Origin of the sequence: Cloacibacterium sp. Arc13 (assembly GCF_041431305.1) — a bacterium.
Lineage (GTDB): Bacteria > Bacteroidota > Bacteroidia > Flavobacteriales > Weeksellaceae > Cloacibacterium > Cloacibacterium caeni_B.
In genome coordinates this window covers 1-115,343 of sequence record NZ_JASMRM010000006.1, presented here as the reverse complement: position 1 = coordinate 115,343, position 115,343 = coordinate 1, and the positions used below count along the sequence as shown (strand labels likewise).

At 33.3% G+C, this 115,343-nt stretch carries 103 protein-coding genes, 2 tRNA genes and 1 pseudogene (1 of these 106 running past the window's edge); 76 read left to right on the top strand and 30 right to left on the bottom strand.

The window, feature by feature from the left end; genetic code table 11:
- The 17 genes from QO190_RS06610 to QO190_RS06530 form a co-directional block, all read left to right on the top strand.
- Positions 1-308, top strand: partial view of a DUF2911 domain-containing protein gene (locus QO190_RS06610; protein ID WP_371461623.1) — the 3' portion only. It extends 307 nt beyond the left edge of the window; only the last 308 of its 615 coding nucleotides appear in the window; its start codon lies beyond the left edge, outside the window; its stop codon occupies positions 306-308.
- 384 nt (positions 309-692) lie between these two features.
- On the top strand, positions 693-1,736 hold the full coding sequence (locus QO190_RS06605) for a bifunctional transcriptional activator/DNA repair enzyme AdaA (RefSeq protein WP_371461622.1): 1,044 nt from the start codon (positions 693-695) through the stop codon (positions 1,734-1,736).
- A 161-nt stretch (positions 1,737-1,897) separates the two neighbouring features.
- Positions 1,898-2,263 carry a rhodanese-like domain-containing protein gene (locus QO190_RS06600; RefSeq protein ID WP_371481283.1) on the top strand — a complete coding sequence of 122 codons (366 nt, stop codon included), beginning with the start codon at positions 1,898-1,900 and terminating at the stop codon, positions 2,261-2,263.
- 6 nt (positions 2,264-2,269) lie between these two features.
- Positions 2,270-3,145 (top strand): AraC family transcriptional regulator, encoded by an 876-nt coding sequence (locus QO190_RS06595; RefSeq protein ID WP_371461620.1) that lies wholly within the window; start codon positions 2,270-2,272, stop codon positions 3,143-3,145.
- Between the two features lie 110 nt (positions 3,146-3,255).
- Entirely contained in the window at positions 3,256-3,498 is a 243-nt protein-coding gene (locus QO190_RS06590) for a DUF4492 domain-containing protein (protein WP_371461619.1), read from the top strand.
- 13 nt (positions 3,499-3,511) lie between these two features.
- Complete coding sequence (locus QO190_RS06585; RefSeq protein ID WP_371461618.1) at positions 3,512-5,047, top strand: cytochrome ubiquinol oxidase subunit I; 1,536 nt, start codon at positions 3,512-3,514, stop codon at positions 5,045-5,047.
- A 38-nt stretch (positions 5,048-5,085) separates the two neighbouring features.
- On the top strand, positions 5,086-6,270 hold the full coding sequence (gene cydB, locus QO190_RS06580) for a cytochrome d ubiquinol oxidase subunit II (protein ID WP_371461617.1): 1,185 nt from the start codon (positions 5,086-5,088) through the stop codon (positions 6,268-6,270).
- A gap of 152 nt (positions 6,271-6,422) precedes the next feature.
- On the top strand, positions 6,423-6,779 hold the full coding sequence (locus tag QO190_RS06575) for a NifB/NifX family molybdenum-iron cluster-binding protein (RefSeq protein WP_371461616.1): 357 nt from the start codon (positions 6,423-6,425) through the stop codon (positions 6,777-6,779).
- Between the two features lie 87 nt (positions 6,780-6,866).
- Positions 6,867-8,327, top strand: a complete 1,461-nt coding sequence (locus QO190_RS06570) for an NAD(P)/FAD-dependent oxidoreductase (protein WP_371461615.1) — start codon at positions 6,867-6,869, stop codon at positions 8,325-8,327.
- 29 nt (positions 8,328-8,356) lie between these two features.
- Positions 8,357-8,500 carry a hypothetical protein gene (locus QO190_RS06565; RefSeq protein WP_213195801.1) on the top strand — a complete coding sequence of 48 codons (144 nt, stop codon included), beginning with the start codon at positions 8,357-8,359 and terminating at the stop codon, positions 8,498-8,500.
- 122 nt (positions 8,501-8,622) lie between these two features.
- A complete protein-coding gene (locus QO190_RS06560) occupies positions 8,623-9,336 on the top strand; it encodes a peroxiredoxin (protein WP_371461613.1) in 714 nt (237 codons plus the stop codon).
- A gap of 237 nt (positions 9,337-9,573) precedes the next feature.
- Positions 9,574-10,881: a TolC family protein gene (locus QO190_RS06555; RefSeq protein ID WP_371461612.1), complete on the top strand. Its 1,308-nt coding sequence runs from the start codon at positions 9,574-9,576 to the stop codon at positions 10,879-10,881.
- Between the two features lie 16 nt (positions 10,882-10,897).
- The gene (locus QO190_RS06550) at positions 10,898-11,986 is read left to right on the top strand and encodes an efflux RND transporter periplasmic adaptor subunit (RefSeq protein ID WP_371461611.1); all 1,089 of its coding nucleotides are present in this window, start codon (positions 10,898-10,900) and stop codon (positions 11,984-11,986) included.
- A gap of 100 nt (positions 11,987-12,086) precedes the next feature.
- Complete coding sequence (locus QO190_RS06545; protein ID WP_371461609.1) at positions 12,087-15,332, top strand: efflux RND transporter permease subunit; 3,246 nt, start codon at positions 12,087-12,089, stop codon at positions 15,330-15,332.
- A 15-nt stretch (positions 15,333-15,347) separates the two neighbouring features.
- The gene (locus tag QO190_RS06540; RefSeq protein WP_104792538.1) at positions 15,348-15,650 is read left to right on the top strand and encodes a hypothetical protein; all 303 of its coding nucleotides are present in this window, start codon (positions 15,348-15,350) and stop codon (positions 15,648-15,650) included.
- 10 nt (positions 15,651-15,660) lie between these two features.
- Positions 15,661-15,867, top strand: a complete 207-nt coding sequence (locus tag QO190_RS06535) for a DUF2892 domain-containing protein (protein ID WP_069796528.1) — start codon at positions 15,661-15,663, stop codon at positions 15,865-15,867.
- 83 nt (positions 15,868-15,950) lie between these two features.
- On the top strand, positions 15,951-16,478 hold the full coding sequence (locus QO190_RS06530; protein ID WP_371461608.1) for a GNAT family N-acetyltransferase: 528 nt from the start codon (positions 15,951-15,953) through the stop codon (positions 16,476-16,478).
- Here QO190_RS06530 and QO190_RS06525 read toward each other — a convergent pair whose 3' ends face one another.
- Both QO190_RS06525 and serB read right to left on the bottom strand, forming a co-directional pair.
- The gene (locus tag QO190_RS06525; RefSeq protein ID WP_164467601.1) at positions 16,479-16,619 is read right to left on the bottom strand and encodes a hypothetical protein; all 141 of its coding nucleotides are present in this window, start codon (positions 16,617-16,619) and stop codon (positions 16,479-16,481) included.
- 248 nt (positions 16,620-16,867) lie between these two features.
- Entirely contained in the window at positions 16,868-18,094 is a 1,227-nt protein-coding gene (gene serB, locus QO190_RS06520; protein ID WP_371461607.1) for a phosphoserine phosphatase SerB, read from the bottom strand.
- A gap of 227 nt (positions 18,095-18,321) precedes the next feature.
- Between serB and QO190_RS06515 the strand changes: the two genes are divergently transcribed.
- The 7 genes from QO190_RS06515 to QO190_RS06485 all read left to right on the top strand — a co-directional run bounded on the left by QO190_RS06515 (position 18,322) and on the right by QO190_RS06485 (position 26,674).
- Entirely contained in the window at positions 18,322-19,875 is a 1,554-nt protein-coding gene (locus QO190_RS06515; protein WP_371461606.1) for an aldehyde dehydrogenase family protein, read from the top strand.
- A 68-nt stretch (positions 19,876-19,943) separates the two neighbouring features.
- Complete coding sequence (locus QO190_RS06510; protein WP_371461605.1) at positions 19,944-20,561, top strand: hypothetical protein; 618 nt, start codon at positions 19,944-19,946, stop codon at positions 20,559-20,561.
- 42 nt (positions 20,562-20,603) lie between these two features.
- A complete protein-coding gene (lat, locus tag QO190_RS06505; protein ID WP_371461603.1) occupies positions 20,604-21,941 on the top strand; it encodes an L-lysine 6-transaminase in 1,338 nt (445 codons plus the stop codon).
- 178 nt (positions 21,942-22,119) lie between these two features.
- Positions 22,120-25,041, top strand: coding sequence for an amidohydrolase family protein (locus QO190_RS06500; protein ID WP_371481282.1), 2,922 nt, complete (start codon positions 22,120-22,122; stop codon positions 25,039-25,041).
- 12 nt (positions 25,042-25,053) lie between these two features.
- Entirely contained in the window at positions 25,054-26,322 is a 1,269-nt protein-coding gene (locus tag QO190_RS06495; protein WP_371461600.1) for an amidohydrolase family protein, read from the top strand.
- A 30-nt stretch (positions 26,323-26,352) separates the two neighbouring features.
- Positions 26,353-26,586, top strand: a complete 234-nt coding sequence (locus QO190_RS06490; protein ID WP_213188957.1) for a putative signal transducing protein — start codon at positions 26,353-26,355, stop codon at positions 26,584-26,586.
- Positions 26,587-26,600: 14 nt separating this feature from the next.
- Positions 26,601-26,674: transfer RNA gene (locus tag QO190_RS06485), tRNA-Ala, on the top strand.
- Positions 26,675-26,721: 47 nt separating this feature from the next.
- Here the strand turns inward: QO190_RS06485 and QO190_RS06480 are convergent.
- Genes QO190_RS06480 through QO190_RS06470 form a run of 3 tightly spaced genes read right to left on the bottom strand, consistent with a single transcriptional unit; the run spans position 26,722 to position 29,704 of the window.
- Entirely contained in the window at positions 26,722-28,050 is a 1,329-nt protein-coding gene (locus QO190_RS06480) for a PAS domain-containing sensor histidine kinase (protein WP_371461599.1), read from the bottom strand.
- 23 nt (positions 28,051-28,073) lie between these two features.
- A complete protein-coding gene (locus QO190_RS06475) occupies positions 28,074-29,408 on the bottom strand; it encodes a sigma-54-dependent transcriptional regulator (RefSeq protein WP_371461598.1) in 1,335 nt (444 codons plus the stop codon).
- 29 nt (positions 29,409-29,437) lie between these two features.
- Positions 29,438-29,704 (bottom strand): TfoX/Sxy family protein, encoded by a 267-nt coding sequence (locus QO190_RS06470; protein WP_213188960.1) that lies wholly within the window; start codon positions 29,702-29,704, stop codon positions 29,438-29,440.
- 161 nt (positions 29,705-29,865) lie between these two features.
- On the opposite strand from QO190_RS06470, the gene QO190_RS06465 reads away from it, so the two are divergent.
- The 7 genes from QO190_RS06465 to QO190_RS06435 all read left to right on the top strand — a co-directional run bounded on the left by QO190_RS06465 (position 29,866) and on the right by QO190_RS06435 (position 40,976).
- A complete protein-coding gene (locus tag QO190_RS06465; RefSeq protein WP_371461597.1) occupies positions 29,866-31,110 on the top strand; it encodes an efflux RND transporter periplasmic adaptor subunit in 1,245 nt (414 codons plus the stop codon).
- A 20-nt stretch (positions 31,111-31,130) separates the two neighbouring features.
- Positions 31,131-31,829 (top strand): GIN domain-containing protein, encoded by a 699-nt coding sequence (locus QO190_RS06460; RefSeq protein WP_371461596.1) that lies wholly within the window; start codon positions 31,131-31,133, stop codon positions 31,827-31,829.
- Positions 31,830-31,863: 34 nt separating this feature from the next.
- Entirely contained in the window at positions 31,864-32,586 is a 723-nt protein-coding gene (locus QO190_RS06455) for an ABC transporter ATP-binding protein (RefSeq protein WP_213188964.1), read from the top strand.
- A gap of 104 nt (positions 32,587-32,690) precedes the next feature.
- On the top strand, positions 32,691-35,105 hold the full coding sequence (locus QO190_RS06450) for an ABC transporter permease (RefSeq protein WP_371461594.1): 2,415 nt from the start codon (positions 32,691-32,693) through the stop codon (positions 35,103-35,105).
- Positions 35,106-35,199: 94 nt separating this feature from the next.
- Positions 35,200-37,635, top strand: a complete 2,436-nt coding sequence (locus tag QO190_RS06445) for an FtsX-like permease family protein (protein WP_371461593.1) — start codon at positions 35,200-35,202, stop codon at positions 37,633-37,635.
- A 76-nt stretch (positions 37,636-37,711) separates the two neighbouring features.
- Positions 37,712-39,004 (top strand): TolC family protein, encoded by a 1,293-nt coding sequence (locus tag QO190_RS06440; protein WP_371461591.1) that lies wholly within the window; start codon positions 37,712-37,714, stop codon positions 39,002-39,004.
- Between the two features lie 136 nt (positions 39,005-39,140).
- Positions 39,141-40,976 carry a DNA topoisomerase 3 gene (locus QO190_RS06435; protein ID WP_371461589.1) on the top strand — a complete coding sequence of 612 codons (1,836 nt, stop codon included), beginning with the start codon at positions 39,141-39,143 and terminating at the stop codon, positions 40,974-40,976.
- Positions 40,977-41,077: 101 nt separating this feature from the next.
- On the opposite strand, the gene QO190_RS06430 is transcribed toward QO190_RS06435, so the two are convergent.
- From QO190_RS06430 to porQ, 4 genes are all read right to left on the bottom strand, one after another.
- Positions 41,078-42,868, bottom strand: a complete 1,791-nt coding sequence (locus QO190_RS06430) for an endonuclease (RefSeq protein WP_371461587.1) — start codon at positions 42,866-42,868, stop codon at positions 41,078-41,080.
- Between the two features lie 5 nt (positions 42,869-42,873).
- Entirely contained in the window at positions 42,874-43,410 is a 537-nt protein-coding gene (locus tag QO190_RS06425) for a tRNA methyl transferase PRC-barrel domain-containing protein (RefSeq protein WP_371461585.1), read from the bottom strand.
- A gap of 552 nt (positions 43,411-43,962) precedes the next feature.
- Entirely contained in the window at positions 43,963-44,553 is a 591-nt protein-coding gene (locus QO190_RS06420) for a hypothetical protein (RefSeq protein ID WP_213188970.1), read from the bottom strand.
- Positions 44,554-44,639: 86 nt separating this feature from the next.
- A complete protein-coding gene (gene porQ / locus QO190_RS06415; RefSeq protein ID WP_213188971.1) occupies positions 44,640-45,638 on the bottom strand; it encodes a type IX secretion system protein PorQ in 999 nt (332 codons plus the stop codon).
- Positions 45,639-45,810: 172 nt separating this feature from the next.
- Between porQ and pyrH the strand changes: the two genes are divergently transcribed.
- A complete protein-coding gene (gene pyrH, locus QO190_RS06410; protein WP_069796895.1) occupies positions 45,811-46,518 on the top strand; it encodes a UMP kinase in 708 nt (235 codons plus the stop codon).
- 29 nt (positions 46,519-46,547) lie between these two features.
- Positions 46,548-47,102, top strand: coding sequence for a ribosome recycling factor (gene frr / locus QO190_RS06405; RefSeq protein ID WP_213196266.1), 555 nt, complete (start codon positions 46,548-46,550; stop codon positions 47,100-47,102).
- A 109-nt stretch (positions 47,103-47,211) separates the two neighbouring features.
- Here the strand turns inward: frr and QO190_RS06400 are convergent, their stop codons facing one another.
- From QO190_RS06400 to QO190_RS06385, 4 genes are all read right to left on the bottom strand, one after another.
- On the bottom strand, positions 47,212-48,666 hold the full coding sequence (locus tag QO190_RS06400; RefSeq protein ID WP_371461583.1) for an LptF/LptG family permease: 1,455 nt from the start codon (positions 48,664-48,666) through the stop codon (positions 47,212-47,214).
- 70 nt (positions 48,667-48,736) lie between these two features.
- A complete protein-coding gene (locus QO190_RS06395; protein ID WP_213188973.1) occupies positions 48,737-49,366 on the bottom strand; it encodes an outer-membrane lipoprotein carrier protein LolA in 630 nt (209 codons plus the stop codon).
- Positions 49,367-49,452: 86 nt separating this feature from the next.
- Positions 49,453-49,881, bottom strand: coding sequence for a hypothetical protein (locus QO190_RS06390; protein ID WP_371461582.1), 429 nt, complete (start codon positions 49,879-49,881; stop codon positions 49,453-49,455).
- An 83-nt stretch (positions 49,882-49,964) separates the two neighbouring features.
- Positions 49,965-52,397, bottom strand: coding sequence for a DNA translocase FtsK 4TM domain-containing protein (locus QO190_RS06385; RefSeq protein WP_371461581.1), 2,433 nt, complete (start codon positions 52,395-52,397; stop codon positions 49,965-49,967).
- Between the two features lie 320 nt (positions 52,398-52,717).
- On the opposite strand from QO190_RS06385, the gene ccsB reads away from it, so the two are divergent.
- The 4 genes from ccsB (at position 52,718) to QO190_RS06365 (ending at position 57,954) form a co-directional block, all read left to right on the top strand.
- Complete coding sequence (ccsB, locus tag QO190_RS06380) at positions 52,718-55,897, top strand: c-type cytochrome biogenesis protein CcsB (RefSeq protein WP_371461580.1); 3,180 nt, start codon at positions 52,718-52,720, stop codon at positions 55,895-55,897.
- A gap of 57 nt (positions 55,898-55,954) precedes the next feature.
- A complete protein-coding gene (locus QO190_RS06375; protein ID WP_371461579.1) occupies positions 55,955-56,317 on the top strand; it encodes a cupin domain-containing protein in 363 nt (120 codons plus the stop codon).
- Positions 56,318-56,556: 239 nt separating this feature from the next.
- The gene (locus QO190_RS06370) at positions 56,557-57,336 is read left to right on the top strand and encodes an alpha/beta fold hydrolase (RefSeq protein ID WP_371461578.1); all 780 of its coding nucleotides are present in this window, start codon (positions 56,557-56,559) and stop codon (positions 57,334-57,336) included.
- Positions 57,337-57,492: 156 nt separating this feature from the next.
- The gene (locus QO190_RS06365; protein ID WP_069796477.1) at positions 57,493-57,954 is read left to right on the top strand and encodes an Lrp/AsnC family transcriptional regulator; all 462 of its coding nucleotides are present in this window, start codon (positions 57,493-57,495) and stop codon (positions 57,952-57,954) included.
- Between the two features lie 72 nt (positions 57,955-58,026).
- On the opposite strand, the gene QO190_RS06360 is transcribed toward QO190_RS06365, so the two are convergent.
- Entirely contained in the window at positions 58,027-58,635 is a 609-nt protein-coding gene (locus QO190_RS06360; protein ID WP_371461576.1) for an HAD family hydrolase, read from the bottom strand.
- Between the two features lie 12 nt (positions 58,636-58,647).
- The gene (locus QO190_RS06355; RefSeq protein ID WP_371461574.1) at positions 58,648-59,082 is read right to left on the bottom strand and encodes a type I restriction enzyme HsdR N-terminal domain-containing protein; all 435 of its coding nucleotides are present in this window, start codon (positions 59,080-59,082) and stop codon (positions 58,648-58,650) included.
- A gap of 4 nt (positions 59,083-59,086) precedes the next feature.
- Here QO190_RS06355 and holA point away from each other — a divergent pair, with 4 nt between their 5' ends.
- The 14 genes from holA (at position 59,087) to QO190_RS06285 (ending at position 75,292) form a co-directional block, all read left to right on the top strand.
- On the top strand, positions 59,087-60,118 hold the full coding sequence (gene holA / locus QO190_RS06350) for a DNA polymerase III subunit delta (protein WP_371461573.1): 1,032 nt from the start codon (positions 59,087-59,089) through the stop codon (positions 60,116-60,118).
- 2 nt (positions 60,119-60,120) lie between these two features.
- On the top strand, positions 60,121-61,083 hold the full coding sequence (locus tag QO190_RS06345) for a YitT family protein (protein WP_371461571.1): 963 nt from the start codon (positions 60,121-60,123) through the stop codon (positions 61,081-61,083).
- Between the two features lie 146 nt (positions 61,084-61,229).
- Positions 61,230-62,171 carry a thioredoxin-disulfide reductase gene (gene trxB / locus QO190_RS06340; RefSeq protein ID WP_371461570.1) on the top strand — a complete coding sequence of 314 codons (942 nt, stop codon included), beginning with the start codon at positions 61,230-61,232 and terminating at the stop codon, positions 62,169-62,171.
- A gap of 4 nt (positions 62,172-62,175) precedes the next feature.
- Entirely contained in the window at positions 62,176-62,541 is a 366-nt protein-coding gene (gene crcB / locus QO190_RS06335) for a fluoride efflux transporter CrcB (protein WP_371461568.1), read from the top strand.
- A 117-nt stretch (positions 62,542-62,658) separates the two neighbouring features.
- Positions 62,659-62,746 (top strand) — tRNA-Ser (locus tag QO190_RS06330).
- A 294-nt stretch (positions 62,747-63,040) separates the two neighbouring features.
- Positions 63,041-64,681, top strand: a complete 1,641-nt coding sequence (locus tag QO190_RS06325) for an alpha/beta fold hydrolase (RefSeq protein WP_371461567.1) — start codon at positions 63,041-63,043, stop codon at positions 64,679-64,681.
- 293 nt (positions 64,682-64,974) lie between these two features.
- Positions 64,975-65,514 carry a helix-turn-helix domain-containing protein gene (locus QO190_RS06320; RefSeq protein ID WP_371461565.1) on the top strand — a complete coding sequence of 180 codons (540 nt, stop codon included), beginning with the start codon at positions 64,975-64,977 and terminating at the stop codon, positions 65,512-65,514.
- A gap of 87 nt (positions 65,515-65,601) precedes the next feature.
- Positions 65,602-66,513 (top strand): hypothetical protein, encoded by a 912-nt coding sequence (locus tag QO190_RS06315; protein WP_371461564.1) that lies wholly within the window; start codon positions 65,602-65,604, stop codon positions 66,511-66,513.
- 1,066 nt (positions 66,514-67,579) lie between these two features.
- A complete protein-coding gene (locus QO190_RS06310; RefSeq protein ID WP_371461563.1) occupies positions 67,580-67,990 on the top strand; it encodes a DUF1016 N-terminal domain-containing protein in 411 nt (136 codons plus the stop codon).
- A gap of 125 nt (positions 67,991-68,115) precedes the next feature.
- Positions 68,116-68,763, top strand: a complete 648-nt coding sequence (locus tag QO190_RS06305) for a hypothetical protein (protein WP_371461561.1) — start codon at positions 68,116-68,118, stop codon at positions 68,761-68,763.
- Complete coding sequence (locus QO190_RS06300) at positions 68,764-70,152, top strand: RNA-binding domain-containing protein (protein WP_371461560.1); 1,389 nt, start codon at positions 68,764-68,766, stop codon at positions 70,150-70,152.
- 681 nt (positions 70,153-70,833) lie between these two features.
- Positions 70,834-72,063, top strand: coding sequence for a DNA cytosine methyltransferase (locus QO190_RS06295; RefSeq protein WP_371461559.1), 1,230 nt, complete (start codon positions 70,834-70,836; stop codon positions 72,061-72,063).
- Positions 72,060-74,189 (top strand): ATP-binding protein, encoded by a 2,130-nt coding sequence (locus QO190_RS06290; protein WP_371461558.1) that lies wholly within the window; start codon positions 72,060-72,062, stop codon positions 74,187-74,189. The genes QO190_RS06295 and QO190_RS06290 overlap by 4 nt, the downstream gene beginning before the upstream one ends.
- Complete coding sequence (locus tag QO190_RS06285) at positions 74,186-75,292, top strand: hypothetical protein (protein WP_371461557.1); 1,107 nt, start codon at positions 74,186-74,188, stop codon at positions 75,290-75,292. The genes QO190_RS06290 and QO190_RS06285 overlap by 4 nt, the downstream gene beginning before the upstream one ends.
- 228 nt (positions 75,293-75,520) lie before the next feature.
- Here QO190_RS06285 and QO190_RS06280 read toward each other — a convergent pair whose 3' ends face one another.
- Positions 75,521-75,817, bottom strand: a complete 297-nt coding sequence (locus QO190_RS06280) for a hypothetical protein (protein WP_069798777.1) — start codon at positions 75,815-75,817, stop codon at positions 75,521-75,523.
- A gap of 620 nt (positions 75,818-76,437) precedes the next feature.
- On the opposite strand from QO190_RS06280, the gene QO190_RS06275 reads away from it, so the two are divergent.
- From QO190_RS06275 to QO190_RS06265, 3 genes are all read left to right on the top strand, one after another.
- Complete coding sequence (locus tag QO190_RS06275) at positions 76,438-77,730, top strand: TlpA family protein disulfide reductase (protein WP_371461556.1); 1,293 nt, start codon at positions 76,438-76,440, stop codon at positions 77,728-77,730.
- A 34-nt stretch (positions 77,731-77,764) separates the two neighbouring features.
- A complete protein-coding gene (locus QO190_RS06270; protein ID WP_371461554.1) occupies positions 77,765-80,974 on the top strand; it encodes a SusC/RagA family TonB-linked outer membrane protein in 3,210 nt (1,069 codons plus the stop codon).
- 74 nt (positions 80,975-81,048) lie between these two features.
- A complete protein-coding gene (locus QO190_RS06265; RefSeq protein WP_371461553.1) occupies positions 81,049-82,359 on the top strand; it encodes a RagB/SusD family nutrient uptake outer membrane protein in 1,311 nt (436 codons plus the stop codon).
- Positions 82,360-82,421: 62 nt separating this feature from the next.
- On the opposite strand, the gene QO190_RS06260 is transcribed toward QO190_RS06265, so the two are convergent.
- The 3 genes from QO190_RS06260 to QO190_RS06250 all read right to left on the bottom strand — a co-directional run bounded on the left by QO190_RS06260 (position 82,422) and on the right by QO190_RS06250 (position 86,299).
- Positions 82,422-82,745 (bottom strand): hypothetical protein, encoded by a 324-nt coding sequence (locus QO190_RS06260; protein WP_371461552.1) that lies wholly within the window; start codon positions 82,743-82,745, stop codon positions 82,422-82,424.
- Positions 82,746-83,591: 846 nt separating this feature from the next.
- On the bottom strand, positions 83,592-85,730 hold the full coding sequence (locus QO190_RS06255) for a catalase (protein ID WP_371461551.1): 2,139 nt from the start codon (positions 85,728-85,730) through the stop codon (positions 83,592-83,594).
- 17 nt (positions 85,731-85,747) lie between these two features.
- A complete protein-coding gene (locus QO190_RS06250; protein ID WP_371461549.1) occupies positions 85,748-86,299 on the bottom strand; it encodes a ferritin-like domain-containing protein in 552 nt (183 codons plus the stop codon).
- Between the two features lie 380 nt (positions 86,300-86,679).
- On the opposite strand from QO190_RS06250, the gene QO190_RS06245 reads away from it, so the two are divergent.
- From QO190_RS06245 to QO190_RS06205, 9 genes are all read left to right on the top strand, one after another.
- Entirely contained in the window at positions 86,680-87,255 is a 576-nt protein-coding gene (locus QO190_RS06245) for a helix-turn-helix domain-containing protein (RefSeq protein ID WP_371461548.1), read from the top strand.
- Positions 87,256-87,342: 87 nt separating this feature from the next.
- Positions 87,343-88,821: a serine hydrolase domain-containing protein gene (locus tag QO190_RS06240; RefSeq protein WP_371461547.1), complete on the top strand. Its 1,479-nt coding sequence runs from the start codon at positions 87,343-87,345 to the stop codon at positions 88,819-88,821.
- A gap of 434 nt (positions 88,822-89,255) precedes the next feature.
- Positions 89,256-89,642: a hypothetical protein gene (locus QO190_RS06235; protein WP_371461546.1), complete on the top strand. Its 387-nt coding sequence runs from the start codon at positions 89,256-89,258 to the stop codon at positions 89,640-89,642.
- Complete coding sequence (locus QO190_RS06230) at positions 89,639-90,523, top strand: hypothetical protein (protein ID WP_371461545.1); 885 nt, start codon at positions 89,639-89,641, stop codon at positions 90,521-90,523. The genes QO190_RS06235 and QO190_RS06230 overlap by 4 nt, the downstream gene beginning before the upstream one ends.
- 333 nt (positions 90,524-90,856) lie before the next feature.
- Positions 90,857-91,396 carry a DUF6624 domain-containing protein gene (locus QO190_RS06225; RefSeq protein WP_371461544.1) on the top strand — a complete coding sequence of 180 codons (540 nt, stop codon included), beginning with the start codon at positions 90,857-90,859 and terminating at the stop codon, positions 91,394-91,396.
- Positions 91,397-91,836: 440 nt separating this feature from the next.
- The gene (locus tag QO190_RS06220; protein ID WP_371461541.1) at positions 91,837-92,649 is read left to right on the top strand and encodes a GLPGLI family protein; all 813 of its coding nucleotides are present in this window, start codon (positions 91,837-91,839) and stop codon (positions 92,647-92,649) included.
- Positions 92,650-92,798: 149 nt separating this feature from the next.
- A complete protein-coding gene (locus tag QO190_RS06215) occupies positions 92,799-92,948 on the top strand; it encodes a hypothetical protein (protein ID WP_371461540.1) in 150 nt (49 codons plus the stop codon).
- A 103-nt stretch (positions 92,949-93,051) separates the two neighbouring features.
- Positions 93,052-93,960, top strand: a complete 909-nt coding sequence (locus QO190_RS06210) for a S41 family peptidase (protein ID WP_371461538.1) — start codon at positions 93,052-93,054, stop codon at positions 93,958-93,960.
- A gap of 457 nt (positions 93,961-94,417) precedes the next feature.
- A complete protein-coding gene (locus QO190_RS06205) occupies positions 94,418-94,852 on the top strand; it encodes a hypothetical protein (protein ID WP_371461537.1) in 435 nt (144 codons plus the stop codon).
- Between the two features lie 650 nt (positions 94,853-95,502).
- Here the strand turns inward: QO190_RS06205 and QO190_RS06200 are convergent.
- Positions 95,503-96,147, bottom strand: coding sequence for a hypothetical protein (locus QO190_RS06200; protein WP_371461536.1), 645 nt, complete (start codon positions 96,145-96,147; stop codon positions 95,503-95,505).
- A 206-nt stretch (positions 96,148-96,353) separates the two neighbouring features.
- Between QO190_RS06200 and QO190_RS06195 the strand changes: the two genes are divergently transcribed.
- Genes QO190_RS06195 through QO190_RS06180 form a run of 4 tightly spaced genes read left to right on the top strand, consistent with a single transcriptional unit; the run spans position 96,354 to position 98,931 of the window.
- A complete protein-coding gene (locus QO190_RS06195) occupies positions 96,354-96,878 on the top strand; it encodes a C40 family peptidase (RefSeq protein ID WP_213189016.1) in 525 nt (174 codons plus the stop codon).
- Positions 96,879-96,881: 3 nt separating this feature from the next.
- A complete protein-coding gene (locus tag QO190_RS06190) occupies positions 96,882-97,346 on the top strand; it encodes a hypothetical protein (protein ID WP_371461535.1) in 465 nt (154 codons plus the stop codon).
- 19 nt (positions 97,347-97,365) lie between these two features.
- Entirely contained in the window at positions 97,366-98,178 is an 813-nt protein-coding gene (locus QO190_RS06185) for a 2,3,4,5-tetrahydropyridine-2,6-dicarboxylate N-succinyltransferase (protein WP_371461534.1), read from the top strand.
- Complete coding sequence (locus QO190_RS06180) at positions 98,179-98,931, top strand: glycosyltransferase domain-containing protein (RefSeq protein WP_371461533.1); 753 nt, start codon at positions 98,179-98,181, stop codon at positions 98,929-98,931. It abuts the gene before it with no gap.
- 225 nt (positions 98,932-99,156) lie between these two features.
- Here the strand turns inward: QO190_RS06180 and QO190_RS06175 are convergent, their stop codons facing one another.
- Entirely contained in the window at positions 99,157-99,975 is an 819-nt protein-coding gene (locus QO190_RS06175; RefSeq protein WP_371461532.1) for a glycosyltransferase, read from the bottom strand.
- 87 nt (positions 99,976-100,062) lie between these two features.
- The gene (locus tag QO190_RS06170) at positions 100,063-100,878 is read right to left on the bottom strand and encodes a glycosyltransferase family 2 protein (RefSeq protein WP_371461531.1); all 816 of its coding nucleotides are present in this window, start codon (positions 100,876-100,878) and stop codon (positions 100,063-100,065) included.
- A gap of 316 nt (positions 100,879-101,194) precedes the next feature.
- Between QO190_RS06170 and hisG the strand changes: the two genes are divergently transcribed.
- The 9 genes from hisG (at position 101,195) to QO190_RS06125 (ending at position 108,821) form a co-directional block, all read left to right on the top strand.
- Complete coding sequence (hisG, locus tag QO190_RS06165) at positions 101,195-102,052, top strand: ATP phosphoribosyltransferase (protein ID WP_371461529.1); 858 nt, start codon at positions 101,195-101,197, stop codon at positions 102,050-102,052.
- 70 nt (positions 102,053-102,122) lie between these two features.
- Positions 102,123-103,415, top strand: a complete 1,293-nt coding sequence (gene hisD, locus QO190_RS06160; RefSeq protein WP_371461528.1) for a histidinol dehydrogenase — start codon at positions 102,123-102,125, stop codon at positions 103,413-103,415.
- A complete protein-coding gene (gene hisC, locus QO190_RS06155; RefSeq protein ID WP_371461526.1) occupies positions 103,405-104,433 on the top strand; it encodes a histidinol-phosphate transaminase in 1,029 nt (342 codons plus the stop codon). Before hisD ends, hisC begins: the two co-directional genes overlap by 11 nt.
- Before the next feature lies 1 nt (position 104,434).
- Entirely contained in the window at positions 104,435-105,532 is a 1,098-nt protein-coding gene (hisB, locus tag QO190_RS06150) for a bifunctional histidinol-phosphatase/imidazoleglycerol-phosphate dehydratase HisB (protein WP_371461524.1), read from the top strand.
- 79 nt (positions 105,533-105,611) lie between these two features.
- Complete coding sequence (hisH, locus tag QO190_RS06145) at positions 105,612-106,196, top strand: imidazole glycerol phosphate synthase subunit HisH (RefSeq protein WP_371461523.1); 585 nt, start codon at positions 105,612-105,614, stop codon at positions 106,194-106,196.
- Positions 106,197-106,263: 67 nt separating this feature from the next.
- Positions 106,264-106,974 (top strand): 1-(5-phosphoribosyl)-5-[(5-phosphoribosylamino)methylideneamino]imidazole-4-carboxamide isomerase, encoded by a 711-nt coding sequence (gene hisA / locus QO190_RS06140; protein ID WP_371461521.1) that lies wholly within the window; start codon positions 106,264-106,266, stop codon positions 106,972-106,974.
- Positions 106,975-106,977: 3 nt separating this feature from the next.
- Entirely contained in the window at positions 106,978-107,730 is a 753-nt protein-coding gene (gene hisF / locus QO190_RS06135; protein ID WP_371461520.1) for an imidazole glycerol phosphate synthase subunit HisF, read from the top strand.
- Complete coding sequence (gene hisIE / locus QO190_RS06130; protein WP_371461519.1) at positions 107,727-108,311, top strand: bifunctional phosphoribosyl-AMP cyclohydrolase/phosphoribosyl-ATP diphosphatase HisIE; 585 nt, start codon at positions 107,727-107,729, stop codon at positions 108,309-108,311. Before hisF ends, hisIE begins: the two co-directional genes overlap by 4 nt.
- A 66-nt stretch (positions 108,312-108,377) precedes the next feature.
- On the top strand, positions 108,378-108,821 hold the full coding sequence (locus QO190_RS06125) for a hypothetical protein (RefSeq protein ID WP_371461517.1): 444 nt from the start codon (positions 108,378-108,380) through the stop codon (positions 108,819-108,821).
- Positions 108,822-108,848: 27 nt separating this feature from the next.
- On the opposite strand, the gene trpA is transcribed toward QO190_RS06125, so the two are convergent.
- The 8 genes and pseudogenes from trpA to QO190_RS06085 all read right to left on the bottom strand — a co-directional run.
- Positions 108,849-109,580: a tryptophan synthase subunit alpha gene (gene trpA / locus QO190_RS06120; protein WP_371461516.1), complete on the bottom strand. Its 732-nt coding sequence runs from the start codon at positions 109,578-109,580 to the stop codon at positions 108,849-108,851.
- A gap of 12 nt (positions 109,581-109,592) precedes the next feature.
- A complete protein-coding gene (locus tag QO190_RS06115) occupies positions 109,593-110,381 on the bottom strand; it encodes a PhzF family phenazine biosynthesis protein (RefSeq protein ID WP_371461515.1) in 789 nt (262 codons plus the stop codon).
- Between the two features lie 150 nt (positions 110,382-110,531).
- Positions 110,532-111,719 carry a tryptophan synthase subunit beta gene (gene trpB / locus QO190_RS06110; protein ID WP_371461513.1) on the bottom strand — a complete coding sequence of 396 codons (1,188 nt, stop codon included), beginning with the start codon at positions 111,717-111,719 and terminating at the stop codon, positions 110,532-110,534.
- Positions 111,716-112,381, bottom strand: a complete 666-nt coding sequence (locus QO190_RS06105; RefSeq protein WP_371461512.1) for a phosphoribosylanthranilate isomerase — start codon at positions 112,379-112,381, stop codon at positions 111,716-111,718. Before QO190_RS06105 ends, trpB begins: the two co-directional genes overlap by 4 nt.
- 16 nt (positions 112,382-112,397) lie before the next feature.
- Positions 112,398-113,174, bottom strand: coding sequence for an indole-3-glycerol phosphate synthase TrpC (gene trpC, locus QO190_RS06100; RefSeq protein ID WP_371461511.1), 777 nt, complete (start codon positions 113,172-113,174; stop codon positions 112,398-112,400).
- Between the two features lie 72 nt (positions 113,175-113,246).
- Positions 113,247-114,236 carry an anthranilate phosphoribosyltransferase gene (trpD, locus tag QO190_RS06095; RefSeq protein WP_371461509.1) on the bottom strand — a complete coding sequence of 330 codons (990 nt, stop codon included), beginning with the start codon at positions 114,234-114,236 and terminating at the stop codon, positions 113,247-113,249.
- A 52-nt stretch (positions 114,237-114,288) separates the two neighbouring features.
- Entirely contained in the window at positions 114,289-114,882 is a 594-nt protein-coding gene (locus tag QO190_RS06090) for an aminodeoxychorismate/anthranilate synthase component II (RefSeq protein ID WP_371461507.1), read from the bottom strand.
- A pseudogene (locus QO190_RS06085) lies at positions 114,879-115,271 on the bottom strand (chorismate-binding protein); the annotation flags it as partial. The pseudogene QO190_RS06085 and the gene QO190_RS06090, both read right to left, overlap by 4 nt.
- Between the last annotated feature and the right edge of the window lie 72 nt (positions 115,272-115,343).

Here is a 115,343-nt window from a genome sequence, read left to right as displayed (position 1 = left end):
AAGAATGGAAAATCATTTTAAACAGAGGGGTTAACAATTGGGGAGCTTATACCTATGATGCAAAAGACGATGTAGCAACCACTACCGTTCCTGTAAAAATGATGAACGGAAAAATGGAACGTTTCACCATTAATTTCGAAGATATTACAGACGAAAAACTGAATTTGGTTTTCGAGTGGGACAAAACCAGAGCAGATGTTCCGGTAGAAATTCTAAATGTAGAAGAAACGCTACAGATTATCGATAATCTGAAAGCCATCAAAAAAATAGAAAGCGACATCAAAAAGAAAAACGAACCGAAAAAGTAATTTTTGGGCGCGTCCTTTTTTTGCCAACGCTAAAAACGCTTTTAGAAATTTATCTAAAAGCGTTTTTTCATCCACCGAAAAAAGGTCGGTCTTCGTGTAGTCGCTTTTTTTAATTTTTTAGAAAAAAATTAAAAAGAGCTCCAACAATACACTTCGCCCTCGCGCAAATCCAACAGAATTTTAAATGTTTGTCTCTCTTAGCAGTAATCGAAGAGTTACATCTCACATCCAACATCTAAAATCTAAAATCAAAAATGCTTGTTCATTTTTCGGTTGTATCATCCATTCCTAAAAATTTACATTTGCATTACTTTGTCAAAGTTTTAAAATCTTTGACAAAGTTTATCATATCTTTTTTCAATCATTATATATCAATCATCATTTATGAATTTACCTAACGATATCATGTATAATGCTTCTTTCAATAAAGATGCAAGTTTCGAAGGCGTTTTTTGGATGGGCGTAAAAACTACGGGAATTTTCTGTAGACCAACTTGTACTGCCCGAAAACCAAAACCCGAAAATGTAGAATTTTTCAGCAATACCAAAGATGCCATTTTAAAAGGATATCGTCCATGTAAGGTTTGTAAACCATTAGAAAAACTGAACGAAACCCCGAAATATATTCAGGAAATTATAGATGAATTGGTAGAAAATCCTTCTTTGAAGTTCAAAGATTACGACTTGGTAAAACGTGGAATAGAACCTGCAACAATGAGACGTTGGTTTCTGAAAAATCACGGAATCACGTTTCAGGCGTATCAAAGAATGTTCAGAATTAATTCTGCATTTAAGAAAATTCAACAAGGAGAAACCGTAACGGAAACCGCTCTAGAAAGTGGCTACGAAAGTTTAAGTGGTTTTACCGAAAGTTTCAAAAATATTTTCGGAGTGTCTCCTAAAAATTCTAAAAATCAGAAAGTAATTGATTTAAAACGCATCGAAACACCTCTTGGAACCATGTATGCCGCTGCAACGGATGAAGGAATTTGTATGCTAGAATTTACAGACAGAAAAATGCTGGAAACCGAACTGAAACACCTCTCTAAATCCTTAAATGCCAATATTATTCAAGGAGAAAACTCTCATTTTAAAATTTTAGAAGAACAACTTACCGAATATTTCGAAGGAAAAAGAAAAGAATTTACCGTTCCGCTTCATTTTGTGGGTTCAGATTTTCAGAAATCAGTTTGGGAAGTTTTGATGAAAATTCCCTATGGTGAAACATGGAGCTATGCGAAACAATCTGAAATTTTGGGAGATAGCAAAAAAGTAAGAGCAGTGGCAAATGCCAATGGAATGAATAAAATATCCATCTTGGTTCCTTGTCACAGAGTGATTGGAAGTGATGGAAATCTTACAGGTTATGGCGGTGGAATTTGGCCAAAACAAAAACTCCTAGAATTAGAAGGCGCTATTCTATTCTAATTATTTATATTTTTTCAATTAAAACTTCGGTTTTAAATAGATAGTATCAATTCTTTTGATTTCTGTAACACTTGTTACAGAGCGGTTTTTCAGAAAAATTCAATTTTGCATTTAATAAAGATCAACAGAGTCTTTTTTAACCCAATAAATTGAGAATTTCTATGAAAAGCATTTGTCCAAATACCTTTCAAACGATGATAAACGAAACCATTCAATTGGTAGACGTTAGAGAACGCTATGAATTTGAATTGTATAAAATGAATCTTCCTATCGTAGAAAATCTTCCCTTCAGCGAGATAGAAGAGTTATGGTCACATTTTGAAGCTGATAAGAAAATCGTTTTGGTTTGTAATAACGGTGTGAGAAGTAAAAGTTTTGCTAAATATTTGGAAGACAGAGGCTTTAATCAGATTTACTATTTAGAAGGTGGTTTGGTAAAATGGCAACAAAATAATTTACCTCTTCTTGGAAATCCACCAGAAATCATTTCACATTCCCTTTCTATAACTGGAGAGTGTTCTAACTAATTTTTTATGAAATTTCCAGTTTTAAATGTCTGCGATTTAGTGAATAATGAAAAAAATATTCAAAACTACATTATTCATGATTTGAAGGAATTGCTTCATGAAGATATTTACCTTCCTAAAAAACCGCACCGTCATACTTTTTATCAAATTCTCTATATAGAGAAGGGTTCGGGTATTCATAAAATTGATTTTGAAGATTACGAAATCCAAGATAATTCTGTTTTTTTTCTTAGACCTGGTCAAGTTCACGATTTAGTTTTTAACCATAAAAATACTAAAGGTTTTCTTATAAATTTTAATGAAAATTTATTCAATCAATTTCTTTTACAAGCAAATTTCATTGATCAATTACCTCTATTTAGTAAAAGTGGTAAGAATTGTTATCATCAGATTCAAAATAATCAAAGGGATATAAAATATGCTTTCGCAAAAATTTTAGATTTTAATGATGGAAGTTATAAATATTCATCAGAACTTATAAAATTGTGCATTTTGGAAATTTTACTATTAATTTCTGAAGATGTAAAATCACTGAACCAAACTAATTTTAATTATACTCAAAATAATTTAGTAAGAAAATTTGAAGGATCACTTGAAAAGTATTTCAAAGAAGAACATTATCCCAAATTTTATGCAGATCAATTAGCTGTTACTCCAAATTATCTAAATTCCGTTTGTAAATTTATTACGGGTAAAACAGCTGGTGAAATGATTAGAAACAGAATCATCTTAGAGGCTAAGAGATTATTGGTTAATACTCAATCTACCATTTCGCAGATTGCTTTTGAGCTTAATTTTGAAGACAATTCCTATTTTACTAAATTCTTTAAATCTAATGCGGGAGTTTCTCCAATAGATTTTAGAAAAAATCTAAATAAATAATTATTACCATTTTCCCCGTTTTGTAAGCCAAGAAGTTTGAGCGTTTCTAGCTTAACTTTGTATTGTGAAAATTAAAGTTTTTTTTATCATAAATTTTTGATTTTTCAACAATGCAAGCTTTCTATAACTTTTTATTGTATCCTTTTATCGAGTTGCTAAAACTCTATAAACATGGTTTTAGCATTATGTCAAAAGAAAGTAAATCTCTTTGGATTATTGCTGTTGTTAAACTATTTATCATGTTCGGGATTCTTAAGATGTTTTTCTTTAAGGATTTTCTTAAAACTAATTTTGAGAGTAACGAACAAAGAATAGAATATTTGCAAAATACTTTGACAAAAATTAAAAAATAGAAATATTACAACGATGAATTATATAGATTGGGAACTCGTCAATTGGAGCAGAGCGCAATTTGCACTTACAGCAATGTACCATTGGCTTTTTGTTCCGCTAACTTTAGGAATTACCTTTATCATTGCCATCATGGAAACCATTTATGTGAAAACAGGCGATGAAAAGTGGAAAGAAATCACCAAATTTTGGATGAAGCTTTTCGGAATTAATTTCGCAATTGGTGTTGCCACAGGAATTATTATGGAATTTGAATTCGGAACCAATTGGAGTAATTACTCTTGGTTTGTAGGTGATATTTTCGGCGCACCGTTAGCGATTGAAGGAATTATGGCGTTCTTTATGGAAAGTACTTTTATCGCAGTAATGTTTTTTGGTTGGGACAAAGTAAGCAAGAAATTTCACCTACTTTCGAGTTGGTTGGTTGCATTAGGTTCTAATCTTTCTGCATTGTGGATTTTGGTAGCAAACGGTTGGATGCAACATCCAGTCGGAATGGAATTTAATCCAGATACGATGCGAAACGAAATGGTAGATTTTTGGGCCGTTCTCATGAATCCAGTGGCTGTAAATAAATTTCTACACACCGTAATTTCCTCTTATATCGTTGCTTCTCTTTTTGTGGCGGGAGTTAGTGCATGGTTTATTTTGAAAGAAAAAGATGTAATCCTTGGTAAAAGAAGTATTCTTGTTGCTACAATTTTTGGCTTATTAGCAAGCATAGGAACCATGTGGAGTGGTGATGAATCTGCAAGACAAGTTGCCAAAACTCAACCGATGAAATTGGCAGCTATGGAAGGTTTGTATCAAGGTGATAGAAGCGCTCCTCTTATTGCAATGGGAATTTTCGGAGATCCTGAAAAAGATGAACACCATAGAGAAAAATTCATTTTTGAAGTAAAAATTCCAATGGCTTTGTCTTATTTGGCTTTTCTTCAAGGTGATGCTTTTGTTCCAGGAATTAATGATTTGGTTCACGGAAATAAAAAAGAAGGAATTGTTTCTTATCAAGAAAGAATTAACAGTGGTAAAATCGCCATTGATGCACTCGGGAATTACATTAAATTCAAAAAATCTGGAGATTTGGTCAATGCTGAAGCAGCACTCAAAACATTTAGAGCTCACGAAAAAGATTTCGGGTATGGGTATTATTTCGGGAAAGACCCTCACATGCTCATTCCGAATGTGAAAATGAGTTTTTATTCTTTTCACATTATGGTGATTTTAGGAACTTGGTTTTTGGTGTTGTTTGCGTTACTTTTTTATAAAATGATCAAAGGAAATTTAGAAAAAAGCAGAACACTTTTGAGACTTACGCTTTGGAGCATACCTTTCGGTTATGTTGCTTCACAAGCAGGTTGGATTGTAGCTGAAGTAGGAAGGCAACCTTGGACAATACAAAATCTTTTGCCCAATATTGCGGCGGTTTCGCAGATTGATGCGTATAGTGTGCAAATTACATTTTTCCTTTTCTTAATCATATTTACTACACTTTTAATTGCAGAAATTAAAATTATGCTTTCTGCAATCAGAAATCGTTCAGCACATTAATTTTAGGAAATAGAATTTTAACTTTTAAATTTTACGAAATGTTTTCATTTTTAGATTATAGCGGTTTACAGCATTATTGGTGGATGATTGTTTCGCTTCTTGGTGCTTTGTTGGTTTTTATGTTATTTGTTCAAGGCGGACAAACCCTCATCTTTTCACTTGCCAAAACCGAAAAAGAAAAGACGATGCTTCTGAATGCAACGGGTAGAAAATGGGAGATTACTTTCACTACTTTGGTTACTTTTGGTGGAGCGTTTTTTGCATCTTTTCCATTGTTTTATTCTACCAGTTTTGGTGGTGCTTATTGGGTTTGGATGGCGATTCTTTTTGCCTTCATTATTCAAGCGGTTTCGTATGAATTCAGAAGCAAGGCCAATAACTTTTTGGGAACTAAAACGTTCGATATTTTTCTTTTTTTGAATGGAGTTTTAGGGAGTATTTTACTAGGTGTTGCCGTTTCTACATTTTTCACCGGTGCCGAATTTTCGGTGGAGAAAAGTAATATCATCAATCAAAATTTACAAAAAATGCCGATTATTTCTTCATGGGAAACTCCATTTCACGGGTTAGAAGCAATTTGGACAGTAGAAAAACTCGCATTTCTTCAAAATATAAGTTTAGGATTTGCCATTTTTTTCTTGGCAAGGGTTTTAGCGAATTTATATTTTCAGAAAATTATTGATAATGATAATATTCAAAAAAATTCTATTAAAAGTTTGAAAATAAATAGCGTTTTGTTCTTGGTTTTCTTTCTTTTTTGGTTGATAAGATTATTGTTTATCGATGGTTTTGCTGTAAATCCTAGCAATCAAAAAGTTTCTATGGAAGCTCACAAATATTTGAACAATTTCCTCGAAATGCCTTTTGTTTTAGTTGTATTTTTACTTGGAGTAGTAATGGTTTTGGTGGGAATTTTCGTCAATGTATTTCAAAAAAGCAAAAACGGAATTTGGTTTTCAGGAATTGGCACAGTTCTTACTGTTTGGATGTTGCTTATTAATGCAGGTTTCAATAATACGGCGTTTTATCCATCAACTTATAATTTGCAAAATTCGCTCACAATTTACAACTCTTCTTCCAGTGAATTTACTTTGAGAACGATGAGTTATGTTTCGTTGTTAGTACCTTTTGTTTTGGCTTATATCGCTCTTGTTTGGAAGAAATTAGATGCCAAAAATATTTCCGAAAAAGATTTAGAAGAAACAGAAGCACACGTTTATTAAACGATTTTACGATTTAACAACTTTACACTCATTAAAATGTACACCAAAGAAATTATACAATTCATCAGTTTGCCAATCATGATTTACGTTTCATACAGAATCACTTTCTGGCTTTTTAAAAAATTAGAAAAAGAAAATAAATTAAACTAAAAATGAAAATTGCAATCCCAACCAACGACAGGAAAACCATTGCAGCTCACACAGGAAAATGTAGAGAATTTGCATTTTTTGAAATAGAAAATGGGAAATTAATTTCAGAAAAATTCGAAGAAAATCTTCATGCTCATCATCACGAAGACGGTTGCTGTAATCATCATCATGCTCATGATAGTAATGAAAAAAAACATCATCATCATGCCAAAATCCTTACTCAACTTTCGGGAGTAGATAAATTCTATTATTACGGAATGGGAATGGGTTTACGCAATGAATTGACGGAGAATCATATCAATTTCGAAAAAGCAAAGTATTTTGAAATTGGAGAAATTATTGAAAATTTAAATTTTTAAAAATTATTAATAAAAAATGCTTTTTGTAACATGGGTTACAATTTAAAAGCGATAAATGTTGCTATTTTGGTAAAAAACTTATAAATTATGTCGAAAATTGTAATTCTTGGTGCTGGTATTGCTGGTCATACCGCAGCTACGCATCTTCGTAGGAAATTGGGTAATGAGCACGAAATTTTAGTGGTTTCTCCCAATTCTAATTATCAATGGGTGCCTTCTAATATTTGGGTAGGTGTCGGCAGAATGTCTCCTAATGATGTGAAATTTCCATTAGCTCCACTATATAAAAAACATCATATAGGCTATAAACAAGCAAAGGTAATTTCTTTTCATCCAGAAGGGGATGTAAAAAATGCTAAACCTTATGTAATTGCAGAATATGTTTTTGGAGACAATAAGGGAAAACAAGAAATAATTGATTATGATTTTTTGATTAATGCAACAGGACCGAAACTAGCATTTGACCTAACCGAAGGTTTGAACCCCGGAACTAATAAGTGTTATTCGGTTTGTAGCTATGATCATGCAGAGCATGCTTCTGCTGCATTCACTAATTTAAAATTAAAACTCAAAAAATCTAATGAGAAAATGAAAATTCTTATTGGAACTGGTCATGCAAAAGCTACATGTCAAGGTGCAGCATTTGAATATATTCTGAATGTAGACTCGGAGTTAAGACGTTGTGGCTTAAGAGAAAAAGCAGAAATCACTTGGATTTCTAATGAATATCATCTCGGAGATTTTGGGATGGACGGTATGTTGCTCACTTATGGCGATATGATTATGAAATCGAGCGATATGGTAGAAATGATTTTTGAAGATAGAGAAATAAAGTGGATTTTGGGAGCAGGTGTAAACAAAATTGAAAATGGGATTGCTCATTACGAAAACTTAGATGGAGAATATAAAACAGAAACATTTGATTTTGCAATGTTAATTCCTGCTTTTTCAGGACACGGCTTTAAAGCATATGACAAGCATGGAGCAGATATTACCGAAAAATTATTTCGGGGATTTATGGTAGTAGACGCAGATTATACAACAAAACCTTATGAAGAATGGACGGTGCAAGACTGGCCAGAAACCTATCAAAATCCTAGCTATCCTAATATTTTTGCTCCGGGAATTGCTTTTGCACCACCGCATTCTATTTCTAAACCTAGAAAATCACCAAATGGAACCGAAATTTTTCCAGCGCCACCAAGAACAGGAATGCCATCTGGAATTACTGCCAAATTGGTTGCAGATAATATCATAGAAAGTATCAAGAAAGGTGAAATTATTACACCGCATCGTGGTTCTTTAGGAAATATGGGAGCTGCTTGTGTAGCATCTGCAGGATTTGGATTCACCAAGGGTTCTGCGGTTACCATTACTACTTTTCCTATTGTCCCAGACTATGTAAAATATAAAAATTCTGGCGGTAGAGATTTGAAAAAAACTTTTGGCGAAATTGGTTTAGGAGGTCATTGGGTTAAGTATTCTTTACATTTTGCATTTCTCTGGAAAGCTAAGATGAAACCATTTTGGTTTATGATCCCCGAATAAGTTTTTAATCTTAATTTAAAATAAAAGTTATGGCACAAAGAATATCTGCAAAAATGAAATCTAAAATGCAAAACCCGTTCTATCAATTTTTTAGATTTCTTATTCTTAATATTAAAATACTGCGAGTAGTAGCTCTTGGTCATGGAGGAACAAGAGGAGAGGATAAACATTAAAAAAAATATACAGAAAAGAGCAAATTGGAGCAATCGATTTCATCTATCGTAAGTGTAATTCAAGTAATACTTCTTCTATTAAAACGGGTTTAAATTTGCTCTATAACTTAAAAATAAATAAAATGGAACAGCAAGTACAAGAAACATTCAGCATGCCAAGAATTGGAGAAAAAGCTCCGCAGTTCAAAGCAGTTACAACTCAAGGTGAAATTAATTTCCCTTCTGATTATCAAGGAAAATGGAGTATTCTATTTAGTCACCCTGCTGATTTTACACCGGTGTGTACTTCAGAATTTATGACTTTTGCACATCTTCAGAAGAAATTTAGAAAAGCTAATTGTGAATTGGTTGGCTTATCTGTAGATGGTCTTTACAGTCATATAGCTTGGTTAAGAACCATTAAAGAAAAAATAGAGTTTAATGGAATGAAAGACATTGAAGTTACTTTTCCATTGATTGAAGACATTACAATGGAAGTAGCTAAGAAATATGGTATGATTCAACCAGGGGAAAGCAATACCAAAGCAGTAAGAGCTGTATTTTTTGTTGACCCAAAAGGCATTATTAGAGCAATTATCTATTATCCATTAAGTATCGGTAGAAATTTTGATGAATTGTATCGTGCCCTTATTGCGATGCAGACTACAGATGAATTTGGAGTAGCCACTCCTGCAGATTGGAGACCAGGAGATGACGTGATTGTTCCTACTGCCGGATCTTGTGGTGTTGCAAAAGAAAGGATGGAAGATAAAGAAAATTTAGATTGCAAAGATTGGTTCTTCTGCACAAAAAAATTAGACGAAAAAGAAATCTATAGTAAGCTCATTAAAGACTAACTATTGAACTATATAGTATACTGAACAAGTAGTTGTTATATTAATTGAAAACGATAGATTTTAATAGTCTATCGTTTTGTTTTTTTTCTTTCTAACAAAAGAATTTTCTTAATGTAACATAAGTTACTGCACATGACTTTTATCACCTATATTTTTGCCGAAGAAATAGAGAACGTATATCGAAACTCTCGATTTCAATTATTAAAATAAATTAAAAAAAAGAAAAATTTAAATACAATGAGAAAATTTTTTACGGTAGTTTTTGTTTTTTCGCTCGTGCTGAAAGGCTTTTCACAAGACACCATCAGAATTTCTAGAGCAGAATTAGAACAAAGAATGGTAGACCAAAATCTTCAAGTGAAATTGGCTAATGACGAAGCCAAATTAGCACAAGCAGAACTATTGGGAACGAGAGCAATGTATTTACCCAACGTAAATGCTTCTTACACTTTTTCGAATACCAATAATCCTTTGTATGCTTTCGGTTCTAAATTAAATCAGGAGCGTATTACACAAATGGATTTTGACCCAGCTAAATTAAATGCTCCAGACGCAATTTCTAATTTCGCTACTAAAATTGAGGTGCAACAACCCATCATCAACATGGATGCAGTGTATCTTAAAAAAGCAGGACAAGTAAAATCTGAGGTTTTAAAAATTAAAGCAGAAAGAACCAAAGAATACATTCAGTTTGAGTTCAAAAAAGCATACATGCAACTGCAATTAGCATACAGAATGCTCGAAACACTTGAAAATGCTAAAACCACAACGCTAGCCAATAAAAAAGTAATCGACAATTATTTCAAAAACGGAATGATTCAGAAAACGGAAGTGTTGTACATAGACGTTCGCGTAAAAGAAATTGAAAATCAAATCGCTTATGCAAAATCTAACATAAAAAATGCTTCGGATTACCTTTATTTCTTATTAGACGAAGAGTCTTTCAATAAGGTTTTCAAGCCTACTGAAAAATTAGAATTTCAAAACCAGATTTTAGAAAATACGGCTACACTAAATGTAGAAAGAAAAGATTTACAGGCGTATCAAAAATCTCTAGAAGCGTACGATTATCTTATTAAATCAACCAAAGCCAAGTTTTTGCCAAGATTAAATGCTTTTGGAAGCTTTGAATTATATGATAATAAATTCGCTCAGTTTGGTGCCAATGGTTATTTGGCGGGAGTTCAGTTGTCTTGGAATGTTTTTGATGGATTAAAAGCAAAATCTGAACAGGAAAAATACAAAGCAGAATTGATTAAAGTTCAAACCGAAATCACTCAGTATAATAGACAAAGTCAGTTAGAACTCAATAAAGCAAATCGCCAAGTTCAAGATGCCGAAAATAAAGTAAATCTTACTAAACTAGCGCTGGAACAAAGCAAAGAAGCGTATAGAATTCGTAAAAACAGATATGATCAAGGTTTAGAGAAATCTTCAGACTTATTAATGAGCGAGACCACCATGTCTCAAAAAGATTTGGAATACCAACAAGCTATTTTTGAATACAATGTCGCTTTAGAATACTATAAATTTTTAAAACAATAACAATAAAAATCTACATATGAAAACATATATTTATTCAGCATTATTTTTAGGAAGCGTATTCCTAGCAAGTTGTTCTTCAGACGAAAAAAAATCTGCAGAATTGAATGACAAACCTATCTCGGTTACCGTAAATAAATCTGCGACCAATGCAGTAGGTTCTAATGCCACAGCAAGTGGAAAATTAGTCGCTAAAAATTCTGTAAATGTTTCTACCAGAATGATGGGTTACATTACTGCAATGCGCGCAGAAGTTGGGCAATACGTAAATGCAGGTCAACTTTTAGTAAGCATCAATAGTACAGATATTCAAGCAAAAGGCGGACAAGCTTCTGCTGGTATAGCTCAAGCACAAGCCAATTATAATATTGCGAAAAAAGATTTTGAAAGATTTCAAAATTTATACAAAAATCAATCAGCTTCTCAAAAAGAATTAGATGATATGAGAGCGCGCTACGAAATGGCTCAAGCAGGTTTACAAGCAGCGCAACAAATGAAAAACGAAGTAAACGCTCAGTACAGATATACCAACGTTACGGCGCCTATTTCTGGTACAGTTACCGCGAAATACGCCAGTCAAGGGGATATGGCAAGTCCAGGAATGCCTTTACTAACGATAGAATCTCCAGGAGCTTTGCAAGCCCAGGTTTTGGTTTCTGAACAGAATATTACCCTTTTAAAATCTGGAATGTCGGTAAAAGTAACGTTGAAATCTACCAATAAAGAAGTTTCGGGTACGGTTTCAGAAATCAGCAGATCTTCAGCAAATACAGGTGGACAATACATGGTAAAAATTAATGTTCCTGCTTCTAAAGATTTATTACCAGGAATGTTTGTGAATGTTCAGTTTCCTTTCAAAAATTCTGGAAATGTGAATCAGGATTTCCAAGATGGCGTAATGATTCCTAAATCTGCAATCGTAGAAAACGGACAATTAACAGGAGTTTATACCGTGAGTTCACAAAATACCGCAGTTCTAAGATGGGTGAAAGTGGGTAAAACTTTCGGTGATCAAGTTGAAATTTTATCAGGTCTTAACGCAAATGACCAATATATTATTTCAGCAGAAGGAAAATTGTTTAACGGTGCAAAAGTTAGTTTAAAATAGATGTTAGAAAATAGATGTTAGACTTTAGATAGTTTAATCTAAAATGCGGTTTGCTACTCTAACATCTGAAATCTAACTTCTAACTTCTAAAATAAATATTATGGAAAAAGGATTTGCAGGACGCATCGCCGAGTTTTTTATCAATTCAAAATTAACAATTTTGTTGATGATTGCATTGATGATTATAGGGGTGTACAGTTCCACATTAATACCAAGAGAAGAAGAGCCACAGATTATTGTTCCGATGGCAGACGTAATGGTAGGTTATCCCGGTGCTTCAGCGAAAGAGGTAGAAAGCAGAGTGGTAAAACCATTAGAAAAAATCATCTCAAATATAAAAGGAGTAGAGCACGTTCATTCTATGGCAATGAACGGGCAAGCCATGATTATCGTTCAGTTTTACGTAGGCGAAGATACAGAGCGTTCTTACGTGAAACTCTATGACGAACTCATGAAAAATAAAAATATTTTTCCGAAAGGCGTTTATGAACCGATGGTGAAAACACGTTCTATTGACGATGTTCCGATGCTAGGTTTAACACTTTGGAGCGAAAAATACAACGATTACGAACTTCGTCAGATGACAGAAGAATTGTCTTCGGAAATCAAAAAAATTAAAGACGTTTCTTTAACCAAAGTGATTGGAGGAAGAAACCGCCAGTTAAAAGTAGAATTAGACAAAGATAAAATGTCGGAATTGAGCATTGACGCATTAAACGTAATGCAAATGATTCAAGCCAATAACGGAAGTTCTCAATCAGGTAGTTTTGATGCTAATGACACTGAATATCTATTGACGACAGGACAGTTTTTAAGTTCTGCGGAAGATGTAGAAAATTTGGTGGTAGGAACTTCGCAAAACATGCCTGTTTACTTGAAACAAATTGCAAAAGTAGAAGACGGAGCGCAATCTCCAGCCAATTATGTGAGTTTTGGTTATGGTAATGCAGTAGAAAATGGTAAAAAATTCAAGTCAGAATATCCTGCCGTTACGCTTTCTGTTTCTAAAGTGAAAGGTGCGGATGCGATGAAAATTTCTGAACAGATTTTGGATAAAGTAGAAGATTTAAAGAAAACGTTAATTCCGAATGATGTTCATGTAGAAGTAACCAGAAATTACGGGGAAACTGCTTCTCACAAAGTTTCAGAATTATTGATGCACTTAGGTGTGGCGATTTTAGCAGTTACCGTTCTGGTAATGTTGGCAATGGGTTGGAGAGGCGGATTAGTCGTTTTCTTTTCAGTTCCTTTAACTTTTGCACTGACGCTTTTCAGCTACTATATGCTCGGTTATACTTTGAATAGAATTACGCTTTTCGCTCTAGTTTTTGTGGTGGGAATTGTGGTAGACGACAGTATTATTATTGCAGAAAACATGCACCGACACTTCCACATGAAGAAATTGCCATTCAAACAAGCTGCGATTTATGCCATAAATGAAGTTGGAAACCCTACGATTTTGGCAACGTTCACCGTAATTGCCGCCATTTTACCAATGGCTTTCGTAAGCGGAATGATGGGACCTTATATGTCTCCAATGCCAATTGGTGCTTCTATTGCGATGATGCTTTCATTATTTGTTGCGTTAACGGTTACCCCTTATTTAGGTTATCATTTATTGAAAGTAAAAGATAACGAAGAGCATAAGGAAGAACAGGGAATGGAAACCAGCAAAATCTATAAAATTTACAAAAAAATAGAACAACCATTCTTAGACAGCGGCAAAAAACGTTGGACGATGATGGGAATTACCGTAGTGTTGTTATTGATTTCTATGTTGGCTTTCGCTACAAAATGGGTGGCAGTAAAAATGCTTCCTTTTGACAATAAAAATGAAATCCAAGTGGTGATTGATATGCCAGAAGGAACGACTTTGGAAAGAACGGCATCAGTTTCACAGGAAATTGCGCAGTACCTGAAAACGGTTCCAGAAGTAGTAAATTATCAGTCTTATGTAGGTTCATCTGCACCGATTACCTTTAATGGTCTAGTTCGTCATTATGATATGCGTGGACAAAGCAATACCGCTGATATTCAGGTGAATTTATTGCACAAAGAAGACAGAGATAATCAAAGCCATGATGTAGCAAAAAATATTCGTCCAGAAATTCAGAAAATTGCGAAAAAATACAATGCCAATGTAAAAATCGTAGAAGTACCACCTGGTCCGCCAGTTTTATCAACCATTGTGGCAGAAATTTATGGCCCAGATTACGATGAGCAAATTAAAGTAGCCAACCAAGTTCAAAATATCCTGAACAATACAGATGATGTGGTAGATGTAGATTGGATGGTAGAAGCGCCTCAAACAGAGTTTAAATTGGTTGCTGATAAAGAAAAAGCAATGTTGAACGGTGTTGCTCCAGCACAAATTGTAGGAAATCTTACGTATTTGATGGGGGAACATCCGATTGGAAATCTGTATGATGAAAAATCGAACGATGCAGTAGACATTGTCCTGAAATTGAATGATGCGGATAAAACATCAATTACAGACATTACTGATTTGAAAATTAAAGGACAAATGGGAAATATGGTTCCTGTAAGTGATTTGGTTAAAGTTCAGCGCGAAGAATTACAGAAAACCATTTACAGAAAAGACCAAAAAAGGGTAGTGTACGTATTGGCAGATATGGCAGGAGGTTTAGAAAGTCCAGCGTACGCAATTCTAGGAATGGAAGAAAAATTGAAAAAAATGCAACTTCCAAAAGGATATTCTATTAATGAACTGTACATGAATCAACCAAGCAATGAAGATGATTACACGGTGAAATGGGACGGAGAATGGCAAATTACGTTAGAAGTATTCCGAGATTTAGGAGCTGCTTTTGCCGTGGTTATCATCATTATCTACATGCTGATTGTAGGTTGGTTCCAAAACTTTAAAACACCAATGGTCATGATGGTTGCGATTCCGCTTTCTTTGATTGGTATTGTTCTCGGACACTGGTTGTTAGGAGCGTTCTTTACCGCAACTTCATTCATCGGGATGATTGCTTTAGCGGGAGTCATGGTAAGAAACTCAGTATTGCTCATTGACTTTATAGAAATTCGACTCAATGAAGGAATTCCGATGAAACAAGCGATTATAGAAGCAGGAGCGGTAAGAACTACACCAATTTTATTAACTACGGGTGCAGTAGTTATAGGAGCGGTAATCATCTTATTCGACCCTATTTTCCAAGGATTAGCCATTTCATTGGTTTTTGGAGCGATTGTTTCTACTTTATTAACACTGATTGTCATTCCGTTGATTTATTACATGACAGAAAAGAAAAAATGGGAGAAAATACACGCAGATGAAAAAAGTGAATATGGTGAGATTTCTTCAGAGGATAACCTATAAAAAAATGTATTCAATATGAAACTTTTAATGATTACAGCGATTAGAGAATTTGAGAAAAATGTAAAAGACATTCTCAATCATTCTGGAGTAAAATCTTTTTCATACCATTATGTAAAAGGTTACAAAAATGAAAGCGACGGCAGTTCAGAAAACTGGTTCGGAGCTTCACACACTGAGATAGATTCTGTATTATTTGCCGTTTTTATCGACGAGAATTTTACTGAAGAAGTGTATAGAAAAGTGGAGTTTTTCAATGGAAAACAAAAATCCCTTTCTAAAATTCACGTGGCTACAATGAATATAGAAAAATCAATATAACAATAAAAATATGAAGACAAGAGTAATCCACGGGTTCGCAGGAACCATGATATTAACAAGTTTGTTACTGGGAATTTTTGTACACCAAAATTGGTTTTGGTTAACAGGTTTCGTAGGTGCTAATTTGTTTCAAAACGCTTTTACCAACTGGTGTTTGTTAAGTACCATTTTAGAAAAATTGGGCTTAAAAGACGAAAAAGACACTTGTTGTAACTAAAAAATTTTCAATTGTGTTTTTAGGCTTCACTTGTATTTTACAAATGGGGCCTTTTTTTTATTACATTTGTTAAAATTAACATCATGGATTTCAGCATACAACCCATTTTAGAAACGCACAAAGTAAGACTGGTTCCGCTTCAGGAATCAGATTTCGAAAGATTGTATCAAGTCGCTTCAGACCCTTTGGTTTGGGAACAACACCCGAATAAAAACCGTTTTCAAAAAGATATTTTTAGAAATTTTTTTGATGGAGCCATGATTTCCGAAGGCGCTTTTATCATCATCGATAAAATAAGCAATGAAGTGGCGGGAAGTACCAGATTTTACAGTTATGACGAAGATGAAAACTCTATTTTCATAGGCTATACATTTTATGGTAGGAAATTTTGGGGTGGTCAGTTGAATCCTATCGTTAAAAAAATGATGCTAGACTACATTTTCCAATATGTAGATTTGGTAAAGTTTCATGTAGGCGCAGAAAATTGGCGTTCCCGAAAAGCCATGGAAAAATTAGGAGCCGAATTCAAAGGAGAAGTAATGGTAGCCTATCATGGCGAACCTACCAAACAAAATGTAGAATATTGGATTAAAAAAGAAAACTGGAAATAATTACATACAGCCTTTCAAAGCATTGGCTCCCCAAATAATAGCAATCAAAGAAAGCGTTCCTTTGACTGAGAAAAATAAGATGCCTAGCCAACCGTATTTTTTAAGAAGGGTTTTCCATTTTGGAGTCTTTTTTTCTTCCATAAATATATTTTTTAATTTATAATATTGAATTTAAGAGCCTATCTAGATTTTATTATTTTAAATTTTGTAAACTCTGAAATATTCAATTTAAAAATGTTTTTTATATTGTATTTCTCGCAGATTTTGCAGATTAAGCCGATATTCTTTGAATATCTAAATCTGCTAAATCCGTCTAATCAGCGAGATAATTGATTCTAAATTTTTATAAATCTTAATGGCTTAAAATTGGTTCTAATTTGATGAAGATTTTAAAAATCTTCGTTGATATGTTTGTCTCTAAATCCTAAAAAGTATAAAACCCCGTCTAAACCTATTGATGAGATTGATTGTCTGGCATTTTCTTTAACCTTTGGTTTGGCGTGAAAAGCAATTCCTAATCCTGCAATGTTCAGCATCGGTAAATCATTGGCGCCGTCTCCTACAGCAATTACTTGATCCAATTCTATATTTTCTACTTGAGCCAAAAATTTCAAAAGTTCTGCTTTTCTGTTTCCGTCTACAATGTCTCCCAAATGTTTTCCCGTAAGTTTTCCGTCTTTTATTTCGAGTTCGTTGGCATATAAATAATCTACCCCAAAACGTTTTTTAAGATATTTCCCGAAAAAGGTAAATCCACCCGATAGAATGGCGATTTTATAGCCGCATTTCTTTAAAATATGCATCAGTCGGTCTGCACCATCCATAATTGGAAGGTTTTCTGCAATTTCTTGCAATACAGATTCGTCTAAGCCTTCCAAAAGAGAAACACGTTTTTTAAAACTTTCGCTAAAATCTATTTCACCACGCATGGCTGCTTCGGTGATGGCTCTTACTTCTTCGCCAGCTCCAGCTCTTTCTGCCAATTCATCAATAACCTCTGTTTTGATTAAAGTAGAATCCATATCGAAACAGATTAATCGTCTGTTTCTGCGGTAAATATTATCTTTTTGGAAAGAAATATCAATGTCTAATGCGCCACTTAAAGTCACAAATTTTTCGTGAATCAAATTCACATTTTGAGGAGTTCCACGCACCGAAAATTCTATACAAGACCTATTTTGACTATCGTCTTCAGAATCGAGTGGAATTCTTCCCGTCAATCTTTTAATGGTATCGATGTTGAGACCTTGTTCTGCAATAACTTTGGTGACATGAGCTAATTGGTTGGCTTCTATTTTTTGACCAAGAACCGTAATTACGTAGCTTTCTTTACCTTGCCTAGAAACCCATTGATCATAGTCTGCTCTTTCTATGGGCGTAAATTTCGCTTGTACACCAAGTTCGTATGATTTAAAAAGCAAGTCTTTCAAAATATTGCCTTGCATTTGTGGGTCTAATCGGAACAAAATGCCTAAAGATAAAGATTGATGAATGTTTGCCTGACCAATATCGAGAATTGTTGCATTGTGTTTACTTAAAATTTCAGTGAGCGATGAGGTTACCCCGGGTTTATCTTCACCCGTAATACTCATTAATACAATTTCATGTTTGGTCATAGCAATTCTTTGCCCAAAAATACACAATTTCTGCAAAATTCCCTTTCTATACCATTCATTTTCTTTTCTGAAATTTTTAATATAATAGATATTTTATCTTTCAAATTCTTTTATTGTAAAAAATAAATTTATCTGACGTTTAATTTTGAAAAATATTTAACAAAATGCGATTTTTTTTATTGATTCTTTAAAATTTGATATATTTACCGAAATTCAAATTCAACATAATGTCAAAGAAAAATAAAGATTTCGGGATTGAAAAAGTTTTAAAAAATTTAGGAATTAAAGCAGAGAATAAAGGTACTTCTACCGGCGGAAAATGGTTTGCCACAGGAAAAGTAATCGAAAGTTACTCACCAGTAGATGGAAATTTAATTGCTAAAGTCACCGCTTCTTCTAAAAAAGACTACGAAAAAGTAATCGCAGAAGCAGAAAAAGCGTTCAAAGAATTCAGATTGATGCCAGCTCCAAAACGTGGAGAAATCGTGAGACAGTTTGGCGATAAACTCAGAAAACATAAAGAAGATTTAGGAAAACTCGTTTCTTATGAAATGGGAAAATCACTGCAGGAAGGGTTGGGCGAAGTTCAAGAAATGATAGATATCTGCGATTTTGCAGTAGGTTTATCTCGTCAGTTACATGGTTTAACCATGCATTCAGAACGTCCAGGTCACAGAATGTACGAACAATATCATCCTCTAGGAATAGTAGGAATTATTTCTGCTTTTAATTTTCCAGTGGCGGTTTGGTCTTGGAATACAGCGTTAGCTTGGATTTGTGGAGATGTTTGCGTTTGGAAACCTTCAGAAAAAACTCCATTGTGCGGTATTGCTTGTCAAAACATCATCACAGAAGTGCTTCAAGAGAATAATCTTCCTTTAGGAATTTCAAATTTAGTTATCGGTGACTCTGAAATTGGGGATTTAATGGCAAAAGATACCAGAGTTCCTCTAGTTTCGGCAACAGGTTCTACCAGAATGGGAAAAATTGTTGCCCAAAATGTTGCAGCGAGATTAGGAAAATCTCTACTAGAATTAGGCGGTAACAATGCGATTATCGTAACACCAGATGCAGACATTAAAATGACAGTAATTGGTGCGGTTTTCGGAGCGGTAGGAACTGCGGGTCAACGTTGTACTTCCACCAGAAGACTCATCATTCACGAAAGCATTTATGATAAAGTAAAAGATGCGATTGTAGCAGCTTACGGACAATTAAAAATAGGAAATCCTCTTGATCAGAATAATCACGTAGGTCCATTGATCGATACAGATGCAGTGAAAATGTACGAAGAGGCTTTGAAAAAAGTGAAAAAAGAAGGTGGTAAACTGATTGTAGAAGGTGGCGTTTTAAAAGGAAAAGGTTACGAAAGCGGTTGCTATGTAAAACCAGCCATTGCAGAAGCAGAAAACCACTTTGAAATTGTACAGCACGAAACTTTTGCACCGATTTTATATCTGTTAAAATATTCAGGAGACGTAGAAAATGCCATTGAAATTCAAAATGGAGTAGCGCAAGGTTTATCTTCTGCGATTATGACAAATAATCTTAGAGAAGCCGAAAAATTCCTTTCTCACGCAGGTTCAGATTGTGGAATTGCCAATGTAAACATTGGAACTTCTGGTGCTGAAATTGGTGGCGCTTTCGGTGGCGAAAAAGAAACAGGAGGCGGTAGAGAATCAGGTTCAGACGCTTGGAAAGTCTATATGAGAAGACAAACCAATACCATCAATTACACCACAAACCTACCTTTAGCACAAGGAATTAAGTTTGATTTGTAAAATGCTAGATGTAAAATGCAGGATGCAGGAAGTTTTACCATTTGTCATTCTGAATGAAACGAAGTGAAATGAAGAATCTATTTTTAATATTATCATTTTTTCTAGTTTTTTCTTGTGAAAAGAAGGAAAAGGAGAAAGTCAATAATAACGATTTAATTAAAAAAGAAAATTCAAAAATTTTCTACCCAAAAGATTTGATTGAACTTGAACTTAATGATTCTTTAAACTGGGCTGCTCAATTTAAAGAACTTCAGAAAGCTTTTTTAGAAAATGATAAAACTAAAATTAAAACTTTTATTAAGAATCCAATAATTTCAGAATACAATAGTATTTGGCATTTGTTAGAGATTGATGTTACGAAAAATGACAATACTGAAGTTCCATTTACTAATAAGGACTTCGAAAAGTATCATCATTTGATTTTTAGTCCAATTTTTTTGGAATTATTTCAAAAAATAGATTTCAATGAGTTTTACGTCAAAAGCAATTATGAAACAAAATTTATTCAAAAAGGAAAAGAAAGATATAAAATGATTTGTTCTAAAGTAGAAGATATTTACATTTTGAATTTGTATTCAGAAGCTGAATACGAAGAAGGAATGGGAAATATGGAATTTTCAGTTATCTATGAATTTAAAATAATCAATGAAAAATTGAAATTGATTGATATTCAACTTGCAGGATAAAATCATCAAATCAACAAATTAACATATTATCACATTAATCATATGAACAAAACAATTGAATTAAGCCACGAAGTTGCAGTCAACAAAGTAAAAGCAACATTAGGAAAACATATTTTAGCAGATGGTTTTGATTTCGTAATGGATTACGAAAAATCTCACGGCTCTTGGATTCATGACCGTTTAACAGGAACAGAATTTTTAGATATGTTTTCTATGTTCGGTTCTGCTTCTGTGGGTTATAATCATCCCTATATTGTGGGGAAATCTGCTTGGTTAGGCAAAATGGCGGTGTACAAACCTACCATGTCTGATGTGTATTTGCAGGAATATGCAGATTTTGTAGAAACCTTTAGCAGAGTTGCGATTCCAGAAGAATTACCGTATTGTTTCTTTGTAGAAGGAGGAGCTTTAGCGGTAGAAAACGCTTTGAAAACAGCTTTCGACTGGAAAACCAGAAAAAATTGGCTCAAAGGAAGCAAAACAGAGGGTTCTGTTGCGATTCACTTTAAACAAGCTTTCCACGGAAGAAGTGGGTATACACTAAGTTTAACCAATACCAACGACCCAAGAAAATATCAATATTTTCCGTTGTTTGATTGGCCAAGAATCATCAATCCGAAATTGTATTTCCCAATCACCGAAGAAAATTTACAGGAAACCATCAAGAATGAACAATTGGCTTTAGTTCAGATTGAAGAAGCGATTTTATCAAATCAAGATAAGGCAGCTTGTATCATCATCGAAACCATTCAAGCAGAAGGTGGAGACAATCATTTCCGTGATGAATTTTTAGTGGAATTAAGAAGAATCTGCGACGAAAACGAAATGTTGCTCATTTTTGATGAGGTGCAAACAGGAATCGGAATTACAGGTAAAATGTGGGCGTTCCAAAATTACAGCGTAGTTCCAGACGTGATTTCTTTCGGGAAAAAAGCACAAGTTTGTGGTATTTTGGCAAGCAAAACCAAGCTAGATGAAGTAGAACACCACGTTTTTGCTGAAAGTTCTAGAATCAACTCTACTTTCGGAGGAAATTTCATCGATATGCTAAGATTCCAATTGGTTTTAGAAATTATTGAAAAAGAAAATCTTCTGGAAAATGTACAGAAACAAGGCGAATTTTTATTGGAAGGTTTACAAAAACTTCAAGAGAAGTTCCCACACCTGATTTCTAATGCAAGAGGAAGAGGATTAATGTGTGCTTTTGATTTACCAGATGGAAAAGCAAGAGCCGATTTCCAAGAAAGACTCTTCGAAGAACATGTAATAGTGCTCATTTGTGGCGAAAAATCGATCAGATTCCGTCCACATTTGAATGTAACTCAAGAAGACTTGCAATTTGCTTTGGATAAAATAGAAAAAATAGCTTCCAACTACTAAAACTTTTAACATTTACTATGCTTCTCACAATCGTTCAATTTTTAAAAATTGGGCGATTTTTTTTTTGACCTCTTTTCATTTCAAAAAATATTCCTATTTTTAAAAAATCTAAAAATAGTTCATTATTATTGATATGAAGAAAGTATTGAGTCTCTTTTCTTGCATTCTTTTCAGTTGGATGCAAGCACAATTAGGGTATTGGCAAAATGATACCACTACCAAAGATCAAAGCATTTATGCAATTAAAAACATCACCTTGTATCAGGATTACAAAACAGTGATTACAGATGCTGTTTTAGTGATTCAGAATGGCAAAGTGGTAGAATCTGGTAAAGTAGCAATCCCGAAAAATGCAGTGGTGATTGATGGAAAAGGAAAGTTTGTCTATCCTTCATTTATTGATTTGTATACCAATATTGGCGTAGAAAAATCTGAAGCGAAACAAGCAGATTCTAGAAGCATCTACCTTCCGAACACCGCTTCTGCAGCGGCGTACAATGATGCTGTAAAAGCCTATTCTAGAGCAGTTGACCAATTTACCAATCAAGGAAAAGACTACGAAGAATACTTAAATCAAGGTTTCGGAACGGTGTTAAGTTTCAACCAAGATGGAATCGTGAGAGGTTCTGCGGTATTATACAATTTAGGAAACGGAAAACCTGCAGAAAAAATCATCAAAGAAGATGCTGCGCTCATGCTTTCTTTTGACAAAGGCAGTTCTAGACAGTCTTATCCTACTTCTTTGGCAGGTTCTATTGCCTTGTTGAGACAGTTTTATTTAGATGCAGACTGGTATGAAAAAGGAGGAAGTGCAATAGAGAAAAATCTAAACTTAGAAGCATTTAATCAATATAAAAAATTACCAACCATCATCGAAACTACCGAAAAATGGGACGTTTTAAGAGCGGATAAAATTGGGGACGAAGCCTTACAACAATTCGTTTTTATGGGTTCTGGAAATGAATACCAAAGAGCCAAAGAAATGAAATCTACAGGCGGTTTCTTCCTATTGCCATTAGAATATCCGAAACCGTATCAGATTAATGATGCTTTAGATGTGGAAAATGCCAATGTTGCAGAATTAAAGCATTGGGAATTAGCGCCTTATAATGCAACGTTTCTTCAAAAAGAAAATGTAGATTTTGCCTTCACGATGAATAAGTTGAAAGACAAATCTTCATTCTTAGGAAAAATAAGAGAGCTCTATAAAAATGGATTGTCTAAAGAAGCGATTTTAAAATCTTTGACCGAAAATCCTGCAAAAATTGTAAAATCTGAAGCAAATTTGGGGAATTTAAGAAAAGGAAGTTATGCCAATTTCTTATTATTTACAGAGGATTTATTCAGTAAAGATGCCGTTTTACAGGAAAATTGGGTAGCAGGTAAAAATTTCGTAGTCAATAAATTGTTAGACCAAGATATTAGAGGAGTGTATCAACTTACGATAAACAATCAGAACTATGATTTAAAAATTGCAGGCTCTCTTCTGAAGCCAGAAGCTAAAGTAAGTCAGGACAAAAAAGACGGAAAAGCAAAGCTAAACGTAAGCGACTATAAAATGGCTCTGGAATTGGTTTTACCAAAAGATTCTGTTCAGAATTATAGAATTCTTTATCCAGTAGCAGACTATAAAAATACCAATGGTTTTGCCCTGAACAAACAAGGTAACAAAGTGCCTTACAGCATCACCTTTGTAAAAAATAATGAAGTAGAAACCAAAAAAGAAGAAGAAAAGCCAAAAGAAATCGGTAAAATTTGGTATCCTTTTGCAGCTTTTGGAAGCGAAAATGTGCCGACTCAAAAAGACTATATCATTAGAAATGCTACGGTTTGGACCAATACCGCTAAAGGAATTGTGAAAAATTATGATGTCAAAATTTCTAAAGGAAAAATCGTAGAAGTAGGCACTCAATTAAGCAAAGGAAACGCTGAAGAAATTGATGGGACCAACTTACACTTAACCAACGGAATCATAGATGAACACACGCATATCGGACTTTCTAGAGGTGTAAATGAAGCGGGAAGCAATTCTTCTGCGGAGGTAAGAATGAGCGACGTCATCAATCCTGATGATGTGAATTTCTACAGACAGATTGTAGGCGGTGTTACCACAGCGCAACAATTACACGGTTCTGCAAATCCAATTGGCGGACAATCTTCCATTGTGAAATTTGCTTGGGGCGAAAATGCCGAAAATATGAAGTTCCCAAATGCACCTCAGTTCATCAAATTTGCTTTGGGAGAAAACGTAAAACAGTCGAATTGGGGCAATAATCCTAATCGTTTTCCTCAGTCGAGAGGTGGAGTAGAACAGGCATTTGACTTTTGGTTCACCAGAGCTTTAGAATACGAAAAAGAAAAACTGACCAATAAAAATTACAGAAAGGATTTAAGACTAGAAACGCATTTAGAAATTTTAAAATCTAAACGCTACATCACGTGTCACTCTTATGTGCAAAGCGAAATCAACATGTTTATGAAAATTGCAGAGAAATTTAATTTCAAAGTAAACACATTCACGCACATCTTAGAAGGGTACAAAGTGGCAGACAAGATGAAAATTCACGGAGCAAATGCTTCTACATTCTCAGATTGGTGGGGTTACAAAGAAGAAGTGAGAGAAGCGATTCCTTACAATGCTGCGATTTTGTTAAAATCTGGAGTCAATACCGCCATCAATTCAGATGATGCCGAAATGGCTAGAAGACTCAATCAGGAAGCTGGTAAATTGGTAAAATACGGAAACATTTCTCAAGAAGAAGCTTGGAAAACCGTAACGCTGAACCCTGCCAAAATGCTGAAACTAGACCATAAATTAGGAATGATAGAAGTAGGTAAAGATGCTGATTTGGTATTGTGGACAGACAATCCATTGAGTATTTATGCCACAGTAAACAAAACTTTTGTAGACGGAAAACTCATTTTTGATGCACAAAAACAAGCCGAAAAAGATGAAATGGTGAAGAACGAGAAAAACAGAATTATTCAAAAAATGCTCTTCTCTGATGATGCCAAAAAAGGAAATACCCAATCGGTAAAAAAAGAGCAAAAGAAATTGTACCACTGTGACACTTTAGAAGAAGATTTTCATCAACACTAAAAATTAAATTTCATGAAAAAAATATTTTTCACTTTATATATTTTGGTTTCAGCAATGGTTTTGGCACAAAGACCAAATCCTGCACCTGCACAAAAAAATCCAATTGCCATTACCAATGCCACGATTCATACCGCTACAGGAACGGTTTTAAATAATGCTTCTATCGTTTTTGAAAACGGAAAAATCACCCAGATTAATGGAAGCATTCCGAGCAATGCAGAAGTCATCAATGCCCAAAATAAACACGTTTATCCGGGTTTTATTTTGGTGAATAATACGTTAGGTTTGGTTGAAATTTCCGCAACCAATGCTACTGTAGATTACAGAGAAGCCAATGATATTTCGCCAGAAGTACGTTCGTTAATCTCTTTCAATACAGATTCTCACGTGATTCCTGTAATCAGAAGCAATGGCGTTTTATTAACTCAGCCTGTTTTAAAACATGGGACATTGTCTTGTACTTCTTCCATCATGCAATTAGACGCTTGGAACTGGGAAGATGCGGTGGTAGCTACGGATAATGTTTTGCATCTTTCTTGGCCTGAAATTTTTAGAATTGACGACGAAAAAAGAAACAAAGAATTCCAGACCAGAAGAACCGAAAAAATTAAAGAACTCACTTCTCTGTTTCAGAGAGCACAGCAATATGACAATCAGCAAGTGAAAGATTATAAACTGAATGCTATAAAACCAGTATTTGAAAATAGAAAGCTGTTTGTAGAAGTAGCAGGAGCGAATGAAACGTTGGAGGTCATCGCTTGGGCGAATAAATTAAACCTTAAAAATGTAGTACTCATCGGCGAAAGCAATTTGGTAGGGGTTTTAGATGATATTAAAAAGAGCAATTTCCCACTCATCATCAAGAGAGTTCACAGTTTGCCGGTAAACAGTTCAGATTCTCCTAGATTGCCTTACGAATTTGCTAAATTGGTTCAAGATAAAGGCATTCTCTATGGGTTAGATTACAGCGGAGATATGGAATATCAGAACTCTAGAAATCTTCCGTTTTTGGCAGGAACTACAGTTGCCTATGGTGTAGAAAAAGAAAAAGCGCTACAAAGCATCACCATTAACCTAGCCAAAATGTTGGGAATTGATAAAAACTACGGAACTTTAGAAGTAGGAAAAAGCGCTACACTCTTCATTTCTGAGGGCGATGCACTGGATCAATTGACCAATAATGTGACTGAAGCCTTCATAGAGGGAAGAAAAATTAATCTAGACAATCAGCAGAAAGAACTTTACAAAACATATCAAGAGAAGTATCGATTAAATCAGTAATTTTTATAAATTTGTGTTAAAATTAGAAATATGGGAGCAGAATTACCAAGAGTTTCGGTATTTGAAGCAGATGAAATGGTTCAAATACAAATCGTGAAAAAGAAATTAGAAGATGCAGGAATCGCTTGTTCAGTGAGCAATAAATACCTTAATAATTTATTAGCTACACCTACCGCTACCGCTTTAAAACTAGAGGTAAACATTCATGACGAACAAAAAGCTTTTGAAATTATAGACCATTATTTGGCAGAGAAAGAAAACTAAGTTTTCTTTTTTATGGGGAATTAGCTCATCTGGCTAGAGCGTTAGACTGGCAGTCTAAAGGTGGTGGGTTCGAGTCCCATATTCTCCACTTTTTAGCACTTATCTTTAATGGTAAGTGCTTTTTTTATTAAAATATTAGATTAGCCAACCTTCAAACGAGCTACCATTTTCGGTTTTTCTGTAAGTAAGATATCCGTTGTGTGCTTCCATAATACTTTTGGCAAGGGTAAGCCCAATTCCAGAACCGTTTTGTCGAGTTGTGAAAAAAGGTAAGAAAATCTTATTGGCAATTTTTTCGTCAATTCCGCCACCGTTGTCTTCTACTTTTATTAAGGTTCTATTGTTAAAATCCTGTAATTCAATGCTTATTTTCTTTTGAGTATGAAGATTTTCTAGCGCAAAAATAGAATTGGTAATTAGGTTTACCAGCACACGTTCTATCATTTTTTCGTCTGCTTTGATATGGAAATCTTTTAAATTTAAAACAATTTCGATGTTCTTGTTTTTAAATTCGGTATTGAAAATTTTCAAAACATTTTCTACACAATTTTTAAGATTAAAATGTGTTTTTTTCGGTTTTGGAAGCTCTGCTACTTGCCTATAACTGTCTATAAAATGCAATAACTGTTGAGATTTTGAATTGATGATTTTCAGACTGTCTTTTATGTCATCTTGGTCTTCTTTCGTTAATTCTTCTTGCTCTGTAATGTATTCCAGATTGTGAACCAAGCTGTTTACCGGCGTTAAAGTGTTCAATAATTCGTGCGAAATTACCTTCATCAGATTATTCCACGCTAATTTTTCTTTTTTATCAATAATTTTCTGGATAGATTCTAAAGAAATCACACAAAAATCGTTGTGTTGTGTGGTAATTCTGGACGTTCGTATCGAATAAGATTGCTTGCTGCTTTCTTGTATGGAAACATCTAAAAAATCTTGCGAATCTTGGTAAGATGTCTTCTCAATTAAGTTATAAAATTCTGGAATTTTACTTTCATAAAAACTCCAATTGTTGTATTTCGGGATTTTCAAAATGTTCATAAAACTGGGATTACAATAGAAAACCTGCCAGTTTTTTTCTTCTTTGTTTTTACTCAGAATAATGAGTCCTATTTCTAATTTATTGAGAATGGTGTCGTATAAATTCTTGTAAGAATAGAGCTGGTTGTGCTCTTCTTTGCTTTGATAATAAAGTTTTACGGAAGCATTTTTAAGGTCATCAAATTGTTCTTTTTTAGGGAAAAGTGAAAAATCTTTTTGCTGAATAGAAGTGATTATTTTCTCTGTTTCTTTAATTTTTGCCGAGATGAGAACATAACAATATCCCATCAAAACACAAGAAAACGACGCAAAAAGAAAAGTACTGAAAAATAGTTTTTCAATCCAAAAATGATAGGCAATAATCCCGAATACAATGCCCAAAATGCTAAAAAATAACCACTGAAGAAAATAATATTTTTTCATTTCTTAGTTCAAATTTTTCATTTTTATATCCCAAATTTCTCCATTCTTCTGTATAAAGATGCTCTTGTTAAACCTAATGCTTCAGCTGCCAAAGTAATATTTCCTTTGTGTTTTTTCAGCGCATTTTTAATCATTTTTTCTTCCATTTCTTCTAAATTTAAAGAAGTAATTTGTTCTTCTGAAGCAGTATGAGAGAGAGAAAGTTTAATGTTTTCGTTTTCAGACAAAATAATTTCTCGTTCTACAGAATGCTCTAATTCTCTAATATTTCCTGGGAAATGATAATTTTGCAATTCTTCCAAGTTTGTAATTTTAAGATTGCTTTTCCCATATTTTTTTTCATATTTTTTGATGAAAAATTCGGCTAAAGAAGCAATATCTTCTTTTCTTTCTCGTAAAGGCGGCAATTCTACTTCTACAGTGTTGATTCGGAAATACAAATCTTCTCTGAAGGTGTTCTTTGAAATCATTTTTTTCAAATCAGCATTGGTTGCAAAAATAAACCTCACATCTGGAAAGCGTTCTTTGGTTTCTCCAATTCTAGAAAGTTTTTTGGTCTGAATTAGAGTCAGTAATTTTTGTTGAAGTTGTGGTGTTAAATTTCCAATTTCGTCTAAGAAAACGGTTCCTCCATCAGCATTTTCAATTTTTCCTGCTTTGTCTGTTTTAGCATCGGTAAAAGCTCCTTTTGCATAACCAAAAAGTTCAGCTTCGAACAAATTTTCCGAAATTGAACCCAAATCTATGTGTACAAAAGGTTCGTTTTTTCTTTTGGAGTTTTGATGGATATATTCTGCCATTACATATTTTCCAGTTCCGTTTTCTCCCAAAAGCAAAAGATTGGCATCGGTAGCAGCCACTTTTTTGATGGTGTTGATGGCTTGTTGCATTTTAGGAGATTGCGTTTGCAATTCATAATTTTCTGCATTTTCTTGAAGATTTTCCCATTGCGAAAGTTTTTTATTCTTTCTGGAAATATCTACCGCAAGATTTACAGAAGCATAGAGTTTTTCGTTGTTCCAAGGTTTTAGAATAAAATCGGTTGCGCCATTTTTTAGAGCTTCTACTGCCAATTCTACTTCGCCATAAGCGGTCATCAGAATCACAGGAACGTCTTTATCAATTTCTTTAATTTCGGAAAGCCAATACAAACCTTCTTTTCCGTCTTCAAAACCTCTTCGGAAATTCATATCCAAAAGAATAACATCAATTTGATGATTTTGAATAGCCGTAATAATTTTATTAGGAGAATTAATGGTAACTACTTCTGTGAAGAATTTTTTGAGCCAAACTCTTGCCGAAAACAAAATGTCTTCGTCGTCATCTACAATTAAAATTCCTGCTTCTTTTTTTCGCATTTTATTGAATTTATTTCCGAATTTTTATATTATTTTTTAGAACATTGTTGGAAAAAAGATTTCAATTCTTCTTTTCTTGCAAGAGTCAAATTGTGCCATCTAATACCTTGTATAGCACCTTCTATTGCAAATAATTCATTCAAACATGCTCCACTATCAATGGTTTTTAATTTAATAAACGTATTTTCTGTTCCACAAGATTTAAGTTTTTCTGGTGTTTCAATTTCAATCTCTTTTAATCTTTCAGATAATACTTTTCCAATGTTTGGTAGTTGAGTTAATAATGAATTTCCCATAATTTGAAAATTTAAATTGTTCATTTTCGAACGAAAAGTGTTCGGAATCGGACGGTTTTTATTTTGATTTGATTTGAATTTCTTCTCATTATCAGTGCTTTATAACTTTATAAATTTGTGGCATTTAGCTTGTGTAATATATTGTAAATCAATTCACTGTAATGGATACGAAATTAGAAAAAAAACAATCTAAACTCAAAATTATTTTAATTATTTCCGCAAGTATTATTGCTGTAGTTCTTTTTGCTACTTATTTTTTGAAGCAGAAAAAAACGTATAATGTTCCGTCAGACGAAATTCAAATTTCAGAAGTAACGTACGGCAAATTTGAAGATATGTTGATGATTACAGCTCAGTCCCAGTCTCTTCACTCTTCTTTGGTAAACGTTTTAGAAGGCGGAATGGTAAAAGAAATTTATGCAGAAGACGGACAAATGGTGCGCAAAGGCGAACCGCTTGCCAGAATTTATAATCCGAATACTGAATTCAATTTCATGAATCAGGAAACGGGAATTATGCAGCAAATTAGCCAAATGAGAAGTTCACTTTTGGAACTTAAAAATCAGGAATTCAATCAAAATAAAGAATTATTACAATCTCAGAACGATTACAACACGGCTTTGCAAACGTATAATCTTCAAAAAAGATTGTATGACGCCGAAATTGGAAGGAAAACAGAATTTGATTTGGCAAAACAAAATCTAGAATATCAGAAAAAAAGAAAACAATTGACAGAACAAGGTATTCAAAATGAAAATCGTTCTAGAAATCAGCAAATTGCAGATGTTAATAAATCTATCGGGCAAATGCAGAAAAGTTTGGATGTTCTTAGAAATAACAAAAATAATTTCTTGATTTTAGCTCCAGAAACTGGCAGATTGTCTTCTTTTAATATCAACTTGGGCGAAAATCTTACTTCTGGACAAAGTATAGGAAAAATAGATTTGATGGACGGTTACAAATTGGTGGCAAAAATAGACGAATACTACATCAATAAACTTCAACCTGGGATTAAAGGAACTTTGGACAATACAGACCAATCGTATAACGTAATCGTTACCAAAATTTTACCAGAAGTAAAAGATGGACAATTTTCTGCTGAACTTAATTTTGCGGACGAAAACAAACCTAAAGATTTAAGAATTGGGATGACTTTCGGAGTGAAATTGAAACTCTCTGCCGACACGCAAAGTATGATGATTCCGAAAGGAAATTTCTTTAAAGATTCTAACGGGAAATGGGTTTTTGTAGTAAAAGGAAATAAAGCCGAAAAACGAAACGTAACTTTTGGAAGAGAAAATACATTGTATTATGAAGTGGTTTCGGGATTGAAAAACGGCGAAAAAGTAATCACTTCAGATTATACAGATTATAAAAATTATGAGATTTTAGAAATTAAAAAATAAATAATAAAATAATAAGAATTATGAAAAATACTTTAAAACTATTACTCGGAGCGATAATTCTGCAATCTTGTATCATTGTAAGAACAGATAGAGACGGCGTTTACAGAAATTATGACAACTCAGAAAAAGTAAAAGATTTTGCAGGAAAACCAATGGAAAGCAGAGATTTTGAGGTGAAAAAATTCTCAGAAATTAAAGCGAATTCTGCTATGAAAGTTTACATAAAAAAAGCAGCTCAACAAAAAGTTGTGGTAAGCTCTAACGCAATTAATTACATTGTAGTTTCGTCTGAAAACGGAATTTTAAAAGTAGAATATAACAATCAAAATAATTCGATAAACAATTTAAATGCAGAAATTACGGTTTATACGCCAGATTTTGAAAAACTATCTGCTTCTAGCGCAGGACAAATCTTCATTAATGATGATTTTCAATTGAATAAACTGAAAATAAACCTCGACAGTGCAGGAAAAGTGATGGGAAATATTTTTGCGGAAAAATTATTTGTAAATGTTTCTAGTGCAGCATTTTTAGAGTCTAAAGTTCAGTCAAAAATCATTGAAATTGATGCGAGTTCTGCTTCTAAAGTTAATCTGAGCGGAAGTACGGAAGAAATTAAAATAAATGCTAATAGCGTTGCAAAAATTAATCTTGAAAATTTGAAATACAAAAATATTCAGCAAGAAAGCAGTTCTTTAGCGAAAATTTATGTGAAATAATTCAAAAAAATCATCAACCAACAACTATAAAATTATGATTACAACAAGCAATTTATCAAAAATCTATAAAACAGAAGACGTACAAACTACAGCGCTTAACAAAGTGAGCCTCAATATAAAACCTGGAGAATTTGTAGCAATAATGGGACCTTCGGGCTGCGGAAAATCTACTTTGCTGAATATTCTCGGGCTTTTGGATGCGGCTTCAGAAGGTTCTTATCTTTTTGAAACTACAGAAACTGTAGGAACTTCTGAGAAGAAAAAATCTGACATCAGAAAGAAAAATATTGGGTTTATTTTTCAGAATTTTAATTTGATTGATGAACTAACAGTTTACGAAAACATAGAACTTCCATTAATCTACAACGGTGTTTCTTCCTCAGAAAGAAAAAAACGTGTAGAAGAAATTATGGAGAAAATTAACATTGCACATCGTGCAAAACATTATCCACAGCAACTTTCAGGTGGTCAACAGCAACGTGCTGCTGTTGCCAGAGCTTTGGTAACGAGACCAAAATTGATTCTTGCCGACGAACCAACAGGAAATCTTGATAGTTCTAACGGAAACGAAGTAATGAATCTTTTGGCAGAACTTCACCGCGAAGGTTCTACCATCGTAATGGTAACACACTCTTCTTATGATGCTGGTTTTGCATCCAGAATTGTGAATATGAAAGATGGCGAAATCTACAGTGAAGAACACGCAACCCAAAGAAAAGATGCTTTCGAAAAAGCTGATGCTAAGGATTTTGAATAAAAAGTAAGAATATGGAAGACGGAAGTCTGAAGTTGTATACTGCTTAAATTTTAATTTTTAATCATCCGACATCCAGCTTCGGACATCGGACAAAATGAACGATTATGTTACAAAACTGGCTCAAAATAGCATTTATCAATTATAAAAAGAACTGGCTTTCTACGTTTATCAATTTATTTGGATTAACGGTAGGCTTAACTGGTTTTATGCTCATTCTCATGCATTGGAATGACGAAGAATCTTACGAAAAATGGAATCCGAAGAAGGAAAATATCTACGCTTTCCAAACTTATGACAAAGCAGAAAATAGTTATGGAAATAATATTTCTGTTCCAATGGCGGAGCGCGCTGTGAAAGTGATTCCTGAGGTTAAGGATTTCGTTTTGTTCAATGGTTCCGGAATGGGTCGTAAAATGACTACGAAAAACAAAACCGTTTATCAGGGAGACGGAATGTCTGTTTCCGAAAGTTTTTTCAATTTCTTCCCGTTCAAATTGGTTTCAGGAAGTTATAAAGAGGCTTTGAAAGGCGATAAAGTGATTGCACTTTCCACAAAAGCGGCAAAAAATCTCTTCGGGAAAACCAATGTCGCAGGAGAAACTGTGAAATTCGATAATAGAAATTATGTAGTCACTGCAGTTTATGAATTGCCGACCGAAAATAGCCAGATAAAACCAGAATTTATCATCGCACCTTTTGAACAGATGAAAAATGATAAAGAACAATGGGGGAATTTCAATTACGGATGTTTCTTTTTGCTTAAACCCGGAACAGATGTGGAAGCTTTACAACAGAAATTCTACGACAATATCTTTTTATTTAGAGCAAAAAGAGATGCAAAAGATGATGGTGTAACTCCTGAAAAATATTTGGAATTATATGGTCCAACAGGAAGTTTGTTTACACCGATTGATGAGATAAAACTGCACGCCAAAGCATCGTGGTTTGGAAATGGAGATTTCAAAACGATGATGATTCTGTTTACGCTTTCTGTTTTGATTGTTGTTTTATCAGCTATTAATTTTATTAATTTAAAGACTGCTCAGGCTTCTCAAAGAGCTAAAGAAATTGGTGTAAGAAAAGCGATTGGAAGTACGAAATCCAGTCTTGTTCTCCAGTTTTTATTGGAAACTTTTGTGATTTGTCTTGCATCCTATCTTCTTTCTTTGGCGTTAACAGAATTGCTTTTGCCAAGCTTCAACAAGTTTTATGACAAAGAAATCGTGATGAATGACTGGCGTATTTACTACTATTCATTTGCTATGGTTTTGGCGGTTACGTTGATTTCGGGATTGATTCCGGCCTTTTATCTTGCCAATTTCAGAGCGATCGAAACCCTGAAAGGCAATTTTGCAAGAAGTAAACACGGTGTTTGGTTAAGAAACGGAATATTGACCTTACAATTGATCATTTCATCATTCTTCATCATTGGAGGTTTGATTGTCAATAGTCAGGTTAAATATATGATGGACAAAGATCTTGGCTATAATGGAAAGCAGGTTTTTCTGATTAATTTCGGTGAGAATGTCGCAAAACCCTGGCTGAAATACGAACGTATTAAAAATGAAATGAGAAAAATCCAAGGTGTTGAAGCGGTTTCTTATGGAGAAGCAGTTCCTGGAAGTGGTAGATTCAGCAGTTCCAATATGGATTATATGGACAAAAGTATCGACGCTCAACACGGTTCTATGGATTACGATTATCTCCAGTTTATGAATGTGAAATTGAAAAAAGGACGCTGGCTGAATCCCAATCTCGCTTCCGATACAATCTCAAATGTTTTGGTAAATGAGGCTTTTGTGAAAAAATTTGGATGGACAGATGAGCAGGCTTTGAAGAATGAAGTTCGTCCTGGATTTGACAATAAACCTTACCATATTGTGGGAATTGTAAAGGATTTCAATGTTTTCAATCCTCGTATAGATGTGGACCCAATCATATTTTTCCATTACAGAGAAACAGAATGGAAACGATACAATGTTTATAATATTCAGTTGAAATTAAAAGCAGATGATATTGACGGGACTCTGAAAAGAATCAAAACCTATTGGCAGAATAATGTAGAACCGGGTTATCCTTTTGATTCTTATTTTATAGATAAAAAATTCGCTGAAAGTTTTGTGAAATATCAGAAACAACAAACTCTTTTCACAATCTTGAATGCAATGGTTTTAATGGTTGCATTGCTCGGACTATTCGCTTTATCATCATTGATGATTGAGCAGAAACTGAAAGATGTCGCCATCAGAAAAACTTTAGGCGCATCAGACGGAACTTTGATTGTTGGATTAACGAAACAATTCCTTTGGATTACGTTGATTGCTGTTTTAATCAGTATCCCCATCAGTTATTACTTGATGAATGAATGGCTGAAAGACTTCGCTTACCGAATCGATATGCCGGTTTTTCCGTATTTATTTAGTTTAGTGATTTTGCTCATCTTAACTTTTGCAGTAGTAAGCATCAAAGCATACAGAGCTACAAAAGTAAAACTTGTGAAATATTTGAAATACGAATAAGTTGGAAGACGGAAGTCCGAAGTTGCAAATTCCTTAAATTTTAATTTTTAATCATCCGACTTCCAGCTTCGGACATCGGACAAAATAAACAACTATGATAAAAAATTGGCTCAAAATAGCATTCATCAATTATAAAAAAAGCTGGCTTTCTACAATTATTAATTTATTGGGATTGAGTTTAGGTTTGTGTATTTTTCTAATGGTTTTTATCCATTGGCAAGACGAAAAATCTTATGAACAATGGATTCCGAATAAAGAAAATATTTATTTGGTAGAAAATTCCAATTCTGTTTTCGGAAATATGGTAGTTTCTAGTTATCCCGAACTTTCGGTTTCAAAAGAAGAGTTTCCAGAGATTGAAGATTTTGTTATTGCAAACAGTTGGAAAGATGAACAAGTAATGTTATTGGCAGACGGTAAAACGGCTTACGTAAATCCGTGTAGAGCTACAAGTAATTTTTTTGAGTTTTTTCCTTTCAAAATTATTTTAGGAAGTTATAAAAATGTTTTAAACGGAGTAGAAAAAATAGCAATTTCTGAAGAAACAGCAAAATTATTATTTGGTAAAGAATATAATAACTGCATTGGAAAAACCTTTGGTATTGATGGCTCTGAAAAGAATTATGTTGTAACAATGGTTTATCAGTTGCCCAAAGAAAATACAATTTTTCGTCCAGGATTTGTGATGGTAAGTCCAAGTTTTATAGAAAATAAAGATGGCTTAAAACAATGGCTCAATTCTAGTTTTGTGGGTTATTTTAAAGTAAAAAAAGGAACTGATATTCAGAATTTAGAGAAAAAAATTACAGATTTATATAACAAGCACGAGAAAATAGAAACCCTTGCTTGGGGAGAAAAGTATGACGAGAAAGATAAATCCAAAGTTTATCTTACACCTATCACAAAAATGAAATTAGAAGCCAAAAGTGAAGGCATAGACAAAGGAGACAAAAAATCTATTATGATTTTGCTAGGTCTTTCTGCTTTAATTTTGCTTTTATCAGGAATTAATTTAATTAATTTGAAAACAGCACAAGCATCTCAACGTGCCAAAGAAGTGGGCATAAGAAAAGCGATTGGAAGTTCTAAATCTAAAATTATCGCTCAGTTTTTATTAGAAAATTTAATCATTTGTGTTGCAGCTTATATTATTGCATTTGCTTCCATAGAATTGTTGTTGCCTTCTTACAACAAATTTTTAGGAAAACAAATTCAACTGAATGATTATCGAGTTTTAATCTATTCCGGAGTTTTATTGTTGGTTTTTGCACTCATTTCGGGGTTAATTCCAGCGATGTATTTGTCTAATTTTAAACCAATTAATACTTTGAAAGGGAATTTTACAAGAAGTAAAAGTGGTGTTTGGTTGAGGAATTCCATTTTGAGTTTACAATTGATTATTTCTTCGTTTTTTATTATTTGTTCTTTAATTATTCATACTCAGGTAAAATATATGATGAATAAAGATTTGGGTTTCAAAGGAGACCAAGTTGTTCATGTTCATTTCAAAAAAACAGATTGGAGAGATCATTATAATTCAAAAAAATATTTAAGACTTAAAAATGAAGTTTCAAAAATTGCTGGCGTAAAAGACATTACAGGTTCAGTTTTTCAAATTGGCGTGGGTATGTTCAATACTTCTTCGGTAAGAAAAGCTGAGGATACTACCAAAATTCTAAATAATGTTGGCGTTGGAGGTATAGAATACAACTATTTTAAATTCTACAAAATGAAATTCGTTTCGGGTAGAGATATTGATTTGCGTTTGGCTTCTGATACCATTTCTGGAGCTATTGCTAACGAAGCGTTTATCAGGAAAATGGGTTGGAATAAAAGCAATGCTCTTGGAAAAGAAGTTCTTCCGGGTTGGGAAGACAAGAAAAAATACAAAATTATTGGCGTTCTCAAAGATTTTTATATTAGTGGTGTTGATAAACCTGTAGAACCAATGTTGTATTTCAATTATGATAGAAATTGGTCTAAAGATAATATGGCAAATCTGCAAATAAAACTTTCTGGCGACGATATTGATGGAACTTTAGAAAGAATTAAACAATTTTGGCTCACCAAAGCAGAACCTGGTTATCCTTTTGAATATGAATTTGTGGATAAACAATTTGCCAAAACTTTTGAGAAATTCCAAAAGCAACAAACACTTTTTACCATTTTAAATATCGTGGTTTTGTTGGTTGCATTACTGGGTTTATTCGCCTTGTCTTCTCTTTTAATTGAACAAAAACTGAAAGATGTCGCCATCAAAAAAACGTTGGGAGCAGACGAAAGAACAATTGTTTGGGATTTAACTAAAAGATTTTTAATTATCGCTTCAATTGCTGTAATTATCAGTATTCCATTTGGTTACTATGCCATGAACGAGTGGTTGAAAGATTTCGCTTACAGAATCGAAATGCCAATTTGGCCATACATTTTGAGTTTTGCAATGCTGTTGCTGTTAACATTTGCTGTGGTAAGTATCAAAGCATACAGAGCTACAAAAATAAACCTTGTAAATTATTTAAAATACGAATAAACTTAGTTGATGGTTGTCTGTTGAAAGTTGATAGAATTTTTACTGACAACCAACAACTATCAACCAACAACTAATTATGAAAAAACTCTTCTTCATATTGCTGATTAATTTTTTGCCGGCTCAGCAAAAATGGAACTTGCAACAATGTCTGGATTTTGCCATGAAAAACAGTCCGGAAGTGCAACAAAGCATTATTAATGTAAGCAAAAACCAAAGACAAATCAACGCAGCAAAAGGAAATTTGCTTCCTTCGGCTAGTATCGGCATCAATCATAATTACAGTTTTGGAAACGGAATTAATACGCAGAACAATCAAAGAGAAGCTATTAATACGCAAACGGATAATTTCTATGCGTTGGCAAGTGCAGATGTATTTAATTGGAAAAATTATCTCAATATTTCTCTTTCAAAAATCAATAAAGAAAGTTCAGAATACCGATTGAGAACCGTTCAAAACGATGTTAAACTCAGCATTATTGGTTTGTTTTTTCAATATATGAAAGATAAATCTTGGTTTGAAGTGCTAGAACCACAAATTTCCGGCATGAAAGAACAAATTGCCAGAACCGAAAAAGAAGTAGAAATTGGGAATCGTGCAAAAAGTGATGTTTACGACATAAAAGCCAACTTTGGAACCATACAAGAACAATGGATTTCGGCGCAAAACCAAATGAATATTTCTAAAATTAATCTTTTGGCAGCACTCAATATTAATAAAGACAGCATCGATTTTGTTTCGGATGGAAATTCAGAAATAACGCCAAATTTTATCAATTCAAAAGAAATGATTGATAATTTGGTGCAAAAAAATCCAATTTTTATTGAAAATCAAAAAGAATTGGAAGCTGCAAAAATGAAGATTAAAGCTGCAAAATCAGATTATTTGCCTACCATTTCGGCACAATATCAATGGTCTTCTTTTTTTAACAAAAATCTGAAAGAAGATTTAACCACCAATTTTTCAACACAATTTAATCAAAACAAAAATTCTCAGGTTTCTTTAGGGCTGAATGTTCCTCTATTTCAAAAATTTCAGGTGAAAAATACTGTAGAAACTGCAAAATTAGACCAACAATACACTGTTTTTGAAAATCAAAGAAAACTGAATGAATTGTACAAAACACTCAATATAATTGCAGAACAATATGACAATGCCATTGAAAAAAATAAAATTTTACAACAAAATTTCGAAAATCAAAAATTATCTTTCGAGCGTTCTGAAGAAAAATATAAAGAAGGATTGATGGATGCTTATACATTTTTTGTGGTAAGAAACAGTTGGCTTCAGGCAAATTTTAACCTCAATGCCAGCAAGTTCGATGTGATGCAACAACAAGCGTTGATTAACGTTTTCGAAAATAATAATTAAAAGAATACTATTTTTTTTCACAATAACTAAATTTAATTTTACTGCTCTAATTTTTAGAGCAGTTTTTTATTTTGTACATTTATGTTTCAAAAGTTTATAAAAAATTGCAAATTTGCACCCCATTTAGATTTTGAAAATGAAACTTTGTATTGCAGAAAAACCAAGTGTAGCAAGAGATATTGCCAAAGTTTTAGGAGCTACAACTCCTAAAAGCGGCTATATGGAAGGCAATGATTACTGCGTAACGTGGACTTTCGGACATCTGTGCACCTTGAAAGAACCTCACGATTACGCACCCGAATACAAAGCATGGAATCTCTTCTTACTGCCCATAATTCCTAAAAATTTCGGAATTAAATTAATCAACAATACCGGAGTAGAAAGACAGTTCAAAGTTATAGAATCTTTGGTTAAAGAATGTGAGGAGGTCATCAATTGTGGGGATGCTGGTCAAGAAGGAGAACTCATTCAGCGATGGGTTTTACAAAAAGCCAAATGTGATAAACCCGTAAAAAGACTCTGGATTTCTTCTTTGACGGAAGATGCCATAAAAGAAGGTTTTGAAAAATTAAAATCTGCCGAAGATTACAAAAATCTCTACTTAGCAGGTAACGCCAGAGCAATAGGAGATTGGCTTCTCGGAATTAATGCTACCCGTTTATTCACCAAAAAATTTGGCGGAAACAAAGCCGTTTTATCCATTGGGAGAGTGCAAACACCTACTTTGGCAATGCTCGTGAAACGCCAAAAAGAAATAGACGCTTTCGTTCAAAAAGACTATTGGGAACTCAAAACAAAATACAGAGAAGTGGTTTTCACAGCGACAATTGACCGTTTACAATCGGCAGAAAGAGCAGAAAAAGGTTTAGAATACCTGAAGCAAAACCTTTTTGAAATCATAGCCTTTGAAATCAAAGAAGGAAAAGAAAAAAATCCTCGATTGTTCGACTTAACTGGACTTCAGGTAGAAGCCAATAAAAAATATGGATTTTCAGCAGAAAGCACGTTGAATTATATCCAAAGCCTCTACGAAAAAAAACACACCACTTATCCTAGAGTAGATACCACCTACCTTTCGGAGAACTTATATCCAAAAATTTCTGGAATTCTCAGAAGCATGAATTTTTATTCAGACTTAACGGCTCCTCTTTTAGAAGCGCCAATTCCAATGTCAAAAGCCGTTTTTGATGATGCCAAAGTCACAGACCACCATGCAATTATTCCTACGGAAATTCCGCCAACTTCCAATTTAACCAGAGAAGAAAAATTAGTCTATGATTTGGTGGCAAAGCGTTTCATTGCAGTCTTTTATCCAGAATGTAAAATTTCCAATACTTTGGTAGAAGGTCAGGTAGGAACCATCAATTTCAAAGCATCGGGAAAACAAATTCTCGAGCCAGGTTGGCGTTTAGTCTATGCCAAAGACCAAAAAGAAACGGCAGAAAAAGAAGAAAAAAGCGAAGAACAACTCATTCCTGAATTTACAGTAGGCGAAAAAGGCGAACACGAACCTTTCGTGCATCAGGGAAGAACATCTCCTCCAAAACCATATACAGAAGCTACATTGCTAAGAGCCATGGAAACCGCAGGAAGACAAGTGGAAGATGAAGAACTGCGTGAACTTTTGAAAAACAACGGCATCGGTAGACCTTCTACAAGAGCTAATATTATTGAAACACTTTTTAAAAGAAAATACATCGAGAAAAAACGTAAAAATTTAATTGCTACGCAAACGGGTATTGATTTAATTGATACCATAGAAGATGAATTGTTAAAAAGTGCCGAACTAACAGGAGAGTGGGAGCAAAAACTCAGAAAAATTGAAAAAGGCGAATACGAGGCACAAAAATTCAAAGAAGAGCTCATCGAAATGGTAAACCAACTCACCAAAAAAGTCATCGACAGCAAAGGAAAAGTCATCTCTTTTCAAGAAGAAAAACCCACCAAAACCAAACCCAAAAAGAAAAAATAATTTAAAATTATTGGATTTTAGTTATCAAGTGAAAGAAAAAGATCATAATAAAAAAGCCAGAAGAAAATTTTCTTCTGGCTTTTTCTCATTACAATTTATAATTAGTTTACAATTATTTTTGTTGATTTACCTTGAGTTTTTATAATGTAAACTCCTTTTGGCAATTTAGTAAGATTAACTTTTTCTTTATTTCCTACATTTTTTACAACTTGAATCAATTTGCCATTTATATCATAGATTTGAATAGTCTCTTTTTTCGTAATACCGCTAATGTAAAACTCGTTGTTGGTTACTGGATTTGGATATATGGATAATTTTGAATTTTTTAAATTTACGTCCTCGGTAGCCATTGCAGAATAACAAGTCCATGTTAAATTATCAAAAGAGACTCTATTGTTACTAGTATCTACTAATTCTATAATTACATTTCCTTCAACATTAATGTCATTAATCACTTGTGTTGTTGCTGTTTTAGAATAAGGGATTTGAGCTTTTACTACACCATTTATTTTAAGAGTATAGCTTCCCGCAGAATCAGAAAAAGGCAAATAGGTTTTAACCGTTAAAGAACCTATTCCTCCAGAAATAGTAGAAGATTTTAATGTTCCGTTTTTAATGCAAATCGCTTTATTGTTATTTCCATCTATGTAAATCTGTGAATCTGTTCTTGCGCTAGTTGCAGTCCATACAATGTTTTTATTAGTCCAAGTTCTTCCTGCATAAGAAGAGTCTGATGTAGAGCCACCTGTAGGAATGCTTTCAAAATCTTCCGTACCGCAAGATGTTCCAGAGCCTGTTCCTCCAGTATCTCCTGTTCCTCCTGTTGCTTCTGTTGTTCCATTTACTGTAGTGCTGTTTGTAGATTTATTTCCCGCGTAATCTTTGGCTACAATGTAAAAACTATATGTTGTAGATGGGGATAAACCAGAAATAGTAGTTCCAGGAGTGTAAACAGTTGTTTTAAATACATTGTCTATGTAGACATCATAGCTAGCAATTCCTACATTGTCCGTAGATGCTGTCCATGCTAAAACAATACTTGTAGAAGTTTTTCCTGTCACATTTAAATTTGTGGGAGCTGTAGGCGCTTCGGTATCTGTTGTTGAGCCACTTCCGCCTCCAGAAATGCTGTCTGGCCAAGTGTTCTGTGCAGATGGGCCACCCCAAATTACGGTTGCTAAATATGGATTGTCTATGAATGGGTTTCTATTATGTTGAATATTATACACTACATTATTTCTGTTTCTTTCAAAGTCAGAAACAGGGTCTTCTACATTCCATTTAAGAAGTATATCTGGGAAATCAGAAGAATAAGTAGCTGGATTCATTGTGATATTTAGAGGTAAACATTGACTCTTATATCTCACGTACATGTACATTAATATTCTTGCTACGTCACCTTTCCATTCATCTCCTGGATACCATCCACCTCTATTAGTAGAATAAGCCGTAGCACCTGAGCCATCGTCAAATAATAAACTTCCTCTCGTACTATTTAATGTATTGTCTGCAGGACGAAGATGGTGGCCATCTGCTCCAGGGCCAGATGTTCCTAAATTTGGCGTTCCTTTTGATTTTGCATAAACGTGCTCTCTATTCCATGTTCCAGAATAAGGACGGCTTCTTTGATGAGTTCCAGATGCCTGAGATCCATAAATCAATAATAAATTAGACGGATTTTGTGGATCTGCGTCACTGGTTTTAAAAAGATCTGCTAGTCCTGCAGAATAAGAAATATTCTGGGTGTGGGTATTGGTAATAAGTGTAGCAAGATCTGATTTAAGATCATTTTTTGTTTTGCTGAAATTAATACCAGAATAGTAAGATGGCGCTGATTGCGCAAAAGCAAACACTGTAAGAATGCATGCCAAGAAAGAAATTTTTAATTTCATAATGTTTAGGGTATAAAAATGTTTAATAACATTGTGTTTTTATAAAGTATAGATATTTTATGGTTGAAGAGATCAATTCTAAACAATTTGTTAAGTCTTATGAAGATGTAATGTTCAAATTCATAAAAAAATGCAGGTACTGAATGGTTTTCTAGCTCAATTTTTAATTCTACTGGGGTGTTATTTTCTAATGTTAAGATCTTTTTGTAATCGATATTTTCATTTTTTTCAATGGCTATTACTTTTGTTAAAAGTCCAGGATGGTCTATTCCTTCTCCTACAAAAACTCTATTCTCTTTTTTATTTATTCCTATTACATATAGTGGTTTTTTTTTACCACCTACATTAATTCCTTTTCTTTGACCTAACCTAAAATTAGACCAACCATCATGTTCGCCTACCAAAATTCCATCAAAAAGAGAATATTGTCTTTTTTGAGAAGCAGATAAAAAATCTGTCTCAGTAGATAAACTCGATGATAAATCACTACTGTAAATAGGTGAGGTTGGTAAAATCTCTACAATTTGTCCTTTTTGCTTCATTTTCTGTTAATTCCCTTATAGAAAGGTCTTTGACTAAAAGAGGGCGGCTAAGCTAGGTATTTTATTTTAATAATAAGTCATGAATTTATTTTTTTTTTTTGATTTCATAATAAAAATCATTCTACGGCAGATTCGTTCAAATGATAATTAAATAATATAACTAAAAAGCAGTATTATAGAAAAGTTTATTAATTGGTGTAGTCTTTTAAGAAAAAATAGTAATAATGAAAAATAAAAAATTTCTTTCTAACATTATTTTTTTCAGAAATAGTCTCACAATAATGAATGATTTCATGATAAGTATTTGTGAACTTTATGCTTTTTTTCTAGCAATCTTTTACTTGCAAGAATGACTTGGCTTGCATTTTATATCTTCCATGAGCCTTATTTACAAATTTAACTGAGAAAATTTTATTTGTAAGTCAAATAAATGTTTGGGTTAAAATAATAAACCTCGTTTAAAACTGCTTAAACGAGGTTTAAATTTATATTTTTTGAAGGTTATTTTTCTAAAAAAATAATTGTCAAAAGGTAACTGGTTTTCCGCTGTGTTTATTTAATCATTGATAATTCATTACCTCTAATCATAATCTCATTTGCTTTATTCAGATTCTCTTTCCGTCTTGTTAAGATTTTAATTAAGTAAAGATTTTCTTCTACATTGTCAAGTTTTACAACCTTAATCTGCATTATATATTTTTCGTCAACAAGTATATATTTTTCGTTTGAATTTACAACTTCTCCGTCTATACTATAAATAAATTTATCTTCCTTTTTTAGATGGGTATATTTCGAAATTAATTCACTGATATTAATAAAAGGAGGAGTAAATTTTGTTTTCGTTCTTACAATGATTTTCGAGTCATATTCTTTGTTTTTAAAATTAAATTTTTCTTTTTCAATTTTAATATTTTCAATATGTTCGGGATTTATAGTAGTTAAACTTGCAAGGGAAGTAGGTTGTTCATTAAGTAAAACCAAAGTTTTATTATTTTCCCATCTTTGTGGATAAATGATTTTCGGAATAGTGTCATTAATAGAATATTGACTCTTACTTTGTGAGATTTTCAAGCCATCATTTTTTTGTGCCGAAAAAATCCCAAAAACAGAAAATAAGAGAATTAAAGTCCCAATTTTTTTCATACTTTAACTTTTAATCCAAATATACAAAAGATTTCTTTCGATTAGTTTACTAAAATCTAAAATCTAGAATCTAAAATTTAAAATAATCAACGTCTATTTCCAGAAAGTTCTACCAAATCCAGCATTAAGCCAATTTGATTCACATTGTCGGCGTTGTGATAACGAACATGGGAATAATCAAACCTAAAAGAAGAGATTTTGATTCCAAAGCCAAAACTCAATCCAGAGAAATTTCTTTGGTCCAAAACAGCGAGTTCGTTTCCGCGTTTTACATTATAACCCATTCTAATGTTGAAGGCTTGTTCAGGAAACAATTCGATTCCGCCAGAAAGATGATCCATCAATTTTCTACCAAAACCAACTTCTTTGCCATTAATATCATACGATTGAGAAATATTGAATTGCTGCAAATCATGATAAGTAATGGTGTAAGCTAAAGGAAAATCTGGCAAAATTTTGGTGTAACCGATATCTGCTCGGAAAGGCAATTGTTCTTTGGTTCCGTTGTAAGATTTGATTTGATAGCCAAAATTTCTGAAAACTAGAGCTAAAGTTTCTTTGGATTGTTCATTGTGATAAGTCACTCCAGCATTCGCAGAAATGGCCGAAGAAGTATAATTGTCGATTTTAGAAGTCAGGTAATTCACATTGGCGCCAACCGTGAAATCATCATCAAACTGATAAGCATAACCTACACCAAATGAAGCATCCATTGCAGAAAATTCGCCATTTACATTCCCGAATTCATCTGTTCTAGGTGTCTTTCCGAAGTCTAAAACTCTAGCATTGACGGAAATGAAATGTCCTGCCGTTAAATCTTTCACGTAATTAATGCTTCCTAAATTAGAACCCGCAATGTAAGAACCGTAATTAATCCCGATTCTATTGTCCATGTCTAGATTCATCAAAGCAGGATTGATGGCTGCAAAATTCACGTCATAATCTCTTACAGAAACGGCATCACCACCTAATACAGCTTGTCTGGCAGAAACGGGAACATTGAGAAAAGGATAGACCTTGGTTCCAGTTTGTGCAGAAGCCCATAATGCGAATAAACAGAAGGATGTGGTAAATAGTTTCTTCAAAATTTCAATTATAACTTTGCAAAAATAATTTATTTTACACTTTAACAAAAATTAAATGTGAAAACATAATTCTATTAACGAAATTCTTTACGATTCATTATATTTGCAGTAAATTTATTTTTTGCCTCAAATCTATACTTTTTGAGACACCAATTTTGATAAAAATATAACAATGAAATACAAAAGAGTTCTTTTAAAATTAAGCGGAGAAGCTTTAATGGGTAGCAGACAATACGGAATTGATAATGATCGATTGGTAGAATATGCTAAAGAAATTAAAAAAGTAGTAGATGCAGGCGTAGAATTAGCAATTGTAATAGGAGGAGGAAATATTTTCCGTGGAGTAGCAGGAGCAGCCAAAGGTATGGATAGAGTGCAAGGTGATTATATGGGAATGTTGGCTACCGTAATTAATGGAATGGCGTTACAAGGCGCATTAGAAGACCAAGGCATTAAGACCAGATTGCAATCTGCCATCGAAATGGACAAAGTAGCTGAACCTTTCATCAAAAGAAGAGCAGTAAGACACTTGGAAAAAGGAAGAGTGGTAATTTTCGGAGCAGGAACAGGTAACCCGTATTTCACGACAGATACTGCTGCTACATTGAGAGCAATAGAAATTGGTGCTGATGTAATTCTGAAAGGAACGAGAGTAGATGGAATCTACGATTCTGACCCAGAAAAAAATGCTGATGCAGTAAAATTCAATTCGCTTTCTTATGACGAAGTGTTTGAGAAAGATTTAAAAGTAATGGACATGACTGCATTTACCCTAAGTAAAGAAAATAATTTACCCATCATTGTTTTTGACATGAATAAAGACGGGAATTTATTAAAAGTAGTCTTAGGCGAAGAAGTAGGAACTCTTGTGAATATATAATGTGTAACTTATCAAATTTTCAATATACAATGGAAGAATTAAACATGATTATGGATATGGTAAAGCAAGAAATGGATGCTGCAATTAAGCACCTTGATCACGCTTTCCAAAAAATTAGAGCAGGTAGAGCTTCTACGTCTATGGTTCAAGATGTTGTGGTAGAATATTACGGAGCAATGTCGCCAATCAATCAAGTGGCGAACGTATCTGTTCCAGATGCGATGACGATTTCTATTCAACCATGGGATAGATCAGCGATTAACGCCATTGAAAAAGCGATTATCAATTCTAACCTTGGTTTTGCTCCTTCTAATAATGGAGATACAATTATTCTAAACGTTCCGCCATTAACTGAAGAAAGACGTAGAGATTTAGCAAAACAAGCTAAAGCGGAAACCGAACAAACCAAAGTAACCATCAGAAATGCTAGACATGATGGTATGAAAGAACTTAAAAAATTAGATGGCGTTTCTGAAGACATCATCAAAGATACAGAAGCTAAAATTCAAGAATTGACAGACAAGTATGTGAAATTAGCAGACGAACATCTTAAAGCAAAAGAAACAGATATTTTCAAAATCTAATGCTATAAACATAAGCAAAACAAAAAACTCCAGAATTTCTGGAGTTTTTTTATTATAAAATCTAGAATCTCATATCTAAAATCTCATATCTAGCATCTAGAATCTAGAATTATTGATAACGTTCGTGTTCTCTTTCTTTCACAAATTTGCTCCAAAGAGGCTTGGTCAGTGCTTTGTATTTTTCTACATCGAAAACTTGAGAATCGGTAAGTGCTTTATACGTGAGCCAAACACCAAAAGGAAATAAAACCAAATTAGAAAGCCAAGCTCCGAAATAAGGATTGAGTTTCCCTTTCCAAGTAATATTTTCTACGGTCAAGTTCATCACGTAGAAGACAATAAAAATGATAATTGCAATCACCACAGGTAAACCTACACCTCCTTTTCTGATGATAGAACCTAAACTCGCACCAATCATAAAGAAAATAAGACAAGTAACGGAGTAAGCAATAATCCCTTGCTGATACATGATAATCTTATTGTAATACTTTACAATATCTAAAATTTGGGTATCCTTGTTCTTTTTTTCGTTTTGTAAAAAAGAAATTTTAGTATACGCTTGATAGAGGACTTCTAACCTTTTATCTTCTTTTAATTTTTCTATTGCAAAAGGTTCTGTAGGTTTGGCAGGATTTTTAATTTTGTCGATGTAAGTCACATAATTATTGGTTTGTCCTACCATTTCAGAGTTAATGGAATTAAAACTAAAATCGTTTTCTTTCTTAACCTTTACAATTGTTTTATTAATCTCTTTATAGTTTTGAAAACGGTAATCGTCTGTAATTTTTTCGTCTTCTATGGCTTTGTTGATGACATCACTCACGTCAAAATGCTGAACCAGAGAATCAAATTTTACCGATTGACCAGGCTGTTTCAGTCGTTCTAAATAATTTTTGTCTTGAATATTATCCTCGAAAATATAACCATCATATAAAACCAACTTCAAAAAATTTCTATTCGCAGCAGGTGTAAATTCACCTTTTTTAGCAATAATAGTTCTTTGGTCTTCATAAGCATTGGCCACTTTGTGCACAAAAACGCCTTCTAAATGTTCCCCGTTTTCCCCATAAATTTTGTCAAATTTTACCGTTGCTCCAGGCAATGAATTGATGAATTGTCCTGCGGTAAAGTTGATGGCGGGTTTGGTAGCGGCAATATTGTACATCATGTTTTTGGCCTTCCTCTGAAAATCTGGAATCACATTATTTGAAAACACAAAAAGCATGATAGAGAGTAAAGAAACTACTACAAACAAAGGCATCATAATTCTCGTGAGGGAAATTCCCGCAGATTTCATGGCGGCGAGTTCATAGCGTTCCCCGAAATCTCCAAAAGTCATAATGGAAGCCAAAAGAATCGTGAGTGGTAATACCATTTTGACAACGTTTACACTCAGATAAAACAAGAATTTTACAATTTCCCAATTGCTCAAGCCTTTTCCTGTAAACTGCGAAAGCTGAATCCATACAATATTCACCATAAAGATGAAAAACAGCACGCTGAAAATAAATAGAAACGGCCCGAAAAAGGTTTTTATAATATATTGATCGAGTTTCTTTAACATTTGCCAAAATTATGAAAAAGTCACAAAAGGAATGGCTTTTGTGACTTTAATTTAACTTATTTTTTGAAAATTATAATTCTGTAATGAGGTAATTCTTGTACTTGTTTTTATCAAAGCTGAACGTAGAAGCACTTAAACTTTGGTTTTCTTTGTATTGATTTACGGTAATCACGGCTAAATCATTGCCTGATGAAGTCTGTACAATTTTAGCAATCTGCTTTTTAGGAGTATTGATGTACAAAACAACACTTTTTACTCCATTATCTTTTACAGGAACCATTTTGATGAGGTCTAGACCGCCACTTTTTCCTGCATAAGTTACGGTATATCCTGTTTTGTATTCATCAAGGTAGTTGATAGGTGAAAGCGCTTTTTCTGAACCATTCGGCTGAGCAATCGTCACTTCTTGGTCTTCTTTAGAAATGTTGTACACTTTTTTTCCGTCAAAAATCTGCTCATTTCCCATGATATTCAGTTTATACTGAGTAGGAGTAGAGTAGAAGATTCCCGTTTCGGTTTTGCTCACTTTTCCAGTTCCCGTTCCGTAAGAAAACTTGAAGTACGTATTTTTTTTGGCTTTGTAATTTTTAGAAACGGTTTCTAAAATGGTTTTGGCTTTAGCATCTACTTTTTGTGCGAATGAAAAGGTAAAACTTCCAACCAAAGCACTTGCTAATATAATCTTGTTAAAATATTTCATGTTTTTATTTTTAATGATTCTTGGTCATTATTTCAAAAAGCGAGCCAAGAAGTTTTAAAGAGTGTTAAATGTTTTGAAAGAAAAACTTAAAAATTTTTCAGTTTTTTCCAATGGAAATAATTTTTATCTATTGCTTTTTTGACTTTTTCATAATTTGAAAATGAATTTTCATATTCGAAAATAGAGTTTTGATTATTGTCTAAAGTTTTAACATAATCATCAAAATATTGATTTGAAAGGTAATAATATTCTGCAAAAAATTTTCCTTCATTGTTTAAATCAGAAAACCATAATTTACCATCTAAAAAATTAAAAAGAAAATCTCTACCTGTTATTTTTCTGTTTAAAACATTTTGAAGACCATCCGTTAAATCATTCTTATGTTCATCATTTATAAGATTGTTTTCTATAATCCAATGAACAAAAAAACCTATATGAGTTGCCGAATTTTCTTTTGGTAAATTCGAAGGAAAATTTTCATTCAAATGCCAATCATATCTATCAATAGAACTCATTTTTCATTTTTTAAACTTCTAACATCTAAAATCTAACATCTAGCATCTAACATCTTGCATCCATCATCCCACTTCCAACAAAATTACTTTCTCAATTCTTCCAAGAAACTTTCCAAAGAATTTAAATCAGAAATCATGACTTCTCTTGCTTTTGCACCGTTGAACCCGCCTACAATTCCTGCAGCTTCTAATTGGTCCATAATTCTACCAGCTCTGTTATAGCCCAATTTTAATTGTCTCTGAAGCATAGAAGTAGAACCTTGTTGTGTAGAAACAATAATTCTCGCCGCTTCTTCGAAGAGTTGGTCTTTTTCATTCGGGTCAAAACTTCCCACTGTAGAAGTGGTTTCTTCCCCTGAATATTCTGGCAACATAAATGCAGAAGCGTAACCTTTTTGTTCGCCAATGTATTCTGCAATTTTCTCCACTTCTGGAGTATCTACAAATGCACATTGCAATCTCAATAAGTCATTTCCGTTAAAATACAACATGTCACCTTTTCCTATCAATTGTTCTGCACCTGTAGAATCTAAAATCGTTCTGGAATCTACAGAAGAAATCACTCTAAACGCTGCTCTCGCTGGGAAATTGGCTTTAATCATCCCTGTAATGACGTTTACAGATGGTCTTTGTGTCGCTACAATCAAGTGAATTCCTACTGCTCTTGCCAATTGAGCTAATCTGGCAATTGGGAGTTCTACTTCTTTTCCTGCCGTCATGATAAGGTCTGCAAATTCGTCTACTACAAGTACGATGTAAGGCATGTAACGGTGACCGTTTTCAGGATTCAATTTGCGCTCCGTGAATTTCTTATTGTATTCCTTAATATTTTTACAAAAAGCATTTTTCAGCAAATCATAACGCGTATCCATCTCTATACAAAGAGAGTTCAGAGTGTTAATTACTTTATGCGTATCCGTAATAATAGCGTCTTCACCATCTGGAAGTTTTGCCAAGTAATGTCTTTCTATTTTTGAATAGAGCGAAAGTTCTACTTTTTTAGGGTCTACCATCACAAATTTTAATTCACTAGGATGTTTTTTGTAAAGCAGTGAAGTAAGAATGGCGTTAATCCCTACAGATTTTCCTTGTCCAGTTGCTCCTGCCATCAATAAGTGAGGCATTTTGGCTAAATCTGCCACGAAAACTTCATTAGAAATAGTTTTCCCGAAAACTACTGGCAAATCCATATCTGCATTTTGGAATTTCGGAGAAGAAATAACACTTCGCATAGAAACCATCGAAGGATTTTTGCGTGGAACTTCTATTCCTATCGTTCCCTTTCCTGGCATTGGTGCGATAATTCTGATTCCTAGAGCAGATAAATTCAAGGCGATGTCATCCTGTAATTTTTTAATGGCCGCTACTCTGATTCCCGCTTCTGGAACAATTTCGTAAAGCGTAACAGTAGGACCAATCGTTGCTTTAATTTCCGCAATGCCTACGTTGAAGTTTTTCAGCAAGCCAACGATTTTATTTTTATTATCTTCGAGTTCGTCTTTATTAATGGCGATTTCTTCGTTGCCATATTCTCTTAAAAGTTCAATTTTTGGCATTTGGAAATTCGCCAAATCCAATTTATGGTCATACAAACCGTGTTTGTCTACCAAATCCTTAGCTTTTCTTTCAGAATCGTCTAAATCTTCCTTCACTTCTTCAATGCTGAAAGCAATATTGTCTGCAGGTTTTGCAGGCGTTTCTTCTTTTTGAAAACTAAAACCCGTAGGTTCTAAATCTTTCTCCTTTGTCATGTTGAGCGGAGTTGAAACATCTGTCTTAGGAACTTCAAAACCTGTTTGATGAGGTGTTTTAATGGTTTCAAAAGTTTCTGTTTTAGGAGCTTCTACTTCTGAAGTGACTTTTAGATTTTCAAAATGGGGTTCTTCTTTCAGTTCTTTGTCTGCTTCGAAATCTTCATCTGCATCATAATCTGGGGCAAACTTATCTTTAATCGAATCGATTTGATTTTTGATAGAACTCGGTCTTAGATTAAATTCTAAAACAAAATACAAGATAATCGCCGCTAAAAGCGTTATCCACAATCCGAAATCACCAATAATAGAGGCCAAATATTCTTGAATTTCATTCCCAAAAACGCCACTTAATGTTCCGTTTCCTTTGGTGATGGCACCCATAAGAATAGGTAGCCAACAAAGAAAAAAGAGAGAGTGAGAAAGGGTTTTCCAGATTTTAAAATAGTTTTTCTTCAGAATTTGGAAACCTAAAACCATCATCAAAAAAGCCACAATGAATGCAGCAATCCCGATACTGTCGAAAATAAAAATATTCCCGAGCCAATCTCCCACTTTTCCAAAAATATTAGAAGATTTAATGCTTTTATCCAGCATGGCACCGGTCTGACTTTGGTTAGCCTTCCAGTTTAGTAAATAAGATGCGAAAGATAGTGCAAACACTACCGATAAAAACAAAAATAAAAGTCCGAAAAAAATTCTGGGTTTAGAAAGCGTCTTGCTTTCTTCTACCTCTTGTCTATTGTTAGATGCTAATTTTGCCATAATGTGATAACACGCAAAGGTAATATTTTATATGAAAAATGAAAACATTTGAAATCGTTTTTTGATTTTAAAAATAGTAACTTTTTAGCTAGAAATAGCATTTAATTTTCTGATTTTGAGGTCTTCAAATAGAAAATGAGGATTTGTCTTTTAAGCGATTGAATTTTTATACAGAGAAATCAAATGGTTCAATGAACCAAAGAAGTTAAAAAAAACAAAAATTTTATAAAAATTTTAACACAGTTATAGATAAAATCCAACTATCAAAATTCGCTAATTCAATTTATAGAATGTATTTTTGTGCAGTTTAAAAATCTATAATGAAAAAACTGATTAATATTCTGATTTCTACGAGAACAATGGCTGTTTTATTGTTCGTTTATGCTTTTGCAATGGCTTATGCCACTTTTGTAGAAAACGATTTCGGAACACCTACTGCTAAGGCTTTAATCTATGAAGCAAAATGGTTCGAAGTAGTAATGATTTTACTTATTCTTAACTTTATTGGTAATATTAATAGATACAGACTTTGGAAAAGAGAAAAATGGCCGTTATTGGTGTTTCACTTGGCTTTTGTCTTTATTTTTATTGGGGGTGCAATCACTCGTTACATCAGTTACGAAGGGCAAATGCACATCAGAGAAGGAGAAACTTCTAACGAAATCATTACCGATAAAAATTTCTTTAAAATTCAAATCGAAAGAGGTGGCGACCGTTTAAGCTATGCCGAAATTCCTTATATGATGGCTTCTCAAGAACCATTAATTGCGAAAATTATTCCACACAGATTTAAGGCAAAATATGATTTCCATGGTGAACTTGTTCAAGTAGAACAGTTGGAATATATTCAGAGAAAAAAAGACAGTTTAGTTGTCAGCGATTCAGGGAAAGAATATCTTCATTTGGTTTCAACCAATGATAATGGAAGAGAAGATATTTATTTGGGTTCTGGTGATGTAAAAAGCATCAATGGATTCCTAGTTTCTTTCAATAAAGGTATAGAAGGTGCAGTAGAATTTAAACAAGAAAACGGAAATCTATTCATCAAAACGCCTGTAGAAGCTAATTACATGACCATGGCAACTCAAGCTACTGGTGTTACTAAGAAAGATGAATTCCAGCCATTGGCTTTGAGAAGTCTTTATACCATCGAAAATTTAAAATTGGTAGTTCCAGAACCATTGAAAAAAGGAAATCTAATTGCGTATTCTGGAGATAAAAAAAGAGACCAAAACGTTCCTGATATGTTAAAAGTTTTGGTAAAAGGTCCTAAAACAGAACAAACCATCGATTTGTCAGTAGAAAAAGGAAATCCTAACGCATTTAAACAAATGACAATTGACGGATTAAACATAATTCTTGGGTTCGGTCCGAAAGTATATCAAACTCCATTTGCTTTGAAATTAGATGATTTTGTCATGGAAACTTACCCAGGAAGTGATTCTCCATCTGCTTATGAATCACACGTACAAATAGTAGACGAAGGCAAACAAACGCCTTATAAAATTTATATGAACCACGTTTTAAACCACAAAGGATATAGATTCTTCCAAGCAAGTTTTGACCCAGACAGACAAGGAACCGTACTATCGGTAAACCACGATTTCTGGGGAACTTTGGTAACATATATTGGCTATGCATTCTTATTTTTAGGATTGTTTGTAGCACTTTTCTGGAAAGGAACACACTTCTGGAAACTGAACCAATCTCTAAAAGACATGGCGAAAAAGAAAGTAGCGATTTTCCTTTTATTGTTCTCAATGGTTGGGTTAAATGCTCAAGAGCATCAACATAAAGAAGGAGAAGTTCATGCTGAAGCTGCGCCAACTTCTCAACCGCAAAGTGTGCCTCAACAAATGGTTCATGCTGAAATTTCTAAAGAGCATGCTGATAAATTCGGGTATCTTCTCGTGCAAGGTTTTGACGGAAGAATTGAACCGATGAATACTCAAGCGTTAGATGTTTTGAGAAAATTAGCCAAAAAAGAAAAATGGGGAGAACTCAATGCGAACCAGTGGTTCTTGTCGATTAACATCAATCCGATGGCTTGGATGAATGATAAAATCATCAAAATCGGAACAAAAGGTGGCGAAGAATTGAAGAAAAAAACCAAAGCTGATGACGAAGGATATACTTCTATGATGAATCTTTTCGTAACCGATGCGATGGGAATGCCTAAATTCATTTTGGAAGAAGATTTCAATACGGCTTTTAGAAAAAAACCAGCGGAACAAAGCAATTATGATAAAGAAGTGATTTCTGTAAACGAAAGAGTACAAGTATTCTACGGATTGCTTTCTGGACAATATTTCAGAGTAGTTCCTATTCAAAACGACCCAAATCATACTTGGAACTCTTGGCTAGATGCAGAACAAAAAGCAGATGCACAAGCACAAAACGTGATTGCGCCTTATTTCATCAGCGTAGTAGATGCTTCTAGAAATGGAGATTGGACAAAAGCAGACGAAGCGCTAACAAAAATTCAAGAATATCAAAAAACTTGGGGTAAAAATGTACTTCCAGATGAGAGCAAAGTGAGCCTTGAGGTTTTCATGAACAAAGCAAATCTTAACTTTTGGTTGTTGATTTTCTATACGATGGTTGGCGGTTTATTAATTGTTTTAGGATTTATAGAACTTTTCAAGCCAAACAAAATATTACACAAAGTAATTAAATCTATCATTTACATTGGAGTAGTAGGGTATTTTCTCCACTTTTTAGGGTTAATTGCAAGATGGTATATTTCTGGTCACGCTCCTTGGAGTAATGGTTACGAAGCCATTGTATTTATTTCTTGGGTGGGAATTTCAGCAGGTTTAATGCTGTATAGAAATGCGAATGCACTCATTCCAGCTGCAGGATTTATGGTAGCGGTAATCATGATGGGATTTGCACATGGAGGTTCTCAATTAGACCCACAAATCACACCTTTAGTTCCAGTGTTGAAATCATATTGGTTAATTATTCACGTGGCGATTATTACCAGCAGTTATGGTTTCTTCGCTTTGTCAATGATTATTGCAGTGATTTCATTGTTTTTCTATATCATTTCAAGTAAAAATACATTTGATAAACATGACCATTCTACGATTAAAGAATTAACCATCGTTTCAGAAATGTCCCTAACCATTGGATTATTTGCATTAACCGTTGGAAATTTCTTAGGTGGAATTTGGGCAAATGAATCATGGGGTAGATATTGGAGCTGGGACCCGAAAGAAACTTGGGCATTCATTTCTATCATTGTGTATGCATTTGTATTGCACATGAGATTGGTTCCAGGGTTGAGAGGAAGATACGCCTTCCACTTAATGACCATGTTCGCATTCTGTAGTATGGTAATGACTTATTTTGGAGTAAATTATTACCTTTCTGGATTGCATTCTTATGCAGCAGGAGATCCTATTCCTGTTCCAGCTTGGGTGTACATCAGTATTGGAGTAATGACGGCATTAGGTTTAGGTGCTTATTACAAGTACAAAAAACTGACGGCAAAATAATATAAAATTCAAACCTTTATCTTTAATTTTGATAAAGGTTTTTTAATAATAATTGTAATGGAAAAGAAATATAAAATTCAGAAAAATCCTTTTGTAGTTCCTACTACAGATGGTAAATTGATTCAAGAACATTGGGGAAATTCTACAGGGAATTCAGAAATTTCTATTGCACACATGATTGCGCCACCACATTGGAGCGAACCGTATCAAACGCCAGAATTTGATGAATTTACCATCATTGTGAGAGGAAAAAAACAGTTTGAAATTGACGGGGAATTAGTAGTTTTAGAAGCTGGACAAAGCATTTTAATCCAAAAAGGGGCAAGAATTCGTTACAGCAACCCTTTCGAAGAAGAGTGCGAATATTTAGCCATCTGTTTGCCTGCTTTTTCAATGGATTTGGTGAACAGGGACGAATAAAGTATTCAAAATTACACCCTTTAGGGAAGGGGAAAATAATTTTGAATATATAGCCATCTGTTTGCCTGCTTTTTCCATGGATTTGGTGAATAGGGAAGGATAGAGTATTTAAAATTACGCCTTGTAGAAAAGAGAAATAATTTTGAGAAAGTTTTTTTATTAATAAAAGATATAAAAATTCACAAAAAATTAATTCTATTGATTGCATAATATTATATTTTTGTAAAAAAGTTAAAAATTTGATTTCATATACCATTTATCAAAATTCTGAAAGTGCAGAATGGGTGACCTTTGTTCATGGAGCGGGAGGAAGTTCCTCTATTTGGTTCAAACAAATCCGCGAATTTCAGAAGAAGTTTAATGTCTTATTGCTCGATTTACGCGGACACGGAAGTTCTAATAAATTAAAGGCTAAGAAATACACCTTTCAATCTATTGCGCATGATATTTTAGAAGTTATAGACCATCTTAAAATCAAAAGTTCTCATTTTGTGGGGATTTCTTTAGGTTCTATTGTGATTCGTCAGTTGGCAGAAATGCGTCCAGAACGAGTAAAATCAATGGTAATGGGAGGAGCCATTCTGAAAATGAATTTCCGCTCGCAGATTTTAATGAAAATCGGCAATATTTTTAAATACATTTTACCATATTTGGTTTTGTATCGTCTCTTTGCCTTCATTATTATGCCCAAGAAAAATCATAAATCTTCTCGAAATCTCTTTATCAATGAGGCAAAGAAATTATACCAAAAAGAATTTATCAAGTGGTTTAAATTGACAACAGAAATCAATCCTATTCTGCGTTGGTTCAGACAAAAGGAACTGAATATTCCTACTTTTTATGTGATGGGAGAAGAAGATTATATGTTTTTGCCTTCGGTGAAAGAAGTGGTAAAAAACCACGAAAAAACATCGAGTTTATTGGTGATCGAAAACTGCGGTCACGTAGTCAATGTAGATGCTCCACATGTTTTCAACAGCAAAGTGATTCGATTTTTAGAATCCCTCAAAAGATCTTAAATTCATTTATCACTCAACATGCACCACAAGTCATCACATTATCAAATAATAAATCTACAAAATGAGTTTTGTAGATTTTTTTTATGGTCAAACTTCCAAAATACAGGATATTTTAAAAATAATTCTTATTTTTGACTTCATTTTTAGATAAAATTTATGAAGTCACTCGATAAATTAGATTACAAAATCCTCAATATTCTGCAAGAAGATAACACGATTGCCATCAAAGATTTGGCAGAAAGAATTGGTTTATCTTTCACACCCACTTATGAAAGAGTAAAATCTCTCAAAAACAATGGAATCATCAAGAAATATGTAGCCATCGTAGATAGAGAAAAAGTAGGGTACGAGTTGGTAGCGTATTGCAACGTCACCATTAAAAATAAATCAGTAGAAATTTTGAGAGATTTCGAGGAAAAACTCAATAAATGTCCTGAAATAGTAGAAGTAGTGAGTGTTTCTGGTGTGTATGATTACATGATTAAAATTGTAACCAAAAACATCAAAGAATACAATGATTTTGTAGAAAAAACATTTACCAATTATCCACACATCGGCGATTATCACAGCAGTATTGTACTGTGTACGGTAAAAGAAGAAACCAAAATTTTCTTGTAAATTTTGAAATAAAAGATAGAAAGTCACATCATCACGATGTGACTTTTTTGATGGAATATGTTTTTGATGAATTTAAAATTCTAATCCCAAATTTTTAAGTTCGGTTTCTAAATTGATATTTTCATTCACATGAACCGTGATGAAATCTAAACTTTTTGCCGTTTCGATGTTGTGGAAATTATCATCGATAAAAACAGATTCTTCTGCTTTTATTTGATAACGGTCGAGGAGAACTTCCCAAATTTTAGGATTCGGTTTGATGAGTTTTTCTTCGCCTGAAACTACGATTTTTCCTTCAAAAACATTGAAAAATTCATAATTAGCCAAAGCGTAAGGGAAAAACTCTGCCGACCAATTCGTAAGCCCGAAAAGTTCATATTTTCCTTTTAATCTTTGTAAAACACTCACGTTTTCTGGAATGTCTGAACGCAACATGATGTGCCAGTTTTCATAATACGCCAATATCTCTTTTTCCCATTCTGGATGCTTAGAAATGAGCAAAGCATTGGCTTCAGCTACGCTTCTGCCTCGGTCTTGTTCCGCATTCCATTCATTGGTAGCGATATTTCCCAAGAAATATTCCATTTTCTCGTCGTCATTGAAATAATCTCTGAAAAAATAACGCGGGTCCCAATCCATAACCACTCCGCCAAAATCAAAGATGATATTTTTGATATTCATGTTTTTCTTATTTTAAAATTCTACATTTTCGAAATGATAGTTTCCATTTTCAAATCTCGCAGCAATATGCTGTAAACCATTGCTCAAAATAATTTTTTCAGCACCAATCACCGAATTGTATCGGGCAATTTGTTCAAAAGTTTGTTCGGTAAGGGTAATGTGCGGTGCTTTGAGTTCTACCAAAATTTTAGGCGCTGTTTTTTCGGTAATCAAGAGGTCTATTCTCTTAATCGTTCCGTTTAATTCTAGTTTTTTTTCTAGGATTAATGCAGATTTTGCATACTTTTTTATCTGGGTGAAATAGTGTACGAAATGCTGTCTTACCCACTCTTCAGGAGTGAGAACCAGCCAAGATTTCCTTACCATATCATAAATAAAAAACGTATCTTTGTCTCGCTTGATATCAAAAACAAAATCTTCTTTAAAATTTAATTTCGGCAGCTGCATTCAGATGAAAGAATTAGAACAGATTTTCAAACATATTAAAAATAGGGAATTTTTACCCATCTACTTTTTCCATGGCGAAGAAGCTTTTTTTATAGACGCAGCTGTAAAAGCATTAGAAAATGATGTGCTTACAGAAGACGAAAAAGCTTTTAACCAAACCGTAGTCTATGGCAAAGATACCAATTATAATGATATTTTGGCACTTTCTAGACAGTATCCTATGATGGGAGACAAGCAACTCATCATCGTAAAAGAAGCACAAGACTTAAAATTAAACGAAGACGAATCTAGAATTTTAGAAAACTACGCCACAAATCCTGTAGAATCTACCATTCTGGTCTTTGCGCACAAGCATAAAAAAGTAGACAGCCGAAAAAAAGTGTTCAAAGTTCTAGACAAAGCAAATATGCTCTTTCACAGCGAACCTGTAAAAGATTATAACTTGGCGAAATGGATAGAAGACGAATCTAAAAACCTTCAAATAAAACTAGCGCCAGGAATTGCTCAACTATTGGCAGATTACTTGGGAAATGACCTTTCTAGAATTTCCAATGAGCTCAATAAAATGAAATTGGTGCTGAAAGAAGGAGAAGTTTTAGATGGTAAATTGGTAGAAACGCACATTGGAATTTCTAAGGAATTTAATGTTTTTGAATTGCAAAAAGCACTCGGTAAGAAAGACAGCAATCAAGCCTTCAAAATTGCGTATTACATGGGAAAAAATCCCAAAACCAATCCTATTGTCATGACCATAGGAAATCTCTATAATTTTTTCAGCAATGTGGTGATGTATCATACCGTAGCGAATCAAGGCCAAAGTCTTATTGCTTCGGCATTGGGTGTGAATCCTTATTTTGTGAAAGATTATGCAGAAGCGGCGAGAAATTATCCGTTGAAATTTTCGACCAGGATTATCTCCGTTTTGAGGGAAATTGATTTAAAATCAAAAGGTCTAGGTGCGGTAAATATGGAGGAAAGTGAACTCTTAAAAGAAATGGTCTACAAAATTGTAAACATTGATAAAATCAAAAGCTAAAAATGATTAAAAATATCTGGAAACAAATCATTTTACTCATTCTTCGTTTACAAGGCGAAGCAGATACCAGTCGGTACAAAGTCATTAAAACCAAAAATAATATTTTGGTTTCCCTAAGAAACGAATTCAAAAATTTTTTACTCATCACCATCGGTGTATTTTCTGCAGGTTTCGGTTTCAAAGGATTTCTTTTGACCAATAAATTTATAGATGGTGGCGCAACTGGGATTTCGTTATTGGTTTCAGCATTGACAGAAATTCCGATTTATTACTTGATTCCGCTCATCAACTTGCCTTTCATTATTATGGGGCACAAAACCGTGGGAATCAATTTTGCAGTGAAAACAGCGCTCGCAATTGGTGGTTTAGCATTGGTTTTAGCCAACGTAGACTTCCCAAATGTGACCAATGATAATATTCTAGTGGCGGTTTTTGGTGGTTTCTTTTTAGGAGCCGGAATCGGTTTGTCTATTAGAGGAGGTGCTGTAATTGATGGAACTGAAGTTTTAGCATTATATTTAAGTAAAAAATTAGGGACAACCATTGGAGACATTATCATCATTATCAATGTAATGATTTTCTCTGCTGCAGCCTACTTTTTAGGCGTAGAAATCGCTTTGTATTCTATGATTACGTATTTATCGGCTTCAAAAACACTCGATTTTATTGTAGAAGGAATTGAAGAATACATTGGGGTAACCATCGTTTCTTCAAAATGTGATGAGATTAAAGAAATGATTTACAATAAACTAGGAAGAGGAGTTACCGTTTATAATGGCAAAAAAGGCTTCGGAAAACGAGGAATGAAAGAAGATAGCGACATTATTTTTACCGTGATTACCCGTTTAGAAGTGAGCAAACTGACCACGGAATTAGAGAAAATTGCACCAACCGCATTCGTGGTGATGCACACGGTAAAAGATACCAAAGGCGGAATGATTAAGAAAAGACCATTGAAACATTAATTTCAACTTTTCATTATATAAAAATTTTCAAAATTGGAAAGTCAAATCAAAAATTGCTTTCATTGAAAAAATTCATCAGCGAATCATCATCAAAACAATAAAATTCACGAAATTTGCAACTCAAAAAATAACAACCCTTATATTCTATGGAAAATAATATATTAGATTGCGTGATTGTAGGTTCTGGACCATCTGGTTATACTGCTGCTATATATGCAGCCAGAGCAGATTTAAAACCTGAATTATACACTGGTTTAGAGCCAGGAGGTCAGTTGACTACAACGACCGAAGTAGAAAACTTCCCAGGTTATCCAAACGGAATTACAGGTCCTGAAATGATGATGGATTTGCAAAAACAAGCCGAAAGATTCGAAACCAAAGTACACTATGAAATGATTACGAAAGTAGAATTTTCTAAAGAAGTAGGGGGTGTTCATAAACTTTGGGCAGGCGAAAAAGAAATTTTAGCGAAAACAGTGATTATTTCTACAGGAGCTACTGCTAAATATCTAGGTCTAGAAGACGAGAAAAAATATTCTGGAGGTGGAGTTTCTGCTTGTGCTACTTGCGACGGATTTTTCTATAGAGGCAAAGACGTAATCGTAGTAGGAGCTGGAGATACTGCAGCAGAAGAGGCTACTTATCTTTCTAAATTGTGTAACAAAGTGACCATGTTGGTAAGAAAAGACCATTTCAGAGCTTCTAAAGCAATGATTCACAAGGTAAACAATACGCCTAATATCGAAGTGAAATTCAATCATGAATTAATCTCCATCGAAGGAGAAAACAACTTAGTAGAAAGAGCAGTGGTCATCAATAACCTAACGCAAGAAACTTCTAAGATTGATGTTCATGGTATTTTCATCGCGATTGGTCACAAACCGAATACTGATGTTTTTGCAGGTCAAATTACCTTAGACGAAAACGGTTATATCATCACCGAAGGAAAATCTTCTAAAACCAATTTACCGGGTGTTTTCGCAGCAGGAGATGTACAAGACCACATCTACAGACAAGCGATTACAGCAGCGGGTTCTGGTTGTATGGCAGCCATAGATGCTGAACGTTATTTATCAGAATTAGAATAAATCATTGAAAACCTTAGTTTACATATTTTTAGGAGGCGGATTAGGGAGTGTAATGCGGTATTTGGTATCGTTTTATACTTCCAAATTCCTTTCTATCGGGAGTTTTCCTCTCGGAACATTCTTGGTAAACCTCATCGGATGCTTTTTAATAGGTCTTTTTTCGTCTTATTTTATTAAAGTAGACAATTCCCTTAAATTTCTATTGATTACTGGTTTTTGTGGAGGCTTTACCACGTTTTCTACTTTTGCAGCAGAAAACTATTCTTTATTACAAAATCAAAATTATATCGTGCTTATTTCTTATATTTTATTGAGCATAATCTTAGGAATTATAGCAGTAATATTAGGTTTTCAGGCAGCAGGCAATTAATTTTTGATGTTGAAAATTAATGCGTTATAAAAAATGTAGAAAAATCTAAAAAAATAATTTTGTCAGAATTTAAAAAGGTTCTATATTTGCACCACTGAAAACGAGATAATCGTTTCTGGAGAAATGGCAGAGTGGTCGATTGCGGCAGTCTTGAAAACTGTTGACTGTAACAGGTCCGGGGGTTCGAATCCCTCTTTCTCCGCCAAAATAATTACAAACGCTGTAAACTATTGTTTACAGCGTTTTTTCTTTTTAATCCTTTTTATACGAAGTCAGGGATTAGAAATCCGTGATTTCAAAAATTCTAACAACTCTTCTTAGGCAAAAGAATAAAAAAAATAAATCACAATCCTGGGCAAAACATCTCTAAGGTACCTCAGGGACCTAAAAAAAACAAAGTCATGTTGATCCATCTCCGTGAACTCTTTTGATAAATGCCAAAAATCGATAACGTCAAAAAGTAACTTCTGCAAAAATTTTACGACTATTTCTAAAAAAAATGAATCTAAAATTGCCTATATTTTTCCTTTTGCTATCACATATTTTTATACGTTCCCAAATAACGATACAGGGTGTTGTAAAAAATGAGGAAAATAAAAATTTGTCATATTGCGCAATAGGAATTAAGGATACTAAGATTGGGGCAATAACTAATGAAAATGGATATTATAAAATCACTATTCCAGATGAATTTCAAAATAAAAGCATTGTTTTTAAAGCCGAAGGTTATTTAGAAAAAAATCTTAATCTTGCAGAATTGAAATCTAATGCGAATGTGTATTTAGAATACAAAACCTCAAATATTCAGGAAGTAATTTTAAAGGCCAAAAAATTAAAAGAAAAAACGCTAGGAGAGAAATCCCGCCCTTTTTTAACTTTTTCAAAAATGTTCGACAAAAATGTTCCAACGATTGAACAAGGAAATATTTTTGATATCTATAAAAGAACAAAGTTAAAATCCTTTAGTTTTCATATTATTCCAAGTTCAAAATATGAACAGATAACTCTAAAATTAAATGTTTACAATGTAAAAAATTCGTTACCCTACCAATCCATATTAAATGAAAATATCATTTATAAAACCTCTACAAATGGTTGGCAAAAAATTGATCTATCAAAGTATAAATTGCTTTTTAATAATTTAGACAAAATTGCCATCACATTACAACTAGTAGATTATGTCCCTTTGAAAGATACAGATTTTGTATTTGGAATTTCCGCAAAAAAATCACTCTCAAAAAATTTAATGTTTAGATTTCAAAGTCAATCTCAGTGGGAGAAAAGTGATGGGACTTTTCTTACAAATCTTGAAATAGGTTATGATAAGAAAGCAAGCGCATCTTTGGAGAACAAAATAAATAAGGAGGAGAATATCGAAAATGATATTGAAAATAAGCTGATTAGTTTTTATAAGGCAAGAGAAGAAAGTTTGAAAACAATTTACGGCAAAAACCCAGAAGGCAAATACATAACTCTTGATGACGCTAAAATATATTATGAAGAATATGGAAAAGGGGAACCTTTAATTTTATTAGAAGGGAATAATGGACTCATTTCAGATTTTTACAATCAAATTCCAGTTTTTTCAAAACAATTTCGGGTGATTGCAGTGGATACAAGAGCCCAAGGGAAAAGTTTGGACTTTGCAGAAAAAGACTATGGATATGAAAAACTGGCAGATGATGTGCTAAAAATAGTAAAACAACTCAAATTGGAAAAAGTGAACATTATAGGCTGGAGTGATGGCGGAATAACTGGTTTAATTTTCAATTTCCAAAATCCAAATCTTGTCAATAAATTGGTGACTATTGGAGCAAACACCCATCCTAATGGTATAAAAGAAGAATTATGGTCATCCATAAAAGAAAGATATGAAAGTACAAATGATGAAAAGGAAAAGAGGAGATTGAACTTAATGATAAAATATCCAAATATTACAGAGAATGATTTGAAAAAAATAAAAAATCCCGTTTTAGTAATAGCAGGCGATAATGATGAAATAAAATTAGAGCACACAGAACAAATGGCAAAAATGATTGATGATTCAGAATTAGAGATTATTGAAAAAAGCACACATAATGTTCCTTTCGATCAACCCAAAATGCTGAACAAAAGAATTATAGACTTCTTGAAAAAATAATTGGCTAAGTTTTTTAAAATGGACACTATAGCTTACCGAAGACAACTTAATGAAGCTACTTTTTCTTCGGTATCCATCTATAATATATAACTCAATCCTACGCACCTCTTATCCCTCATATTCCCTATAACTCATTCTTTTTTTTTATTAAATTTGTGGGTAACCAATAAACGGAAACTCAATATTTCAAATTAAATACTTTCAATTATTAATAGGGAATATGTTTTTAACAATTAAAATTAGCATCTTTAAGGTCACCAGAAAGTTTATCCGAACCGCAAAATAAAACAGAAATGAAATCGAAAGTTCAACAATTAAGAGAGGAAAAAAACTTAACTCAAAGTGAGCTTGCCCAAAAAAGTGGACTTTCACTAAGAACCATTCAAAGAATTGAAGCAGGGAACATCCCAAAAGGATTCACCTTGAAGGCTCTTGCAAATACTTTTGAAATTGAACCTGAAAAACTATTGCCTTCTAAAGAAAATACAAAAATTGATAGAATAAAATGGATTAATTTCTCCAGCTTAATTGGGTTAATAATACCTTTTGGCGGTGTTATATTTCCTTTTATTTTAACCTATAAAACAAAAGATCCTAGAATCAAGGAATTAGGGAAAAGTATTGTTAGCGTTCAAATCATTTTAGCAACCGCCTTAGCAATTTCTCAAATCGCAAGTCCATTCATTCAAAAAGAGTTGTCATTGCATTTTCCACTATTTTTATATCCACTATTATTAATTTATGCCTTAAAATTACTGGTAGTGATCCTAAATGGTATAAGCTTAAATAATAATAACGATTTACACAAAAATCTAAAAATCAATTATTTATAAGTTAGTAATTAAATTGACGTAAAATTGACGTATTGATTTTGCCTTCATTTTGCTTTATAAAAAAGAAGTTTGCAAAAAAATACTCCAATGAAAATTTTAAAGAAAGTTGTATTAACGCTTTTTGTTATTTTAGTAGCCACTACAGCGGGTGGTTATATTTATTTTAACCTAAAATTCACACTAGATAAAAATTATTTGAAAGTAGAAAAAGAGAGCGGTTCTATTCCATTGACTTGGTTAGGGAAAGAAAAAACGGCCTTGTTACTTCCCATTCATTTTTCTAATGATACCATAACGTATTATTTGCAATTAGATACTGGCTCGCTTTACACTGTTTTTTATGCGAAAGCAATCCAGAATATTCCTCAAATTTCCATCCATAAAGAAATTGCAAAAGCATCTTTTTATTTAGGAAAAACCAAAGTCACTTCCGATCATTTCAAAATATACAATATGGGAAGTGAAAATAAAGATTCGCTAAAAATAATTGGTACAATGGGAGCTGACATATTGGAAGACAGAAAGACAATTATCAATTTCAAAGAAAATTACTTGGTTTTAAATGTATCAAACGTTCCCCTTATATTTCAAAACAAACTTTTTGATTTCCAATTCAAAAAAAGAAAAATAATCTTAAACGGATTTTTAAAAGCAAAAGAGGAAAAATTTTTATTTGATACAGGTACCAGTGCTTACGAATTATTAACCAACAAAGAAGTATGGAATAATTTAAAAGGATCTAACTCAAAAATAATCATTGAAAAATCAGAACAATCTTGGAATAACGTGTTAACGACATATACGGCAAATTGTAAACAAAAAATTCAAATAGCCAACGTGGAAATACCTCTTAACAATGTTACATACGTAGAAGGATTTTCACAAGCTCAATATGCCATGATGAAGTTTTCGGGCATGACTGGCATGTTAGGAAACAAAATCTTTTCCAATAATATTTTGTACATAGACTGTACCCAAAATAAAATAGCAATTGAATAAAAACCCACGCTCCGAATCTTCCAAAATTCGGAGTTTTTTACAATCTAAACTAAGCTTCCCAAAGCGAAAATGTAGAAGCCACTTTGTCTTTCTGTAAAAATCACTACCTATCCATAACCTCATCATTTCATCACCACACTAACCCCATTCTCCCATCAATCCATTTTCCAATCTCGCATCTCGTACCTCATCCCTCATCCACCGATGGCACAAACTTCTAATCCGTGACTGCAAGCCAGAACTCTGTCATTCTGAAAGAAGCCCAGTATAGTGAAGAATCTTTTCATAAAGGAAAGCATTTCAATTTTACGATTTCACAACTTCACAATTTCTCCCAATCCTTCATCTCTCATCCATCATCCCTCATCCCTCATCCTTCATCCTTCATTCTTCTTCCTTCATCCCTCACCCCTCATCCTTCATCCTTCATCCCTCATCCCTCATCCCTCATCCCTCATCCCTCATCCTTCATCCTTCATCCCTCATCCCTCATCCTTCATCCTTCATCCTTCATCCTTCATCCCTCATCCCTCATCCCTCATCCTTCATCCTTCATCCTTCATCCTTCATCCTTCATCCTTCATCCTTCATCCCTCATCCTTCATCCTTCATCCTTCATCCTTCATCCTTCATCCTTCATCCTTCATCCTTCATCCTTCATCCTTCATCCTTCATAACCTCATCACTCCATCACCTTTCACGGTGGCTGAGCACAGACTGAAGGTCTGCGAACGAAGTTCACGAAGCCAAAATTCATACAATCAGTTCCCCTCTTATAGAGGGGTGGCATTCCGAGCATCGGAATGACGGGGTGTTTTTTCCTTCAAGCAAGTAATGAATAAAGATTTTTACGGTTTTCCAATTTTATTTTATTCCTTTTATTATATTTGTAATGAACTAATAATCATAAAACTAATATGGAAATATTCCCAACTCCCTTTTCTTAATTTTCCTGATATAGCTAAAGATGTCTATGCTGACCCCTTGGCTACATTTCCTTGTGCTAATTTCTTATAAACAGAAATTTCACACCACAAAAAAACAAATCATAAATCAAGAAAACTAAATGCAACTCAACCAATCCATAATATCAGATATAAAATCTATAATCGCTCAGTCAAAAGATAGGGCGATAAGAGCAGTTGACCATCAGCGCACACTCATGTATTGGCATATTGGCAAACGGATCTTTGAAGAAGAGCAAGAAGGGAAAGACCGTGCTGATTATGGGAAATACTTAATAAAATATCTTTCAGAACAATTACAACCAGAATTCGGAAGTGGTTTTTCTAAAAGACAAATTGAGTTATTTAGACAGTTTTATCGTGTTTTTCTAATTGCGAACGCACTGCGGACACAATTAAGCTGGACACAATATAAATTGCTTTTAAGTGTTGATAGTGAGGGTGAAAAAATGACAAATAATAGATTGATTAAAAGAATTAAGGAAGGAGTCAAAAAATTAAAAAGTGAATAATCAAACTAATCCAAACTTTGACTTCGTTAAAATATTCAACGAGAACTGAGCGTACAAGCTTGTTTTTCCAGAAAGGGAAGAGGTAGATAATAATTTCAATAATTTGGGTAGGTAATTGTTTAGTTATGAATTATAATATAAAAGCATTTATAAAATTTGGGAGTGAAAAAAATATTATAGATTTATATAATAATGGAACAGTATTTCTAAATACAATTCAATATTTTAGAAATATTGAGGATGGAGAGCTAAGAGGTGATAAATATGAGGGTGTTTCTGAAGTTATTAATTCACTTCCTGGAACATTTAAAATTAAGCAAAGTGAACAGGAGTTCAGATTTGAAAAAGTCCATTTAAGAAAATCATTCAAAGAAATATTAGGGAATATCTATTCTTTATATGCAATTTCAGATAAAGGATTCCGGAATTATCAGGATTTTAAAATAGATGAAAGATTGAATGGATTTGGTTCCCATTGTTTTGTAATTGATCCCAAATCTTTTATTAACAAAATGGAAAAAACACTCCACAATCTAGGATATTCGTACAATCACGGATTTGTAGATTATTATGATAAGGAAAAAATATGTAGAGAAGTTTCCTTATTCGAAAAGCCGTTAGAATTTGAATATCAGAAAGAATTTAGATTTTTTTTGAAAAACGAAAAAATAGAACCAGTTAAAATTCAAATAGATTCTTTAGAGAATTGTTCTGAGCTTTTTAGAACAGAAGATATATTGACACTACAACTAAAACCAAAAGAATTAATATAGATGCTGACAGAAATTGAACTAAAATCTATCATTGCTTCAGGAGAAGGATATAATGCCGAATTCAAAGTAAATTTTCCTTCTAAAATTAAAGAAGTTACAGAAGAAGTATGTGCTTTTGCAAATGCTGCGGGAGGTACGCTTTTAATAGGTGTTGATGATAAAAACACAGTTCAGGGAGTAACTTTTGATAATGCAAAACGTTCTGCATTACAAAATTCTATTGGAGAAATTTCTCCCACACTTCATTGTGAGATTTATACAGCAGAAGTTGAAGGAAAGGAAATTATAGTAATAGAAGTTCCGTCTGGAGATAATAAACCTTATGTTCTTTCGGGAGCAATATATGTTCGTCAAGGTCCAAATTCTCAAAAACTGACAACCGTGGAAGAAATGAGAGATTTTTTTCAGCAGGCTGATCGCATTTATTTCGATGAAGCTCCGTGCAAAGCAATTGATATTGCCAAAGATATTCCGGAAGAAAACATCAGACAGTTCAGAGAATTAGCAGGATTTAATGGTACTATTGCTGATGAGCAGATTTTCAATAATTTAAAACTTTATACCAAAGATACTTTTCTGAAAAATGGAGCTGTATTGTTTTTCGCTCAGAATCCCGAACAATTTTTTGAAAAAGCGGTAGTAAGATGTATTGCGTTTGAAGGCACAGACAAAAGATTTATAATTGATGATAAATTAATGCAGGGGACATTGTATCAGCAGTTTCTTCAGACAATGGAGTGGCTAAAAGGAAAGCTAGATGTCCGCTATGACATTGAAGGAGTAGGTTCTCAGCCAAGAAAAGAAATATGGGAAATTCCTGAAACAGTTTTTAGAGAGGCTATTATCAATGCTTTAGCTCATAGAGATTATTATGAAAAAGGAGCAAGAATAACTATTGAATTGTTCACAGATAGGGTTGAAATATCCAATCCAGGTGGTTTGGTAAGTGGTATTCCAAGAAACGAATTTGGAAAAAGAAGTTTAAGCAGAAACCCTCTTATCTTTGGGCTATTTGAGAGAATTAGAATGGTGGAACAGATAGGTTCTGGTATTGTAAGAATGAGAGACTTAATGATAGAAGCAGGACTCACGCCTCCTGAATTTACAATGGAGGGAATGTTTACAGTAATATTTAGAAGACCTTTTGATTTTGAAAAGTGGGTAGAAAGATGGGCAGAAAAACTAACCAATAACAGAGTTAAAATTCTTAGAGAAGTTCATGCAAATAATAGAGTAACTAAAAGAGAATTAGAACAAGAAGTGGGTATAAGTGCTTCTGCTATAGATAATAACTTAAACGTTCTAAAAGAATTGGGACTGCTTGAAAGAGAAGGAAGTGATAAAGGCGGTAATTGGAAACTCAACTATATCTCACCTCAGGGTGGGTAGAAAAAGTGGGTAGCAAAAACAGAAATGCATTTAAATTAAAAGAAGAAATAATTAATTTTAGACTTTGCTAATGAGGGTGAGATATTACTATAATATAAAATCTTATATCGACATTGAAAAAAATTTAACTTTCGGCAATAAATTCAATTTACTGCCAAAACTTAACAAATATTTTATTCGCAAAACACTACACAATGTGTAGTTGATAGTAAACAAAGTATGGATAAGAAAGTGACTTTAATATAAGCCTATTTAAATGAAGTCATTTCTAAAGAAAGTCTTCTCTGTTATGTATCAAAATCGGCCATTATTTGGGTTTTCCTTCGTGTTAGCTAGTGATTTTTTCGTGTTTCTTTATAATCAGCCTCGGAAAAGTACCATAAATTACGAACAAACCACGAACAAACCTAAAACTTGAGTAGAACTTGACCCTAACTTGATTGGGAGAAAAATGATGGGGTTTTATGATTTTTAACTATTTTATGGTTTTCTGTAATTTTATTAGATAACTTTTATTAATTTTGTAAGAAACTAATTATTATGAGCTTAGATTAAAAATTATTTCATTTTTCTAAGGATAAAATTTGTTGAAAAAATACATCTAATAATGAATTAGATATTATATTTTAGAGTTAATTTTAAACCGAACAAATTTCCATATGAATAGCTATTTATTTAATAATGAAAAAATATAATTTTATAGATTTATTTGCTGGTGCGGGTGGCTTATCAGAAGGCTTTATAAGAGCTGGTTTTAATCCAATTGCTCATGTTGAAATGAATCCAGACGCTTGTAATACTCTTAAAACAAGAACTGCATTTCACTACTTAAAAGAGAAAGGTAGAGTAAATGAATATTATGAATATTTAAAAGGGGAAATAACACGTGATGAATTATGGTCTAAAATTCCACAACATTTAATTAGTTCGGTTATTAACAAAGAAATTTCACCTGAAACATTGCCTCAGATTTTTAATATTATTGACCAAGAACTCCAAAAAAAAGATGTAGATATAGTCATAGGAGGTCCTCCATGTCAAGCATATTCTGTAGCTGGAAGAGCTAGAAAAAATATGGATGATGACCCTAGAAATCATCTATACAAACATTATGTGGAATTTTTGAAAAAGTACAAACCAAAAATGTTTGTTTTTGAAAACGTTCCTGGTATTCTTTCAGCTAATAACGGTCATTATTTACAATTAATATTTGATGCTGTTAGAGATGCAGGATATGAACTCGATAAAAAAGTCTTGAATGCCAAAGATTTTGGTGTATTGCAAGACCGTAAAAGAGTAATTATTATTGGTTGGAAAATTGATTTGGAGATTGGATATCCAGAGTTTGATAAATCAGAAATGGAATATGAGATTGCCAAACATCTTTTTGCAGATTTACCTAAAATAAAAAGTGGACAAGGAAATTGGGGGGTTTCTAAATATGCAAGTAAAGCCAATGAGTATTTAGAAAAATCGGGAATCAGAAACGGCATTGATTTCACGACACAACACATTTCCCGTTTCAACAATGAGAACGATTTAGAAATATACAAAATTGCGGTAGAAAAATGGATTAACGAAGGAAAACGCCTAAATTATGCAGAACTTCCACCAAGATTGATAAAACATAACAACACCAAAACTTTTACCAATCGTTTTCAGGTGGTGAATCACAAAGGCGTTTCACATACTGTAGTCGCGCATATTTGTGCAGACGGACATTATTACATTCATCCTGATATCAAACAAAACCGTTCGATTACCGTGCGTGAAGCTGCTAGAATACAGTCTTTTCCAGATGATTATTTCTTTGAATCAAGCAGAACGGCGGCTTTTAAACAGATTGGAAATGCGGTTCCTCCATTAATGGCTGAAAGAATAGCCGAAAAAATTAAAGAAATGTTGTTATGAATAAACCTCAGAAAGGAAATTTTATATTTAAGCCAAGAGCTAGAATTATAAAAACAATAGGAGAAGAACTTATTAGTAATGATAATGTAGCTGTTATTGAATTAGTAAAGAACAGTTACGATGCAGAATCACCTATTGTAGAGATTACATTTAAAGGGAATGTAAAAGAAAAACAAGAGGGTAAAAAAAACAAGAGGTATATAGACCGAAATAATGCCTCTATAGTAATTTATGATGAAGGTAAAGGAATGGATTTTCAAACCATTGAATCTGCCTGGATGGAACCTGCAACAAACTTTAAAAAGAAAGGAGAAAATCAGAATACTCAAAGAAAATTTACAGGAGAAAAAGGAATAGGTCGTTTTGCTTCTGCAAAATTAGCATCAAAATTAGAATTGATAACAAAGCAGGAAAATAGTAATGAAGAAATTGTAGTAAACTTTAATTGGGATGATTTTTCAGATGAGGAAAAATATCTTGAAAAAATTCAGGTTGAGTGGGAAATAAGAGAAGCAAAAGAAATAAAGAAAAAAGGTACAATATTAAAGTTAATTGATTTAAATAATGATTGGGATGAAGATAAAATCAGAGAATTAAGAGTAACACTATCAAGATTATTAAATCCAATTGTACCGACTGAAGACTTTCTGATCAGTCTCAGTATTCCTAAGGGACTGGATAAAACTCTGGATGGAACTATTGAAAGACCGGGAACATTAAATAAACCAGATTATTATATAAAAGGAACTGTTTCTGAATACGGAAGACCAAAAAAAATTACATTTTTCAGTAAAAATATTGGTAGCGAAGAAACTCTATCTTTTTCGGATAAAGAATTTTTATTGAAGGACCCACCAAGAACATCTTTAACAGGTGAGTTCAGTTTTGAATTTAGAATATGGAACAGAGATGACTTAACAAAGCTATCAAAAGAAGTCAACTCAACTGTTAAGAATGTAAAAAAGGATTTAGATGATTTATCTGGTATTAGCATTTATCGTGATAATGTAAGAGTTTTACCTTATGGAAACAAGAATAATGACTGGGCAAGACTTGATATACGCAGGGTAAATAATCCTACCTTGAGGTTAAGTAATAATCAGATTGTAGGTTATATTTCTATAGGTTTGGATTCAAATCCTCTATTAAAGGATCAGAGTAATCGGGAAGGAATTGTTGAAGGACAGGCATTAGAGGATTTAAAAGAGCTGATCAAGCTTATTTTAAATGAGGTAGAACAAAGAAGATACAGCGAACGTCCTCGTGAAAATGACAAACAGAATATTTCACAGCAAAGCTTATTTGAGAAGTTTTCACTTAGCTCTATTTCAACTCTTGTAAAAGAGAAAATCCCTGAAAACAAACAGATTATTGAAGCTGTTGAAAAAAAGGATGTTGAAATTAAAGAAAGCATCACTAAAGTTCAGGATGTAATTTCAAGATATAGAAGATTAACTACTTTAGGACAATTGATAGATGCTGTTGTTCACGATGGGGGAAATTATCTGAATAAAATTGATATGCAGGCAACCATTTTGACAAAAGAAATGAAGAAAGCCGAAATCAACAAAGAGAAAATATCAGAACACATAAACAATATACAAAGCTTAAGAAAAGATTTCGCTCAGTTATTCCGTAGAATAGAACCATTTGGTGGTAGAAGAAGAGGCCGTCCCAAAGCTATAGTTTTAGAAGAGGTTATAAATAATCAGTTTTTACTTTCTCACATCGATTTGGAAAAACTGAATATTTCTTATTCCGTTTCAAAGACCAGAAATGTTGTCACAATGGATGAAGCTGAACTAGGTATTATATTTATGAATCTGATTCAGAATTCAATATACTGGCTTGAAAATATAGAGACTGAAAGAAATATTAAAGTAGAGGTTGATAGATCGGATTCATCCGAACTATCTGTAATTTTCAGTGACAGTGGACCTGGTATAAAAGATGGTACTGAGGCAGATATTTTTGACCCTTATTTTAGTACTAAACCAGATGGTATAGGACTAGGACTTGCAATGATTGGAGAATTGATCTCTGAGTATAATGGAGAATTTATGTTAGTTAACAACGGACCTTTGGATGGAGCTACTTTTAAAATAACCTTTAGATATAGAATATGAGTAAAGAATTAAGATTACTTTATGTCGAAGACGATAAAGAAAACAGAGATGGATTAACTGAAATTTTATCCGATGAAATAATTGGAGATTACATATTAAAAATTGATACTGTCGATTCTTTCGATAATGCTTTTGATATTATAGTTAAAAATAACTACCATATAATAATTCTTGATTTATTTAAAGGGAAACCTGATGATGGAGGAGAACAGATAGGCTTAAAAATACTTGAACAAGTTCAGTCTCATAGCTTCGTTCCCGTAATATTTTATTCTGGGAATACAAAGAATGTTGAAGAGCTTAAATCACAGATAGTTGGTATTGTTACAAAAGGTGATGATGGGATTAAAGGATTAAAAAATGAAATAGAACGTTTGATTAAATTTAATTTACCTTTTGTAAAAGAAAATCTACATCTTTACATCGAACACGAGCTTAAAACATATTTTTGGGATATTATACATAAACAAAGAGATAAATTTACACCCGAACATAATGATTTTTCATTAGGTTATTTAATGCTCAGAAAATTTGGAAATTCTCTTTCAAAAGAACGAATATCTGAAATTATAGGAAATAGTGAACTTCAAAAAGATAAAGTTCATCCAATGGAATTTTATTTGTATCCTACAGACATAGACAGAGAATATGAATGTGGTGAAATACTTCAAAAAGAGAATGAAATTTTTATAGTATTAACTCCGAGCTGTGATTTTGTAGAAAGATTTGGCAAAAAAGGAGAAAGTTTAGGTAGAAAAGTTGGTAAGATATTATTAGCAAAAGCAGAATTATTATCCGATACAAGTGAGTTTGTTGCGTACTGTGGTAACAAAAACAATGATAATAAAATTAAATTATCTAAATTAATTACATCTGGGAAGTCTGATAGATATTTTTTTCTGCCTCAAACTCCATTTATTGAAAATAGAGTCATTGACTTTCAAAGTAAAGAAATGGTTGAATATGGTGACTTAAAAGATTTTATAAGATTAGCGAAACTAGACAATCCTTTCGCTGAGGGAATGATAGCTAGTTTTATTCGATATTACAACCGAATTGGCTACCCTGATATTGATTCGGACTATGTAATTGACAGATTATAAGTTAGTTTTTTTTACGCTCTGCCAACGCACAGAAAAAATACAGCTTTGTCTCTTCCGTTATTGTAATAGTCCTTTCTATATGGATTTATTTTCTTTCAAAAGATTTAAAGGAAACAAATGAAGTTTTAGAACAATGTTCTGAGCGATATTATATGGAAGTTAATAAATAGATTAGATTTATTATAAAATATAGAATTATTAATTGATAGAGATTAAATTCTGATCAAATTAATCTGGAATATTTATTCCTTTTTCATCTTCAAATTCTTTGAAAAATTTTTCTAAAGAATATCTTTCATGTCTTAATATGTTATAGATTGTTGACAAAGGAATATTATAACCCTCAGGAAGTTTTATTTTTGAAATAGTTGATGATGTTATTCCACAAAGTTTGGCATATTCATTTTGTGAAATGATTTTTCCATTTTGATCATGATATTCTCTTAGAAATTTACTTTCAATAAAGTTACACAAGTGTTTATTAACGAGTGAATTTTTTTTATTTAAAATTTCCTTGCCTTCCATTTTTAAACAAATCTTTATCAAATGAAAAGATTTAAATAAAAAATACTGTTCGCTAAAGCGAATGATTTGAAAAAAATAATTATATTTGTAAAAATTACATTGTATATGTAATTTTGCGATACTTCAACAAAATATTAGAAGCTATTGCTTAGAATCTCGATTCGAAAACTGGTAATTTTTAGTACACGAGAGGATAAGTAAAAAGCTCACGACCTAGGCGTGGGCTCTCTTATCTGTGTACAGGCTTACCAGGGCCCCGAATCGGATAATGTAGAGTCCCATGCCGTTTTCTTTTATGCCGTCCGCATCATCTACATTTTTCTAAGCCGCTTTTCAAAATACAGTATCAAATAGACGGATACAATGGCAGCGCACCATTGCGGCTTATTAGCTTTCACGGGACATTTCATCATTCATATTAAATTCAGACCACTTTGCAGAGGGAGGCTATCCTTTGGTATTCTTCCTCTCTTAGAGGTCAATTAAAAACCTAAAACCAAGAAACAGACAGTCCACAAAACCACAAACCATAGAAAAACTCAATTAAAAAAGCCCTTTCCGCAAAAGTTGACGCTACGCAGGAAAGAGCAAAGTCTAATAAATTAAACCTTAACAAAAATATGAAAAATATTTTTTGCAGGGCATTCTTGTCCCTATTTTTAACCTTACTAGCCTTCACCACAGGCTTATCACAGAACAAATCTCTTACTATAGGAGAAGCACTTCCAGAAAGTGTATGGTCTACTCCCTTACAATTGGTCAACCATTCACAGAAAACCATGACTCTTAATCAGGATAAAGAAAAGCTCATTCTTCTTGACTTTTGGAACACATGGTGCAGCAGTTGCTTGGCCAACTTTCCGAAAATGGAAGAACTCCAAAAACAATTTGCCGACAAAATAAAAATTATCCCAGTCAGCAACCAAGACCGCCCAACCCTAGAAAAATTCTTTGCCACTAAAAACGGTCAGCGCTATAAACAAGTGGTTTCTGTAGCAGGGGATAAAATCCTACATCAGCTGTTCCCACATAAAGGCGTGCCCTATATCGTATGGATCAAAGATGGTAAACTACTCAATACCACAGATGCAGAACAGGTAACAGAAACTTCGATTTCAGAAATACTCGGAAACAAGAAATCCTCATTACAGACGGTGACTCAAATCGATAAAACCCGACCACTCATGCTTTCTGAAAATTACGATACCGAAAAGGAAACAGAATTGCAATCCTTTGCTTTTCTTTCAAAAGGCAGAATCAGAGCATTAGATTTTGGAACATGGTTTCATAGGGATAAAGGCAAGACCTACGGCAGACAGTTCACGAACAAATCTCTTTTAGAAATATATAGAGCAATAGGTTATGAACTTTTTGAGCAAAGAGGGGATGTTTTAAGTGAAAAACGAATGTTAAATACCATTCAACAACCTGAAAATATAGATTTCAATACCAATATCACCAGTAAAGAAACCGACGCCAAATTATACAGCATAGATTTTATAGTTCCAAAAAGCCAAGCAGATTCCTTGTACAGCAAAATGCTCCGTTTTATCAATGAAAATACGCCTTACACAGTAAGTTTAGAGAAAATAGTAACTCAATGCCTTGTACTGAAACGCACTTCTGGAAAAGATAAAATCGCCACAAAAGGAGGTGTTTTTGTAAATAAATTTCTAAAAACACCATCGGTGTTGCAAAACGCTACTTTGGATTATATGCTCTCAGCACTTAATGTTAACAAGAATATCACCGCTCTACCTGTCATTGATGAAACAGGATATAAAGGAAAAGTAGACTTGCGCTTTTCAAATGTAAATGACATTAAAACTCTTCAGAAAGAATTAGCCCAATATGACCTCGCATTGGAAGAGGAAGAACGAGCAATCTTGATGCTTGTGATTAAAGACAAATAATACCATCAACAACAAAAGAACAAATTAAAAAAACATGAAGAAAATTTTGATTTTACCTGTGTTCTGTTGCAGCATAGGAATAATGGCACAACAAAAGATAAGTGGAGTAGTGCTAGATGCTTCAACAGAGAAACCCCTTGTTGGAATCCGTGTAGGAATTCCTCAAACAAAAACCACCACTTTTACAGATGGGGAAGGACGTTTTGTACTTTCCATAAGTGGAAACAATTCAAAAGTTGTAACCCTACATCTATCTGGTGAAGAGTACAACAGCCGAGAACAAAGCCTAAAACTTCCTGTGCAAAAACCACTTGTATTGTATTTATCATTGAATGTAAAAGAAATACAGGAAGTAGTACTATCTAACGGATACCAAAAAATTCCTAAAGAAAGAGCAACGGGTTCTTTCTCATCAGCAGATGGAAAACTTTTGCAACAGCAGGTGAGTACCAATATCATGGACAGACTTACCTCCATTATGAGCGGATTAACCGAAAGTAAAGGATTGAGTGATAATGGTCAACTGATGATAAGAGGACTGAGTACTTTAAAAGGTCCTAAAAGCCCTTTGATTATTCTGGATAATTTCCCTTATGAAGGAGATTTAAGCCGTATCAATCCCAATATGGTAGAAAATATTACCGTACTGAAAGATGCCGCCGCATCTAGCATTTGGGGAGCAAGAGCCGCCAATGGTGTCATTGTCATTACCACAAAAAACTCAAAATTCAATCAGCCATTCTCCTTAGAATTTACCGCAAATACCACTGTGAGTTCAAGACCTGATTTGGGATATAGCCGTCAAATGAGAAGCACAGATTTTATAGATGTAGAAATGGAGCTTTTTAAAAAAGGCTACTATGACAGTGATATCAACTCACCCAATCATCCTGTACTCACCTCAGTAGTAGATTTGTTGAATAAAGAAAGGCAAGGAATAATTACGCAAGATGAAGCTATAAAACAGATTGACCGTTTGCGTGCAATAGATGTACGAGACCAGTACAGAAAATATATGTATCTGCCGATGGAAAACAAGCAATACGCACTTAATTTATCTGGAGGTACCCCTCAATTAGCGTGGACGTCATTCATAGGTTATGATGATAATATCGGAAACCTTGAAGAAAAGTACCAAAGATTAAATACCAGATTTCAGACCACATGGCGCCCATTTGAAAAGGTAACCATAACTACGGGAGTTTATTTTACCAATACCAGTTCTAAAAGTGGAAGAAGTGCATATAATTCGGTGACGATAAAAGGGAATTGGAAAATTCCTTATCTAGAATTTGCAGATGAACAAGGTAATCCTCTAGTCGTCAACTCTATTTTTGACCAAAATTATAAAAATAGTTTACAAGGAAGCGGATTATTAGACTGGAATTACTATCCCATTACCGATTGGCAGCATAATGTTTCAAAGAATAATACCTATGAAATCATCATCAATACTGGTATTAATTACAAATTGTTTAAAGGATTAGAAGCAGATGTGAAATATCAGTATCAGCGAGTGAATGGGCAAAGTTCAACCCTATATGATGAGCAAAGTTATAATGGAAGATATTTAATTAACAGTTTCGCCCAGAAAAATCAAGATGGAAGCATTAAGTTCATCATTCCTAAGGGAGGAATTCTAACTCAAGGAAATAGTCAAACTTCCATTAATAACTTTAGAGGACAACTCAATTACAATAAGAATTTTGGGAAACATAGTATCTCAGCATTAGCAGGAGGAGAAATAAGAGAAACAGTTACCAATTATGAGAATAATCGCTATTATGGTTATAATTCGTATGATAGGTCTGTTGGGGTTGTAGACTATACCCGTCCATATCCTCATTTTGTGACAGGAGATAATAATTTTATCGAAAAAAATATGTCATTGAGGGAAACCCATCTGAATTTTTTATCCTTTTTTGCCAATGCTGCCTATACTTTTGATAAGAAATATGTCGTATCAGGAAGTATGAGAAGAGATGCCAGCAATCTTTTCGGGCTTACCACCAATGACCAGTGGAATCCGTTTTGGTCAGCAGGTTTAGCATGGAATATATCCAATGAAGACTTTTATAAGGTAAAATGGCTTCCTAGTATCAAGTTAAGAGGCTCTTATGGTTTCAACGGAAATATAGACCCAGCAATGGTTGCGGTGACCACTGTTGCCTATGACCCTGATGTATCTGTTTATACAGGTGAACCGATGGCAAGAATAGACCAGTATTTTAATCCCCAATTGCGCTGGGAGATGATGAGAATGATTAATGTTGGAATTGATTTTGCTACAAAAAACAATCGTATAACGGGTTCGCTAGAATTTTACAACAAAAAAGGAAGCAACCTTTTTGGGCTAGCTCCTATCGATTATACGACTGGAGTCACTACCATGCTATGGAATGTGGCAGGAATGAAAGGCAACGGGATAGATGTGGTGCTCAATACTAAGAATATTGATAAAGCATTCAAATGGAACAGTATTATCAATTTCAGCACCTATAAAGATGAAGTAACCGATTATTATCTTCCTACTACTTTTGCCAGTGATTTTGTTACCCAATCAGGTTCTACCGCTCCCATATCAGGAGTTATTGGACTGCCTGTGTATTCTGTTTTTGCATATAAATGGGCTGGGCTTGACCCCGAAACAGGAGCACCGAGAGGTTACCTTAATGGTGAAATTAGTCAGCAATATTCAGAAATCACCTCCTCAGATAGAGGAATTGAAGATTTACAATATTTTGGTTCTGCCATCCCTACCAGTTTTGGTTCTTTTATCAATTCATTGAGTTATATGCAATTGAACTTGGATATAGGCATCACCTATAAATTCGGGTATTGGTTCAGAAGAAGTTCTATTAATTATACCAATCTTATCAGCAGTAGAGATGGTCACAGCGATTATGAGTACAGATGGCAGAAACCTGGTGATGAACTCATGACACATGTTCCAGCAAATTCATATACCTCCAATTCTGCAAGAGATGCTTTCTATAACGGTTCCTCGATATTGGTAGAAAAAGGAGACCATATCCGATTGCAGTACATCAATGTAGGGTATCAATTCAACAATACCCAACTGAAAGGCATTTCGATGAAAAGTTTACACATATATTGTTCTGTTAGCAATTTAGGAATGCTCTGGAAAGCCAATAAATCGGGAATAGACCCTGATTACAACTGGGGAACTTATTCCTTAAAACCAGTGACGACCTATTCATTTGGGCTTCGTGCTCAATTTTAAATATTCCTTGAATCATAAATCATTAAATAAAAAATAAGATGATAAATAATAAAATAATACGATTAGTAGGACTCGTGTTTTTACTTTTAAATACGGCATGTTCAGATTTTTTAGATGAAAAATCAGACACAAAGTTAGTGGTTCCAGAAACGCTAAAAGATAATCAAGCTCTTTTAGACCGAATAGCCAATGTGTTGTCTAGCAATAGCATCAGTGGACAAATCTCATCCGATGAGATTTATATTACCGATAGTGATTATAATGGAGTCAGCTACGAAGCAGATAAGCGTCTCTATACTTGGCAACCTAATTTAGTAGCTAGAGCCACAGGAAACGATTGGGGGAGTTGCTATTTTAGAATCAATATTTGCAATACCGTTCTCAATAATCTTGAGCAATATGAAATCAGCAATACGGAGAATGTAAAAGGTCAGGCTTTAGCCATAAGAGCATCTATTTATTTGGAAGCAGCACAAATTTGGTGTGTAGCATTCAATAAAAATACTGCTAATACCGATTTGGGGCTACCGCTTCGTTTAAATCCTGATGTTAACCAGAAGTCTGTTAGAGCTACCTTACAAGAAACCTATCAACAGATATTGGAAGATTTGCATACCGCAGTTTCGCTCTTACCTGAAAAACAAATCGCAGTAACCAGAGCATCAAAAGCAACAGCATTAGGATTATTGGCAAGGACTTATTTGTATATGGGAGAGTATTCCAATGCTTTGAAGTATGCGAATGAGGCATTAGCAATTAATGGACAATTGTTGGATTTTAATACACTGACTACCTCGAGCTCTTATCCAATAAAAGAAATGAATATTGAAGTGCTGCTACCAACGACTATTGGTTATTCTCCTATTTTGTCTAGTAATACAGCAAAAATTCCATCGTCTTTATATCAATCTTATGATACCAATGACTTGAGGAAAACGGCATTTTTCAGAACAAATGCCAGTGGACAAATTTTGTTCAAAGGAAACTATACAGGCACCTCACAACGTTCATCTGTATTGGCTAAAGACGAACTTTATTTGATAGCAGCTGAAAGTTATGCTCAACTCAATGAGGTGAGCAATGCAATGTCTAAATTAAATGAACTTTTAGTGAAGAGATGGAAGACAGGAACTTTTATTCCTTTTACAGCAAGTACGAAAGAAGTTGCTTTGCGAATCATCAAAGAGGAAAGAAAAAAGGAACTTTTGTTTAGAGGACTCCGTTGGGCAGATATCAAACGCTATAACCGTGATGGAGGCGCAATAACCCTTACCAGAACAATAGGTGGCCAGACTTATGCACTGCCTCCCAATGACCCTCGTTATGCGATTGCCATTCCAGAGGATATTATCAAACAAACAGGAATGCCTCAGAATCCAAGATAAAAAATTAAAAAAATTAGGGTGGAAATATTTTCCCACCCTAACATTTTTAAAGAAATTGAAACCTAAGGTTCTAATTTTCTCTGAATAGAGATGTCTAATACCTGAGCATTGGTTTTAGAACCAAGAACAGTGCTAAGAGAACTTCCGTCTGGTACAATTACTTTACACGGTCTTTCTCCTGAAGTAACACATCCTGTGCTTCCTGATTCAGCAGTTGTCCAATTGTTTACATCGTGAAAAGCTCCTTCGCTCATATCTTCACTAATGTAGTAGAAATTTTGGTCTGCTGTATTGTTTTCAGCTAATTTAAATGACATAAGGCTTCCTGCAAATATGAGTGCCATAATAGCTAAAGCATTGGTTTTTAAAAATGATTGAATGTTCATGATACTGGTCTTTTTATACATCAAAAAAGATTCCCTTAAAAACTTTAGAAACCTGTTTGAGAATGAGTATTCTCAAACAAATGGTTGTTAATAAATACATTTAAATTCTCGGATGATTAAACCGCTTTCGACGGTCTAATTTTAAGATGATACATAATACAGATTTCAATCGTCAACTTCCGAAGTCGTCACTATGGTAACTCTCTCACAAGCAAGCTTGCTATAATTCCTAAGAACATACCAAATGTATCAGCTTATCACTTATAATAAAAATACTTGTTGTCCTAATTCATGAATTAGGACGTCTCAATTTATAAATTAGGACAACAAAAAATCAACGCAAACACCTTACAGAAAGTGATTTCCGTCGATTTTACAAAAATTTCCCAAAAAAAAATATTTCCACCCCAAAAATCCCGCTCTCCGAAGTCTCCAGACTTCGGAGCTTATAAATAATCAAAACCCATCAAAACCTCACCCCCTTACCAATCAAGCCATCCCTGCAGCTTCACCCATTCTTGGCTAGGAGCTTCCAACTTTACAATAAACTAAGCACTTTGTAGATAATCATGAGCCTCATCTCATACAGTGCAGAAAGAAATACATACAAATTTATCCTATCCATGTTCTCAAAATAATCCTCAAACTCAATTCCTTTCCCCAAAAGCCTCCCCAAAAAAAACTTAGAACTCATAACTCATAACTCATAACTCATAACTCATCCTTCATACGTGAACTTTGTAATAAAAATAAACAACCCTTAACCTACTTGAAAACTTAAAATCCAACAGTATAATTTTAAAATAAAACCCTACTAGATGTAGGGTTCTATTTAGATCTCTTATTTTATGCAGGAACTTTTGGTTCTTCCTCTCGTTCCCAAAATCGATGCTTTTGGAGAGCAATTACAAAATCATCAAGATTCCCATCCGTTATTACTCCGGCGGTCGGTAATTCAACCTGTGGAATCGCTTTAATTAATAATTCAGCAGCATCTGCATCTGCACCAATAGGCTTACAGTGTTTAAAGGCTTCTGCTACAAAATGCAGAGCATTTGCATTTGATGAAAGGGTAGCAATACTATCTCCACCCGCAACATAAACGGCGTCGAAAACTACAGACGATGCCGTTAACAGACTTTCACAAACGGGATATAGATCACCACTTTTTGTAGTGACAAATCCATGTTTTGGGGCAATAATATTCACTACGGCATCCATATCACAAAGCTGTTTTTTAATTTCTGTAAAAGCAGAATCATTCACACCATCTGCAGTCAAGAGGGCAATTCTTCTTGCTTTAATGTTGGTAGGTAATTTATCAGCTTGGCTTACAGCTGGAGATTTATCTATAGGGAGTTTATTACTAAATGAATAAAATTCTTCCAGATTTCCGTCCGCAGGAATACTTCCTGTAATCGGCTGCGGAAGTTTTTGAGGAGTGAGACCAAGATGATTTCCAACGATGGTGGCCAATTCTACACTCACTTCCAAAAGCATGTTGACGACTCTTTGGCGAATCGGAACCAATTTTACTTTTCCCAGCTCAAAGGAAAACGCATTTTGAATATGTCGCTTCTCATGAGGGGTCATACTATTATAAAATAGAGCAGGTTGACTGAAATGGTCAAAGAAACTCTGGCTTCTTTTCCTAATTTTTGACGAATCCACACGTTCATTGAAAGAATGAAATCCACCTTCCTTCATCATCGCTTGGAAAGGACAGCCACCGCCAATCGAATTGGGATGGTAATGTGCTTTACCTTTGTTAACCTGCATTCTGTGCATGCCGTCACGCTGATTATTGGTAATTTCGTGGATGGATTTGTTGATGGGGATTTCGTGGAAATTAGGGCCTCCAAGTCTTGAAATCTGTGTATCGGTGTAGGAAAAAAGTCTACCTTGAAGCAAAGGATCATTGCTGAAATCAATTCCCGGAACAATATGCCCAGGATGGAAGGCCACTTGCTCTGTCTCAGCAAAGAAATTATCAGGATTTCGGTTAAGGGTCATTTTTCCAATAATTTCTACGGGAACCATTTCTTCAGGAATGATTTTGGTGGGATCCAATAAATCAAATGGATATTTATGTTCATCTTCCTCTGGAATAATTTGTACGCCAAGTTCCCATTCAGGATAATGGCCTGCTTCTATGGCTTCCCAAAGATCGCGACGGTGAAAATCTGTGTCTTTTCCCGCAATTCGCTGAGATTCGTCCCATGCCAATGAAAGTACTCCCTGCAAAGGTTTCCAATGAAACTTCACAAAATGAGATTTTCCTTCCTCATTAATAAATCTAAAGGTATGGATGCCGAAGCCTTCCATGGTTCGCAAACTCCTAGGAATAGCTCGGTCGCTCATAAGCCACATAATGTTGTGCATGGATTCTGGCATAAGAGAGATAAAATCCCAAAAAGTATCATGAGCGGAAGCCGCTTGCGGAATTTCATTGTCTGGTTCTGGCTTTACGGCATGTACAAGATCAGGAAATTTCATCGCATCCTGAATAAAAAATACAGGCGTATTATTGCCCACGAGATCATAAATCCCCTCTTGTGTATAGAACTTTACCGCAAAACCACGAATGTCACGGGGCATATCTGTCGAGCCTCTGCTTCCTGCAACAGTAGAAAAACGGGCAAAAACGGGCGTTTTATAAGAGGTGTCATTTAAAAATTTTGCTTTGGTGTATTTTCCCATAGGCTGATATAACTCGAAAAAACCATGGGCACCTGACCCTCTTGCATGTACTATTCTTTCAGGGATTCTTTCGTGGTCGAAATGGGTAATTTTTTCTCTTAAGATAAAATCCTCAAGCAGAGTCGCGCCGCGTTCTCCGTCTTTCAATGAATTTTGATCGTCATTGATTTTCAGTCCCTGGTTGGTAGTCATAAATTCTCCTTGGGTATCTGTGGTATATTGTGCCAATTGTTCCTGTTTAGGATTTGCACCGTTTTCAAAGGGTTCTTTTTCGTTGGGTTTCATAATTTTATTGTCAAAAGTTAAACAGCTTTCATATTTTTAGATGGCAACAGATCCGTCATGGCCTGTGAATTAAGATTGGTATCTGCTATGGAACTCAATAAACAGTCAGATTTTTTTTCTTCACCTAATGTTCTCAAGAGTAAATCTAATGCTGCTCTTTCATTAAGTGTTTTGGCGTAAGCACAAAGGGTACCATATGAAGTAATTTCATAATGTTCAACCTTTTGAGAGGCGGCAATGATTGCGGCGTCTCGAACTGCTCCTTCTTCGGTGTCTTTTAAGATTTCGTCACCTTCCTTCAGTATTCCCTCCATGGCGAAACATTTTTGGGCGACAGCTTTTTCTCCCAATTGTTCAAAAACTTGCTCCAGACGGGTAACATGTTCTTTAGTTTGAGCAAGGTGGTCTTTAATGGCGGTTCTAAGTCGAGTGTCCCTCGCATTTTCAAACATTTTTGGAAGAGCCTTCACCAATGTATTTTCTACCCAGTACATATCCTTCAGTCCCTCTATAAATATATCGTTCAAGTTTTTCGATACGGACTCTGCTAAATTTTTCTGATTTTTCATAATAATAATATTAAATGGGTTTTGACCAAAGTTATGAGAAGGGTTTTACAATAATTTATACAATTATTTGTATTTTATATATAATTAATGGTTAGTTATTTTTTGAAAATTAGCGGTGATGTTGTCAATGTTTTCGAGACAATATAAAATGATTTCTCTACAGAAATAGTCTATGGGTAGAACAATAGATGAAAACGAGAATGCGGTGTAAAAATATAGGTCTAGAAGTTCTGACGATTTGATATTGATTACCCAATTATGAATATTTCTTATCCGTGACTTTCATTAACTCATATCATTTATTTTAATTAAATTTGTTGAAAGGGTTTGCAAAAAAACTCACCTAAATTTATATAACAACAGTTGATTTTAAAAAAGAGATGTCCAAATTAAAAATAGTAAGAGAACAAAAGAATTTAACCCAAGAAGAACTTTCTGAAAAATCAGGAATTTCTGTCAGAACAATTCAGAGAATTGAATCGGGGATTGCTCCCAAAGGACATACATTAAAAGCACTATCAAAAACCCTAGAAATATTAGAAACAGAGTTAACAGGCAAAACAGAAGAAAACAGAGTTGTAGAAAAACCAGAAGAATTGATAGTTAAATCGCAAACCGAAATCGGAATAGATTTTCAAAAAATTAAATTAATCAACCTTTCTTCTATCTTATTCGTCATGCTTCCGCCTCTCAATATCTTAGTGCCACTGCTTCTTTTTTATGCGCTAAAGCAAAAAAATCATTTAACCAGACAGATTATTTCATTACAAATTATTTGGACCATTTTAGCTCCCATTATTTTTATGTTGGGGATTCTTTTAAAACTTGGTCGCTCATTTACAATAGTGATTTTAATTATAATTGTACTATCCAATGTTTTCTTAATTTTAAGAAATCTTTCAGAAATAGACAGAAACAAAAGACTTCGCTATAAACTGAATTTCAATATTATATAAATGTTGTCGGGCAATTGTCGGGTTTTTGTCGGGCTATTTCTTTTCATGAAAATAGATTTTTTCAGAATATTGGTCAAAAATTAAACAATGACAAAATATTTCGGAATTATTCTATTAGCCTTACTCTCTTTTTGTGGAAATCCAAACGCTCAAATCAATAAAAATTCAACATTATTTCTAGAACTCAAATACCAAGACAGTATCTTTTTTGAAAGAGGTTTTAATAACTGTGATATAAATTATATGGATAATATTTTAGAGGAAAATCTAAAATTTTATCACGACAAAGGTGGTTTTCAGGATAAAAAATTATTCATGGAAAGATCAAAACAATACCTCTGTGGAAACCCAATTCAGAAACCTATCCGAAAGGTCTTGTCCAATAGTTTACAGGTTTTTCCTTTGTTTAATAATGGGGTTTTGTATGGAACAATACAATCTGGAGAACACCAGTTTTACATTCGTGAAAAAAATAAAAATGATATTTTACAAGGACAAGCGAAATTTACTACCGTTTGGACTTTCAAGAATAATATTTGGAAAATCAATGAGATTTTAAGCTATGACCATGGTGAGCCGAGACCTGAAGCAAATATTTTCGATAATGACTCAATTATTGAAAAATGGTTGGGGCAGAACAATGTCAGAACACTCGGACTTGGCATTATAGAAAAAGGAAAACTTAAACAAATAAAAATGTATGGTGAAATTTCAAAGGGTAATTCTGCTCCTTATAACACCATTTTTAATGTAGCTTCTCTTACAAAACCAATTACGGCTATCGTTGCTTTAAAATTAGTGAGCATGGGAAAATGGAATTTAGATGAACCTTTATACCACTATTTCGTAGACCCCGATATAGCAAGTGACCCTAGAAATAAAAAACTTACCACAAGACTTATTTTGAGCCATCAAACGGGGTTCCCAAATTGGCGTAACGATACAGAAAACAAAAAATTACAATTTATTTTTGAGCTTGGTACTAAATATGGCTATTCTGGGGAAGGCTTTGAATATTTAAGAAAAGCTCTTGAAAAGAAATTCAAAAAAACTTTGGAAAAATTGGCTCAAGAATTAGTTTTTCAACCATTACAAATGGATGATACAGATTATATTTGGACAAAAAAGACAGCCGAATCAAGGTTTGCTATCGGTTATGATGAAAATGGAAATTCATATCAAACCATAAAAAATACAAAAGCTAACGCAGCGGATGACCTGCATACCACCATTGAAGATTATAGTAAATTTCTTATAAACATTCTAGAGGGGGCAAACCTTTCAGAAAACACACATCAAGAAATGTTGAAAAAACAAGTAAAAACCAAAGAAAATAAATTTTTTGGTCTCGGCTTTGAATTATATGATTTAGGAAATGGTGAAATGGCAATTTCTCATGGAGGCTCAGACAAGGGAGTTCAATGCATTACCTTTTTATTCCCCAAAACAAAAAATGGAATTCTTATTTTCACCAACGCTAGTGCGGGTTATAAAATTTTCAATCCTATTTTAATCCATTATTTAGGCGAGATGGGAAGAAAATTAATAGAAATTGAAAACAAATAAAATATTTTCTCATTACTGCCACACGAATCCTTTCGTGTGGTGATTAATAATATTTATTTCACACTTCTTAACCAAAACAGTTACACAGATTTTCTAATCAGTAAGTAAAGAAAATAGAACCCTGTCATTCGAACGAAGCGCAGTTTAGTGAAGATTCTATTCATAAAGAATAATATTTCAAGTTCACATCTTCACAACTTTACGACTTCATATCTTCACGACTTCACAATTTTACAATTTCTCCCGATGGTGAGGATTTCTAATCCGTGACTTTTCAATCATATCATTTATTTTAATTAAATTTGTTAAGAACTAATAAACAAAAACTCAAATACTGTAACAGAAATTTACGATTATTTAGGTGAAAAGAATTTTATAATTACACTTCGTCTATTTGGGTGTTATATGAAATAATGCAAAAAATCGCATAGAAAATGAAAAATTTATTTAAATCAACATTAATTTTACTTATTTCGGTAATTTTAATTTCTTGCCTTCCTATGCCAGGAACTCCAATGACAGCATTTATTGTAAAAAATACTTCTGAAAAGCCTATAAGTTTTTCTGCAAGCGTAATAAAAATGTCGCAAACGTTCGGACCTCAAGAAGTAACAAATTCATTTACGGTTAAAGCAAAAGACAGCATTATTGTAAGACAAACTTATTTTAAAAAAGATGGCGAAAATCCACAAAAATGGTTTTCTAAATTTCATATCTTTCCAGTAGAAGGTATTGAAATGAATAATCCAAATCTTGCTGAAAATTGGAAAAAAACATCTAATGACAATGTTCCAACCTATACATTTACCATAAACAAATGAAATCTCTAAAATTAATCTTAATTTTTACTTCGGTTTTTGCATATTCGCAATCCAATATTTTTGATAGACTTTCTGTATTAGACAACAATGGGAAAACTTGGTATAATATTGATGGTTACAGCGTAACAAGTGAAGTTTTTAACAATTCTTTTGACGAAAAAGGGTTAAAGAAAATTTTTAAAAAGCATAATATTACTGAAACCGATTTAAAAATTAGAGATGAAAAAATTGATTTCAATAATTATTTCATCACAAAAAAACAGAATATCGCTGGAAACATTTTTCAAACTAGTAATTACTATTTTGTGGAGAATCCTAACAATACTACTACTGTTGTTTGGTTTGTAAAAAATGGAATCACAGATAGAGAGACCGAGGAAGAATTAGTTAATAGAATAATTAAGAACCAAATTCCTAGAGAAAATTTTGTTCAGTTGCAAATCCAGTCAATTGATTTTGTAGGAAGAAAAATAGAACTTGGGAATAGTTGCTATTGGTCATATTTAAATACGGTGCAATGTCCTTACTTTGGAGAAATGAATTGGTCTATCCATAAAACTTTGGAAGACGCAAAACAATCTATTGAAAATCAATTTAATTTAACAAAAACAAGGAAAAATATAAAAATTGCAAGTGAAAATATCGTTGATGTCGAATTTGAAGGCGTTCCTACCAAAGCAAAAAAAGTTATCGTAGAATTTACTGGAGTTACTTCTGCTTTAGCGGGAATGTCAGGAGGTAAATCATTGACCGTTTATTACATTGCAGAAAATGTGAGAAACAAGAATATAAGTTGTGTAATGAGTTTTTGGAATAATGATCTAATTAATCCTGACACGAAATTACCTCCATTATTAGAAAAACTAATGAATGTAAAATAACCCGATACCTCAGCTTTCGAACCGTGACTACAAAACAGAACCGTGTCATTCTGAACGAAGCGAAGCGTAGTGAAGAATCTCTTCAAAAGGCAAAATATTTCAACTTCACAACTTTACAAATTCACGATGGCGCGGATTTTTAATCCGTGACTTTCCACAAATCATATCATTTACTTTAATTAAATGTGTTATAAACGAATAAATAAGAACTCAAATACCGAACTAAACAAATACTAATAATAATTTACAAACTGATATTTATTCGATTATAAGTGTTTTACAACAATACTTCGTCTATTTGAGTCTTATGTGTAATATTAACCAAAATATAAAATGAAAATAAAAAAAATAATAATTAGCGTATTAACCGCTCTTGTTTTAATGATATCAATATTCCTGTATATGAATAAGGATAAGTTTGTCTATGTAGGTTCAGTAGATATTATTGAAGTCGATTGCAGCAAAAAACGACAAATCTTGAGCGAAGTTTTAGAAAGTGACCAAAGGATCAGAAAATCAAATGACTTCATCAAATACGCTAAAGAAGATCATAGGAATCAAGAATTAGTGATTAGTATTATTGAAAAATGTGGTATGCCAACATTAAATGAGGTGGGTCAAAGACAAATGGACGCAATCTGGTTGGGACTGCAACATAGTACTAAAGAAATTAGAAGAAAGTATTTTCCACAAATAGAGAAAGCGGTTAAAAATGGAGACTTATCTAAACAACAATATGCACTGATGAAAGATAGGATTTTAATGGACGAAGGAAAACCCCAATTATATGGTTCACAAATAGAAAATGGTAAATTGTATAAATTAGAAAATCCTGAAACTGTGAATGAAAGAAGAAAAGAAATGGGAATGTAGCCAATAGAGGATTATTTAAAAAATTTCAATATTAAATTAATCTAAATTAAAATACTACACATAACATTGGAATTGACAAAATGCGGGCTTGAAGTTGGTGCTGAAATTGTGAATTTTTTATTCTATCCCGATAGCGCGGATTTTTAATCCGTGACTACAAAACAGAATCCTGCCATTCTGAACGAAGCGAAGCGTAGTGAAGAATCTCTTCAAAAGGCAAAATATTTCAACTTCACAACTTTACAAATTCACGATTTTACAAATTCACGACTTTACAACTCTGTGACTTTCCACAAATCATATCATTTACTTTAATGTTTATAAACGAATAAGCAAGAACTCAAATACTGAACCAATTACAATTATTAGATGATAAAAATTTTACAATTATTCTTGGTCTATTTAAGTGTTAGCCGGAATCTCTAAAAAACTACTACATAATGAAAATTCAATTTTTACTTTTCCTATTAATCATAAATTACACATATTCTCAAGATAAACTTTTTTTATATGATTATAAATTCATTTCTGATTCTACCAATAGAATGAATGTAAAAAATGAAATAATGATTTTGAATGTTCAGAAAGATAGAACAGAATTTTATAGTTACGAAAGGTATTCTTCTGATTCAATACAGTTATCTGAAAGTAAAAAAGGGAATATGGCTATGCCAAAAAATAAAGTTCTAATTAATGAAAGAATTATTAAATATCCTAATTCAAATCAAATTGATTATATAACTTTTATGTCTTGGGATAAGTATATTATTAAACAAGAAATAGATCTAAAATGGAAATTGAAAAATAGATTTTCAAAAATTTTAGGTTATGATGTGCAAGAAGCAACTACTGAATTCGGTGGAAGAAAGTGGGTTGCTTGGTTTGCAAAAGAATTACCAATTCCAGACGGACCTTATAAATTCAAAAATCTTCCTGGTTTAATTTTAAAAATTGAAGACACTAGTAAAAGTCATATTTTTGAATTAAAGGGAATAAGAACAAATGATCATAATTTTTCTTATCCCAATTTGAACAACTATAAAGAGTATAAATTGAATTTTGACCAATACGTGAAAAAGTTTAAAGAGTATCGTAAAAACCCAACTGCTGATTTAATGGGTCAAATTCCTGACCAAAGAGATGCAGAAGGAAACTTCAAAACTTCCGCTCAAATAATAAAAGAATTAAATGATAAATGGTTAGAAAACTTTAAGAAAGATAATAACATCATAGAAATAAATTTGCTACACTAAAAAAACCGATGGTGCGGATTTTTAATCCGTGACTTTCCGCAAATCATTTCATTTTAGATTTTCAGAATCATATAGTTTACCCAAAACCAAATAAAAAGTTTAAGTAGGAATTTTGTTGTTATCTTCAATCTCATTAAAATCTCATTAAAATGTCAAATATCAAATTTAAACTATTTTTTGTCTTTTTTAGTTTTTGTTTTTTATCAAAAGCACAGAATACATTTAAAATCATTGCTCATGTCGAAGGTGTGGAGCAAGGCTCTGTTCAATGCGTTATACCTGATGGCGCGGATTTTTAATCCGTGACTACAAAACAGGAATCGATGGCGCGGATTTTTAATCCGTGACTACCTTTATATCATAACTCATAACCCAATTCTTAAATTTTAATAACCTCCTGAAATGAAACTAATACCAATTTTATTTTTTGTGATTACTTCATCATTTGCATTTGGTCAATTTAATAATAAAAAAAAAGTCAAAAAAGTGACAAGTGAAATCTTAGACATTATTAAAAGAAAATCAATGGTCAGAGATTCTATTGATTGGCCTACATTTACTCATGAAATTGAAAACGATGTCAATGAAACAGAGATATCCCAAGCAAATTTTATAATTTATAAGATCATCAGAAAACTAAGAAGCTATGGAGATAATCATTCTATTTATCAAGACAAAATTGAGACTGAGACCTATTTTTCAAAAAAAGATTCAATTTCATATCCTACTTCTAGATTAATAAATGGAAATATAGGTCTTTTAATTTTACCATCTCATTTATCAATGAATCCAGAGGAAAATTTAAAATATGCTACTATTCTAAGAGAAGAAATTCAAAATTTGGATCAAAACCAGATTTCAGGTTGGATTGTAGATGTAAGAGAAAATGAGGGAGGTAACATGTGGCCAATGATTGCAGGACTCAATCCTTTAATTCAAGATGGAATTGTAGGATTTTTTGCAAGTAATAAAACCATTACAAATTGGTATTCAAAATCAATAAAACCAATTGGGGTTAAGAGAATGACAAATAATTATAAATGCAAGGATTTAAGCAAAAAAATTGCAGTTTTAATAAGTGACAAAACAGCAAGTAGTGGTGAAATGACAGCAATATCTCTTCTAGGTAGAGAAAATTCAAAAACATTTGGTAATAAAACTGCTGGATACACAACAGCTAATGCAATGTATAAACTGAGTAACGGGGCAACTCTTCTTTTAGCGGTGAGTTATTCAATGGATAAAAATAAAAAAAATATACCGATGGAATTGATCCAGATATATGGATTGAAGAAAATGAGGATATATTAGGGAGTGCAGTAAAATGGCTAGAAAAATCAGAATAAATAAACATCGATAGCATGGATTGCTAATCCGTGAAAACAAATCAGAAACCTATCATTCTGAACGAAGCACAACACAGTGAAGAATCTCTTTATAATAGAATAGGTTCTTTTCTACATACATAAACTGAAAAAACCTGTGCACTTGCCAGAACATCTGCGATGTTCCTCAGTGCTCTCGAAAACACAATCATTTCACCCCATCCCTGATGGCGCGGATTTCTAATCCGTGACTTTCCCTAACTTATTTCATTTATTTTAATTAAATTTGTTAGAAACTAATAAAAAGAAACTCAAATAACGAAAATACAAGCATATACAATCTTTTACAAAGGGATATTTAAATAATTATTAGAGTATCACATTTTTACGTCTATTTGAGTGAGGTGCATTTTCCAAAAAAAAAACTTTAAAACTGAAAACGGATGACTGAAATTGAAAAAATCAACGAAGAATTAAGAAACTACAAACTATTTAGAATTCAAAGAATAAATACTAAACAACAGCAATTTAATGAATTGAAAAACGACTTATTTAGCATTCAAAAATATGAAATAATAACTTATATGTTATCAGCTTTAAATATAATTGCAATAATTTCTTTGGTATATTACTTAATAAAATCTATTAATGACGAACTTTTTTTTGAAGTAAATAAAGAAATAATTCTTTTAAATTTTGTAATTATTTTAGTTTTATCAATATATTTTACAACGAAACTCATATTAAACAATATAGCGCTGAAAAAACATATAAAATCGTGTGAAGAAGCTGTTAATTATTTTTCAAATGAAAGTGAAAAACTAAAAAGCATATATGAAAATTATGTAGATAGTTATTTAGAATTAAATAAAAAATAAACCGATAGTGCAGATTTTTAACCTGATGGCGCGATTTTCTAATCCTTGACTACAAACCAAAACTCTGTCATTCTAAACTGTAATAGCCACTACTTGATCTGACAGTTTGGGTTTAAAAATAGTTGTCAGTTATTCTCAAAAATCTTTACTTCCAAAAGTAAGGATTTTTTGATTTTCAGCAAGAGTTTCTATAAGTTTTTCTCTCGCCATCGGTTTGCTGTCTAAAAAGGTCTGCATAGGTGTCTTTCCATAAAAATGTTTTCCTCAGTGCACTCAAAAACACAATCATTTCACCAATTCTCCGTGAACTTTGTGATAGAAATACGACCTCGCACCTCGCACCTCGTAACTCGCATCTCATCCTGATGGCGCGGATTTTTAATCCGTGACTACAAACCGAAACTCTGTCATTCTGAACGAAGCGTAGCAAAGTGAAGAATCTCTTCAAAAAGCAAAATATTTCAACTTCACATCTTCACAATTTCCAATGTTCCTCAGAGCCCTCAAAAACGCCATCATTTCACCATAACTCCGTGAACTTTGTGATAGAAATACTCACACCTCGCACGCCGCATCTCGCACCTCATCCTTAACTACGCCGCTTCTTATAGAACATAAAGAAAATAAAAAATCTTTGCGTTTAAAAACAATTACCTAAGAAACCCCATCCCAAGAATCTCCTCACCCTCATAAATAGCAACAAACTGCAAAGCTTCCTCCTCTTGGAAATAAGAACCAAAGGTGAAAACACCATTATCAACACTAACTTTTTGCTCTTGAACTTCAAAACGGTAACTTTCATAATTCGGTAAAATAGAAACCAAATGCAGAGAGGGTAGAGGTTGTGGCATATTCAGCTGTACAGAAATCCCCTCATCATAACTTGTTTTTTTAATAAAATCCTTCGCCGAAGAAATTTTTCCAAAGACAAAAGAAGAAAGCAATTTTTTCCCTTCTGTGGTTTTCAAACCTTGGTAAACAGTTCTTTTTCCACGTTCAGAAATGGTATCCAAATCTTTAATCGCGGTCATCAATTGGGCAAATTTCTGATACAGATATCGGTCGCCACATTTTTTATAATAAGGATAAATGGCATTTCTGAGCATTTTCCCCGTTTTAGAACAATGCCCAAACTCACTGCTGTTTTCTCTTACTCGAGCATAATTTTCCTTGGTTTTAAAATCATCTCGATTAAAACCACTTTTCTTGCGCACCACAGAAACCCCGTTTAGTTCATAAAAAACCAAACCATCTATAGATCCCTGAAATTGTAAAATGCTCTTGTATCTCGCCATGGGTTAATCAAATGAATATCAAAAGTAAGGAATCGTCATGACATATACAACTTTAATATATAGTTATAGTATAGTTATAGTATAGTTGATATATAAATAATTAATGTTATATTTGTATAAAAGTAGTAAACGAAGGGTGTTATAAGCGATGTATTCTAATAATGAATAAATCACTGTAATATCCTAAAAAGAGGGAAAACTGAATCATGAATAAAAGAATACTTTTTCTAGTCGTATTGATACTCACGGTAATTTCTTGTGGCTCCCGTAAAACGGTGTCTCACAAACCTAACACTTCCACAGAGAATCTTAGAAACCTAACCTCCAAATTTGAAGGTCAAAATTCTTATCAAGTCAAAAAAATACTAAATGACGCAGAAGATTTCTTAGGAACACCATATAAGTTTGGCGGAACCAGCAAGTCTGGTCTAGATTGCAGCGGGTTGGTCATCAATGTTTACAATGAGAATAAGGTGAAAATGCCAAGACGTTCAATAGACCAAGCACAACAAGGAAAAAAAATAGAAATTTGGGAAGCAAAACCCGGAGATTTGTTGTTTTTTGCCACTAATGGGAATAGAGTGGTTTCTCATGTAGGTATCGTAAAAGAAATTAAAAACAGAGGAGAAATTACCTTCATTCATGCTTCTACTTCTAAGGGAGTAATCGTATCTTCGCTGAACGAAAAATATTGGAACAAAGCTTTTCTCTTTGCCAAAAGAGTACTCTAAATAATGAATTATATTATCCAAAAACTTAAAAGTTTACCGTATCATACACATTTGGGTTCACTCTTAAAACCTATAGAGAATGAACTAAAAGAATATCAGTTTTTAATAACAGATTACCTTTTTCTCTCTCCTGAAAAGGACCTGCCGATTCAGAATTTTTCCAGCAATTATGAAATATTTGATGCAGAAAAATTTTTAGAGTTAGCCCAAAAAGATGTCAAGTTCAATTATGGATATTTTGCAGCTATTCCCAAGGATAAAGAGATTGTCTTAGACTTAGAAAATTTGCCTTATGTAGAAGGGAATCCAGAAATTTGGTATAATGATTTTTTAAGAGATGACGCCGAAATAGAGATTTATGCTTACGATGGCAGTTATAGCCTAATAAAATTTAAAAATTCAAAATTATCTAATACCTTTGCAGAGTATTTTCCAGAGGCTGAATTGCTGGATAATTTTCAATTTTAACTAAAAAATTAAAATAATTATGTCTTTACAACAAACCATTGAGAACATTTGGGATAACAGAGATTTATTACAAAAAGAAGAGAGCAAAACTGCCATTAGAGAAGTGATTGCTCTTTTAGATAAAGGCGAATTGCGTGTTGCTGAACCTACAGAAAACGGTTGGCAAGTAAACGAATGGGTGAAAAAAGCAGTAGTAATGTATTTCCCTATTCAGAAAATGGAAACCATAGATGTAGGTCCTTTTGAATTCCATGATAAAATTCCTTTGAAAAGAAATTATGCAGAAAAAGGAGTGAGAGTGGTTCCTCATGCTGTGGCTAGAGAAGGAGCTTACATTTCTCCAGGAGTTATTTTAATGCCTTCTTATGTTAACATTGGAGCGTATGTAGATTCCGGAACTATGGTAGACACTTGGGCAACGGTGGGTTCTTGTGCTCAAATTGGTAAAAACGTTCACTTAAGCGGTGGAGTAGGAATTGGTGGAGTTCTCGAGCCATTACAAGCAGCTCCTGTAATCATTGAAGATGATTGTTTCGTGGGTTCTAGATGTATTGTGGTAGAAGGAGTTCACGTAGAAAAAGAAGCTGTTTTAGGTGCAAATGTAGTGCTTACAGCTTCTACAAAAATTATAGACGTAACAGGTGATACTCCAGTAGAATTGAAAGGTAGAGTTCCTGCGCGTTCTGTGGTGATTCCAGGAAGTTATACCAAGCAATTTCCTGCAGGCGAATTCCAAGTTCCATGTGCTTTAATTATCGGTAAAAGAAAAGAATCTACAGATAAGAAAACCTCTCTAAACGATGCTTTAAGAGAAAATAACGTAGCAGTATAAATGGAGAAAATCGTAGTTTACACTGCTATTTTTGGAGGGTATAATGAGCTTATTGAACAACTCCAATTTGAAAATGTAGATTACGTTTGTTTTACAGACCGTAATCTTTCATCTTCTACTTGGAAGGTGGTGGTGGTTCCAGAACCGCCAGTTGGCGACGACAATACCCGAAACAACAGATACTACAAAATTTTACCGCATCTTCATTTGCAGGATTATCAATACAGCATTTATATTGATGGTAATTTTATCATCAAAAAAAATCCACAGTTATTGATTAAAAATTTCTTGAATGAAGAAGTTTCCATGGCCTGTTTTGATCATAATCAAACCATTATGGATCCTAGAAATTGCGTTTATCAAGAATATGAAGCCATCGTAGCATTAGCCGAAACTGAAAATAAGGTAAAAGACGATTTAGAAGTCATCAAAAAACATGTTGATTTTCTAAAATCTGAAAACTATCCTGAAAACAATGGTCTTATTTCTGGTGGAGTGTTAGTAAGAAAACATACCCACGAAAAGCTCATCAAAGTCATGGAAGAATGGTGGTATTTCGTGAAGAATTTTTCTAAAAGAGACCAATTGAGTTTCAATTATGTCGCTTGGAAATATCATTTTAAATACAATGTAATCCCAGGAGACATCAGAAAGAAAAATGATTACGTTTACCTTCTTGGGAAACATAAAAGCAATATTGCTAAAGATTTATGGAAATATAAAATCAAACGATTTTTAGGTCTTAACTCATAAAAAAAAATCTACTCGAAAGAGTAGATTTTTTATTTATAAATTGTTGTCTTTTATTCATAAAACACAAAGAATTTCAATTATTTACTTTATTTTTTTTCAATCTAAAACTCTTAGCTTCATCAATTCGCTAGCGAATTTTAACTTTGCTTTCTTGATTATTTTTGTTTTATGCAATTAATCTTTGCGTTTAAAAATAAATTAGATTTTTCTGATGACGATGGTTTATTAATTTTCTTCTAATTTTTTCAATCCATTAAGCGTTACGTATCTTTTTAGCCTTTGGTTTTCTTTCATAATGGCTTCATTCACACTTTGGTCGCTCCAATTTTCTTTGTGATAAAGGTGATATTGTACTGCAAAATTTCTAAGCGAATACAAGTGATAACCCATTCCCTCAAAACGCCAAGTTAAGTCAATATCTTCACCAATTGCGGGCAAAACATAATCTTCATTAAATCCATTTATTTTTTCCAATGCTGACTTGTAACAAGAAAAATTACAACCTTTTATTTGGCTCATTTTTCTAAGGTACGCAATGAAAGAAAATATAGATTTTGGTGAAATATAAATTCCTTCTTCATAGAATTTTGCACCATCTTTTTTGATGGATTTTATCTCAGGAAGTATCACTTTTGCAAATTCAGAAACCGTTTTTACATTTCTTAATTGGTCAGAATAATTAGGACCTAGCTTGATTCTTTTACCCGCTAAAATTCTATCTTTTCGAGCAAATTTTAAGTGATTTTCTATAAAATTTGGGTGTAAAACACAGTCGCCATCTATAAAAATAAAATAATCAGCATCAATTGTTCTAATGGTATTGTTGAGTGCTTTGTTTTTTTGCCAACCTAGATCTTCTTGAGTTAAGTGAATTAAATCTAACTTTCCACTGTAGTTTTTTACAAAATCAGCCATTTCTGTACTGTTTCCATCCTCGGAAATCACAGTTATAAAGTCAGAAACACTTTGTTGCTCTACAGATTTTAAAACGACGGCTAAATCGGCAGTATTTTTATATACAGAAATAATAAGTGCTGTTTTCATATGTAGTTACTTATTGTTTTTAAAGGTCATATGCAATCGCTGATTCTTCATTAGCGTTTTTGTTTGCTAATTATGGCGATTTCATACTTATAAATTGGTGGTGATTCCTTGTTCAGTCCAAGTCAGTTTTTGGTCTCTTGTGTTTTTTCTGATGGCATTGTTTTTTGCCCAAGTTTCAGGGTTTACATAACCTCTTGCATGGTCTAGATGCACGCAAATTGCGCTGTATCTTATTTGTTTTCCCTTAACTCCAAGATTTTCTAGCCTTTCTCCTAATTCTCGGTCTTGTCCGCCATATTGCATCTCTTGGTTGAATCCATTGATTTTAACCAAATCTTTTTTCCAGCCAGAAGCGTTATGACCATTCCAAGAAGGTTTAGTAGGGGTTAAAAAATTGAGGAGTTTCGCTTTGAAAGCTTTAGCTGTCAATTTATTATTTTTGAAAGATTTTTTCAAACCATTTTGGGTTAACCAATTCACATCAAAACAGTTTTGTGAAAGAATATCTTCTCTACTGATGAGTTTTGAAATATTCATAGGTAACATGAAATAACCGCCAGATAAAAACCTTCCAGTTTCTCTGTTGTTAAGGTGAGTTTCTACAAAATCTTTTCTGGGAATACAGTCTCCATCGGTAAAAATCAAATAATCCGTAGTAGAAGCAAGGATGGCTTTATTTAGAATCTGCGATTTCTGAAAACCATTGTCTTCTTGCCAAACATGAATAATAGGAATATCGAGTTCAGTTTTGTATTTCTCAATCAAGTTTTTTGTGGCTTTTCTAGAGCCATCATCAGCAATAATAATTTCGAAATCTTTGGTAGTTTGTACGCTAAATCCCCAAATCACTTTTTCTAGCCATTCTTCCGAATTATAGGTACTAAAAATTACCGATGCTTTCATATTTTTTATATTTCGTCACAAAGATACTTTTTTAGCCTAATATTCAAAAATTCCGCAGAACGATATTTGTTACGTTCAAAAAATTGAAAAATAATTTCTATTTTTAAAAAAATATCTATATTTGCAAAAGAATTAGACAAAAAATGAAAAATTTAAACTTAATCCATCACCATCATCATCTCATCTAAAGGCGAGTTGATTATGCGTTATGTATTATAGTTAAAAACAAAATATAACAATCCGCCTTGAGTTTTTCAGGCGGATTTTTCTTTTTCATCACTGCAGAACTCGAGGCTTAAAAAAATAAAATCAAAAAATGAGTTCACTTAAAATTGCAGTTCAAAAAAGCGGAAGACTTTTCGAAGATTCTATTAAACTTCTCAAAGATTGCGGAATTTCTTATGATAATGGCAAAGACCAATTAAAAGTTCAAGTAGAAAATTTCCCTATCGAAATCTATTTCCTTAGAAATTCAGATATTCCTCAATACGTTGAAGATGGAGTGGTACATGTAGCCATCGTTGGCGAAAATTTACTCATCGAAAAGCAAAAAGACATCGAAATTGTACAGAAATTAGGTTTTTCTAAATGTAGAGTTTCTCTAGCGGTTCCAAAAGAAGTAGAAACCGATGATGTAACGTATTTTCAAGGTAAAAAAATAGCGACTTCTTATCCAAATACCGTTAAAAATTTCTTATCCGAAAACAATATTGAAGCAGAAATTCACGTGATTTCTGGTTCTGTAGAAATTGCTCCAAATATGGGATTAGCAGACGGAATTTGTGATATTGTAAGCTCAGGAAGTACACTTTTTAAAAATGGATTGAGAGAGACCGTAACTATTCTAAAATCTGAGGCAGTTTTGGCGAAAAATAAAAATCTTTCTGCTGAAAAATTAGAAATTTTAGAGAGACTTTTATTCAGAATTCAGGCCGTTTTGAAATCTAAAAACACCAAATACATCTTGATGAACGTTCCTAATGAAAAAATTCAAGAGGTTTCTAGCATTTTGCCAGTGTTGAAAAGTCCTACCATCGTACCTTTGGTAGAAGAAGGTTGGAGCAGTTTACACTCTGTGATTGAAGAAAAAAGATTTTGGGAAGTAATAGACCAGCTTAAAAAAGCTGGTGCAGAAGGCATTCTCATCATTCCAATCGAAAAAATGATTCTATAATTTACAACTCAACGACTGTACAACTTCAGATTTTTACGATTTTACAACTTCACAACTTTACAAACGAATTATGAACATAATAGAATTCCCACCTAAAAATACATTCAGTAGTCTTACCAAAAGACCTGTTTTTGAAAAAAATGATATCGAAAATCTTATCAAAGGAATTTTCGAAAAAGTAGAAAATGAAGGCGATAATGCTTTGAAATTTTACGCTGAAAAATTTGATAATCAAGTTTTAGATACCATTGAAGTTTCTCAGCAAGAAGTTGAAGAAGCCATCAATTTGGTTGATGAAGAACTTAAAATTGCCATCAATAAAGCAAAAAACAATATTGAAAAATTTCACCAATCTCAAAAAGAAACCCCACAACAAATAGAAACAACTGAAGGTGTGGTTTGTTGGCGAGAAAGTAGAGCGATTGATAAAGTTGGCTTGTACATTCCAGGAGGAACGGCGCCGCTTTTTTCTACGGTTTTAATGTTAGCGGTTCCAGCACAAATTGCGGGTTGTAAAGAGATTATTTTGTGTTCTCCGCCTCAAAAAAATGGAAAAATTAATCCTATTATTTTATATGTGGCAAATCTTTGCGGAGTTTCTAAAATTTTTAAAGTGGGTGGAGCTCAAGCCATTGCTGCAATGAGTTTAGGAACGGAAATTGTGCCAAAAGTGTATAAAATTTTCGGGCCAGGAAATCAATTTGTTACTGAAGCCAAGATTTTTGCTCAAAAATTAGGAATCGCTATTGATATGCCAGCTGGACCGAGTGAAGTTTTAGTAGTTGCAGATGAAACCGCTAATCCAAGTTTTGTAGCTGCAGATTTACTTTCTCAGGCTGAGCACGGTGCAGATTCTCAGGTGGTTTTCTTGACGATTTCTAAGGAAATTTTAGAAAAAGTTAAACAAGAAACCGAAGCTCAATTACAAGATTTACCTAGAAAAGATATCGCCGAAAAAGCTTTGGAAAACAGCAGTTTCATCCTCTTAAATTCCATTGAAGAATGTATTGAATTTAGCAATGAATATGCTCCAGAACACTTAATTCTTTCCATTGAAAATCCTGAAAATATTTTATCAGAAATTACCAATGCAGGTTCTATTTTCTTAGGCAATTATACGCCAGAAAGTGCAGGAGATTACGCGAGTGGAACCAATCACACTTTGCCTACCAATGGTAATGCAAGAGCTTACAGTGGCGTTTCTTTAGACAGTTTTGTTAAGAAAATTACCATTCAAAAAATTTCTGAAAAAGGAATTCAAAACCTTGGGAAAACGATTGAAAAAATGGCAGCAGAAGAAGGACTTTTTGCACATAAAAATGCAGTTACATTACGCTTAAAAAATTTAGAAAATGGAATTTAAACTAGAAAATTTAGTAAGAGAAAATCTTAGAAATCTAAAACCCTATACTTCGCTTCGTGATAGTCAAAATTTTGAAGCGCCTGTTTTTTTAGAAGCCAATGAGAATCCTTTCGGTGAGTTCAATCGTTATCCAGATTCTACACAAAAAAAACTGAAGGAAAAATTAAGTGAACTTAAAAATATCAGCACAGAGAATCTCTTTATCGGGAATGGAAGTGATGAATTGATAGACTTGATTATCAAAGCTTTTTGCGAGCCCCAAAAAGATGAAATTTTGGTCATGAATCCATCGTTTGTGATGTATTCTTTTTATGCTAAAATCAATGATAATAAAGTTAATGCTTTAGAATTAGATGAAAATTTTCAAATTGATAAAGAAGATTTTTTACAAAAAATTCAGAATGAAAATTTGAAGGTTTTATTTCTTTGTTCGCCAAACAATCCTACAGGAAATGAATTGGTAGATTTAGAGTTTTTCATAGAAAATTTCTCGGGAATTGTGGTTTTAGATGAGGCTTATATAGAATTTTCTTCTAGAAAATCAGCAATTTCTTGGTTAGAGAAATATCCAACTCTTATAGTATTGCAAACTCTTTCTAAAGCTCATGGAATGGCAGGTTTGAGAATTGGAATTGGAGCAGCTTCTACAGAAATCGCTACTTTGATGAATACCATAAAAGGTCCTTATAACGTGAATTCTTTAAGCCAAAAAATAGCTTTGAGACAACTTAATGATGAAAAAGTTTTTAAAGAAAATCTGGAACAAATTTTAGCAGAAAGAGAGTTTCTAAAAGTTCAACTGAATCAATTGAATTTCGTGAAGAAAATCTATCCTACAGAAGCCAATTTTTTCTTAATCAAAGTAGAAAATCCAATAGAAATATATGAATTTTTGCTCGCTCAGAATATTTTGACCAGTCTGAGACATCCTCAAATTGAAAATGCGTTGAGAATAAACGTAGGCTCAAAAGAAGAAAATCAAAAATTAATAGAAACCTTGAAAAATTATAAAAAGTAAAATGAAGAAAAAAGTATTATTCATCGATAGAGACGGAACTTTAATTATAGAACCACCCATTGATTTTCAGGTTGATTCTTTAGAAAAACTGGAATTTTATCCAAGAGTTTTTCAGAATTTATCCAAAATTGCCAAAGAATTGGATTACGAATTGGTAATGGTGACCAATCAAGACGGTTTGGGAACGGAGAGCTTTCCGTATGAAGATTTCATTAAACCACAAGAAAAAATGATGAAAGCTTTCGAAAATGAAGGGATTTTCTTCTCTGATGTTTGTATAGATGAAAGTTTCGAGCACGATAATTCTCCGAACAGAAAACCTAGAACAGGAATGCTTCAAAAATACATTTTCGGAAATTACGATTTAGAAAATTCTTTTGTGATTGGAGATAGAAAAACCGATGTAGAATTGGCGAAAAATCTTGGTTCAAAATCTATTTTTATTTCAGATGAAACCAATGATGAAGCTACTTTTTCTACAAAAAGTTGGGACGAAATCTATCAATATCTTAAACAAATTCCAAGAAAAGCGAAAGTAAAAAGAACAACCAAAGAAACTGATATTTCGGTAGAATTAAATCTTGATGGAAGCGGAAAATCTAGTATTGATACGGGTTTGAAGTTCTTTGATCATATGTTAGAACAAATTTCAAAACACGGAAATTTTGATTTATTTGTAAAAGTAAATGGCGATTTAGAAGTAGATGAACATCATACGATTGAAGATACTGCCATCGTTTTGGGAGATTGTTTTTTACAAGCTTTAGGAAGCAAAAAAGGCATTGAAAGATATGCTTTCGTTTTGCCAATGGATGATTGTTTGGCACAAGTGGCGATTGATTTCGGTGGAAGACCTTGGATTGTTTGGAATGCAGAATTTAAGCGTGAAAAAATTGGAGAACTGCCAACAGAAATGTTTTATCATTTCTTCAAATCGTTTTCAGATAGTGCAAAATGTAACCTGAATATTTCTGTGGAAGGAGAAAATGAACACCACAAAATCGAAAGTATTTTCAAAGCTTTTGCGAAAGTTCTAAGAAATGCAGTGGCACAAACCGACCAGAATTTTAACCTTCCAAGTACAAAAGGAACTTTATAATAATGTAAAATGTATAATTGAGAATTGAAAATTTCAACAAATCATTTTCAACTTTCAATCTTCAACTTTCAATTAAAAAATGATAGCAATAATAGACTACGATGCAGGAAATGTAAAATCTGTTCAAAATGCCCTGAAAAAATTAGGTTTTGATGCAGAAATTACTTCCGACATTGAAACGATAAAAAATGCTGAAAAAGTAATTTTTCCAGGAGTGGGAGAAGCTTCTTCGGCGATGAAAAAACTTCAAGAAAGAGGTTTAGATGCAGTAATTCCGAATTTGAAACAACCCGTTTTGGGAATTTGTCTCGGAATGCAGTTGATGTGTAATTCTTCAGAAGAAGGCAATACAAATGCACTTGGGATTTTTGATTGTGAAGTAAAATTGTTCCCCAATTCGGACATTGTTCCACACATGGGCTGGAATAACGTTTCTGAAATTAAAGGAAAATTGTTAAAAAATATTTCGGAAACGGATAATTTTTATTTCGTTCACAGTTTTTATGCAACGATTTGCAAAAACACAAGTTCTGTTTGTGATTATATTACGCCTTTCAGTGCAACTTTGGAAAAAGATAATTTCTACGCAGCTCAATTTCACCCAGAAAAATCTGGAGATGCTGGCTTTAAACTTTTAGAAAATTTTTTAAATTTAAGATTTTAGATTTCCGATTTTGGATTTAAAAGAAATCAAATCGTAATTCAAACATCGTAATTCATAAATAAAAAACATGAGAATTATTCCTGCAATAGACATCATCGATGGGAAGTGTGTAAGACTTTCGAAAGGTGATTATGATACCAAAAAAATATACAACGAAAATCCTGTTGAAGTAGCTAAAGAATTTGAAGATTTCGGGATTCAATATTTGCATTTGGTAGATTTAGATGGTGCAAAAGCCAAGAAAATCATCAATCAAAAAGTAATTGAAAATATCGCTAAAAACACGAATCTTATTATCGATTTCGGTGGTGGAATTCGTTCTGAAGAAGATTTGAAAATAGCTTTTGATAGTGGTGCAAAAAAGGTAACTTTAGGAAGTATTGCTGTCGTAAATCCAGAAATGTGTTTGGCTTGGATAGAAAAATTTGGAACTGAAAAATTGATTTTAGGGGCAGATTGTTTGGATAGAAAAATAAAAACTTCGGGTTGGTTAGAAAATTCTGAAACAGATGTGGTAGATTTCATCAAAGAATATCAGAAAAAAGGCTTCAGAGAAGTGGTTTGTACCGATATTTCAAAAGACGGAATGTTGCAAGGTCCGTCCACTGCATTGTATCAAGAAATTATAGAAAATTCAACGATTGAATTGATTGCAAGTGGTGGAATTTCGAACATAGAAGATGTGCAAAAAATGAAAGAAATTGGTTGCGCTGGAACCATCATTGGAAAAGCGATTTATGAAGGACGAATTTCTTTAGAACAACTTTCAAAAATTTAAAAAATGCTTAAGAAAAGAATCATTCCTTGTTTGGATATAAAAGACGGAAGAACCGTAAAAGGCGTTAATTTTGTTGGCTTGATAGATGCAGGAAATCCTGTGGAATTGGCAAAAAGATATGTAGACGAAGGTGCAGATGAAATGGTTTTTCTAGATATTACCGCAACTCACGAAAACCGAAAAACTTTGGTTCAATTGGTGGAAAAAATTGCAGAGGAAATCAATATTCCGTTTACTGTTGGTGGCGGAATTTCTGAAATTTCTGATGTTGACAATCTTTTGAAAGCGGGTGCAGATAAAATCAGCATCAATTCTTCGGCGGTGAAAAATCCTAATTTAATTAAAACTTTTGCAGATAAATTCGGGAGTCAATGCGTAGTGGTGGCGATAGATTCTAAACAATTTGGAGACGAAGATTATGTTTTTGTAAACGGAGGAAGAATAAAAACCGACTATAAAACACACGATTGGGCAAAAAAAGTAGAAGAATTAGGAGCTGGAGAAATTCTGTTGACTTCCATGGATTTTGATGGAACAAAACAAGGTTTCGATGTGAGATTGCTCAATGAAATTTCACAAATCGTCAATATTCCCATTATCGCTTCTGGAGGCGCTGGAAAAATGGAAGATTTTACAGAAGTTTTTAATGAAACCAAAGCTACAGGAGCTTTAGCAGCAAGTATTTTCCACTTTGGAGAAATTAAAATAAACGACTTAAAACAAGTTTTAAAACAACAAAATATTGCTATAAGATGAATTTAGATTACGAAAAATCAGGAGGTTTAATTCCTGCAATTATACAAGACGAAACCACATTACAAGTGTTAATGCTAGGTTTTATGAATGAAGAAGCCCTAAAATTAACAGAAGAAACGGGGAAGGTTCACTTTTTTAGCAGAACCAAAGATAGAATTTGGTTAAAAGGTGAATCTTCTGAAAATTATTTATATGTAAAGAGCATCGAAAAAGACTGTGATGATGATACTTTATTGATTAAAGTAAAACCTACAAATGTGGTTTGTCATACTGGTAATTTCAGTTGTTTTGGAGAAAAAGATACCAAAGGTTTTCTGTATGAATTAGAATCGATTATCAACCAAAGAATTGATGAAAATGTAGAAGGTTCTTATACTTCAAAACTCTATCAGAGAGGCATCAATAAAGTAGCTCAAAAAGTAGGAGAGGAAGCGGTAGAATTGGTTATTGAGGCGAAAGATAATAATGATGATTTGTTCAAAAACGAAGCAGCAGATTTATTGTATCACTTTTTAATTTTACTAAAAGCAAAAAATTTCAAATTGCAAGACATAGAAGAAGTTTTGAGAGGAAGACATTAATAAAAATATATCTTTTCTTACAAAAAATCTGTTGAAATATATTTACCTTTACTAAAAAAATTAATAATGGTAAAAAATTTAACTTTAGCGCTTTCATTATGTGGAATTACTATTTTCTCTCAAACAGCAGAAAGTATTAACAACAGTAGAGTTTCTCAACAAACTTATAATAGTCAGGTCTCAAATTATCAAAGAGAAAGAGCTTTGAGTCAAATGGAAGCTAGTGCTAAAGCAAGTAAATCTAGCGAAATGAAAGATTTAGATGAAAAATTTGAACTCAATTTTCTTAAAAAAGAGAGATTAGATTCTAAATTTAAAGTGCTTAATCAGAAAAAAATGGAATTACAATCCTTACTATTGTCTTCTAAAAATGATGCGGAGAAAGAAAAAGTAAATCGAAAATTACAAGAAATTGTAGTTGAATTAGATAAAAATCAACAGAAATTGAAAGAGAATCAAGTTGAACTCAAAATTTTACAAGAAAAGTATAATAGCTTGCTTGAAAAATAAAAAAACAGAGCAATTTGCTCTGTTTTTTTATTTGATAGATTTGATGAAAGCTTCCGCTTTTTCTTTCCAATCTTTATTTTCTAAGAGAATTTTCACAAATGCAGTTCCTATAATTCCGCCTTGTGATTTTTCTGTAACTTGTTTAAAATCAGTTTTATTTTTAATTCCGAAGCCAATCATTACAGGATTTTTCAGGTTGATGGAAGCCAATTTATTTAGGTATTCATCATTTTTCACTTCTTTATTTTCGTTTCCTGTGGTAGATGAACTAGAAACAGCGTATAGAAATCCTGAACTCAAGGAATCTAAATATTTTATGCGTTCTTCCGAAGTTTCTGGAGTGACTAAAAAAGTAAAATTCAATCCATATTTTTCTAAAATGGGTTGGTAATTCTTTTCAAATTCAATGGGAGGTAAATCTGGAATAATTAATCCTGAAACTCCAGAATTGGCACATTCTTCACAGAATTTTTCGAATCCAAAACTTAAAACAGGGTTAATGTAACCCATTAAAATCACAGGAATTTTGATTTCATCTTTTACCGATTTCAGTTGAGAAAAAAGTTGAGCGATGGTCATTCCGTTAGACAGAGCCAATTCGTGTGCATCTTGAATAACTGGACCATCTGCTACAGGATCAGAATAAGGCATCCCGATTTCCATCATATCTGCGCCAGAATTTTGGATGGTTTTCATAATTTCTGCAGTTTCTTCCAGAGTGGGAATTCCCGCAGTAAAATATATATTTAATTTTTTCATTTTAATATCTTTTTATTTGATGAATATTTCGCCTTTTAAATAGGTTTTGCACTTTCCGCTGATGAGAACTCTATCATTTTTGAGTTCACATTCTAAAACGCCACCACGTTTGGAAATTTGTTTTGCAGTAAGTTTATTTTTTCCCAATTTTTCAGCCCAAAAAGGAGTGAGAGTAGTATGAGCAGAACCTGTAACAGGATCTTCGTTTACACCGCAGTTTGGACCAAAAAATCTAGATACAAAATCAAAATTTTCTGAAATCGAGCTTACAATTATACCTCTTGCATTAATTTTTGCAATTTCAGGAATGTTGGGTTCTATATTTTGAATTTGATGTTCGTTTTCAAAGATTAACAGATAATCTGTTTTTCCTTGATATGCTTCAATTGGTTGATACGCAAAACATTTCTCGAAAATAGCTAAATCTTCCACTTTTTGTAAGTTGTCTTTTGGGAAATCTAAAGTTAAAAAATCTCCGTTTTTAGTTACAGTTAGCGTTCCGCTGTTTCTAGAAAAGAAGTTGATTTTTTCCCCCGAAAATCCTTCAAAATTCATTAATGTGTAAGCAGAAGCTAAAGTAGCGTGACCGCATAAATCTACTTCTACTTCTGGCGTAAACCAACGAATTTCATAGCCATTTTCTACTGGAACGGTAAATGCAGTTTCTGCCAAGTTATTTTCGGCGGCGATTTTCTGCATTATATCTGCATCTAACCAATTGTCAAGCGGACAAACAGCAGCAGGATTTCCTGAAAATAAAGTGTCTGCAAAAGCGTCTATTTGATATATTTTTTGGCTCATAATCAATACTTGAGTTTAATTTTTATACAAAAATTTCTAATTTTTTCTGAGTTGCGCCCCGACTTGAGCGGAAATCCTTTTTTTTCAATGGCAAAAGCGTTGGAAAAAAAAGATTGGGAGCGGAAGGCGGAATTTGGCGCTATAAAAATATTATTTATCAATTATTTTGAGGTAAGTTTCCATATCTTTATCGCCACGTCCGCTTAAACAAATGACCACTACATCGTCTTTTTGGAAATTTTTCTTTTTTAAAACTTGCAAAGCGTGAGAACTTTCCAAAGCGGGAATGATGCCTTCTAATCTAGTGAGTTCAAAAGCAGATTCTAGCGCTTCATCATCATTAATGCTGAAAAATTCTGCACGATTATTTTTAAATAAATTCGCGTGAAAAGGCCCAATTCCTGGATAATCTAACCCCGCAGAAATAGAGTGTGGTTCGATAACTTGTCCGTCATTGGTTTGCATCACAATACTTTTGCTACCGTGCAAAACGCCTGTTGTTCCCAAGAAAGTTGTAGCTGCAGATTTTCCTGAATTTACACCAAAACCACCAGCTTCAGCGGCAATAATTTTCACACTCGGTTCATCTACAAAATGGTAGAAAGTTCCCGCAGCATTGCTTCCGCCACCAACACAAGCGATAACGTAATCTGGATTTTCTTTTCCGATTTTCTCTTTCAATTGCCATTTAATTTCCTCAGAAATCACACTCTGAAATCTCGCCACCAAATCAGGAAAAGGATGCGGACCAACTACACTTCCGATGATGTAATGGGTAGTTGTAGCATTGTTAATCCAATCTCTTAAAGCTTCATTTACAGCATCTTTTAATGTTTTAGAACCCGAAGTGGCAGGAACAACTTTTGCACCGAGCATTTTCATTCTAGCAACATTAGGAGCTTGTCTCGCAATATCTACTTCGCCCATATAAACGATGCATTCTAAATTCATCAAAGCGCAAGCTGTAGCCGTTGCTACGCCGTGTTGTCCAGCTCCTGTTTCGGCAATAATTCTATTTTTTCCTAGTTTTTTTGCGAGAAGAACTTGTCCGAGAGCGTTATTGATTTTATGGGCACCAGTATGGTTTAAATCTTCACGTTTTAGGTAAACGTTTGTGCCATATTTTTCGCTTAAATTTTTCGCAAAATATAGTGGAGTAGCTCTTCCTACATAATCTTTCAATAAATCGTTGAGTTCTTTTTTAAACTCTTCGGATTCTATAATTTCTATATAATTTTGTTGAAGTTCTTCCACGTTTGGATAGAGCATTTCTGGAACAAATGCCCCTCCAAATTCTCCGTAATATCCGTTTTCGTCGGGATTTCTATATCTTGTCATTTCAGTAATGATTTAAATGTTTTTATTTTTTCTAGGTTTTTAATTCCGGGTTCTGTCTCAAATTTTGAATTGATGTCTAAAACCGCAGGTTGTTGGTTGATGGTTGCTAGTTGATGGATGTTTTCTAGAGAAATTCCGCCACTTAAAAAATAAGGAATTGGAATTTCTATTTCGTTGAGAATTTGCCAATCAAAAGTTTGTCCAGTTCCGCCGAAAGCTTTAGAATCGGTGTCAAACAGTAGATTTGAGATTTGAGATTTGAGATTTGAGATTTTTGAAATTTCGTTTTTGAATTTTTCAAAATCATCCCCAATTCTAATTACTTTTATTATTTTAATATTTTTCCTCAACTTTAGCCTTAACTTTTTTACAAATTCTTCTTCTTCATCTCCGTGTAATTGAATAAAATTCAAATTTGATTTCTCTGAAATTTCTGTAATTTTTTCAACCGTTTCATTTACAAAAACACCTACTTTTCCAAAATGCGGAATTTCCGCAATTTCTTTTAAATTCAAATGATGTAAAACATACCTCGGTGATTTTTCGTAGAAAATAAATCCCAAAAAATCTATATTCATAGAAATTAATTCTTGAATTTGATCTAATTTTGTTAGTCCACAAACTTTTAGTTGATAGTTGTTGGTTGATGGTTGTTGGCTCATTTTAATTTTAAAATTATCAAATTATCACATCAACAAATTCTTTGAATTTGTTGCCCGGATTTTCGTTTTTCATAAAATATTCTCCCATCAAGAAAGCATCAAATCCTTTTTCTTTCAAAAATTTAAAGTCTTCCACATTATAAATGCCACTTTCCGCAACAGATAAAGTTTCTTTTGGAAGTAAGTTTTTCAAATTGACAGAATGTTGTAAATCTACTTTGAAATCTTTTAAGTTTCGGTTGTTAATTCCTACCAAATCAATTTCAGAATTGAAATGTTCTAATTCTTCTTCGGTGTGAATTTCTAACAAAACTTCCAAATTCAATTCGTGAGCTAAAGCAGTAAATTCTTGAACTTGAGTTGGCGAAAGACACGCTGCAATTAATAAAACAACATCTGCACCGATAGATTTTGCTTCGTAAAATTGGTATTCATCTACCATAAAATCTTTCCTTAAAATCGGAATATTCACAGAATTTCTCACGCTCAAAATATCTTCAAAACTACCTCCGAAAAAATCTTTATCCGTGAGAATTGAAATTCCACTTGCACCGAATTCTTCATATTTCGTTACCACTTCTAAAGGCGCAACTTTATCATTGATGATTCCTTTTGAAGGCGATTGTCTCTTGAATTCAGCAATAATTCCGTTTCTGGATTTTACCGATTCTTTCAAAGAAAAAGTTTCTCTTCCAAAATATTCAGAATTTTTCAGTTCTTCAACAGAAATTTTACTTTTAGAGAAAGCAATTTCTTCCCTTTTTCGAGCGATTATTTTATCTAATATATTCATGTTTTTTTCTCTCGCTGATTTCACAGATTAAACAGATTTTTTTATCTACACAATCTGCATAATCCGCGAGACTTATTTTATAATTAATTTATTCAAACATTCTAGCGCTTTTCCGCTTTCTAAACTCTCTTTTGCAGCAGCTAAACTTGCTTCATAATTTTCGTATTTTCCTGTGTTTTGAAGTGCTTTTGCAGCATTGGAGAGAACTACAGCGTTTTGTTCATACGTTCCTTTTCCTTCTAAAATATTTCTGAAAATTTTGGCAGCTTCTTCTTTGGTATTTCCACCGAAAATGGTTTCTGCTTCTATATTTTTAAATCCAAGTTCTTCGGCTGAAAAAATTTCTTCACCGTTTTTGTTGAAAATTTTACTATCTCCTGTCAAAGAAATCTCGTCATAACCATCTAAAGCGTGAACCAACATGAAATCTTCGTTGTTTTTTTGTAAAATATATTGATACAATCTCGCAATTTCTAAACTGTAAACGCCAATCATTGAAAATTTTGGTTTTGCAGGATTTACCAATGGTCCTAAAAGATTAAAAAATGTTCTTAATCCCAAACCTTTTCTCAAAGGTGCAACCGATTTCAACGCTGGATGAAAAAGTGGAGCGTGAAGAAAGCAAATATTGGCTTTTTCTAAATCTTTCTTTAAATCTTCTTGATTATTTTTGAATTGATAGCCCAATTCTTCTAAAACATTAGACGAACCTGAAATCGCAGAAACTCCGTAATTGCCGTGTTTCGCTACTTTTTGTCCGGTTCCTGCAACGATGAAACTTGCCAAAGTAGAAATGTTGAAGGTGTTTTTTCCATCACCGCCAGTTCCTACAATATCTACTAAATCGTGCGTTCCTAAATCTACTTTCACCGCCAAATCTAGCAAAGCCTCACGGAAACCTTGCATTTCTTCCAACGTAATGCTTCGCATCATAAAAACCGTTATAAACGCCGAAACTTCTGTTTCATTGAATTTATTTTGTGCAATTTCAATCATAATAGCTTTTGCTTCGGCTTTGGTCAAAGTTTGATGATTGAAAAGGTATTGTAATATTTGTTTCATAATATGTAGTCCGAAGTCAGATGTCTGAAGTCGGAAGCTCTTAGGGTTATACTTATTCTTGTGACTTCTGACTTCCGTCTTCCGACTTTAAGAAATTCTCTAAAATTTGTCTTCCTTTTGGAGTTAAGATACTTTCAGGATGATATTGAACCGCGTGAACATCGTATTCCTTGTGTTTTAGGCTCATAATCATTCCAGAATCATCTACAGAGGTAATTTCTAATTCCTCTGGGAAATCATCAGGATTTACCGCCCAAGAATGATAACGTCCCACTTCTAAAACTTCGGGTAAATTTTCTAGAATTTTGTGAGGTTTCACTTGTTTAGCTTCGGTGGCAACTCCGTGATAAATTTCTGAAAGATTAATGAGACTTCCGCCAAAAGCTTCTGCGATCGCTTGTTGTCCCAAACAAACACCAAAAATTGATTTAGTAGGTGCATATTTTTTAATCACTTCTAATAAAATTCCCGCTTCTTCGGGAATTCCAGGACCTGGAGAAAGAATGATTTTATCATATTTATTGATGTCTTCCAAAGGAATTTCATCATTTCTATAAACCTCTACTTTTTCGCCTAAAATCTTCTCTACAATTTGAACGAGATTGTAGGTGAAACTATCGTAATTATCGAAAACTAAAACTTTCATAATTTTTCTGCTTTTTTAACTGCCATTTTCAAGGCATTCAGTTTGTTATTTACTTCTTGCAACTCATTTTCTGCGGAAGATTTGGCTACAATTCCAGCGCCAGCTTGATAGAAAAGCGTATTATTTTTGCTTAAAAATGTTCTAATCATAATTGCTTGGTTGCAACTTCCGTCAAACCCTACAAAACCGATGCAACCGCCATAATAACCACGAGAAGATTTTTCATAAGCATCAATGAGTTCAAGAGCTTTATATTTTGGAGCGCCACTCAATGTTCCTTGCGGAAAAGTAGTCGCAATCATTTCAAATGGATTGGTGGTTTCGTCTAATTCTGCGGTCACTTCTGAAACCATGTGAATTACGTGAGAAAATAACTGAATTTCTTTCAATACTGTCCTAAATAAAAATTATTAAAAATAGAAACAGCCTAAATACCTATTTTACATTTAGCTTTACATTTA

What these genes read in the sequence shown, in the direction of transcription:
- QO190_RS06605 (WP_371461622.1), top strand. Translation starts at nt 693, where the DNA reads ATGAATTTACCTAACGATATCATGTATAATGCTTCTTTCAATAAAGAT.
- QO190_RS06600 (WP_371481283.1), top strand. Translation starts at nt 1,898, where the DNA reads ATGAAAAGCATTTGTCCAAATACCTTTCAAACGATGATAAACGAAACC.
- QO190_RS06595 (WP_371461620.1), top strand. Translation starts at nt 2,270, where the DNA reads ATGAAATTTCCAGTTTTAAATGTCTGCGATTTAGTGAATAATGAAAAA.
- QO190_RS06590 (WP_371461619.1), top strand. Translation starts at nt 3,256, where the DNA reads ATGCAAGCTTTCTATAACTTTTTATTGTATCCTTTTATCGAGTTGCTA.
- QO190_RS06585 (WP_371461618.1), top strand. Translation starts at nt 3,512, where the DNA reads ATGAATTATATAGATTGGGAACTCGTCAATTGGAGCAGAGCGCAATTT.
- cydB (WP_371461617.1), top strand. Translation starts at nt 5,086, where the DNA reads ATGTTTTCATTTTTAGATTATAGCGGTTTACAGCATTATTGGTGGATG.
- QO190_RS06575 (WP_371461616.1), top strand. Translation starts at nt 6,423, where the DNA reads ATGAAAATTGCAATCCCAACCAACGACAGGAAAACCATTGCAGCTCAC.
- QO190_RS06570 (WP_371461615.1), top strand. Translation starts at nt 6,867, where the DNA reads ATGTCGAAAATTGTAATTCTTGGTGCTGGTATTGCTGGTCATACCGCA.
- QO190_RS06565 (WP_213195801.1), top strand. Translation starts at nt 8,357, where the DNA reads ATGGCACAAAGAATATCTGCAAAAATGAAATCTAAAATGCAAAACCCG.
- QO190_RS06560 (WP_371461613.1), top strand. Translation starts at nt 8,623, where the DNA reads ATGGAACAGCAAGTACAAGAAACATTCAGCATGCCAAGAATTGGAGAA.
- QO190_RS06555 (WP_371461612.1), top strand. Translation starts at nt 9,574, where the DNA reads ATGAGAAAATTTTTTACGGTAGTTTTTGTTTTTTCGCTCGTGCTGAAA.
- QO190_RS06550 (WP_371461611.1), top strand. Translation starts at nt 10,898, where the DNA reads ATGAAAACATATATTTATTCAGCATTATTTTTAGGAAGCGTATTCCTA.
- QO190_RS06545 (WP_371461609.1), top strand. Translation starts at nt 12,087, where the DNA reads ATGGAAAAAGGATTTGCAGGACGCATCGCCGAGTTTTTTATCAATTCA.
- QO190_RS06540 (WP_104792538.1), top strand. Translation starts at nt 15,348, where the DNA reads ATGAAACTTTTAATGATTACAGCGATTAGAGAATTTGAGAAAAATGTA.
- QO190_RS06535 (WP_069796528.1), top strand. Translation starts at nt 15,661, where the DNA reads ATGAAGACAAGAGTAATCCACGGGTTCGCAGGAACCATGATATTAACA.
- QO190_RS06530 (WP_371461608.1), top strand. Translation starts at nt 15,951, where the DNA reads ATGGATTTCAGCATACAACCCATTTTAGAAACGCACAAAGTAAGACTG.
- QO190_RS06525 (WP_164467601.1), bottom strand. Translation starts at nt 16,619, where the DNA reads ATGGAAGAAAAAAAGACTCCAAAATGGAAAACCCTTCTTAAAAAATAC.
- serB (WP_371461607.1), bottom strand. Translation starts at nt 18,094, where the DNA reads ATGACCAAACATGAAATTGTATTAATGAGTATTACGGGTGAAGATAAA.
- QO190_RS06515 (WP_371461606.1), top strand. Translation starts at nt 18,322, where the DNA reads ATGTCAAAGAAAAATAAAGATTTCGGGATTGAAAAAGTTTTAAAAAAT.
- QO190_RS06510 (WP_371461605.1), top strand. Translation starts at nt 19,944, where the DNA reads ATGAAGAATCTATTTTTAATATTATCATTTTTTCTAGTTTTTTCTTGT.
- lat (WP_371461603.1), top strand. Translation starts at nt 20,604, where the DNA reads ATGAACAAAACAATTGAATTAAGCCACGAAGTTGCAGTCAACAAAGTA.
- QO190_RS06500 (WP_371481282.1), top strand. Translation starts at nt 22,120, where the DNA reads ATGCAAGCACAATTAGGGTATTGGCAAAATGATACCACTACCAAAGAT.
- QO190_RS06495 (WP_371461600.1), top strand. Translation starts at nt 25,054, where the DNA reads ATGAAAAAAATATTTTTCACTTTATATATTTTGGTTTCAGCAATGGTT.
- QO190_RS06490 (WP_213188957.1), top strand. Translation starts at nt 26,353, where the DNA reads ATGGGAGCAGAATTACCAAGAGTTTCGGTATTTGAAGCAGATGAAATG.
- QO190_RS06480 (WP_371461599.1), bottom strand. Translation starts at nt 28,050, where the DNA reads ATGAAAAAATATTATTTTCTTCAGTGGTTATTTTTTAGCATTTTGGGC.
- QO190_RS06475 (WP_371461598.1), bottom strand. Translation starts at nt 29,408, where the DNA reads ATGCGAAAAAAAGAAGCAGGAATTTTAATTGTAGATGACGACGAAGAC.
- QO190_RS06470 (WP_213188960.1), bottom strand. Translation starts at nt 29,704, where the DNA reads ATGGGAAATTCATTATTAACTCAACTACCAAACATTGGAAAAGTATTA.
- QO190_RS06465 (WP_371461597.1), top strand. Translation starts at nt 29,866, where the DNA reads ATGGATACGAAATTAGAAAAAAAACAATCTAAACTCAAAATTATTTTA.
- QO190_RS06460 (WP_371461596.1), top strand. Translation starts at nt 31,131, where the DNA reads ATGAAAAATACTTTAAAACTATTACTCGGAGCGATAATTCTGCAATCT.
- QO190_RS06455 (WP_213188964.1), top strand. Translation starts at nt 31,864, where the DNA reads ATGATTACAACAAGCAATTTATCAAAAATCTATAAAACAGAAGACGTA.
- QO190_RS06450 (WP_371461594.1), top strand. Translation starts at nt 32,691, where the DNA reads ATGTTACAAAACTGGCTCAAAATAGCATTTATCAATTATAAAAAGAAC.
- QO190_RS06445 (WP_371461593.1), top strand. Translation starts at nt 35,200, where the DNA reads ATGATAAAAAATTGGCTCAAAATAGCATTCATCAATTATAAAAAAAGC.
- QO190_RS06440 (WP_371461591.1), top strand. Translation starts at nt 37,712, where the DNA reads ATGAAAAAACTCTTCTTCATATTGCTGATTAATTTTTTGCCGGCTCAG.
- QO190_RS06435 (WP_371461589.1), top strand. Translation starts at nt 39,141, where the DNA reads ATGAAACTTTGTATTGCAGAAAAACCAAGTGTAGCAAGAGATATTGCC.
- QO190_RS06430 (WP_371461587.1), bottom strand. Translation starts at nt 42,868, where the DNA reads ATGAAATTAAAAATTTCTTTCTTGGCATGCATTCTTACAGTGTTTGCT.
- QO190_RS06425 (WP_371461585.1), bottom strand. Translation starts at nt 43,410, where the DNA reads ATGAAGCAAAAAGGACAAATTGTAGAGATTTTACCAACCTCACCTATT.
- QO190_RS06420 (WP_213188970.1), bottom strand. Translation starts at nt 44,553, where the DNA reads ATGAAAAAAATTGGGACTTTAATTCTCTTATTTTCTGTTTTTGGGATT.
- pyrH (WP_069796895.1), top strand. Translation starts at nt 45,811, where the DNA reads ATGAAATACAAAAGAGTTCTTTTAAAATTAAGCGGAGAAGCTTTAATG.
- frr (WP_213196266.1), top strand. Translation starts at nt 46,548, where the DNA reads ATGGAAGAATTAAACATGATTATGGATATGGTAAAGCAAGAAATGGAT.
- QO190_RS06400 (WP_371461583.1), bottom strand. Translation starts at nt 48,666, where the DNA reads ATGTTAAAGAAACTCGATCAATATATTATAAAAACCTTTTTCGGGCCG.
- QO190_RS06395 (WP_213188973.1), bottom strand. Translation starts at nt 49,366, where the DNA reads ATGAAATATTTTAACAAGATTATATTAGCAAGTGCTTTGGTTGGAAGT.
- QO190_RS06390 (WP_371461582.1), bottom strand. Translation starts at nt 49,881, where the DNA reads ATGAGTTCTATTGATAGATATGATTGGCATTTGAATGAAAATTTTCCT.
- QO190_RS06385 (WP_371461581.1), bottom strand. Translation starts at nt 52,397, where the DNA reads ATGGCAAAATTAGCATCTAACAATAGACAAGAGGTAGAAGAAAGCAAG.
- ccsB (WP_371461580.1), top strand. Translation starts at nt 52,718, where the DNA reads ATGAAAAAACTGATTAATATTCTGATTTCTACGAGAACAATGGCTGTT.
- QO190_RS06375 (WP_371461579.1), top strand. Translation starts at nt 55,955, where the DNA reads ATGGAAAAGAAATATAAAATTCAGAAAAATCCTTTTGTAGTTCCTACT.
- QO190_RS06365 (WP_069796477.1), top strand. Translation starts at nt 57,493, where the DNA reads ATGAAGTCACTCGATAAATTAGATTACAAAATCCTCAATATTCTGCAA.
- QO190_RS06360 (WP_371461576.1), bottom strand. Translation starts at nt 58,635, where the DNA reads ATGAATATCAAAAATATCATCTTTGATTTTGGCGGAGTGGTTATGGAT.
- QO190_RS06355 (WP_371461574.1), bottom strand. Translation starts at nt 59,082, where the DNA reads ATGCAGCTGCCGAAATTAAATTTTAAAGAAGATTTTGTTTTTGATATC.
- holA (WP_371461573.1), top strand. Translation starts at nt 59,087, where the DNA reads ATGAAAGAATTAGAACAGATTTTCAAACATATTAAAAATAGGGAATTT.
- QO190_RS06345 (WP_371461571.1), top strand. Translation starts at nt 60,121, where the DNA reads ATGATTAAAAATATCTGGAAACAAATCATTTTACTCATTCTTCGTTTA.
- trxB (WP_371461570.1), top strand. Translation starts at nt 61,230, where the DNA reads ATGGAAAATAATATATTAGATTGCGTGATTGTAGGTTCTGGACCATCT.
- QO190_RS06325 (WP_371461567.1), top strand. Translation starts at nt 63,041, where the DNA reads ATGAATCTAAAATTGCCTATATTTTTCCTTTTGCTATCACATATTTTT.
- QO190_RS06320 (WP_371461565.1), top strand. Translation starts at nt 64,975, where the DNA reads ATGAAATCGAAAGTTCAACAATTAAGAGAGGAAAAAAACTTAACTCAA.
- QO190_RS06315 (WP_371461564.1), top strand. Translation starts at nt 65,602, where the DNA reads ATGAAAATTTTAAAGAAAGTTGTATTAACGCTTTTTGTTATTTTAGTA.
- QO190_RS06310 (WP_371461563.1), top strand. Translation starts at nt 67,580, where the DNA reads ATGCAACTCAACCAATCCATAATATCAGATATAAAATCTATAATCGCT.
- QO190_RS06305 (WP_371461561.1), top strand. Translation starts at nt 68,116, where the DNA reads ATGAATTATAATATAAAAGCATTTATAAAATTTGGGAGTGAAAAAAAT.
- QO190_RS06300 (WP_371461560.1), top strand. Translation starts at nt 68,764, where the DNA reads ATGCTGACAGAAATTGAACTAAAATCTATCATTGCTTCAGGAGAAGGA.
- QO190_RS06295 (WP_371461559.1), top strand. Translation starts at nt 70,834, where the DNA reads ATGAAAAAATATAATTTTATAGATTTATTTGCTGGTGCGGGTGGCTTA.
- QO190_RS06290 (WP_371461558.1), top strand. Translation starts at nt 72,060, where the DNA reads ATGAATAAACCTCAGAAAGGAAATTTTATATTTAAGCCAAGAGCTAGA.
- QO190_RS06285 (WP_371461557.1), top strand. Translation starts at nt 74,186, where the DNA reads ATGAGTAAAGAATTAAGATTACTTTATGTCGAAGACGATAAAGAAAAC.
- QO190_RS06280 (WP_069798777.1), bottom strand. Translation starts at nt 75,817, where the DNA reads ATGGAAGGCAAGGAAATTTTAAATAAAAAAAATTCACTCGTTAATAAA.
- QO190_RS06275 (WP_371461556.1), top strand. Translation starts at nt 76,438, where the DNA reads ATGAAAAATATTTTTTGCAGGGCATTCTTGTCCCTATTTTTAACCTTA.
- QO190_RS06270 (WP_371461554.1), top strand. Translation starts at nt 77,765, where the DNA reads ATGAAGAAAATTTTGATTTTACCTGTGTTCTGTTGCAGCATAGGAATA.
- QO190_RS06260 (WP_371461552.1), bottom strand. Translation starts at nt 82,745, where the DNA reads ATGAACATTCAATCATTTTTAAAAACCAATGCTTTAGCTATTATGGCA.
- QO190_RS06255 (WP_371461551.1), bottom strand. Translation starts at nt 85,730, where the DNA reads ATGAAACCCAACGAAAAAGAACCCTTTGAAAACGGTGCAAATCCTAAA.
- QO190_RS06250 (WP_371461549.1), bottom strand. Translation starts at nt 86,299, where the DNA reads ATGAAAAATCAGAAAAATTTAGCAGAGTCCGTATCGAAAAACTTGAAC.
- QO190_RS06245 (WP_371461548.1), top strand. Translation starts at nt 86,680, where the DNA reads ATGTCCAAATTAAAAATAGTAAGAGAACAAAAGAATTTAACCCAAGAA.
- QO190_RS06240 (WP_371461547.1), top strand. Translation starts at nt 87,343, where the DNA reads ATGACAAAATATTTCGGAATTATTCTATTAGCCTTACTCTCTTTTTGT.
- QO190_RS06235 (WP_371461546.1), top strand. Translation starts at nt 89,256, where the DNA reads ATGAAAAATTTATTTAAATCAACATTAATTTTACTTATTTCGGTAATT.
- QO190_RS06230 (WP_371461545.1), top strand. Translation starts at nt 89,639, where the DNA reads ATGAAATCTCTAAAATTAATCTTAATTTTTACTTCGGTTTTTGCATAT.
- QO190_RS06225 (WP_371461544.1), top strand. Translation starts at nt 90,857, where the DNA reads ATGAAAATAAAAAAAATAATAATTAGCGTATTAACCGCTCTTGTTTTA.
- QO190_RS06220 (WP_371461541.1), top strand. Translation starts at nt 91,837, where the DNA reads ATGAAAATTCAATTTTTACTTTTCCTATTAATCATAAATTACACATAT.
- QO190_RS06215 (WP_371461540.1), top strand. Translation starts at nt 92,799, where the DNA reads ATGTCAAATATCAAATTTAAACTATTTTTTGTCTTTTTTAGTTTTTGT.
- QO190_RS06210 (WP_371461538.1), top strand. Translation starts at nt 93,052, where the DNA reads ATGAAACTAATACCAATTTTATTTTTTGTGATTACTTCATCATTTGCA.
- QO190_RS06205 (WP_371461537.1), top strand. Translation starts at nt 94,418, where the DNA reads ATGACTGAAATTGAAAAAATCAACGAAGAATTAAGAAACTACAAACTA.
- QO190_RS06200 (WP_371461536.1), bottom strand. Translation starts at nt 96,147, where the DNA reads ATGGCGAGATACAAGAGCATTTTACAATTTCAGGGATCTATAGATGGT.
- QO190_RS06195 (WP_213189016.1), top strand. Translation starts at nt 96,354, where the DNA reads ATGAATAAAAGAATACTTTTTCTAGTCGTATTGATACTCACGGTAATT.
- QO190_RS06190 (WP_371461535.1), top strand. Translation starts at nt 96,882, where the DNA reads ATGAATTATATTATCCAAAAACTTAAAAGTTTACCGTATCATACACAT.
- QO190_RS06185 (WP_371461534.1), top strand. Translation starts at nt 97,366, where the DNA reads ATGTCTTTACAACAAACCATTGAGAACATTTGGGATAACAGAGATTTA.
- QO190_RS06180 (WP_371461533.1), top strand. Translation starts at nt 98,179, where the DNA reads ATGGAGAAAATCGTAGTTTACACTGCTATTTTTGGAGGGTATAATGAG.
- QO190_RS06175 (WP_371461532.1), bottom strand. Translation starts at nt 99,975, where the DNA reads ATGAAAACAGCACTTATTATTTCTGTATATAAAAATACTGCCGATTTA.
- QO190_RS06170 (WP_371461531.1), bottom strand. Translation starts at nt 100,878, where the DNA reads ATGAAAGCATCGGTAATTTTTAGTACCTATAATTCGGAAGAATGGCTA.
- hisG (WP_371461529.1), top strand. Translation starts at nt 101,195, where the DNA reads ATGAGTTCACTTAAAATTGCAGTTCAAAAAAGCGGAAGACTTTTCGAA.
- hisD (WP_371461528.1), top strand. Translation starts at nt 102,123, where the DNA reads ATGAACATAATAGAATTCCCACCTAAAAATACATTCAGTAGTCTTACC.
- hisC (WP_371461526.1), top strand. Translation starts at nt 103,405, where the DNA reads ATGGAATTTAAACTAGAAAATTTAGTAAGAGAAAATCTTAGAAATCTA.
- hisB (WP_371461524.1), top strand. Translation starts at nt 104,435, where the DNA reads ATGAAGAAAAAAGTATTATTCATCGATAGAGACGGAACTTTAATTATA.
- hisH (WP_371461523.1), top strand. Translation starts at nt 105,612, where the DNA reads ATGATAGCAATAATAGACTACGATGCAGGAAATGTAAAATCTGTTCAA.
- hisA (WP_371461521.1), top strand. Translation starts at nt 106,264, where the DNA reads ATGAGAATTATTCCTGCAATAGACATCATCGATGGGAAGTGTGTAAGA.
- hisF (WP_371461520.1), top strand. Translation starts at nt 106,978, where the DNA reads ATGCTTAAGAAAAGAATCATTCCTTGTTTGGATATAAAAGACGGAAGA.
- hisIE (WP_371461519.1), top strand. Translation starts at nt 107,727, where the DNA reads ATGAATTTAGATTACGAAAAATCAGGAGGTTTAATTCCTGCAATTATA.
- QO190_RS06125 (WP_371461517.1), top strand. Translation starts at nt 108,378, where the DNA reads ATGGTAAAAAATTTAACTTTAGCGCTTTCATTATGTGGAATTACTATT.
- trpA (WP_371461516.1), bottom strand. Translation starts at nt 109,580, where the DNA reads ATGAAAAAATTAAATATATATTTTACTGCGGGAATTCCCACTCTGGAA.
- QO190_RS06115 (WP_371461515.1), bottom strand. Translation starts at nt 110,381, where the DNA reads ATGAGCCAAAAAATATATCAAATAGACGCTTTTGCAGACACTTTATTT.
- trpB (WP_371461513.1), bottom strand. Translation starts at nt 111,719, where the DNA reads ATGACAAGATATAGAAATCCCGACGAAAACGGATATTACGGAGAATTT.
- QO190_RS06105 (WP_371461512.1), bottom strand. Translation starts at nt 112,381, where the DNA reads ATGAGCCAACAACCATCAACCAACAACTATCAACTAAAAGTTTGTGGA.
- trpC (WP_371461511.1), bottom strand. Translation starts at nt 113,174, where the DNA reads ATGAATATATTAGATAAAATAATCGCTCGAAAAAGGGAAGAAATTGCT.
- trpD (WP_371461509.1), bottom strand. Translation starts at nt 114,236, where the DNA reads ATGAAACAAATATTACAATACCTTTTCAATCATCAAACTTTGACCAAA.
- QO190_RS06090 (WP_371461507.1), bottom strand. Translation starts at nt 114,882, where the DNA reads ATGAAAGTTTTAGTTTTCGATAATTACGATAGTTTCACCTACAATCTC.